Genomic DNA, 115,343 nt, shown 5'->3' on the forward strand with positions numbered 1-115,343 from the left:
TAAGACTTGAAGAAACCGAAGATGGAAGCATGGTCGAGATTTTAGAAGCACAAAAGTCCGAAGCCAATACCCATTTCGGAAAGTTTGTGGCCCAAAACTACATGGGTTGGTTCGAAGGTGATGGCCCTGTAATGTCGCACACCCTTTTTAGGGAATGGGTACAACCTGAAATAAAAGATGCCCCTACCCTAATGGTCGTTATAGATAATTTACGATATGACCAATGGTATGCCTTTGAAGATAGTGTAGCTGCTTTTTATAAAAAGAATAGGGAGGACTCCTATTTCAGTATTTTACCGACGGCTACACAATATGCACGGAATGCCATTTTTTCTGGACTCACCCCCCTGGATATGGAAAAAAGACATCCTGATTGGTGGAAAAACGATACCGAGGAAGGAGGTAAAAACCTTTTCGAAGAGCAATTCCTAAATGCTCAAATAAAGCGGTTGGGGCTGGATATAAATTGGGCTTATCATAAAATCAGTAGCCTCAAACAAGGAAAGCATCTCTCGCAGAATTTCAGATCACAAAAAAACAATGACCTCACGGTAATCGTTTACAATTTTGTAGATATGTTGTCACATTCCAAAACCGAAATGGAAGTGATAAAAGAACTTGCAAGCAATGACAAGGCTTATCGGTCATTGACCCAAAGTTGGTTCAAGAATTCCCCGTTATTGGAAATCATACAACAGGCACAGCAAATGGGGATGAAACTCATTATCACTACAGACCATGGTACCATCAACGTGAAACAACCCTCGAAGGTAATCGGGGATAAAGATACCAGTCTAAACTTACGCTATAAGACAGGAAGAAGCCTGACCTATGAAGATAAAGACGTGCTTGCCGCCAAAGATCCTTCCGCATTCCATTTACCTCGAATCAATATGAGTAGTTCTTATATTTTTGCGAAAAACGATTTATTTTTTGCCTACCCTAACAATTTTAACCACTACGTTAGCTATTATAGGAATACGTACCAACACGGTGGCATTTCCCTAGAAGAAATGATTATTCCGTTTATAGTTCTGGATCCCAAATAATTTTCAGATTTGTCTATGACTCTACGTTACATCGAAAATGAACTACCCCATATTGCCAAGCATATTTTAGCAAATGTATCTAACAAGACCATTTGTTTCTACGCCCCAATGGGAGCGGGCAAGACTACACTGATAAAATCGATGGTGAAGGAATTGGGTGCAATTGATACTGGAAGTAGTCCGACATTTGGCATCGTCAATGAATACCAAGGTTTAAATGGTGACATTTTGGCTTATCATTTCGATTTCTACCGTTTAAATGATGAACTGGAAGCCCTTGACCTTGGCTTTGAAGAGTATCTCGATCAAGATGTCTGGATATTTATTGAATGGCCTGAAAAAATCTCCTCCTTTATTCCCGTAGATGCCTCTGAAATAAGAATCGAAATTGTCGATGCGAACACTAGAGAACTTACTTTATTTTAGGGAATTGAAATAAAATCAAAAAAAGACCGGGCAACCATCGTTGTAGATATCTATTTATTGTTTAGGCTACGTCTTTTTCGACAAAATGCATCATTTATCGGATGAAATGCACATTATTCTCGATAAATAACACTGTGTTAGTCATTTTTTTCCTACTTTTGAAGCACAGAACAATCAATTTTTAACTAAAAAACCCCCTTAAAATGAAAAAATTTGCATTTGCCCTTGTAGCCTGTGTTGCCCTTACAACTGTATCTTGTGAAACTAGTGATATTTCCCAAGATGATGCAGTTTACGAACAAGGAGTTGACCGTACAAAAATTAGAACCACTAATAGAAAGTCTGTGGATTTTTCTAAGGTAGATTTAGCAAATACGCAGTCGGTAGACCGATCAAAAATTAGAACCAGCAATAGAAAAGAGGATCAATAAATTGATTTTTAATTTCTTGCGAAGTTCAGAAAGCTGGTCTTAAAAGCATTATTTTATTTTTTTTTACAAGGGTAATCAATAAATTACCCTTTTTTTCGTTACAATCGTAATCCTAGACTTGTTTTATCGATGAAAAGACCTTCTAAGGACAAAAGAAAAATCAGAACGCGCTTTATAGTTGAATCTATTGCCTTATTTCTGATTATAATTTCTCCTTTTATTTTCAAGTTACACGAATATTTCCCTAGGGATCCTGAAGCTACCATTCAATTTTTAGGTATCGAAATTGATAGTAATGGATTTTTCGACCTGAATACCTATGCATGGTTTCTTTTGGGTAAAATGGTTCCCCTATTACTTCTTTTTATTTGGTTTTTAACCTGTAAACATTGGTGGTATCATGTCATTCTGATTCCCCTATTGATGTATGCCTTTCAAATTTTTGAAGTGTTCTATAACAATGATAAATTCGTTGACACAAAAAACCTCTTATGGCTGTTGCCTGTCTGTATGGTCGTAATCCCTTTTGTATACTTTATCAGAATTAAGTTATATGATAAGTATGTTCATGGAATAGATTTAGAGGCGATGGAAGCGGAACTTAATGCTTTAAAAGAAAAACAAGCCGCTGCCAATTTGAAAAGTAGTACCGGGAAGCTGAACGATGCGGAAGTTGAAACGGATTCCTATTTACAAATTGAAAAGGTAGACAGAAAACTATCCAATGAAAACCTAGAGTCTATTTTTCGTCAATTTCAACATCAAGTAAGTAGCTGGCTCAATATCAGATCGTAATGCCATTCATGGCAGCTACAAAATTAACAAATGGTGACAATTGAAATTTATATTTACTAATTTATCGTATTTTTACTTTTAATCGGGCTGTACGCGATTTGAAGTACATACTATGAACCAACCATCTTCACCTTTTAGTAAACAACAGTTGCTGCCCCAAGAAGAAACTTTGGAAGTTCTTCGTCAAAAAGGCGAGTTGTTTATCGGTATTCCCAAAGAAAATCAGTATCAAGAACAGCGCATTTGTTTAACTCCCGATGCTGTGAATGCCATTACATCCAATGGCCACCGGGTATTAATCGAGGCTGGCGCTGGAGAGGGAGCACATTATAGCGATGTCGATTATACCAATGCCGGTGCCGAGATTACCCGAGATACCAAAAAGGTCTTTTCTTGCCCCCTCCTATTGAAAGTTGAACCCCCGACACTTTCAGAAATTGAGCTAATAAATCCGCAGACTACCATTATCTCGGCCCTTCAAATAAAAACACAACGTAAGGTTTATTTTGAAAAATTGGCCAAAAAACGCATTACGGCGATTGCCTTTGAGTATATAAGAGATGATAATGGTAAATACCCAGCGGTAAGATCGTTAAGTGAGATTGCAGGTATCTCTTCTGTACTTATTGCTTCTGAGATTATGGCCGCAACCAACGACGGTAATGGCTTAATGTTCGGAAATATTAGTGGTGTACCCCCGGTAGAAGTTGTGATAATTGGTGCTGGTACTGTTGGCGAATTTGCCGCGCGGTCTGCCCTTGGTCTAGGAGCCAACGTTAAAATATTCGATAATTCGATAACCAAACTACGTAATATTCAAGCCAATCTGAGACAGACAGTTTACACCTCTACCATTCAACCCAAGAATCTTCTAAAATCTTTAAAGCGTTGCGATGTTGCTATTGGTGCAGTCCGTGGAAAAGATCGCTCCCCGGTAGTGGTTACGCGCACCATGGTCGAGAGCATGAAAAAGGGAGCGGTCATCATTGATGTAAGTATCGATATGGGTGGTTGTTTCGAAACCAGTGAAATTACCAACCATTTAAAACCCACCCTCGAAAAATACGGTGTTATTCATTATGGAGTGCCAAATATACCTTCTCGCTACCCGAAAACGGCAACCCTATCGATTAGTAATATTTTTACGCCCTACTTGCTAGAGCTGGGCGAAAATGGAGGGCTCGAGAATTCACTTCGCTTTGATAAGGGCTTGCGCAATGGCCTTTATATGTACCATGGCATACTTACCAACAAATCGGTAGGAGAATGGTTCGACCTACAATACAGTGATATCAACTTCCTGATTTTTTAATTTTCCTCGGCAATTAAAATCATAAACCCTAAACCGATTATAGAAGTCTAACTACTGCAATACGGATGTTATTGTTATTTTTGCATTTTGGAAACCGAGAACCTAAGAAATTGGGCACATGCCTTACAAAGGAAAAAAGAACCATTTATTCTTCAGCATTCACACATGGCATTTCTTAAACGCTTAGGATTTTATTTAGTCGGTCTTTCCATAGGAATTGTATTCTTAACCTTGTTTCTCAAGAAAAAATCTGATGAAACAGGCACCGAATTCTGCTATTTCCCTAATTGTAGAACGCTTAAGAGCATCCGTTCGAAACCCATGTCTTTTTCTGAAGAAGTTAATAAGCTGATAGTAAATCAAAAACTGGACTCGGTAGATATTATGGCCGTTTTACATCATGGTGACGTAAACTTCAGTAAGAGCGATACCCAATCGGTGCCGTGTAAAACATATTACATAAATGGCGTAATCAGGAGCAAGCAAGTATCACTGACCGTCAAGAACTGTATAAATAAGGCCGTATTGGAGGAAATCATTACCCAATAGACCATCTTAGGAAATATCGGTAGATTTCGAACCCCGTTTCACCTCGACCCTCATTTTATAAAAAGTTTATATCTTCCTGCGCTTTCTTTCTGTATTAAGTAAGGAAAGTTCACGGGTCGTCTGTCCTGCAACCGAGGTGTTTTCTTCTGCCCTACGAATGAGATAGGGCATTACATCCCTGACGGGTCCAAAAGGAAGATATTTTGCCACATTGTATCCTTTTTCAGCCAAATTGAACGAAATGTGATCGCTCATGCCATATAACTGTCCAAACCATATTCGAGAATCTCCTGGGTCTATGTTCCTTTCTCGCATCAGCTCCATTAATCGGTAACAACTATTCTCATTATGGGTGCCGGCAAAAAGGGAAATGGTGTCCAAATGATCGATCATATAGGACACGGCCGTATCAAAATTGATGTCGGTCTCTTCTTTCGACCTACATATAGGTGTAGCATAGTTCTTTTCTTCGGCCCTTTCGTTTTCCTTTTCCATATATGCCCCACGAACCACTTTTATCCCTACTTTGAAGTCCTCTGCCTTTGCTTTACCGTATAAGGCTTTCAGATAGTCCATACGGTCCCAACGGTACATTTGAAGGGTATTGAAAACGATAGGCTTTTTCTTATTGTATTTACGCATCATATCTTCGACCAAGGTATCGGCAGCCTTTTGCATCCAGCTTTCTTCAGCATCAATGAGCAAGGAAACGTCAAGGTCGTAGGCCTTTTTACAAGTTTTGTCAAAGCGGTCAACGACTCTTTTCCATTCTTCCCCCTCTTTTTCGGTCAACACCTTACCTTCGCTCATTTTATTGAAGAGGGCAAACCTTCCGAAACCGGTAGGTTTAAAAACGGCAAAAGGTATTGCGTCTTTTTCCTTTACAAAATCCAATACTTTTAGAACCATTTCAAGAGCTGAATCCAAAGGATCTTCGGTATCCTTTCCCTCGACCGAATAATCGAGTACGGCATGCACATTCTTACTGAACATTTTATCGACCGTCGGCATACAGTCCATTTCATTGACACCTCCGCAGAAATGGTCAAAAACGGTAGCTCGTATAAGGCCCTCGACCGGAAGGTGTGCTTTAATGGCAAAATTTGTCATTGCAGTTCCTATACGAACCAATGGCTCATTTGCGATCATCTTGAACAAAAAATAAGCCCGTTCCAATTCCGAATCAGACTTCAAGGCAAAAGCAGTTTTAGTATCCTCAAAAATATGCTCCATCTATACTAATTTCTATGGCCTTCAAAGATAAAGACAGAAATTGTATTCATCAGCCAAAAAATATCCTTTATTTTGTGGTCGGCCTCGACAACATCGCTGGCCAAATTTTTAGATTACACATACACATAGCTGCCTCTTTTTTGGCACTTATCATTTAAAGTAATACACTTATTAATGGATTCAATCACTTCAGCGTCATACGCGGTTCACTTCAATCAAAGGGCGTATGATGCCCTGAACAAACACTTAGAGAACACACCGTATTCTAAAATTTTTTTACTGGTAGATGAAAATACGCGTATCTGCTGTATGCCCGATTTTATAGCCCGCCTTCAAAAGGAATGGCGCCTTGAGCCCATTGAAATTCCATCAGGCGAAATGTTTAAAAACATTAACACCTGCACCACAGTATGGGAAAAATTATCTGAACTTAATGCCGACCGCAAAAGTCTTCTCATCAATCTGGGTGGTGGAGTACTTACCGACCTTGGAGGCTTCGTAGCATCAACCTTTAAAAGAGGTATAAAATTCATCAATGTACCTACAACCCTACTTGCCATGGTCGATGCCTCTGTGGGAGGAAAAACCGGGGTTGATCTTGGCCCCTTAAAAAACCAGATAGGGGTTATCAGGCAGCCTGAGATGGTGTTGATTATCTCCGAGTTTCTCAAGACTTTAGAGGAGCGCCAGTTGCAAAGTGGTTTTGCCGAAATGCTAAAGCACGGCTTAATACGGAACGATACATATTGGGCCACCCTAAAAGATAACCCTTCGTTCGATCAAATGGATGACCTGATTTATGAATCTGTACTAATAAAGAACAAAGTGGTTTTCGAAGACCCGACGGAGCAACATCTAAGAAAAATTCTAAATTTCGGACACACACTCGGGCATGCGATAGAATCCTATTTTTTAGAAAGTAAAGTACATGAGCCATTACTTCATGGAGAGGCCATCGCCATCGGTATGATTTTAGAGGCCTATCTCTCCTATGAACTTACGGGACTTTCAAAAAACGAGTTAAAGGACATTAAAATGACTTTCCTAAAAAACTATGAGCGTATCGAATTTACAGAAAAGGATATCAAGACTATACTTTCCCTATTGAAGTTCGACAAAAAAAATTCTCATGGAAATATCAACTTTGTACTTTTAAAAGAAATAGGAAATCCCGCTATCGACATGAAAGTTCCAGAAGACTTATTTGCAAAGGCATTTACATACTACGCCGAACCCTGACTTGATATACTAAATTTCAACGTTGACAACTCTTTGTACATGTCAACAAAAAAATTACATAGCTTAGGTTTAAGTTTAATTGTTCAAAAGAATATTTGAAAACATTCCTAAAAACCGACCTATGCTACGTAAACTAGTTGATTACAAAAAGTTGGATCATGCTTTGGCCGCTTTGTTGATTGAAACCTATCCCGATGGATACGGCGACGACGACACCATTATTTTCAAGAATGCACAGGGTGAAACCATCGAAGCCGTCGAACTGAAAACGGCAGATACCATTTACCTGGTCAAAATAAGCAAAAGCCTATCAAATTTTATCGCCAATTTTGAGGACAACATTGAAAAAGAGCTGGAATCCGAATCCAATATCGAACCGGCCTTGCAAAAAGTTGGAACTTCTGAACTTGATAGTGGTTTTGAATCTGACTTTGAAAACGAGGAGGACCTTGATTAAGTATATCCTACTTTAAGAAAAACCGTTCATTTAACTTTCCTTTCTCTTTTTATAGAGACCACGCTCATTGGGTTCCACTTTTTCATGGATAAAATGGGCATATTGATAGGTGAATTCAGCTCCAAAAAACATAATAATACAGGTATAGTATACCCAGAGAAGGATCAGTACAACAGATGAAGCCCCGCCATAAACCGAAGTCGGGTCACTTTTCGAAAAATAAAGGCCCAGTAAAGATTCTCCTATTAGAAAAAGCACAGTCGTAAGTGCGGCTCCCCAAAAAGTGGTTTTCCATCGAATCTGAATGTCGGGAAGAAGCCGAAAAAGGGAAGCGAAGAGCCCTGTAATCACCACAAAGGGCAATAAAAAGCTAAAGATGTCGGCCACAACCGCTGCTATGGTCGGGGCGAAATTACCAATATACTCGCTTAGGGCCTTTAGGATAATCGACAGAATCAGGGAAATCAAAAAGAGAAATCCCAATACAAGCACCATCCCAAAAGAGATAAGCCTATCAAAAAACATTTGAACCCAAACTGTTTTTTTTGATTCCACCTCCCATATATCGTTCATTGCCATCTTAAGACGTACAAATACACCTGTTGCCCCAAAAAGTAGCATCCCTATTCCGACGACTACGGCAAAAGTAGAGCTTTTGTTAAGGGCCGCGTTGGCAATCATACCTTCGATAGCTTCCGAAACTCCTTCTCCGATCAAACCGCCGATTTTATCTACAATTTTTCCACGGACGGCATCTACCCCAAAAAGAGAACCTGCAATCCAAGCTACCATCATGAGTAGGGAAGGTAAAGAAAAAAGTGCGTAATACGATATTATGGCACTCTTACCAAAAGGATCATTATCGACCCATGAAAGAGCCGTATTTTTTAGAAGGGACCAAAAAGTGGAAAGTCTTTTAAAAATCATAAATATCTATCGCGTAGCATATTCCGGTGGTATTTTTGATGTCCACAGATCACGAATCCCAAAGCACCAACGCTCCACTCCATCTCACTAGCTATGCCTGTTACTTCAAGGTCACTTTTGTCTAATGGACCAAAAATAGAGAGAGAGGATTTACGAACTATTTCGTATTCCTCAATGACGCTTGCCTTAGAACGATTCTCGGCCCCTGAATTGGGCGCATAGCTATCTTGATCAAAACCTGGCAGTGCAGTTTGATCCCTCCTTGAAAATCGGAAGGCGCGATGCTGAAATATACGTTCGGAATCTACGACATGGAGTAATACCTGGGCCACCGTCCATTTATCGGGAGCGTACCGATATGTCCACTTTGAATCCGGAATACTCGTTATAAACTCCGGAAAGTTCGAAAGCTGTCGTGTCATCATATCGAGCAGCGATACATCGCCTAAAACATCGATATACCTTTTATAGAAAGGATAAGGGTCTTTAAAATTAAGCGCTGTAGTTCTCATATCACGGCGAAGCTAAAAAAAAATCCCGAACGCAATGTTCGGGATTTATATTTTAATTAGTCCATTTGCTTATAGCTCGTTAAAGATGGTATGCATCAATCGCTTTTTATCATTGAAGCTTTCCTCTAGTGAAATCATGGTCTCCGTACGGCTAATACCATCTATGTCGTCGATTCTAAAAATAATATTTTTTGCATGGTTCGTGTCTTTTGCTCGAATTTTGCAAAAAATATTGAACTTACCGGTCGTTATATGGGCTATGGTCACGTTAGGTATCTGTTCCAACCGTTCTATAACAAATTTGGTCTGATGCGTTTTTTCCAAGAATATACCGACATATGCAATAAATGCATATCCCAGTTTTACATAATCCAGAGTTAAGGACGAGCCCCTAATAATACCTGATTCTTCCATTTTCTTTACCCTTACATGCACTGTTCCGGCAGAAATTAAAAGTTTTTTGGCTATATCCGTAAAAGGAGTTCTGGTATTGTCAATCAACATATCCAGAATCTGATGGTCTATTTCGTCTAATTTTACTTTACCCATGTTTGGTTAATTTTTAAGCAAAAGTAAAAAATTAAGAAATAATATGCATTAAAAGTTCTTTTTTTTTAACAAAAGCGTAATAAGTAGGCTGTTTTAAATAATTTTTTTTAAAGTGCCACTAAATCAGACCAATACTGCTTCTGTCTGAGCTCTTCAAGATCATCACCCCTAAGGCAGTCATACTCTGAATGACCAAAATACTGTTTTAAGTTTCCCTTTTTATCGACAATGGGCGTAAATTCAATAGCATTGTTCACTAGTGCTTCCTTAAAGAGCAATCCTACAGCGTCACCTGGATTTAGATTAGGGTTTATAACATGGACATTTTGCACTAAAACATCCAGAAAAAGCTTGTCGTTCTCCGGAATTTCAAAATAGTCCTTTCGCTGAAAACGCCCTAGCATATTTTCGGCAATGGTTTTCAAAGCAGTAACTATTGCGTAAAAAATATACTCTCGTGTTCGTTCGCGCTGATAGTCACCCGGAAAATGCCCCGATTCAAAAAGTAGGGTAGGAATACCAAGCATTTGAAAAGTATCGCCTACACAATTTGAGTTAAAGGCGTCATCATATCTTCCGATCTGACCCGGAATCATTTTTTGCAGCATCAGGTTCATGGCCACGATCAATTTCATACTTATCTCGCGCGAAGTAGAAATACTCCTAGCCTCATCGCAAGCTGGTGCCAAAAATGAAACTGTGGCTGGCTTGTTGGATTTTCCGACGTTGAAAATTGTTCGTTGGTCATGCAGATTGAAGCAATAATCCGGTTTAAATTCATCGAAGACCTTTCTTAAGATCACACTTTCCGGTTGACTCCTACTTTGGGCATCACGATTCAAATCGATTCCATTGGCATTTACGCGGGTGTAGGCTTGGGCACCGTCAGGGTTGAGCAATGGTATAATGAGAAGAGTACATTCATTATATATGCTTAGAGATACCTCCGATTGTTTTACCAAGAAATTGAGCAAATCCAAAACGGCTTTGGTAGTCGTTGACTCATTACCGTGCATCTGCGACCACATAAGAATCTTGGTCGGTCCTGAACCTAACTCGAGAGAATGAATGGGTCTTTCCTGAACCGATGTTCCGATTTCCTTTACCTCAATTTTTCTAGGGAACTCCTTTATAATTTTAGAGACTTTCATTGGGGTCACATACCGACCGAGCACTTGATTTTCTTTTATGGAAAGATAGTCAGAACGAGAAACAACCATTAAAATTAGATTTGATGTTGCGACAAAAGTAATAGGTATATTATTTACATTTGTAAACGTAATTTGTTTACAAATATCAACATTATGCATGATTGATGGCCCTGTTTTGTTTACCAAAGTAACATGCGGAACAGCTAAAATATAAATCACCACTAAATAGCATTAAATATTTGATTTCCAATTTATAAAGTAATGATATATAATGTTTCAGTATAATATTTTAATCAATTTAATAGGGTCTTAAACAAACAATACTGTTGAATTTTACATAGTTTTGTATTTAATAATTGACAATGGTAAACACCTCTGATTTTATTGCCCGCCTCGAATATCTGTTGAAATACTACGATATATCAGCCTCATCTTTTGCAGATAAAGTAGGGGTTCAACGCTCAAGTATTTCGCACTTATTATCAGGAAGAAATAAACCAAGCCTTGAGTTTGTTTTAAAAGTGATACAAAAATTTCCAGAAGTCAATTTATATTGGCTGTTGAACGGAAAAGGATCTTTTCCACAAGAAACCAAAAAGAAATTCACACCGACGCCCAAAGAATCTCCTGAGCAAAGCGAGTTGAAAGAAAGGGCAGAAAAGCCAAAAAAAATTCAACGAATCGTCATCTTCTATTCTGATGGAAGTTTTGAGGCATATGATGAGGATTAGCAACTTATTTCCGTAATTTTCCGGAATGAAAAAAGCGGTACCTTTTAGTTTATTTATAATTTTTACGCTCCACTCCTGTTATCAACCCCAGCGCGATTGCACGGCATTCAAAAATGGTGAATTTTCGTTCACAACGACTATTAATGGGGAGAAGCGCACCACAACGTTCATCCGAAAAGATGCCGTTGAGATTGATTTTTATGAAGGAGTAGCGGACACCTCGTCTGTACGATGGATCAATGATTGTGAGTATATCGTAAAAAAAATAAATCCACGGAACAAAGCTGAAGAGAAGTCCATTCACATGAAGATATTATCTACCGCCGAGGATTCCTATACATTTGAATATGGTATCGTTGGGGAGAACAAAAAATCTACTGGAACTGCCCTCAAAATCAACTAAAATAACCTTTACGGAAAGAGGCTTTAAGTGTTTTAGATCATTCTAACTTCACTACCTAAATCAAGAGTAAATAAACCCAGTTGAAGGCTAATTTGGACGGCTGTAGACTACTTTTGGATTTTTAAGTTTATGCTCCTGAAACAATCGTTGTTGTTGTTTAACGGTCAAGCTGCTACCGTCAGGACTCCACCCTGGGGGGCCGAAAATATACATAAGTTTATGGGAAAACTTCTTTGCTTTTTTTACGTCTGCCCAAATGTCTTTGAACTCGTGGGTAAGGATCACAATGGGGTTATAAGAGTTAGGAGCATGAATCACCCCATATTTTACTTCGATATCATCGTCTAATTCTTTCCAAGTTCCGAATATCTTATCAAAAATATTCAAGAATCCCCCATGATTCTTGTCAAGGTACTCTACATTTTGAGCATGGTGCACTTGATGCATGGTGTGGGTATTGAATATTTTTTCAATCCATCCCATTTTCGGCACGTATTGGGAGTGCAGCTGAAACTGCCAAAACGATTCGATGGCCAAGCAGACCACGACCATCTCTACAGGAAATCCTATCGCTGGCATCCACATGTAGAAGAAAGGCTTGTACAATAGCGTAAACCATCCGTTTCTTACTGCAGTACCTAGATTGAAATTGTCGGAGGAGTGATGCACAATATGAGCAGCCCAAAGAATTCGAACCTCATGATTCGCCCTATGGAACCAATAATAGGTAAAATCATCGGCCAATTGACACAATAACCAAACATACCAGGCATAACCGAAAGACTCGTAACCCATAATGTTCATGCGAACCCCATCGACCATAGGGTTGAATAGCTCGTAGGTAAATTCAAATACGACCACGAGAAGTATGACCTTGATGAGCGGGCCGATTATGGCGGACCCCACCCCCATTGCACCACTGGCCATCAAATCTTTCCAATGATACAGCTCATTGTCACCGTGGGTTTTACTGTAAGTAAGTTCGAGCAGAATAAAAGCAATGAAGCACGGTACACCGTACACCAAAGGATTGGTAAATTCCATATAGAGCAATTTTTGCTAATATAATATATTTAATAAAGGATAAGGCCCATTGACCAAATTAAAGTCGTCTGACCACCCTATTAAAGCCGATGGATTCTCCGATTATTCGTCACTTTTTGAATTACGGAGTATTTCATTTTGTTCTTTTAATAGTTTTTCCATGTTCGACAATAGTTCAATATTCTTAGGTGTTTCGACCTCCTGATTTTGAGGATCTTCAGCCTTTCGTTTAAACCTACTAATACCCTTGATCACCACGAAAACCGTAAAGGCAATGATTAGAAAATCTATCAAGGCCTCGAACATTTCTCCATATCCGATTGCAATTTCTTCTAAGCTACCGTCACTGGCCCGCAATACATATTTTCTATTCGCAAGGTTAACGCCATCCGTCAGAAGAGAGAGCGGAGGCATGATTACTTTTTTAACCAGCGTATTGACAACGTTATTAAAGGCCGTACCGATAATAATACCAATGGCCATATCGATTAAATTACCTTTAATCGCAAAACTTTTAAACTCCTCGATAAAGTTTTTCATTTTAACAAACCCTTTGAATCAAAAGTTTATGTGTATTTAATAGTAAAACTTTAAATAAAATTATGTAAATTACTATTAATCAAATAATTTAGTTTGACCTTCCCCGTCATCTTTTTTAGACTTTCCGGAATCTCCTTCCTCCTTTTTCCCTTCCGATTCCGAGATTTTAGAATCTTTGACGGTATCTTCATCAACGACTTCGATTTCTTCTAATTTTGGAGGTTCCGGGACTTCATAAGGCAAAGGATCCATGGCGTTGATTTCAAGCACCTTGTCTTTTGTCAACTGATTTCCCATGGCAGTAATGCCTTTTATAGCGATAAATTCTTCTAGGTTTACTTCCCAATTTTCCTTGCGATCTTGGCCGCGTTTCTTTGCAAATACCACCTCCACCATAGGCCTATAATCCGTACTTAAAATTTCTAAGTATGATTTCGGATGATCCGTAAGGATGTTCTCTTCCTTGTCTCTGTTTTCGATTAAGAATCGTTTTACATAGAAGAGTTCCTTTTCCCCTTCCCAATAAATAGCCGATAGTGGTTTTTTGGGGTCCCATTTTTCAAGGATTACGAAATCCTCGTCAAAATGAAGGGTTAATTCAGGAATTACGGTTTTTACCAAACCGTTCTGGTTGACCACCAAAAGCCGGTCATTACTAGTAAACTCCCCTAGAAATTCACCTCGCTCATCGATATTCAAACGTTGAACGGTTTCGTCAAACCATAATTTTCTTGGTTTTAAGGTAGAAAGTCCCTTTTCTTTAAGTTCGATACGCTTAACAGAATATTTGGTCACTATATTTCCTTTCGCGCTCCTACCCTTTATCGATACATCGGCGAAATCGATATCCCATTTCAACTTCTTGATACTCCCGACCTTTCTCAGGTTTACCGTCACCACTTCAGCCTCTCCATTGGGATTCCCTGAAAAATAATAAACGACAGTACCGGCTTTTCCTTTGCCGAGATCATATAGCTTATCCCGCGTAATACTGGTTACATTGAATCGTTTGATATAGGTGGCGCCCCCCTTGCCATCCCTATAGATCATATTGTAAATCGTGCGCTTGTCTTTTTTCTTGAATACCGCCACATATATAATTCCCTTGCCCACAAACGTCTTGGAGTCGACCTTGAATACCATCATTTTGCCTTCTGCGGTAAAAGCAATTATATCGTCAATATCACTACAATCGGTGACGTATTCATCCTTTCGCAAAGAAGTACCTACGAAGCCTTCTTCGCGATTGACATACAGTTTGGTATTCCTTATGACCACTTTGGTAGCCTCAATATCATCGAAGATCTTGATTTCGGATTTACGTTCACGGCCTTTTCCATATTTTTCCTTCAGGCTCTTGAAGTACTCGATGGCATAGTGTATCAAATTGGCCAGATGATGTTTAACCTCGGCAATCTTCTTTTCAAGGTTATCCAAATTTTCTTGGGCCTTATCGATGTCGAATTTTGAAATACGTTTTATCCGGATTTCGGTCAACCGAACGATGTCTTGTTCAGTGACGGCGCGTTTCAAGTCTTTTGTGAAGGGCTGCAGCCCCTTTTGTATGGCCTCGATAACGCCCTGCCATGTCTCTTCTTCCTCGATATCTCGATAGATACGGTTTTCGATGAAAATACGTTCCAAAGAAGCAAAATGCCATTGTTCCTCTAATTCTGAAAGCTGGATTTCGAGCTCTTGCTTAAGCAAATCCACCGTGGCATCGGTAGAGCGCCTTAACATGTCGCTTACCCCGATAAACAGGGGTTTATTATCTTCGATGATACAACTAAGAGGTGAAATCGAAGATTCACAAGCCGTAAATGCATAGAGCGCATCAATGGTCTTATCTGGCGAAATACCGGAAGGAAGATGCACCAAAATCTCGACTTCAGCCGCGGTATTATCCTCAATTTTTTTAATTTTTATCTTGCCCTTGTCATTGGCCTTCAATATAGAATCTATTAAAGAAGAGGTGTTAGTTCCGTAGGGTATCTCACTAATAATCAAGGTTGATTTAGTAAGTTGCGCTATTTTTGCCCTTATTCGAATCTTACCCCCGCGCATACCATCGTTGTAATTGCTCACATCGATAATACCAGCAGTCGGAAAATCAGGGAATAGCTTAAACCTCTTCCCTTCCAAGTGCTTCACCGAAGCATCGATCAACTCGATAAAATTATGGGGCATTATTTTGGTAGAAAGACCAACGGCTATACCCTCGGCCCCTTGGGTCAACAATAAAGGAAATTTTACCGGTAATTGAACAGGCTCCTTTTTTCTACCATCATAAGAAAGTTGCCATTCCGTTATTTTCGGACTGAAAACCACCTCGAGTGCAAATTTGGAAAGCCTCGCCTCAATGTATCTTGAGGCCGCTGCACTATCGCCCGTCAAGATATTGCCCCAGTTTCCTTGTGTATCGATCAATAGGTCTTTCTGCCCGATTTGAACCATAGCGTCGGCAATACTGGCATCACCGTGAGGATGGTACTGCATAGTATGGCCAACTACATTCGCCACTTTATTGTAACGCCCGTCATCAAGCTCTTTAAGCGCATGCATTATTCGACGTTGTACTGGCTTGAAGCCGTCTTCGATTGCGGGCACTGCACGTTCTAGAATTACATAAGAAGCGTAATCCAAGAACCAATCCTTATACATGCCGGAAACACGGGTAAGCGCGTCATCTTGCGAGTCTGTGCTATGTATTTCGCTTTCCTGCGGCTCTATATCCCCAGAAGGGTCGGTCGTCCCATTATCCGAAGAGTTTTCGTTTGAATCGCCGGCATCACCGGCGGGTAAATTCTGATCTTCATTTTCTTCCATTCAGAAAGATCTGTATTGTATTTGCAAGCTTGTAGCTAGCTGGTTTATAATTAGTTTTCTTCAACTAAGTCTACCTCTACTTTAAGGTTTTCAATGATAAATTCCTGTCGGTCCGGCGTGTTCTTCCCCATGTAGAAATTGAGCAATTGCTCTATAGACATCGCCTTATCAAGCATAACCGGCTCCAACCGGATATCGTCTCCGATAAAATGTTGAAACTCATCTGGCGAGATTTCCCCTAATCCTTTAAAGCGGGTAATCTCGGGTTTTCCTGACAGTTTTGCCATAGCCCTTCTTCGCTCTTCTTCACTATAACAATATATTGTTTCCTTTTTATTACGCACCCTAAAGAGGGGCGTCTGCAAAATATAGAGGTGTCCTTCCTTGATAAGCTCGGGGAAAAACTGCAAGAAAAAGGTAATCAGCAACAGCCTAATATGCATCCCGTCTACATCGGCATCGGTAGCAATCACAATGTTGTTGTATCTTAAATCTTCCATCGATTCCTCAATGTTCAGGGCCGCCTGCAGTAAATTGAACTCTTCGTTTTCATACACGATCTTTTTTGACATGCCATACGAGTTCAACGGTTTGCCACGAAGGCTGAATACCGCTTGGGTATTCACATCACGTGATTTCGTAATGGAACCGGATGCGGAATCACCCTCCGTAATAAAAAGCGTAGTTTCCAACCGTCTATCATTCTTCATGTCTTCTAGATGCACTCTGCAATCTCTTAACTTTTTGTTGTGCAGGCTCGCTTTTTTGGCTCGGTCTCTTGCAAGCTTCCGTATTCCAGAGAGTTCTTTGCGCTCCTTCTCTGCCATAACGATCTTGCGCTGCAGCTTATCGGCCGTCTCTTGATTCTTATGTAAGTAGTTATCGAGATAACGTCCAACAAAATCATTGATATAGGTGCGTACGGTAGGAAAAGACCCACCCATATCGGTCGACCCCAGTTTCGTCTTGGTTTGGCTTTCAAAAACAGGCTCCATCACCTTAATGGATATAGCGGCAATGATTGATTTGCGAATATCGGAGGCATCGTAGTTTTTACCATAAAAATCACGTACGGTCTTCACGATAGCTTCTCGAAAGGCCGATTGGTGGGTTCCTCCTTGGGTGGTATGCTGCCCATTTACAAAAGAGTGATATTCCTCACTATATTGGGTCTTGCTATGGGTAAGGGCGACCTCGATGTCCTCCCCCTTAAGGTGAATAACCGGATAGAGCATATCTTCCGTATTGTTGTTATCCTCCAAAAGGTCTTTCAAACCATTCTCAGAGTAGAACTTCTCCCCATTAAAAACCATGGTCAATCCCGGATTGAGATATACATAGTTTTTCAACATGCGCTCTACATACTCATTTCTGAACTTATATTTTTTGAAAATGGACTCATCGGGAATAAATGTCACCTTTGTTCCCCTTCGGCGTGTGGTTTCCTCTAAGAATTCTTCATTCTTAAGCTCCCCAGTTTCGAACTCTGCCGATTTCGATTGTCCATCACGGGTACTTTCAACCCTAAAATAACTTGAAAGGGCATTTACCGCTTTGGTACCAACTCCGTTGAGACCTACTGATTTCTTAAAGGCCCTGGTGTCATATTTACCCCCAGTGTTCATTTTTGAAACCACATCGACCACTTTACCCAATGGTATTCCACGACCGAAGTCACGCACGATAACTCGTTCACCCTGTATGGAAATCTCTATGGTTTTGCCTGCACCCATGACAAATTCATCGATACAGTTGTCAATTGTTTCTTTTAGAAGAATATAGATGCCGTCGTCAGCAGAAGAACCATCGCCTAGTTTACCGATATACATGCCCGGACGGAGACGTATGTGTTCCTTCCAATCGAGTGAACGTATGTTTTCTTCAGTATATTGGGAGTTATTCGACATGCATCAGGGGTTTACAAAAAGTATCGCTAAAGATAATACGACAATTAGAAAGATAAAACCCTAATTTCTTAAAGTAATTAACAATAAAACCGCCTGTTTTGTTGATTTTTTTCAATTTTAGGGACCGTAGCCCTCACAAAAGCAAAATCATCCTCCGAAAATTATACACTGGGCAAAGAACTCAATCTTGATTACAGCAAACGAACTAGGAATCTCTTTAGACGTTAAATCGAAAATGCATGACATCGCCGTCTTTTACCACATAATCTTTGCCTTCTACACGCATTTTACCCGCTTCCTTTACTTTGGCTTCGCTGCCAAATGCCACATAATCGTTATAAGAAATTACTTCGGCACGAATAAAACCTTTTTCAAAATCGGTGTGAATAACCCCGGCAGCCTGAGGAGCTGTGGCACCTACCGGAATAGTCCAGGCCCTGACCTCTTTTACACCAGCCGTAAAATAGGTCTCCAGTTTTAATAGTTTATATGCTCCACGTATCAATTTCGCGGAACCTGGTTCTGTCAACCCTAAGTCCTCTAAGAACATCTGACGTTCTTCATAGGTCTCCAATTCGGTAATATCGGCCTCTGTTCCTACGGCCAACACAACCACCTCGGCCCCTTCACCACTGACCGCTTTCTTTATTCTTTCCACATATTCATTACCCGATACCGCTGAAGCCTCATCTACATTACATACATACATCACGGGCTTATCGGTAATCAGTTGTAGGGTTGTCACAAATTCGTTGCGCATATCAGTTTCGACTTCAATAGCCCTAACGGAATGGCCAGACTCAAGCCCCCCTTTCAGTTTGAGAAGCACAGCCTCTTCTTTCTGAGCTTCCTTATTTCCGGTCTTTGCCGCCCGCTTGACTTTGTCAAGCTTCTTTTCAACAGTCTCCAAATCCTTCAATTGAAGCTCCATGTCAATGGTTTCTTTGTCTCTCAGAGGATCGACGGATCCATCGACATGCACCACATTATCATTATCAAAGCATCGCAAAACATGCAAAATCGCATCTGTTTCCCGAATATTACCCAAAAATTGGTTGCCCAGACCTTCCCCTTTGCTCGCACCCTTTACAAGACCTGCAATATCAACGATTTCAACCGTAGCGGGAACTACGCGCTCTGGTTGCACCAGTGCCTCCAATTTTTCCAATCTGGGGTCGGGAACATTGACCACGCCTATATTGGGTTCGATGGTACAAAAAGGAAAATTGGCACTTTGTGCTTTTGCATTGGATAGACAATTGAAAAGAGTAGATTTGCCAACGTTGGGCAATCCGACGATACCTGCTTTCATAGTATACTTTAATGGGTTAGTTCCCGCTTCTTGAATTCGGCTGCAAAGATAGGTTTTAAAGACACAAATAAAAGCTAAAAGCCACAAACAAAAAACCCAAGCTAAGCCTGGGTCTTTTATTACTTTAATCTTAAGAAAGCCGATACTATCCTTCAGGGTGCATAAAGGCCTGTTTGGCCAATAAGGTCTCTTCCGATTCTACATGGTCTTCATCAGGCACGCAACAATCGACCGGACAAACAGCCGCGCACTGGGGCTCTTCATGAAAGCCCATACATTCGGTGCATTTATCCGGGGCGATATAATACACTTCGTCACTAATTGGTTCTTGGGCCTCGTCAGCATTTACAGCCTTCCCATCGGTCAATACCACATCCCCCGTTAGAGACGTACCATCAGCATATCGCCATTCATCGGCACCCTCATAAATTGCGGTATTCGGACATTCGGGCTCACAAGCCCCACAATTAATACATTCATCTGTAATTATTATAGCCATACTATTTATTTAATATAAAAACCCTTACAAAGGGTGGTTCCTAATTTTCCGATTCTACTCATCAGAACCGCTATCTTAGCAATTTTTAGTTACAGGATACTTACTTTTGCAACCAAATTAGTGCAAAGGTACAGTCTAAACTGTTTTATCACAAATTATATGAACGACCATCGTAAAATATTTATTGCCTTCATAAAATTGGGTGACTTTATTAGTGGATTTCTCAATGGTTCTGACCAAAACGCATGGCATCAAAAATTGGAGGAAGCCATCGCCTTGGCGAAGCAAGAAAATGGTTGGTTTACCCGAGAACATGTTATTCACGCCCTTTCCAGTTGGGCAGAATTGTTGACCCATAAAGAACTTTCAAAATGGCTAAGCTACTATGACCCTACTAAAAATCGCCCTAAAACCGTGGCCATCATTATGGCCGGAAACATTCCACTTGTAGGTTTTCACGATTTCATATCGGTCTTGATCACCGGAAACAAAGCCTTGGTCAAACTTTCATCGAATGACACCATACTTATTTCTTTTATAAGGGATTATCTAATACATCTAGAACCACTACTTAAAGATAGGATTATATTCTCCGACGACAAATTGAAAGATTTCGATGTCGTAATTGCTACTGGTAGTGACAACACCGCTCGGTATTTTGAATACTATTTTAGAAAAAGCCCTCATATCATAAGGAAAAATCGAAATTCAATCGCGGTACTAACCGGACAAGAATCCCCTGACGATCTGGAAGCTTTGGGCCGAGACATTTTTCTTTACTACGGGCTGGGCTGTCGTAATGTATCTAAAATCTTTGTGCCCAAAAACTATGATTTCGCCCCCTTTTTTAAAGCAATTTACATCTATAGCGATATCATACACCAACATAAGTACGCCAACAACTATGATTACAACAAGGCCGTTTACCTCATGTCAAACTTTAAGCTTCTCGATAATGGTTTTTTGATCTTAAAGGAAGATACAGGTTATTCTTCCCCGATAGCCACTCTCTTTTATGAAAGGTATGACGATCTTTCAGCGCTAAGTGAGCGCTTAACGAAAGACAGGGACCTTTTACAGTGTATCGTGGGCAAAGATACAGTGGCCGGTCAAATACCCTTTGGGAGCACACAGAGACCTAGTTTGTACGATTACGCCGATGGTGTCGATACTGTTGATTTCCTGTTAAAAACCTAACATAATTTTTGAATTTACATGACTTGAATTCACTTGAAATTCATGACCTTTAACGTCTTAAACTTAGAACGCAATCTGACTTAACTCAGCACTCATGAAAAAACATAATTTTAGCGCAGGCCCCTGTGTATTGCCCCAAGAAGTATTATTAAAAGCCTCTGGAGCTGTTATGGACCTTAACAACTCCGGTCTTTCCCTTATCGAAATATCCCATCGCAGCAAAGATTTTGTTGAAATTATGGATACGGCCAGAAACTTGGTCCTCGAACTTTTGGGCTTGAAAGATAAAGGATACCAGGCACTGTTTTTACAGGGAGGCGCAAGCCTAGAATTTCTTATGGTCGCTTACAATTTACTGGAAACCAAGGCAGGTTATCTTAACACAGGTACCTGGAGCGCCAAAGCTATTAAAGAAGCAAATATGTTCGGTGAAATTGTCGAAGTTGGCTCTTCTAAAGATGAGAATTATAACTATATCCCTAAAGGGTACACGATACCCGAAGGCCTAGATTATTTACACCTAACCTCTAACAACACCATTTTCGGCACCCAAATAAAAAAGTTCCCGAAAACCGATGCACCCTTGGTGTGTGATATGAGTTCAGACATTTTCTCAAGGCAGCTTGATTTTAGCCAGTTTGACATCATCTATGCCGGTGCACAGAAAAATATGGGGCCTGCCGGAACCACTCTCGTGGTCGTAAAGGAAGATGTCTTGGGCAAAGTATCGCGCCAGATTCCTTCCATGCTTGATTATAAAGTTCATATTGCCAAGGAAAGTATGTTCAACACCCCACCAGTGTTCGCAGTGTACACTTCGATGTTGACCCTTGAGTGGCTTAAAAACTTAGGAGGTATTGCGGCCATAGAAGAAATCAATGAAAAAAAGGCACAATTGCTCTACTCCGAGGTCGACCTTAATCCACTTTTTGAAGGTTTTGCCAAAAATGAAGATCGCTCAACCATGAACGCAACATTCAACCTCACGGATGAAAAACTCAAAGAGAGCTTTGATTCCATGTGGAAAGAAGCCGGCATCAATGGACTCAATGGTCACCGTTCCGTTGGCGGCTATCGTGCGTCAATGTACAACGCCTTATCTCTGGAAAGTGTAGGCGTTCTTGTTGAGGTTATGAGCGAACTGGAAAGAAAGGCATAGATGATAACCGGGCGTTTCTGCAATTGTTATCAGGAACTCCCCTTCACAAATTAATGACTCATGAAGATACTTGCGAATGATGGCATAGCCCGAACAGGAATAGATGCACTCGAAAAAGAAGGTTTCGAGGTACTAACTGTAAAAGTTGCACAGGAGCAATTACAAAATTACATCAATGAAAACGAGGTGGCCGCCTTACTTGTTCGAAGCGCGACCGAAGTGCGCAAAAATCTTATCGACAATTGCCCTTCCCTACGCCTTATTGGTCGTGGGGGTGTTGGAATGGATAATATAGATGTCGCCTATGCGAAAGAGAAAGGCTTACATGTCATCAATACCCCCGCCGCTTCATCGGAATCTGTAGCAGAACTCGTTTTTGCTCATTTGTTCGGAGGAGTTCGCTATTTATACGATGCGAACCGTAATATGCCCCTTGAAGGGGACAGTAGGTTCAAGCAACTCAAAAAATCCTACGGTAGCGGTACGGAACTTCGCGGCAAGACCTTGGGAATCATCGGTTTCGGTCGAATTGGTCAAGCGACGGCAAAAGTTGCCCTAGGTGTTGGAATGAAAGTCATCTATTTTGATCCTTTTATGGAAAAAACGTCCGTAACCCTATCCTTTTTTGACGGGCAACAGATCGCTTTCGATTTGGAATCCCGCTCAAAAGAACAAGTGTTGAAAGATTCGGATTTCATCACATTACATGTACCCGCACAAAAGGAGTACGTGATCGGTAAAAAAGAATTCGGGCTGATGAAAGAAGGTATAGGTATCGTTAATGCAGCCCGAGGAGGGGTACTCGACGAGGTCGCCCTGATCGATGCCCTAGAGAAGGGCAAGGTATCTTTCGCTGGTCTCGATGTTTTCGAATCTGAACCCAACCCGGAGATTAGAATACTTATGCATCCGAATATTTCTTTGACACCCCATATAGGGGCAGCGACAGGTGAGGCCCAAGACAGAATCGGTATCGAGCTGGCAACACAGATTACCGAACTCCTTAAAAAAAATTGAAAACTACTTAAGTAAGCCTTTTTACTCCGATCAAAAAGAAGGAGTTTTGTTCGATTACCACGTGTAATAGAATGATTTCATTGTATTTACAGGAATTTTGGATAATCTTTTTTGTACATTGTAGTCCTAACTATAAACACAGAACAATGTCAGGATTATTAGACTTATTAAGTAGCCCAATGGGTAAACAATTGATTAGTGGGGTTGCCAACCAAACAGGCCATTCTACCGATCAGACGGGAAGCGTACTCAGTATGGCACTCCCTGTTCTTATGGGCGCCATGAAAAAAAACGCCGCCTCGCCAGAAGGGGCGCAAGGGCTGATGAATGCACTTTCGAACAAGCACGATGGAAGTATATTGGACAATCTTGGAGGCCTTTTTGGAGGAGGGGTAGACCAGTCTGTCATGAATGATGGTGCGGGAATACTCGGGCATGTATTGGGCGGTAAACAAACCCAGGTAGAAAACGCGCTAAGTGCGAAATCCGGGATGGATACTGATGCCATAGCTACAATCTTAAAGGTGGCAGCCCCGATTCTTTTGGGGTATCTTGGCAAACAGACCCGTCAGCAAAATGTAACCGATTCCAATGGTATAGATAACCTTTTAGGGAATTTGATGGGAGGCGGAAAAACGGCTCAAAAACAACAGTCCTTAATTGAATCGTTTTTGGATTCGGACGGAGATGGAAGTGTTTTGGATGATGTCGCATCCATTGCACTTGGAGGCAAAAAAGGCGGTATCGGAGGCCTCTTAGGTGGTCTATTCGGAAGATAACCCCTGTCAACCACAATGCTAATAGAAGTCATTTGTTCATTCAAATGGCTTTTTTTGTATCTTAAAGTGGTACGGATTTTGCAAAGTTTATATCTAAAGAACAGTTATGAAAAGAATAGGAATATTATCTGTTGGCTTGATCCTTTTTGGATTCCTCGTATTGGGCAGTTGCTCCGGCTCCAAAGACACGCTTAACATATCACAGGATGAAAAGATGGCTTTTAGCCAAAAGGAAGGGGACACGGTGAAAATCGCCAATGACAGTACCGAGTATGAAATTATTATTATAGAGCCTGGTTTCAATTTTTGGCTCCAAAGTATCGCACGACCAGAAGGGTATTACTCCCAATCCTTCCTTGAGACCAGAAATCAAATTTTCGTAGTTAATTACAATCAACGGGTGATGCAACCAATGCGGTATAGGAATGACCTTTACCCCTTGCAAATCGATTATGATTCAAACATAGATTACGGTTATGAAGTAAACTATAAACTATACAATTATTTTATTTACTTTCAACGCAAGTACAATCAAAGACTTGGACCCTTTATTCCCCGAATTTGATTTATTATCTTTGTTTCGGATGTCATAGCCTATGAAAAAATTAAAAAAGCGTTGGGGAATAGATTCCAACGTTCAGTTAGTTGTCATATTTATTGTATTTGCCATCACGGGTTCAACGGCTACCAAATTGGCTGCGCCTGTCACCGAGTATATGGGGCTTGGTCAAGAATCAACAGCGGTTTGGCTTTATTGGGTGGCTCGAATTCTGCTTATTTTCCCACTTTATCAATTCTTGTTAGTGGCTTTTGGTTGGCTTTTTGGTCAATTCCGCTTCTTTTGGGATTTTGAAAAGAAAATGCTCAACCGCCTCGGGCTGGGCTTCTTGTTCAAATAGAATTTTTCAATTTTAATATTTGCTTAACAAAAGCCTACGCATGCAATTGATTAGCTTTGACCTATGCGAATATTTGAACGTATTTTCGTATCCTCGGTTTGTCTGCTACTGGTTATGGCCATACTTGCCCCCTCAGTGGCAAAACTCTCACACGCGCTCAATGGGCACCAGCACCTAGAATGTAAAAACCTAGGTTCACTGCACATTCATAAAGGCGAGTTTGACTGTGATTTTCACAAGTTCCAGCATTTTCCTCAATTTCATATGCTCTTCACTGATTCACCCTCTTATTATTCCACGGCCGTTTCAACGGACAACTTCAACCTTTATTCTTTTTTAAGTAAGTACCAAAAAAATCATCTTGAATTAAGGGGTCCTCCCTATGTTTCTTAATATTAAAGATTTATTAGTTTTTTTTTAAGTATTAATTTAAATCAATAGTATTATGATACATAAGTTTATAACAGTGCTAATAGTAGTACTTAGCGGTACTATTTATGCACAAAATAGCCTGGAGGGCACCCTATCCGAAACCGGAACAAATGCTCCTTTATTTGGTGTGGATGTCTATTTTCCTCAGCTTGAAAAGGGTGCCATGAGCGATGAAAAGGGAATGTTCAGGATTACCAACCTTCCTACAGGAAGTTATAAAATTATCGCCTCATACATCGGTTTTAAGACCTATTCCACAACGGTCAACATAGCCAAGGGAAGCAATACGCTTACCATCTCCTTAGCACCTAGTGCCATAGAAATGGAAGAGGTCATTGTTTCCACCCCTTTCCATAAATTACAACGAGAGAATGTCATGAAGGTAGAACGTGCGGACATTGCAGACCTTCGTTCAAAGGGAGCCGTAACCCTAGCTGACGGTATTACGAATGTTCCCGGGGTCGAAACTGTTTCGACTGGAATCGGCATTGGCAAACCTGTAATCAGGGGACTAAGTGCCAACCGGGTGTTGGTATATACCCAAGGCGTACGGCTTGAGAACCAGCAATTTGGAGACGAGCATGGGCTAGGCGTGAGTGATGCCGGTATCGAAAGCGTAGAAGTCATCAAAGGCCCCTCTTCCCTGCTCTATGGTTCCGATGCCTTAGGAGGTGTACTCTATCTCAATCCCGAAAAATTTGCCCTTGAAGGTCAAACTGAAAGTGACGTCAACCTGAATTATTTTTCCAACACCGATGGTCTAGGTGCCAATGCCGGCATCAAAGCCTCAGGAGACAGGATGCGGTACCTGATACGTGGAAGCATAGCAAGCCATGCCGATTATCAAACTGGTAAAAATAACGAACAAACCTCTCAAAAGGTTACAAACTCCCGATTTAGGGAATATGACCTAAAAACAGGTATCGGATATCAAGGCACGAATATAAAGACCGAACTCCGGTACAACTATAACAATTTACTATTAGGGCTCCCGGAAGAAATTGGAGAACAGACCACAGAACGAACGCCTGTATCTCCATATCAACAAATAAACAATCATATATTGAGTTCCAAAACGAGCCTCTTTTTTGAAAAATCAAGCGTGGACGCGACACTTGGATATACTTTCAATACTCGCAAAGAGTTTGAAGAAAACGAAGGGGGAGCTGCACTTGATATGAATTTGTCAACCTTAAGCTACAATATACTTTACCATTTGCCCAAATGGGCCAATTGGGAGACCATTCTGGGAATTCAAGGTATGCACCAGAACAATCGTAATTTTGGTGAGGAAACATTGATTCCCGATGCGACGACCAATGATTTCGGAATTTTGGGTACGTCTCACCTCCACTTCTCAAATAATAGTGATTTACAGCTAGGGGTACGCTTCGATCATCGTGCTATCGATAGCCAGATGATGGGCACCCTCAACGAAGAGGGCTATATGGCCGCCTTAAACCAAAATTTTAATAGTTTCAATGCAGCTATTGGTTATAAATGGGAGTTTCTTCAAAAACTCACTGGGCGTTTAAACCTTGCCTCCGGTTTTAGGGCCCCGAACCTAGCCGAACTTAGATCGAATGGGGTTCATGAAGGTACCAATCGCTATGAAATAGGCAATGCGAATTTAACCAACGAAAAAAATATTCAGGCAGATCTCGCATTAGAATATAAAAATCGACATTTGGAATGGTACGTGAACGGATTTTACAATGGCGTTAGTGACTATATCTTTCTTGACCCCAATGGGGAAACCATTGATAATAGCCCTGTTTTTTTATACCAACAGCAAAATGCCAAACTTTACGGCGGTGAAATTGGAGTACACATACATCCACATCCTTTGGATTGGTTACACTTGGAAAGTAGTTTTGAAACAGTCACCGGAAAATTAGAAGATGGTGATTTCCTACCCCTTATTCCGGCCAACAGCCTAACGAATACCTTGCGTACCGAATTCTTGCATGGTAGCGATAAAATTCGAAGTAGCTATGCATTTTTAACCCTAAAATCCATTTTCGATCAGAATAAAACAAGTGCCTTCGAAACATCTACAGAAGGCTATAATTTGTTAAGTATAGGCTTAGGGGCACAACTCTCACTTTTTGACCAAGAAGTCAATTTGAGGTTGAGTGGAAATAACCTTTTGAACGAATACTATATTGCACATCTTTCCCGATTGAAAAGCGATGGTATCGCCAATATTGGTAGAAATATAAATATTGGTTTAAGTGTTCCACTATAAGGTAAAATATGGAGACCCGTTTAAAAATCTGATTGTTGAAACCTTCGTTTGAAAAAGATGACTAGAAGAACTGATCTATTTTGCTTTGGTCGCTCTTTTTACAAACTATCATTTGAGCGTATACCATTCCACGTCGGAAAGTGATTGCCTTCTTCCTTTTTTTTGGGGAGGGTAGTTGGTGACCAGATAATTTACAATAATATCTTCTTGATCTCCCAAATCCCATAGGTTTTGGGTCTCTTGCATCCAACGTATGGTAGCTTGCCATCGCGCCTTACTCATTCTGTTCTGTATCACCAATTTTGCTGAATGGCATGTCGTGCAGTTGTTTACCGTTTCCGTCAAGCCCGGGGCATCGATAAGTCCGGTACGTACATGAATTCCATTCTCTATTCGATTAGGGTCTTTTTCCACGACATCCTCATAGTTATCATCGACCTTATCTCCTTTTATATAAAATACTAGGATGGCCGCAATGAAGGCCACGCCACATAGTACGATCAAAAAGCGATAGGCCTTTCTTGAATTCTTCCAGAACGATTTATGGTCGGGCATCACACAATTTTTACGGCAATACGATGACATGCGTTGTTCAAGTACCCTTTAGGGTTCCATCCAGGAAGTACCATGGGTTGCGCAATTCCTCGGGAATCCGTGGCTCGTGCCCAAACTTCATAATACCCTTTTTTAGGGAAATCAATGGACGCTGAAAACTGTTGCCATGCCAATCTATTGTTTGGTTTTTGCAGGGAGCAGGGTCTCCACGTCGCCCCAAAGTCGATGGAGTAGTCGAGTTTATCCACTTCAAGTTCCCCGGCCCAAGCGTGTCCCCGAATATTCATTTTTTCACCTTCGGAAATCATGGCTCCCGATTTCGGATACGTAATTAACGATTTTACAGGCATAGATTCGATGATGCACATATCTTCATCGGCAACTTTTTCACCAGGAGCTACGGAATGACAGGGAACGCGATAAGAAGAACCTTCCATTTTTGCACCATCGTGCACTTGGTTACGAATACTGATGCGGTTTATCCATTTTCCCGAAACGGATGCCGGCCAGCCACCTGCCACCAATCGCAATGGGAACCCATGGGCCAAAGGAATATCTTCCCCGTTCATATTATAGGCCAACAAAGTTTCATCTTGCAATGCCTTGGCCATAGGCATACCCCGTGAAATCGGTTCTTTATCTGGGTTTCGGCTCAAATGCACATCGGCACCGTGGTAGCCAATATATACCGCATCATCATTAAAACCGACATCTTCGAGCAAATCTCGCAGCCGCAGGCCGGTCCATCTTGCACATGATACCGCTCCTATCGTCCACTGGTTTCCTTTCGCAGGCGGGTCGAACTCGCTTCTACCGTTTCCCCCGCACTCCAAGGTAAGTTGATATGTGTAGGGCTTGAATTCAGTTCTTAATTGTTGAATAGTATACGACTTTCTTTCCTTCACCGATTCCCCATCAAGGGTCAACGTCCAATTATCAACATCGATATCCTCGGGAATAATCCCGTTATTTCGAATGAACATATACTGATTCGGGGTAACGGCATCATCCAGCAGGTGTGCCTGTGCCTCCATATTCCACGGGCGATCGTTTAAAACCACCATTTCCTTCGATTTATCGAAAAGTGTAAAGGGATCCGGTTCCTGTAAGCCCAAGGGCACGTATCCCATCGGCATCTTAGCACCATATACAATATCGGCACCCAGTATTCCCGCTAGGTATGCCAAAGCCGATTTTTTAACAAAATTTCTCCGTTGCATGTGTGTAGTGGTCTATTTAAAGGCTAAAGTTAGAAATAATTGAATTTGCCTTGAAATCGAAGACCAACTATTTTATCAATATATACTGCGGAGGTGGGCGCAAACGCAATAAAAAAACACCGCACAATACGCACGGTGCTTTCAGCTAACCCTAAAAAAACTAAGATTTAATAAACAGGCTTGCTATGGCAATACCGCCGCATCCGCATTTATAGGTTCATCCTAAGCTTCTGTAGAGGCCTCCGTAGCGAAAGAGCTACCGGAACCCAATGTGGTAACATCCACCCCACCTTGAACGATGTTCTCTTCACCGTTATACACCGCCTGGGTAGCTTCTGGCATTCCTGCTCCCCTTTCCATGCCTGTAATCCAACCCTTAAGGCCGCGCAATCTTCTAATTTCAGAAGCATGTCTTGTCTCTACAAAATGAATCTGCAACGCCGGGGTCAAAAACGGGGTCTCTTTTAAATTGGCCGCCTGACCTTTATAAGCCCGAACTCCGGTATCTTCAAAAGCTTGTGCAATTGCTAGTAATTCGGCATAAGGAAGGTTTGATGTGATTATCTTAAAAAATTAAAGAGATCTTGAAAGCGTCACAAACTATAGCAAGTAGCTTGGCAGTAGGAAAAATGTCGTTTACGGATACCTTAAACATAGGGTGGAATAATTTGTTAGAGGATCGATACCGATTCTTCTCCCCTAACTTTATTAAATAACCCCTTAAGACATGGGCCACTCGCTATACTTCAAAGGCATATATAAGTTGGCCGTTCTAACAGATAAGAAATAGATAGAAGGACAAGGGTAGTCCGTTTACGAGGTCTTTGTTATCGACAATTTATACTTTACTTTATTTCAGGAACACTCTTTTCGACTTCGGTGATTTTCTAAAATAATAGGTATAAAGCCACATGATCGTAAAGGTGGGAATAATATCAAGACCTGGAATAATCTCTTCAATAAAGGTTATAACAGCTGCTCCTTGGCCTATTTTGCCTTTGTACATTCGCGTCATCAACCAGCCCGCGACCGGTGCCCAAATGATATCTGAGAAATCACCTATAAAGGGAATGGCGAACGAAAGCATACCTATGGCGTCAAAAAGTATTCCGAGCCATAATTTTTTATATTTTTTATTCTGTTTTGTTGACATAATATTCGACTTTACGCCCTTACATAAAGCAATAAAGATGCCAAAATAAAGCGCCCGTTTATGTCGCGTGGATACAGGCGGTCATCCATTTCAATTAGGAATCCAGTCTGAATGGTGGGTGGGAGCCTGCATTTTTCCTCTAAGACAAGTGGGAACCGATTAACTTTAAGAACTCGTTGCGCGTCTCAATCTTTTCAAATTGGCCACGAAAACCTGAAGTAGTGGTTACCGAATTCTGTTTTTGCACCCCACGCATCATCATACACATATGCGCCGCCTCTATTACGACCGCTACTCCTTTGGGCTTTAGTGTAGTATTGATACATTCTAGGATATCGTGGGTCAATCGTTCTTGTACCTGAAGCCGACGGGCAAAAACATCGACCACACGGGGTATTTTGCTAAGCCCCACAATCTGACCATCGGGTATATAAGCGACATGGGCTTTTCCGAAAAAAGGAAGCATATGATGCTCACAAAGCGAATACAGTTCGATATCCTTTATAATCACCATATCGTCGTAAGCTTCACTGAACATAGCACTCTCAATAATCTCCACAGCATCTTGCTTATATCCTTGGGTCAAGAAAAGCATGGCTTTCGCGGCCCTTTCCGGTGTTTTTAAGAGTCCTTCTCGGGATACATCTTCCCCAAGTTCTGTGATTATTTTTGAATAGGACTCCTTTACCTCGGTCGTTACTTCTAGATTGTATTCTTCAAAAGTTTTATAGGGCGACATATAATTCAGGTTTTGTTTATTTTTAATGGCTAATGATTAAACAAAAATAGGCATTTAAAATCGAATTATCGAAGATATATTTTTTAGTGTTAGCTTCCCGAATGGGGCTTAGTACGGTAAACTTCTATTTTCCTTACTTTTGCCCTTTCAAAGGTGGCCTTGCTGCCTATTCAAAACAACTCTAATGATCAAGGCATCTAACATTCAAAAATTTTATGGGGAACTACAGGTACTAAAAGGTGTAGACCTACATATCAAAAAAGGTGAAATAGTCTCTATTGTAGGAGCTTCAGGAGCCGGTAAGACGACACTCCTACAGATATTAGGCACCTTAGACACCCAATCGAACCCCAATGATAGTGAATTGCTGATCAATGATGTCGCGGTGACCCGACTTTCTGACAAGCATCTCGCTCAATTTCGCAATGAACACATCGGGTTTATTTTTCAGTTTCATCAGCTACTTCCGGAATTTAGCGCCCTGGAAAATGTTTGCATACCTGCCTTTATAAAAAAGACTCCTAAACCTAAAGCCGAAAAGCGCGCTAAGGAACTGCTTGATTTTTTAGGACTTTCAAAACGCTACCACCATAAGCCAAGCGAACTTTCTGGCGGGGAGCAGCAACGTGTTGCCGTAGCCCGGTCGCTTGTGAACGAGCCTTCTGTGATATTTGCCGATGAGCCTAGCGGAAATCTCGATTCCGAAAGCGCGGATAGGTTGCATCGACTATTTTTCGACCTACGAGACGAATTCGGTCAGACGTTCGTTATCGTTACCCATAACGGCCAATTGGCCGATATGGCCGATCGAAAACTTACTATGGTCGACGGTCTTATCGTCAACAAAGAATTGGTGGTTTGACCCCAATCGCTCAAAGAAAACGCGGTATGAATATGGAATGGAACACCATTCTTAACTTTGCTAAAAATCCAGTTTATCAAGAGGATACGAACACCGATCTTAAGTATCGATTAATCATACTGTCCCGCTTGTTGATGTCCGCCCTGACCATTAGCATTTTTCTGGGGATGCTCATTGGAGGTTTGAAAACGGCCTTTCATCTTGATTTAGGCAAGCATGCCCTTGACGATTTTATGGCGGAATATTCTGCCCTAACGTTACTGTTGGCTGCAGTGATATTAGCGCCATTTTTTGAAGAGCTTTTGTTTCGCGGACCGCTTTATTTTTTCCGAAACTCCCAATATTTTAACTATGCATTTTATAGTTTGACCTTAATTTTCGGGTTTTACCATATTACCAATTTTGAACTTACAGCCACTACCTTAGCTCTCGCCCCGCTTTTAGTACTGCCGCAAATGAGTATCGGTGTTTTTTTAGGGTTCGTTAGGGTACGCTTCGGGTTGCCTTGGGCCATGGCTTTCCATGCCGTTTACAATTTTGTGCTGGTGACACCCATGCTAATTTTACATCTTTTAGAAATTCCTGTTCCATGAACCAAAAAGAACTTTCCGAATTTTTAGATGCCAAAGTCAGACAGTATGAACATCCGCGGTTTTTGGAAAGTGACCCCTTACAAATTCCGCATCGTTTTGCAAAAAAGGAAGATATTGAAATCAGCGCCTTTCTTACGGCGACCATTGCCTGGGGCAATCGCAAAAGCATCATCAATAACGCCACGCGTATGATGGAATTGTTGGACGGTGCTCCCCATGACTTTGTACGCAACCACCAAGAAAAGGACCGCAAAAGACTTTTACCCTTCGTGCACCGTACTTTTAACGGCGAAGATTTAATGTTTTTTCTAAAGAGCCTACAGCATATTTACAAAAACCTTGAAGGTTTAGAAACTCTTTTCACCACTGACGAAAAAAATGGCTCGATGCAGCCCAGGATCGCCCATTTTAAAGAGGTGTTCTTCTCTTTACCCCATCCCCTACGAACCACAAAGCATGTAAGCGACCCTTTACGGGGATCAGCGGCCAAGCGCATCAATATGTTCTTACGCTGGATGGTACGGGATAATGCCAAACAGGTCGATTTCGGCCTTTGGAAAGGTATTTCGCCGAGTCAGCTCTCATGCCCCCTAGATGTACATTCAGGAAACGTCGCCCGAAAACTTCGACTGCTACGCCGCAAGCAAAACGATGCCAAAGCGCTCATCGAGCTGGATCGCAACCTCAGAAAGCTCGACCCCCTCGATCCGGTCAAATATGACTTTGCCCTTTTTGGTCTAGGGGTGTTCGAAAAATTTTAGCTTTTCGTTTTCCCAATGTTGCCAAAGCGTTCTAAGCCTATATTATTTGCAAACTCTTTGAAATTGTTATCTTAGACCATGGGCATGATATCCGAAATGATAACACTCCATTGTTTATGACAATACTAAAAACATAAAAATGAAAATCACAATAAGTAACATTCCGGTGCCAGCCCTATGGCCCACTTTAAAATTTTATACGAAAAATTAGAATTCATAAAAAAGAACGCCCTCCCATTAGGCGGTGGTAATCGATGGCTGACTTTAGTTTCGAAAGAATCTCAAGATGGTCGGAAACTTGCACTTGAACCGTCATCTAGCCATTATGACCTATGAAAACAATAACAATGAAAAGGATATTCTACCTAGTATGGCCCCTACTTTTGATTTCATTCAATACAAAAACAAAAGCCGGAATTGCTGATGAATCAAGTTATCTAAACAATATAAAAACTGAACTTAAAAAAGAATGGCCTAACAATCGAACTATAAACATTGTATTTCATGGACACTCAGTTCCCGCCGGTTATTTTAAAACACCCGTTGTAAATACATTAGATTCGTATCCCTATCAATTGCTGAAAGAATTGAAAGAAATATACCCTTATGCAGTTCTCAATGTGATAAATACAGCGATTGGAGGGGAAAACTCCGTAGAAGGAGAAAAAAGGTTTGTGTCGGATGTTTTAGTACACCAACCAGACCTACTTTTTATTGATTATTCTTTGAATGATAGAAGTGTTGGATTAGAAAATTCATATAAGGCGTGGAATAAAATGATACATAAAGCATTGAAAAACGATATTAAGGTCATATTGATGACCCCTTCGCCCGACCAAAGAATTAATATTCTTGAAGCGAATAACATCTTGGAACAGCATAGGAATCAGGTTAGAAAATTAGCGGAAGAAAATGCAATTGGGTTAATAGATAGTTATAATTTATTTAAAGAGAGAATTAGCGCAGGTGATCGTATCGTGGATTATATGTCTCAAGTAAACCATCCGAATAAAAGAGGACATAAGCTGATTGCAGATGAAATATTAAAATATTTCAAATAGAAATAACGAGTTTCAAGCACCCTTATATAGTCCATAGTGTTGATGCCACAATACCCCATAAAAAATCAATGCCAGATTTTACGCTATATTTGAGAACAAATCAATTAGTACAACACGTAAAATTAATGGATGGCGAACGGTGGCCAAGCTAGTTTAAGAAACAACATATGAAAAACAATAATGCCGATATGATGTGTTTGGATATTTACCTATCCGATCAGAGAAAGGAAGCAAATAAAGATAAAATGGGTAAAACCCCACCTTCAAATCAGAGTCCGATGCCCTTGTTGTGTTGGGACATATTTATTGAAAATTATCATCATCGATTGATTGAAGCCAAAAAATTAACAGAAATGAAGCAGGTAATCGCATTTGCCGAAAAATTCGGTTGGCAGAACGATGTAAGAGCAGCTTTTTCTGAAAATGAGTATGAGGCTCTGATAATTACGGACGTTGATCGGAAAATCATATGGGTAAATGAAGGTTTTTCCGAAATGACTGGCTACTCAAAAAGATTTGCAATGGCCAAAACACCCCATTTCTTACAAGGAAAAGAAACATCTCCTAGTACTAAGGCTAGGATCAAGGAAAAAATTCTTAAAAACAAGCCTTTTAAGGAAGTTATCGTCAATTATAAAAAAGACAAGACCACCTACAGATGTGAGGTTAAAATCATTCCTCTATACAGTGAAAAGACAACACACTATATAGCTTTTGAGAAACAGATCGTGGGATGATTAGTTGCAATTAAACAACTGTATCTGGGGACGACATTAAAAAGCCCGACCTACCCTTTGCCCAATTGTAAACCTTTAAAGAGGGTATCCTTGGGCTATTTATGGTGATGTCATCCCGAATTCTAGTGCACGGCAACAAATCCAAAGAGTTGGACTTTAGGCTATCCTGATTTTGACATTAATTCAGTATCTTGTTTTTGAAAAGCAAGTGTATTTTAGTCGATCGTCGTATTCGCGCATACCCCGAACTAAAAAATCAAGAAATCATGCGAATAGTTCTAATACTTGTTATCGCGATACATGGTATTATCCATTTGTTCGGGTTTCTGAAAGCATTTGGTCTATCCGATTTTAGCGGCATTTCCCGACCAATTTCTAAACCGTTCGGTTTATTGTGGCTTTCCGTCTTTTTGTTATTGGCTTTTACCGCCATTCTTTTATCGAAACAGTCCTCATATTGGCGAATCGTAGGAATTTCCGGAGTCATAGTTTCCCAAATTTTGGTAACCATCTATTGGAGCGATGCGAAGTTTGGAACACTATTAAATATAATTATTCTCGTTTCGATACTACTGGCTTATTCGACCTTCAGATTCCAGAGCACAGTGAGAGCTGAAACAATAGGGGTCTTCATGAATTCAAGGTCGTCGGGGAAAAAGATACTCACAAGCCCTATGATTTCAAACCTGCCACCCATAGTTCAGAAATGGTTGAACTATACCAATGTCATAGGCAAAGAAATGGTTCACCATGTGTATTTGGAACAGGACCTACAAATGTTGATGCGCCCAGGTCAAAAAGAGTGGAGCAAAGCTAAGGCCAAACAGTATTTCACTGTAGAGCCGCCAGCATTCATTTGGTCTGTAGATTTAAAGATGAATCCATGGCTAAAAGTGGTCGGTAGGGACAAATTTGAAAACGGTCAAGGGGAAATGACGATCAAGATGTTATCCTTTCTTTCTATGGCATGTGTAAAGGATAACGTAAACGTAAATCAAGCCACATTACAGCGCTATTTGGCCGAAACCGTTTGGTTTCCTTCTGCCGTCTTAAGTCCTTATATCAAATGGAAGCCAATTAACGACACCACCGCTGAAGCCACTATGTCCTACAACGGAACACAAGGTAGTGGTGAGTTCCATTTTGATAAAACCGGATATTTTAAGAAGTTCGTAGCCATGCGGTACAAAGAAGCGAACGATACAATTCCTAAAGAATGGACCGTTACCGCCATCAAAACCGAAGAAAGGAGTGGTATAAAAATTCCCGTGGGGTTACAAGCAGATTGGAAATTAGCAGATAGTACTTGGACCTGGCTTAAACTAAAAATATCTAATATTGAATATAATCCTAAAGCAACTCCCATGACCGACAACGAAAAAAAAACAACTCCCAGCCCGATATGAAAGTAGCAGTAGCCCAATTTCAACCTAAGGACGGGGATAAAACCTATAATCTTACTATGATCCGACAGCTCGCGGAAAAAGCAAAATCAAAAGGAGCCGATGTAGTCAGTTTTCACGAGATGTCGATCACCGCATATACCTTTACACGGCATTTAAGCCAACAAGAGCTAACGGAATTGGCGGAGGAAGTGCCAAACGGTAAAAGCACACAACAATTGATAGCGATGTCGAAGGAATTGAACATGCCGATTCTGGCAGGTTTAATCGAGAAATCGCAAGGTAAAATATACAATACCTACATTTGTGTCACCGGGGATGGAATGGTCGCAAAATACAGAAAACTACACCCTTTTATAAGCAGGTATCTATCTGCTGGTGACGAATATTGTATCTTCGAGCTATTCGGTTGGAAATGTGGAATTTTAATTTGTTACGACAATAATATCGTAGAAAATGTTCGGGCAACAAGCTTATTGGGAGCAGAGTTGATTTTTGCCCCTCATGTCACCGGTTGTACCCCATCTGCGATGCCGTGTAGAGGTTATGTAGACGACAAATTTTGGCGAAACAGGGAAAATGACCCAGTCTCGCTACGGATGGAATTCGATGGGCCAAAAGGCAGACGGTGGCTCATGCGCTGGTTGCCTGCAAGAGCTTATGATAATGGGGTGTACTATGCTTTTACAAATCCCATAGGCTATGACGGGGAACATTTAAAAAATGGAAATTCAATGATTATCGACCCATATGGTGAAGTTTTGGCCGAGGTGCGGTCATTCGAAAATGAAATTGCGTTCTCGAAGATTACAAAAGAAAAGATTGAAAAATCTGGTGGTTGGAGATACAAAAATGCAAGAAGGCCTGAGCTGTACAAAGACATTATTGGCAGAAACCACAACTCGGAAACTACTCCCGTATGGATGAAAGAGCAAAAACTCCGGGACTGAAAAAATATCCCTTCCCAGAACCTAAGGAAACAACCTAAAGCCTGCGTTCCTATAAAATTTCGTCAGTACACCTATGTCATGTCGTATGGATATTTGCTGTTATTTCACTTATATACGACGGCATTCTAAACTGGTTTACCTGAGTCATGGTCTTAGACATAGTCGTTTTAAATAGATTAACGATGCCAATTGCCGTAACGCCCGAAGCACTGATCTTTCGATATGGAAGAGTGGCGAAAGAACACTCATTAATTTGCCATTCGAAATTTCGTTGGCATCTTCTTCTACCCAATCTGATGCAGGAGAGGTATCCCTTAAATTTTACCTTTTTCATGAAAGAGCAGTGTTATGAGCTAATGCTATCTTGATCAGGCGAAATGGTAGCGCCTATATTTTTTCATGGGCGATGATATCAAGTTGGTCTTTTTTAAGCGCTATATCTACCGTATTACCATATTCCAAGTCCTCTATTTTTGAAAAGATGAGTTCGAGGATGGTCGGTTTTTGAATATGATCTTCTTTAGTTGCGGGATCAGGCATATAAACCAGTCCCTTGTAGGTTTTTTGTTTGTAATAAAGAGATGCGTCAAAAAAATAAAAATTCTCTGGAGGAATATAATCCGACCAATGTATGTTCTTAAAAAAATATTTTGGCTTCTTTATTTCATACGAGCAAGGTGAAATATCTACATTGATCGTACCCAGGAAATAGGTGCTTAAATCAAGACCTCGTTCTAGAAAATGGTTAAACTGCTGTTTTAAAGTTCCTTGTGGATATCTCTCATCTTTGCCTTTTCCAGACGCCACACCATGACCCGGTTTTATTTCACCTCGAACTACCACATATTCGGTAGACGCAGTCTTACTTTTCTTCTTACCCATACTTTAAATATAGGGCTTAAACCAACGATTTCAAAAGTTATAATCTACCCCGCCCTTTCGTAACCTTGACATTAACTTTCCTTCCGATATGCCTTACGCCTATGAGGCGTTTGAGTTCGACATTTCGTAAAATGTACTATATTTCATTAAAATTCGAAGAAGTATATCCGAAGTACATTTTTTGCAAACCTTAAGAAGATGATGCAACTCAGGCCGGCAACTATAAAGGACCTTGATCTTCTCAAGTATTGGGACACCCAAAAACATGTTATCGACTGCGATCCGGATGAGGATTGGAATTGGGAAACAGAACTGAATTATAATCCGGTATGGAGAGAACAATTTATCGGAGAATATAAGGGAGAACCTATAGGTTTTTTACAGATAATCGACCCGTACCTTGAAGAGACCCATTATTGGGGGGAAGTTGAAAAGCACAAAAGAGCCATTGATATATGGATAGGGGAAACAAAGAATTTGAATCGGGGGTACGGAACGGCGATGATGTATCTTGCTATTCGAAGGTGCTTCGATAATCCAGTTGTAAGTGGTATTCTGATCGACCCCTTAAAAACGAATACCAAGGCACATCGATTTTATCGCAGGTTTGGTTTTGAATTTATAGAAGAAAGAAAATTTGGCGGAATGACTTGCTTTGTGTACGAATTACAAAGAAATAAGGCCTACAGCACTGGTCCTTAATAGAACGCTTCGGGTTGCAAGAATACATAGTAAATTTAGATTAAAATATTTTAGTAAATTTTCCACATTAAATCCATCGGTTCTACCAAAGTTTTGGAAATGATTTCTTATGAAGAACAACATAAGTAAAATTAGAGACATCACATGCTAAAAGCCATCATATTTGCCTGTATAATCTTGATGACAAGCGCCTGCTCCCGGCCTGCGCACTACGATCTCGTCATACGGAATGTGGATCTTTTTGACGGACATAGAGGAAGAGGCTTGGTAAATTTGGCTATAAACAGCGATACGATAGCCGCCATTACTTCTGAAGAAATACGAGGAGATTCCCTTATCAACGGCACAGGAAAATATATTATACCTGGTATGGTAAATGCCCATGTGCATGTTTCGAATATCGATCAACTTAAGGAAGGTTTTCCATTTGGCATACTGACGCTTTTCAATATGCATACCGGTCTCGAAGAAAGAGAAAAGGAGTGGAAAAAAATATCCATGGATTCAACGCGGTACGCTACACTTTATGGCGCTGGTCACGCCGCTACCGTTCCCGGAGGACATCCAACTCAGTTCAGTCCGAATATGGAAACCATCAACGACTCGGTTTCCGTCGAAGATTGGGTGGATCATCGAATTGCGAAAGGGGCAGATTACATCAAAATTATACATACCCTCCACGGTTGGATGGGCAGCCCCCCTACCCCAACGTTGCGCTATGAACAAATCGCGAAAATCATTGAATACGCTCATTCGAAGGGCTATAAAGTGGTCGTTCATGCCACGAGTCTGGAAGATGTGATCTCCATAGCAAAATTCAGGCCTGACGGTTTTGTACATATGCTTGATTTTAAAGAAGATTATCCTGTTCCCAACAACTATTATAAAGAGCTCAAAAAAAGTGGGGCTTTTATTGTGACGACTGGAGGAATTGCACTAAAACCTATGGATGGAGCACCACCCTTCGTTGCGGAGTGGGTGAACGAAAATGTATTGAACGCCGAACAAAGAGCGGAGATTATCAAGGAATATCACGAAAACGGCATTCTGCTGGTTGCAGGTACTGATGCGCAGGAAGGTCAAATGAACTTTGCCGAAGATTATTTTTTAGAGCTTGAACTATACCAAATGGCCGGACTTTCAAATGTCGAAATTCTAAAGGCCGCTACGGGGAACGCAGCAAAGGCGTTTGGAATACCCGTGGGCGAGTTGAAAGTCGGAGCAAAGGCCACCTTTATAGTGCTCGATGAAAATCCTTTAAGGGACCTATCAAATCTCCATAAAGCAACACAGATATGGAAAAATGGTAACACGTACTAATTCATGATAAAAACTATTTCAAGCCTTTTTTTAGTTACAACCTTAATCCTGTCTTTGACCAGTTTCAATGTGAAGAAACCTCGAATATTGATTATCGGTGATTCTATTTCCATTGGGTACACGCCTTTTGTCATAGAAGATTTAAAAAACATAGCCGAAGTGGTCCATAATCCTGGAAATGCCCAACATACTGGCACTGGCCTTGAAAAAATAAAGGAATGGGTCGGAAACGGAGACTGGGATATCATTCAGTTCAATTGGGGATTGTGGGATTTATGTTACCGTCACCCCGATTCTAAACTGTATGGAAACCGCGATAAAATCAAAGGCAAAATCACCTATACTCCAAAAGAATATGGCGCAAACCTTGATTCCCTGGTAAAAAGGTTAAAGAAGGCTACAAAGGCTAGGCTAATATTTGTCACCACGACTTATATCCCCGAACATGAAGCCGGCAGATATCAAAAGGATGCGGTAAAATATAACCGTGTGGCGAAAGAAGTGATGAGAGCCAACAAGATTTTAATAAATGATATCTATGCAACGTCCAAAGCCATTCACAAAACCTTTGGAAAAGGCGATGATGATGTACACTTCACAGATAAAGGTTATGAAAAATTAGCCATACCCATATCCGCTTTTCTCGAAAAAGAACTCCACAAAATAGCCAAATAACAGAACGGTTAAAAAAAATTTACCTACCAGGATAATTTGGGCATAATTTTTCTTGGGTCCTTCGTAGAAATGTCATCCTTCTTGATAGCCCAAAAGCGATAGTTTCCTTAGCTTTGTAAAGAATGCTATTAAAAACCACCTATTATCTAGATAGGCACCTAATTTAAATATCCTCCTTGAAAAACACTACTTTACCATACTTTTTGCTTGTTTTGCTTTTAACATTAGCCTGTAAAGAGCAACCCAAGAAACAAACTACAGCAGAACCCTTAGCTTCGAATAACCCACAACAGCCTGTAATCATGGCGTATTATGTGGCGGAACGTGAGTATAAACCGGAAAAAATACCTGTTGAAAAGCTCACACATATCATTTATTCTTTCACCAATGTGATCGATGGGGAAATGAAGTTTAGAAATCCGGAAGATGCAGGACCAAAACTAGATGCGCTAGTGCAACAAAAACAGCGAAACCCCGATCTAAAAGTGATGATCGCATGTGGAGGTTGGGGAGCCGATGGTTTTTCCGATATGGCCTTGACCGAAGAGAGCCGTTCAAAATTTATCAAAAGTGCCCACGATTTTATCAAAAAACACGAACTCGACGGAATGGACATGGATTGGGAATATCCTGGGATATCGGGTGCAGGCACTAAAGCGCGAGCGGAAGACACCCAAAATTTCACCGCCCTTATGAAAGGATTGCGCGAGATGCTCGACAGCTTCGAACAACCTAAGGTATTGACCTTTGCCTCGGCAGGTTGGAAGCGCTACTATGATCATATTGAGCTAAACGAAGTTATGAAGTATGCCGATTACACCAATGTCATGACCTATGACCAAGTGTCCGGGGTGTCAATGTATACAGGGCACCACACGCCATTAGGTAATGTAAGCAGTAAAGATATAGAAGGTACACCTTTTCAAGCCCGCTTGGATAGTTTGTACCGATCAGGCGCCAATTTGGATGCCGATCCAAGATCTGCCGAGAAAATCGTCGATTTTCTCATCGAGGAAGGCGTCGACCCACATCAAATTGTTATAGGATCTGCCTTTTACGGTAGGGTCTGGAAAGGAGTCCCCCCTGAAAATAATGGTTTGTACCAGCGCAGCGGAGGCATTCACATCGGTTGGCTGGCCTATCATCAAATCCGTGAAAAATACGAACAAGACCCCAATTTTAAACGCTATTGGGACGATGACGCCAAAGCTCCATATATGTACAATGCCACGGATAGCCGTATGGTCTCTTACGATGACACGGTTTCGGTCGCCCAAAAAACAAAATATGCCATAAACAAAGGTCTAGGCGGTATTATGTTTTGGGAATTGGGCAATGATACCAAAGAAGAAAAAAGTCTTCTTAATGCCATTTATAAGGCTGCACAAAAGTAGCTGTTCCATTTTTTCAATCCTTGCCATCGCACTTTACGAATACTTGAATACGCTGAATCTTTCTTTAAATAGGATACTTTAAAAGCGTTCTTCGGGTCTTCATTATAAAAGCACCACCATATATGGTGTTTTATTCTTGCTAATATGTCATCTCAATCGTAAAGTTTCCTATAAAACCTGCCATGGTCCTAAAAGAATACCTTAGTACATAATTTATAATCAGATAATTGCCTAATTTTAAGCCAGAACGCTGAGTCTACCCTGAGCAAGCAGTTCAAAATCGATTACCCTATAAAACCGAGGATTTGAAAATCATTTTTTTTTCTGCGAAACCTTACGATAAGGAATTTTTTAACCGCTTTAATCAGACCTACGATTTTGAGATAGAGTACCATGAGACCCATCTGGGGCCGCACATCGTCAATATAGTGCAAGACGCAGAGGCCATCTGTGTTTTTGTAAACGACAAACTAACCGAAAAGGTCATTCAAGTGCTCGCAGACAAAGGGGTCAAAGTTATCGCTTTACGATGTGCAGGTTTCAACAATGTGGATCTGGAGGCGGCAAAACGTTTTGGCATTACCGTATGTAGGGTACCGGCTTATTCGCCCGAAGCAGTTGCCGAACATGCGTTAGCTATGCTCCAGACCATCAATCGCAAGACCCATAAGGCCTATAATCGTGTTCGGGAACAAAATTTTGCCCTAAACGGACTCTTAGGTTTCAATCTTCATGGAAAAACAGTCGGTATAATCGGTACAGGTAAAATAGGAAAGGCTTTTGCACAAATTATGCTTGGTTTTGGTTGTAAGGTTTTGGCCTATGACCTTTATCCCGATGATAAATTGAAAGAAAAAGGGATAACCTATGTGTCTCTCGAAGAATTGCTCGAGACTTCCGATATTGTCTCGTTACATTGCCCCTTGACTAAGGAGAACCACTACTTTATCAACAAAGAAACCTTGGCATTGACCAAGCGTGGCATCGTAATTATCAATACCAGTCGAGGTGGGCTGATCAACACCAACGATATTATACAAGCCTTGACTTCGCAACAAGTAGGGGCCCTTTGTATCGATGTATATGAACAAGAGGAAAAATTATTTTTCAGGGACCTTTCCACGAACATCATCGATGACGACAATATTCATCGTCTGATGAGCTATCCCAATGTATTGATAACGGCGCATCAGGCATTTTTTACCGAAGAAGCTTTGTCGGAAATAGCCCAAGTTACCCTACATAGTATTGACCAGATACTGAAAGGAAATAAGCCCGAAGACAAAACCACATTGCTCACCTAATCGCTTGGTACGCGTAAAACAATGACTAGTTAAGCTATAAAACGAAACGTATGAAAAAACTTATATTAATGGCTGTCTTAGTGACATGTATGGGCTGTCATACTTCAGAAGAAGGTGATATAACCGCTAAAGTGAGCGAAGAAACTATCGGTCGACATATGGAACGTTTAGCATCCGACGATTTTTTGGGAAGGAAACCCTTTACCGAAGGAGAAGTTAAAACGGTAAATTATCTCAGAGATGAATTCTCTAAATTGGGCCTCGCGCCGGGAAATGGCGAAAGTTATTTCCAGGATGTCCCAATGGTCGAGATCACCGGCACCCCCTCGAAAGCAATGAAAATTTCCGGTAGTACCGAAAATTTCACGTTGAACTATTTTGATGATTTTGTTGCTGTTTCCAAAAAAACCGATAGTATCATCCGGCTTGAAAATTCAGAATTGGTATTTGCCGGATATGGCATCGTGGCACCCGAGTACGGGTGGAACGACTATGAAGGAGTCGATTGGAAAGGAAAAACGGCCGTAGTGTTGGTGAACGACCCCGGTTTTCAGTCCGGTGATTCTACCTTGTTCAAAGGCAATGAGATGACCTACTATGGGCGGTGGACGTATAAGTATGAGGAAGCGGCCCGACAAGGTGCCGACGGTGTTTTGATCATTCACGAGACAGAGCCAGCCTCTTATGGATGGAACGTGGTTCAATCCGGTTGGAGCGGTGGTCAACTTATTCTCGAAAGTAATCTGCCTATGGTCGATATACAAGGGTGGATCACTGGCCAAAGTGCCGAAAAGTTGATGGAAGCCACTCCATTGGAAGGAAAGAACCTCAGGGAGGTCGCAAGAACTAAAACTTTCAAACCTGTTCCTTTAAACCTAAGCGCGTCGATTACCGTCTCAAACAGTATACAACGTAATGTCTCTAAAAACGTGCTGGCCCTGTTGCCCGGTACCGACAGAAAAGACGAATATATTCTTTATTCTGCCCATTGGGATCATTTTGGGGTCGGTCGACCGATCGATAATGATTCCATATACAATGGTGCCGTAGACAATGCCTCAGGAACAGCTTGTCTTCTGGCCATTGCCGAGGCCTTTAAAAAAGTGGAGCATCAAAGGTCCATCGTTTTTATCGCGGTTACCGGCGAGGAACAAGGTTTATTAGGCTCAGCCTATTACGCTGAGCATCCGATTTACGAACCACAAAAAACAGTGGCCAATATCAATATGGATGCCTTTAACAGTCCTGGTCCCATGAGAGATCTCACCATAACGGGCTTTGGGCATTCCGAGCTCGATGAATATGCCGAAGAGGCGGCCAAAAAGCAAGGCCGGTACGTAATTCCCGATCCAGAACCGGAAAAAGGCTATTTCTTCCGTTCCGATCATTTCAACTTCGCAAAAATAGGAATCCCAGCCTTATACGCCGACGGTTCCTATGAAGGTTTTGATATTGGTATTGACAGTATCCAAAAAATCAAAGACCATTACCGAATAGCGATTTATCACCAGCCTACCGATGAATACGATCCGGAAAAGACAAATTTGAGCGGTATTCAATTTGACGCCCAACTATTGTTCAATGTGGGCCTACGGCTGTCAAACGAAAGCTATTTCCCAAAATGGTATACTACTAGTGAATTTAAGGCGGCACGTGATTAGATCTCGCCATGCTTCAATCACTTTTGAATTTTTTGAAAAAAAAAGATCGATATGATACGAGTTCTAAAGAGGTTCATATACTTATTCTTAAGTGTTGTGACTTTGATAATAGGTTGTAAAGAATCACGGAACAAAAAGCCAGTAAAGCAAAATGTGCATGAGAAGCTCCTAAAAAAAACGCCACTTATTGGGGGCAACTATGTTTCGGAAGGCTACCGCCAAAGAGCCGAGGGTTACGATTGGGTGGCTGTCTCGGTCAAAAAGCTCGACTCCGAAAAAATCAGTATCAAAGTGAGATCGAGAGCGGACAAAAAAAAACCTACCTGCACTTTTGATGCCACGGCCTATAAACAAGATGACACTATATATACGACGGTAGTCAACGGTAAAACGGTCATCTTTGACATTCATCAAGATTCCCTTTCCATTCGCACCGAAGAGGCCGGGGAAGACGGTATTTTGTATTTCTATTGTTCAGGGGGAGCCACCTTGGCCGGTAACTATAGGAAAATAAAAGGGGTTATCGATGCGACCCAAGTAGATAAAACCGATTTTTCCAAGGTGCTCTCCCTTCAGGGTATTGGATTCAATGTTTCAACGATAAAAAAAGAAGGCCAGCACGTTTTGACGGTATCCCCATTCGGACTGGAAATCGATAATAGTCCGCAAACCTATATAAGTAAGGGGCAAGTTGTTAAAGCGATGGTGGAAGACATGAATTCGGATGGTTCGCCTGAACTTCTTGTTATTTCAAAATCAGAAGATACCTCAAAAAAAGGGCGAGTTTATGGTTTTTCGGTCAATAATCGAAAATCAATGAGTCCTGTACACTTTCTACCTACGGACGAAAACCAAAGAATAAATCAAGGATATCAAGGGCATGATGAATTTGCCTTGGTAGAAACCAAGTTATTGCAGCGGTTCCCTATTTTTGACGCCGCCGGTCAGCCTTCTGGAAAAACAAGACAAGTCTCCTATGAATTAAAGGATGGCGAAGCTTTGAGAAAGTTTGAGATTGTTACTATCAATGAGTATTAAGACGATATGGGCTTCCATTTTATCTGAAAATTCAACCTACACTCGCACAATACCCAAATCGCCTAAATTTAAAGGAATACGCTTCCCTCCCTCTTCAATCGATTGATAGATGGCCTCGACGATGATCATGTCGCGCTTACCCATCTCCCCGGGTGCATAATTTGGGGTGCCCCTAAGAATATGTTTGACAAAATCATCCATTTGTAGCATTTGTTGGCTTTGATGTGGAAATGAAATTTCATTTCCATCCGAAGTACGCCCACTCAGCGGCCCGTAACTATGGCAGGGGTTAAGTTCGGCCCACCCACTTTCAAAGGAAACAAAAAGCCGGTTGGCATTGGCATTGTGGGAAGTAAACATATGGCCCACTACCCCATCAGGAAACTCCATTTGGGCGGTAATACTCTCGTCGGTATTTTTAAAATACTCGGGTCGCGTACTGAATTCCTGGGCAGAAACCGAAATAGGGTTGTTTCCGTTACCATAAATATTACTTTGAATCGAATACACGCCCATATTCATTAATGCACCTCCCCCTGAAAGCTCTCGGTCTAAACGCCATTGATCGGGGTTTCCCCTTGAAATATAACCGGCATCCGAAGATACATAATGCACGTCTCCGTACGGTTTTTCCTTGACCATACGTTTTATCTCATTGGTATACGGATCGGACTGCATACGATACCCCACACTTAATTTCACACCAGCTTCTTCACAGGCTTGTATAATGGCATCACATTCGGCCACACTGACTGCCATAGGCTTTTCACAGATAACATGCTTCCCTGCCTTTGCGGCTCGAATACTAAAATCGGCATGCATACTATTGGGCAGCACTACATACACAATATCGATATCGGCATTTTCGGCGATCGAATCAAAATTTTCGTAGGAATAGACGTTTTTTTGGGGGATGTCGTATTTTTCCATCCAAATTTGCTCCTTTTCAGGTGTTCCGGTTACAATCCCTGCCAGATAACAATGTTGAGCGTCTTGAAGACCTGGTGCCAGTTGATAGGTACTGTAGCTTCCTAGTCCTACCAAGGCAATACCTAATTTCTTATTCTGCTGCTTTCCCATTCCGCAAGCTAATGGTGCACCAAGCAAGGCCGCTGCCGCCATACCCTGGGTCAATTTTGTATTGAAAGTTCTTCTAGAAATCGATTTCATGTCTTGTGCTTTTAAAATCCCTGTCCTAAAAATACACATAATGTCCGGATTCAAATTGGTTGCGCCTTAAGTTATACCGAGGTAGCTCAAGCCCCTAAATAGACGCTGTACATCACTACGCCCGTTACATTTTTGCCTGCTCCTTTGACTAAATATTTAGTACCTTAGAAAATCATTTTTTGCAAATAATCTAAAAATCCTATGGGGTTACAACCTAAGAACTTTTTAAAAACGCTTGCTTTACTGCACTTGGCCCTTTGTCTTGGGCTAGTAACTTTTGCATTAGGTACCTTTTGGAAAAATGGGAGTTTCCAGGCGGATTTGAACGATGGAAATATGTTGATTTACTTGGTACCCGTTCTAGGAGCTACAGCCTATTTTCTTAGCCAATATATTTATGGTAACCTGATTCGTCAAATAGGACCTGATGATCCGCTCTCAGCCAAGTTGAAAAAATTTATGACAGCTGCCATCATTAAATACGCGGTGCTGGAAGGTGCTTCCTTTTTGGCATTTTTGTCCTATTTTTTTAGCGGCAACGCTATGTTTTTCGTTATCGGTCTGTTTTTGCTCATCTATCTCTACTTTCAGAAACCATCCAAAACCAAGGTGGTAAACCAATTACCCTTAACCTTTGCAGAACAAAAACTATTTGATACTTTACCGGACTAAAATATATGTAGCTATATGAAAATTCAACTAACCCTTCTCGCATTTATAATGGCATTCTTTTCGTTCAAAAACAGTAAGGCCCAAGATTGGCCAAATCTTAAACAGTTTCAAAAAGCCAATATGGCATTGGAGAAGCCCCAACCCGATGAAAACCGTGTGGTCTTCATGGGCAATTCGATCACCATCGGCTGGTTGAACTCCAGACCTGAATTTTTCGAGAACAAGCCCTATATCAATCGCGGTATTAGTGGGCAAACTACCCCACAGATGCTTCTTAGATTTCGGCAAGATGTCATTGCCCTTCAGCCTAAAGTGGTAGTATTGTTGGCCGGAACGAACGATATTGCCGGAAATACGGGGCCCTCGAGCCTTGAAATGATTATGGACAACATCAAATCAATGGCAGAACTTGCCCGGGCAAATCAAATCAAGGTGGTGCTCTGTTCAACGCTTCCCGCCTTTGATTATCCTTGGAAACCGGGAGTGGAACCTGCGGAAAAAATTGTGAACTTGAATACAATGATAAAAGCATATGCCCAAAAGGAAGGATTTGTGTATCTCGATTATTTTTCAGCACTGGCAGATAGTCGCAACGGTCTTCCAAAGAAATATGCAAAAGATGGAGTGCATCCTACCGTCGAAGGGTACAAAGTAATGGAACCCATGGTCGAAAAAGCAATTGACAAGGCCTTAACCCAATAGCACCTAAAAACTTTCAAAATGAAGAATTTAACAGGCATTGTTCTCATAGTGCTACAGATGGCTCTAGGTTGGTCACAGGAATCCGCCAGACCTTCCACGGTTGAGCCGCTACGTGTTGGTGTAGTCGGCCTGGTTCACGATCATGTAGGTTGGATCTTAGATCGTGGGAAAATGGGAGACATCGAGATTGTGGGCATCGTCGAGCCAAATAAAGAGTTGGCCAAGAGACGATTAAAACGTTATGGATATTCCATGGATCTGGTTTATGATACTCTTGAAGAAATGGTGGAAGCCACCAAGCCCGAGGCCGTCAATGCCTTCAACAGTACATACGATCATTTGAAAACAGTGCAGTATTGCGCCCCGAGGGGCATTCATATAATGGTGGAGAAGCCACTGGCCGTTAGTTGGGAACATGTCAAAGAAATGGCTGCCTTGGCCAAAAAACACAATATTCACCTGCTTACCAATTATGAGACCACTTGGTATGGAAGCAATCATAAGGCCTACTCGTTCATCAAATCGAAAAATGCCATCGGTGATACGCGTAGAATAATCTTTCATACAGGACATAAGGGACCGATTGAAATTGGTTGCACCCCGGAATTTTTAGCGTGGTTGACCGATCCTATTCTTAATGGAGCAGGAGCGTTGATGGACTTCGGCTGTTACGGGGCAAACCTTACGACTTGGCTTATGGATGGCACCCCTCCGGAATCGGTTACTTGCCTTACCAAACAGATAAAGCCGGCGCTGTATCCAAAAGTTGATGATGATGCCACGATTATTTTGAACTACCCTGAGGCCGAGGTTATCATCCAGGCCTCATGGAACTGGCCCCATAACGTTAAGGATATGGAAGTATACGGCACGACCGGTTTCATCAAATGTAAGAATGGCACCAATATGGAAATAATGACCGATGAAAAGAAAGGAATGTCAGAAATAAAGGCCGACCCCTTGGCCAAAGGGTATGATGATCCTTTTGCCTTATTTCAAAAGGTCGTAAAAGAAGATTATAAGATTCACCCTAACGACCCTACAGCCCTTGAAAATAATATTCTAGTAGTTCAAATTCTCGAAGCGGCCAAAGAATCGGCCAAAACAGGGCAAACCATACTATGGAAAGAGATGTACCCTTCGCAATAATTCAGTACTTGACAAAAATAGAAACAACCGAAAAACTGAGGGTTTCAGATAGCACCTTAAAAGAAGAATAGAAAAGAACCGACCTCCATTGTTGCTAACGAACGCCTCATAAAACCCTTTTTTTCGGAAAGGTGCATAGTTCAAACCTCAATTTTCTTTCTATATTCAACTTTTGTAACTAATAGATAGCAAATGTCATTAACAGATACGGCTACAATATCAGAGAAGCGACCTGATTCCGAGCAGGAAAAATGGGACACGATAATTATAGGTTCAGGAGTAGGTGGGTTGGCCACTGCTATCTGCCTAGCCCGATCCGGCCAGAAAGTTTTGGTGCTTGAACAACATGATGTACCTGGTGGTTGGTGCCATAGCTTTTACCTGAACGGACATCGCTTTACGCCCGGCGTTCATTATTTAGGTCTTTTGGGCGAAGGTGAACCCACCAACGATCTGTATCGCGGATTAGGTATAGCCAACGACTTGGTTTTCTTCAGGATGAATCCAGAGGCCTACGAACATGTGTATATCGGCGAAAACCATTTTGATTTTCCCGCTAGTTATGAAAAATTGATTGAAAGGCTTTCGCAGAGGTTCCCAAGGGAAAAGAAGCGCATCGAGACCTATCTGAACTTGATACGCAAAGTGAGCGAAGAACTCTATTCCCTACCTTATATCAAGGGTTTCTGGCAAAAATTGACCCTGCCCTATCGCACCAGGCACTTTGGTAAATATGGAATGTTCAGCCTCCAAAGGGTTATCAAATGGCATATAAAAGATCGACTACTTCGCAATATCTTGAATGTACAATGTGGTGACCACGGGGTGTCTCCGAAAAAAGTACCCTTCGTTTTACATAGTGCGACTATGTACCACTATTTACAAGGAGGTTATTACCCTATGGGGGGTGGAGGAGCCTTGGTCAAGGCCATGACGAATGTCATTAAACGATTTAATGGGGTTATTCGCACAAAGGAAGCCGTGCAGCTAATAATATTGGATGGTGATCATAAAAAACGAGCTGTTGGTGTGGTTCTTCAAAACGGCACGCATATATATGCTGATCGAATCGTCTCGAATGTAGATGTCGGTATTACGTATAATACATTGGTAGGCACTCAAAACCTGAGTGCCAAACTCCAGAAAAAATTAGAGAACACTACCTATTCATGTACTTCCTTAATGTTATTTCTGACGGTGGATATGGATTTACGGAAGGCGGGTATGGATTCTGGTAATATATGGATGATGCCCAATCGTGATACGGCCGATATTTACGAAGGGATATCGAAAAACGACATTTCCAAGGGTGAGGCCTTCGAAGCGATGTTCATCAGTTGTACTACCCTTAAAGACCCTACCAGTTTTGATGGAAAACATCACACGCTAGAGGTGATAACCTACATTGATTACAAGGCATTCGAAAAGTTCGCCGATAAACACGAGGCCCGTTCGCCCGAATACCTCGAATTCAAGGAAGTCTTGACCCAAAAAATGCTCAAAGGACTCGAAAAAGTAATACCTGGTATTACCTCACATATTGTACATTGCGAATTAGGAACTCCGTTAACCAATGAATTCTATATCAATACTACTAGAGGAAATGTATATGGTACCGAAAAAAGCCTCCGCCATATCGGCCCTTTCGCCTATCGTGCAAAAAGTGAAATCGAAAACCTATACCTATGCGGCGCCAGTATCCTTTCCCATGGCGTAGCAGGTGCCTCCCATTCTGGAGTAGAAACAGCCGCCCAAATTCTGGGTTGTACTTCGGACGAGCTTAAATCTCCAGCAGAAGATCAAAAGCTTAGAATTTATGAGGCCGAAGATAGCAGCGATTATCCCGAATGGATATTGAATAAAATAAAAGTACGTCACAAAAAAAGCTCCCCTAGAGCTTTAAGTAAAACTTCTTAATTCAGAAATCAGTAAAGGATATAATGAAAAATCGCATTGCCATCTTCGCCATTCTTTGGGCCGTGACAGCCTGTAAAGAGATAAAAAAGGAAGAAAAACTCTCCGAGCACATCAAGCCTAACATTGTGTACATATTGGCCGACGACTTAGGCTATGGAGATTTAAGCTTTACCGGTCAAACTAAATTCGAAACCCCCAATATCGACAGGCTGGCCCGACAAGGCTTGTTTTTTACCCAGCACTACTCCGGGGCAACGGTTTGTGCCCCTTCCCGTTCGGCCCTGATGACAGGGCTACACACGGGGCATACTCCCGTTCGCGGCAATAAAGAGGTTCAGCCTGAAGGCCAATGGCCCCTTCCTGCAGAGACCATAACCTTGGCGGAGAGACTACAGCAAAAAGGGTACACCACAGGGGCTTTTGGAAAGTGGGGACTTGGATATCCTGGTTCTGAAGGCGATCCTTTAAATCAAGGCTTTGATCGATTTTATGGCTATAATTGTCAACGTCTTGGACACAATTATTACCCTTATTATTTATGGGATAATGACAAGAAACAGGATTTGAAAGAAAACGAAGGTCTGAAAAAGGGCCAATATGCCCCCTTACTGATTCACGAACAGGCACTATCTTTTATCGAGACCTACAAAGAAAGGCCTTTTTTTCTCTACTATCCCAGTATAATTCCACATGCTGAATTGGTCGCCCCGAAGAAATATATGGACCAATACCAAGGGGAATTCGAACCTGAAAAACCCTTTGAAGGTAAAGACGGTGGTGAAGGATATCGACAAGGGCCTTACGAATCTCAGGAAAACCCCCATGCCGCCTTTGCGGCAATGGTCACCTTGTTGGATGACCAGGTGGGAGAAATTATGTCAAAACTTGATGAGCTGGGGCTTGCAGAAAACACTTTGGTAATTTTCACTTCTGATAACGGTCCTCATTTGGAAGGGGGCGCAGACCCTGATTATTTTGATAGCAACGGACCTTTTAGAGGATACAAAAGGGATTTGTACGAAGGAGGTATCCACGTTCCGATGATAGCCCGATGGAAAGGAAAAATTAAAGAAAATAGTAAAACCAACCATGTATCCGCTTTTTGGGACATAATGCCTACCCTTCTAGACGCCGTTGACGGTGAGTCGGGAGTAAATGGGGACGGCATCTCTTTTTTACCTACTCTTTTAGGTAGGGGAAATCAAGCCGAGCATAAAAGCTTGTACTGGGAGTTTCACGAAAAAGGAGGGCGACAAGCCCTTAGAAAAGGTGATTGGAAGTTGGTTCGCTATAATGTCGACAAAAACGGTCCTTATGAGCTTTATGATTTAAGCAATGATCCGGGCGAAACAAAAGATCTTGCTCGGCAAATGCCCGATAAGGTCTCAGAATTATCGAAGATTCTTGAATCTAGTAGGACACCTTCCGAGATTTTCCAATTCGGGCAAAATGCCTACCAAGCTGAACCCTGAACAAATAGGTATCTATTCGGTAAAAGAAAGTAGACCATCAACGGTACTTAACGTCCCATCCACCCCCCGTCGACCAGCATGACTTGGCCGTTCATATACCTTGAGGCTGCCGAGCATAAAAAAACAATAGGGCCCTTAAAATCATCGGGCTGCCCCCATCTCCCAGCGGGTATTCGAGCAAGAATTGATTCGGAACGCTCCGGATTATTGCGCAAAGCCTCTGTATTATCCGTACTGATATAACCAGGTGCAATCGCATTGACATTAACACCTTTTCCTGCCCATTCATTGGAAAAAGCCATGGTCATCTGACCCACCGCCCCTTTGCTTGCGGCATAGCCTGGCACGGTGATACCTCCCTGAAAGGTCAAGAGGGAAGCCGTGAAAACAATTTTGCCATCGCCCCTTGCTACCATCTCCTTTCCGATTTCACGAGTAATTATGAACTGGGCGGTCTGATTAATCTCGATCACCTTGTCCCAATACTCGTCGGAGTGCTCAACAGCAGGGGCCCGTAATATTGTTCCGGCATTATTCACTAAAATGTCGATTTGTGGAAAATCGTCCTTCACTTGGTTGATAAATGCATATAAAGAATCCCTTTTTCCAAAATCGCAAGTATAGGCCTTAAATTTTCTTCCTAGGCCTTCTACCTCCTGCTCCACCATACTTCCATGCTTTTCCAAAGTAGCACTTACCCCAATGATATCGGCTCCTGCTTCGGCTAGGCCTAAGGCCATAGCTTTTCCAATACCTCTTTTACAACCTGTTACCAGTGCGGTTTTTCCCTTTAGACTAAATTGATTCAGTATATTCATCTTTTGTGTTAAATATGGTTTGATTTTTTAAAATTTGCGGTATCGTGAAATCATCGTGCCCCCTAAAATCGGTCGCGGTTATGTTATAACTGACAATCCATAAGTATTTTCATGCCGTCGGGGTTTTGATCGATATTCTCAAAAACTTTTTGAATATTACTCAGAGGCTGCACATCGGTAATCATGTTTTCGAAAGGTAGCTCGTTGGCAGTTATTAGAGTAATGGCCCTCTCATAATCCTCCCTTTCATATACACGGGCACCAATCAGCTTTAATTCTTTCCAGAAAAATTTAAAGAGGTCTACCTCTCTTTTCTGGCCGTGAATAGCCACCATAAGAATTCTTCCTCGAATTCCGGCGACTTCCGTCATCATGTCCAGTGCGGGTTGAACCCCCGCGACTTCGAACACGACATCAGCCCGACGACCTTCCGTTTTTTCTTTGACATATTCGACGAAATCTACCTTTGTCGGGTTTATAGCGTTCAGACCAAGCTCCTTCGCTTTGAGTATTCTTTTTTCATTTACTTCAGAAACAATCACACGTGCACCGGCATGCTTGGCCACCATCGCTACTAGAAGCCCAATGGGCCCTCCTCCTATTACAACCGCCGTTTCGCCAGATTTAAGGCCACTTAGACGTACATCATGAACCGCTACAGATAGGGGTTCTATTAAAGCCGCCAACTTCAAATCGGTCTCCCCTTTGAGTTTATGAAGCGTAAAAGCCGGCACGTTCCAATATTGTTGCATGGAACCTGGACTATCAATTCCGATGAACTTTAGATTTTCGCAGATATGGTTAAAACCTTTGTCGGATGGTTGTGCCCCCCTATCATCTAATGGGCGAACAACTACCTTATCACCGACGGCGTATCCGCTTACCTCTTCCCCTACAGCATCTACAGTACCGGACATTTCGTGGCCAATGGTCATTGGTATGGGTACTCTTTTATCCATCATGCCATGATATATATGAACATCGGTACCACAAACCCCTGTGTAAGCGACCTTTATTCTCACCTCGTCTGCTCGTGGCTTTTCCATCTGCCTTTCGACAATTGAAAATGTTTTATTACCGGTATATAGGGTAGCTCTCAAAGCATTTCAATTTTAAGGATTACAAGAATAGTATTTATAACCGTGTTACACAAAATCAAGGCTTCGGTTTTTTAAAATTTGAAGAAAGTCTATAAGCCCTCAAAAAGCAACGGAAAAAATTTCCCGCCCATTTTTTCCCCTTTGGAAATGGGAGGTACACCCGCCAAAAGTTGTTCATCGGTATTACTCACGGTTCCGTCAGCAAATACGTTAAGTACAAAAGCACGTCTACTCATTTCCGATTTATTTTCGTAAGAACCGTGTACCATCAACGGATGATGAAACGTAGCATAGCCCTTTTTGAGCTCAATGGCAACCGGATGACGGAACTGTTCCTTTTGTGCATCGCTCAGAGCACTGAACAACCCGTTCATATCACCTGCCAAGTTTGGGGCGTCGAGCAAGCCCCATCTATGACTTTTGGGAATATAATGAAGACAGCCATTTTCCGTAGTGGCGTCGTCCAGACCGCACCAACAAGTTAAGTGCTGCATGGCGATCGTACGGGTCCAATACGAGTAATCTTGATGCCAAGCCACTACCCCACCGTGTTTGGAAGGCTTGCAGAACAACTGATCATGCCAGAAACGTACCGGCCTATCTTCAAGAAGTTGATAGGCGGCCATTACGAATGCAGGGTTCCAAAGTACATCATGAAAACCTTTTGTAATTCTCCAATGGCCCAATGAATGGAATAGAACAGCATCCGGATCTTCCGATTCATTACTGTGAAATTCATAGAACAGGTCATGTGCCGGGTGTGAAGGGTCTAAAATTTCATCAAGCTCATTTCGCAATACCTCAATTTGATGATCCTCCAGCAGTTTAATGCCCGATACATATCCCTGCTCATGAAAATGAGCCACTTGATCATCGGTTAATCGATACTGATTCCACTGATCTTCAGATTTGGGCCATACAAACAAATCGGAAATTAGGCCGTGCCGGTTTGCTAAATCAAGAGCATTTGCCATTCTTATTAATTTTATATCATTTCCTCAAATTTAGCAATTCAAAATTGTATTTTTAGCACCTATGAAATATATAGTTTGTGAAAAACCGGGTCAATTTATCCTGAAGGAAAAGAAAAAACCTAAAAGAAAGCCAGGAGAAGCACTATTAAAGATAAAAAAGGTCGGTATATGTGGTACCGACTTTCATGCCTACGCCGGAAATCAAGCATTCTTCTCCTATCCCCGTATTTTAGGTCATGAACTGGCTTCGCAGGTGGTTGAGATAGACGAGAATCCGCAGGGTATCAAAGCGGGAGACAACGTGGTCGTCATGCCCTATATTAGCTGTCAAAAATGTGTGGCCTGCCGCAACGGTAAAACCAATTGTTGTTCAAACATTCAAGTGTTGGGCGTACACACAGATGGCGGTATGCAAGACTACATCACCGTTCCAACAGCGTTATTATTACGCGCAGAGGGTTTGAGCGACAATCAAATGGCGGTGGTAGAACCCTTGGCAATCGGTGCACATGCGGTTCGCCGTTCAGGAGTAAAAGCAGGGGAAGCTATAGTAGTAGTAGGTTGTGGGCCTATTGGAATCGGAATAATGAAATTGGCACAAATAGCTGGTGCGAAGGTGATAGGCATAGATATGAACCAAAATCGTCTTGATTACGTATTGCGCGATATCGGTATTGACCATGCGATCCTTGGAGGGAAAAATGCCGTAGAAAAGGTAGCTGAAATAACCGGAGGTGATTTGGCCACCGCTGTTTTTGACGCCACTGGGCATAAAGGAGCTTTAGAATCCGGACCGGATTATATGTCACATGGCGGAAGATATATTTTAGTGGGGCTATCAAAAGGCGAGCTTGCTTTCAAGCATCCAGATATCCATGCCAAGGAAACGACTATTCTTTGTAGTCGTAATGCCACGTTCGAAGATTTTGAAAATGTAATCTCCATTTTGAGAAAGGGAAAATTTCCGATAGAGTCTTTTGTGACCCACAACGCTTCTTTTTCTGAAATGATTGCAAATTTTGATCAATGGCTAGACCCTAAGAGTGGGGTCATCAAAGCCACTGTTGACTTTTAAAACGTTCAGGAAAACAATTAACCTCTCAATGGCACAAACGTGATGAAAATAGATAGTCATCAACATTTTTGGTACTACGAGCCGGTAAAACATGCATGGATCGATGACGACATGGCCGAAATTCGTAAGAATTTCTTGCCCCAAGATTTGAAAACGGTTTATCAGAATAACAATATAGATGGCTGCGTGGCCGTTCAAGCAGACCAGACTTTGGCCGAAACGGATTTCTTACTTGGGCTAGCCGGAGAAAACGACTTTATAAAAGGTGTCGTGGGATGGGTCGATTTAAGATCAGACCGTGTGGATTCCGATTTAGAAAGATATTATTCTTACGAAAAATTAAAAGGTTGGCGCCATATCGTTCAAGGTGAAACCGACCATAACTTTTTATTGCGTCCTGCATTTCTCCGAGGAATCTCTTACTTGGAAAAATATGGTTATGCGTATGATATTTTGGTTTTCCCTCATCAATTGGGGGCCGTTTTGGAATTTGTCAAACATTTTCCACATCAAAAATTTGTAATCGACCATATGGCAAAACCTTATATAAAAGACGGGTACTATGACGGCTGGGCGGTACTTATGCAAGAAATTGCCAAGCACGAAAATGTACATTGCAAGGTGTCGGGCATGATTACGGAAGCAAATTATCATTCTTGGACAGCGGAACAGCTACATCCGTATTTAGCACTCGTACTAGAGGCCTTTGGCCCTAAAAGGTTGATGTTCGGTTCTGACTGGCCGGTATGTCTTGTCGCCGGTAATTATACGCAAGTACAACAAATAATCATTGATTTTATCGCAACCCTTAGCGTTGACGAACAAGAAAAAATAATGGGACTGAATGCCGTACAGTTCTACAACCTATAAACACATGAATAAAATATAACAAAAGTATAACCATGGATTTAAACTTAAGAGGAAAAGTTGTAGTCATAAGTGGAGCAGCCGGTAAAGAAGGTAGCATCGGGGAGACAATTTTGCAGCGTTTAGTAGGTGAAGGGGCCATTCCGGCTCTTATTGATAGAAACGATAGAGGCCATGGGTATATAAAAGCTATTCAGCAAAAAGGCATCGATGCCATTTTCTGCCAGACCGATGTGACAAACCCGAAAGAAATTGAACATGCCTTGACCTCCATATCAGAAAAATATGGTCGAATCGATGTAGTATTGAACAATGTAGGAGTAAACGATGGGGTCGGTCTTGATGCTTCATACGAAGAATTCATGGATTCGCTCAAACTCAATATGGTCAGTTACTTTCTCATTGTTAAACACGCCCTACCTTTATTGAAAAAATCCAAGGGAAATATTTTAAATATCGGATCAAAAGTAGCACTGACAGGCCAAGGGCGCACTTCAGGGTATGCCGCTTCGAAGGGCGGAGTCCTTGCGCTGACCCGTGAATGGGCCGTTGACCTGATTCCGTATGGTATTCGATCCAATGCTATAATTATCGCCGAAAGTTGGACCCCTTCCTACGATACATGGATCAAGACCATACCCGATGGAGCTAAAAAACTTCAATCCATAGTTAAAAAAATCCCTCTTGAAAACCGCATGACGACCCCTGATGAAATTGCGAACGTATGCCTCTTTACCATTTCCGACCGCTCATCACATACCACGGGACAATATATTTTTGTCGATGGAGGATATGTACATTTAGACCGGGCCCTTTTGACCGAAGATTAAAACAACCAATAGTATCGATTATGACCAAAAACCAAAAAACACCGGTAGTCGCAAAATCTGTGATAGTTCCTTTTATCTTGATTACGTCTTTGTTTGCCCTTTGGGGGTTGGCAAATGATATGACAAACCCCATGGTTCGAGGCTTTCAAAAAGTACTTGAGTTAACCAATACCCAAGCATCTTTGGTGCAACTGGCATTTTACGGAGGCTATTTTACTATGGCCATTCCAGCAGCCTTATTCGTGAATAGATTTTCTTATAAAAAAGGGGTTTTACTAGGCTTAGCCTTATATGCCGCTGGCGCCTTATTGTTTTATCCGGCAGCAGCGAAAGAGAGTTATGGTTTTTTCTTGGCCGCCCTCTATATTCTTACCTTTGGGCTTGCCTTTCTCGAAACGACCTCAAACCCATATATCTTGTCGATGGGTGCTGAAGAAACGGCGACCCAACGCTTGAATTTTGCACAGATGTTCAACCCGATGGGGTCGATATTGGGATTGTTAATTGCACAAAACTTTGTGCTGGGAGCACTGCAATCTGATGATACCACGGCAGACGGTACGCCCATATATGACACACTGCCCGAAGCAGCCAAGAGCGTCATACGAACAGCGGATCTTGAGATTATAAGAAATCCTTATGTCATATTAGGTCTGGTTGTGCTCTTTTTCTTTGCAATGATCAGTATCATCAAAATGCCTCAAAACAAGCATCAAGAGGCTAAGGTTAAATTTTCGGATTCGGTCAAACGATTATGGAAACAACCTAAATTTACCTTTGGTGTAGTTGCCCAAGCATTCTACGTGGGATGCCAAATTATGTGCTGGACGTACGTGTATCAATATGCCGAAACTTTGGGAATCGATGCTAAATCTGCGGTGTGGTATGGCCTCGCCGGATACATTGTCTTTTTAATCGGACGTACTGTAGGGACCGCCTTGCTCACAAAAATAGATTCTGGAAAATTATTGATGTATTTTGGAATCGGGGGCATGCTCACCTTGATAGGCGCCATTTATTTGCCCGGAATGCTGGGTATTTATTCGCTAATAGCCACTTCGTTGTTCATGTCCATTATGTTCCCAACGATTTACGGTATCGCCCTGGAAGGTCAGGGAGAGGATGCAAAGTTCGGGGCCGCATTTTTGGTCATGGCCATTGTCGGTGGTGCACTCCTACCCTACCTACAGGGCTATATACTTGACTGGGGAGGTGTGGGTTACGAAGACATCACCGTCTTGGGAGCCTCCGAAATGCGTTTCTCGTTCGTTCTTTCCTTACTTTGTCTTTTGGTGGTCGTGCTTTATGGAAGAGCCGTGTATCGAAAATACCATCGACATCTTTAATTTATAGTTTATATGAACGATACCAAAAGATTTTGTTTTTCTTGCGACCTCAAGGACAATCCCGAACTTATCGAAAAATATAAGGCGTATCATGCCCCTGGAAAAGTGTGGCCCGAAATCGTTAAGAGCATTAAGGATGCGGGAATCATCGATATGCAAATATACCTCACCGGTAACCGAATGTTTATGGTTATGGACGTTGACGAAACGTTCGACCCGGTACACAAAGCCAAAATGGATGCGGATAATCCCAAAGTTCAAGAGTGGGAAGCGCTCATGTGGAAATTTCAAGAAGCGTTACCATGGGCCAAAGAGGGAGAAAAATGGACACCCCTTGAGAAAATATTTCAATTAATCTAAATTAAGATTTAATTGAGTTCCTTGGGTGTTATTCGACCCTAGGCCAAGATATCTTTAACCACATGACCGTGAACATCAGTCAAACGGTAACGTCTGCCTTGATGTTTGAACGTCAAACGTTCATGGTCTATTCCAAATAGATGAAGAAGGGTCGCCTGAAAATCGTGAACATGCACTGGGTCTTTCACCACATTATAGCTAAAATCATCAGTTTCGCCATAGGTAAAACCAGGCTTTACCCCAGCCCCGGCCATCCACATCGTAAAAGCCTTTGGGTGGTGATCTCGACCGTAGGTGGTACTGGTCAATTGACCCTGTGAATAGACCGTACGGCCAAATTCACCTCCCCATACAACCAAGGTATCTTCGAGCATTCCCCGCTGCTTCAGGTCTTTAATCAACGCCGCGTTCGCCTGATCGGTCAGTTTGTTCTGGTTACGAACTCCACTAGGGCAACCAATGTGCTGATCCCATCCTTGGTGATAAAGTTGTACAAACTTCACGTCCTTTTCTAAGAGTTTTCGGGCCATCAAACAGTTGGCCGCATAGGTGCCGGGATCTCGACTATCTTCACCATACATCTCAAAAATATAATCCGGTTCATCGGAGATATCCGTAACCTCTGGAACGGAAGTCTGCATACGAAAAGCCATTTCATACTGGGCCATACGTGCATTTATCTCGGGGTCTCCATACACATCATGCTGTACTTGATTGAGTTTTGACAGATAGTCTAACATATTACGCCGGTCTGTACCGTCGTAATTCTCAGGATCACTCAAATAAAGTACAGGATCTTTCCCTGATCGAAATTGCACCCCTTGATGCTCGGTAGGTAAAAAACCATTTCCCCATAAACGCGAATACAGAGGCTGCCCACCCATATTCTTGGTAATCAACGTAATAAAGGTAGGTAGATTATCATTGTCAGACCCTAATCCATAACTTAACCATGAGCCTATCGAAGGGCGCCCTGGGAGTTGGCTTCCGGTCTGCAAAAAGGTAATGGCCGGATCGTGATTAATAGCGTCGGTCTGCATTGATTTTATAAAGCACAAATCATCTACGACCTCCGAGGTATGGGGCATTAACTCACTTACCCATGCCCGACATTTCCCATATTGCTTAAAATCCATGATTGATGGAGCTATGGGAAAAACCGTCTGGTCAGCACTCATACCGGTCAACCGTTGACCCTGTCGTACCGATGGTGGAAGATCTTTTCCGAACATGTCCTTAAGTTTCGGTTTATAATCCCACATATCGAGCTGCGAGGGGCCCCCACTTTGAAAAAGATAGATAATACGTTTGGCCTTAGGTTCGAAATGGGGCAAGCCTAGCGCATTTTGGGTATAAGATGCCTGTACAGCACCCTGCCCGAGTCGCGCTGGACCTTTCCCAGAAATGGCACCCCACGCCTTATCTGCATTCAAAAGGCTCCCCAGGGCCATGGCACCGATACCCAATGAAGACTTGGTCAAGAAATTTCTTCGGTCCAGCTTCCTTTCGATATCTTGAAGGTCTTTGTTCGTCGATTTTAATACTTTTTGATTATGGCACATGTGTTATCTTTTCATTATGGTTGCATCCGAATTCATAATGGTGCTTGCGACTACAGCATTAGCCGCTATCAAAGGATAATTTTCACTTTTTACCTGAAACTCACCAGTATTTAACCATCCTTTGGCTTTATCCGGATTTTTCAAAAATTTTGTGTACTCTTCATACCGAAGCGCCTCAAGAACTTCAAGTTCTTCTGAAGAGGCACTTCTGCCTGTCAATCTTCTAAAAACAGATTGAATTCCCTGTTTGATATCGGAATAAGCCGTCATACTATGGCCTAGCACCCTTGAAGCTTCGACATATGTCGGGTCGTTCATCACGACCAAAGCCTGTAGCGGCGTATTGGTTTCTTGTCTACGTACTGAACAAAATGAACGTTCAGGAGCGTCGAAGGTGGCTATGGTGGGGTTGGGCACCGAACGTTTCCAAATGGTATACATTCCCCTACGGTACAATTTTTTCCCCGTGTCTTCCTTATAACTTGCCCCGTTGATTTTCCAGAGCCCCTCGGGCTGGTAAGGCCGAACGCTAGGTCCCCCAATCTCACTGTTCATCAGACCCGATGCTACCAAAACATTATTTCTGAGCATCTCCCCCGTGAGCCTCTTAGAGGGCCCTCGAGCTAATAGGCGATTTTCTGGGTCCATCGCCAAAAGTGAGGGGCTTGACTTAGAAGCCTGCCTATATGCATTCGACATGACCATCATTTTCATTAATGATTTTACGTTCCATCCAGATTCCATAAATTCAATGGCCAACCAATCAAGCATAGCTGGGTGGGAAGGCAGTTCGCCCTGATTTCCAAAGTCTTCAACGGTTCGTACAATACCTGTTCCGAATATATTTTTCCAATAGCGGTTAACCGCCACCCTAGCCGTTAAAGGATTCTTTTTATCGGTAATCCATTGCGCCAGCCCCATTCTATTTTTAGGCAGACTATCAGGATACGGAAAAATTCGTTCCGGGGTTCTCGTATCGACCCGATCACCCGGCATGTCGTATTGACCCCGTTCTAAAACATAGGTCTCCCGCTTTTCTTCCATTTCCTTCATCACCATAATATCCTGAATAGCATCGACCGTATCGACGGCTTTTCTTTTGATGAGCTCCAATTCTTTCATTTCCTTTTGATAGCTCTTATCAAAGCTTTCTAAGTAATAGGTTTGAAGCGCTGTTCGCTCTTGTTCGGAGAGCAGGTAAGATTCTTTGTTCAAGAGTTTTTGGAATCTTTCAAAGTCCGCTAGTTGTAGTACTTCCAACCCCGTCAATGCCCTTTCATAAACCTGTATGTCATCTACCACGGCACCACCGATACCCTTTCCTCTCCACCGGGCACCGACTTGTAAACCAGGGTCTTCAGGTACTCCTTTCATTCCATAGGCATGTTTGTTGAACACGATATCCTTATATAGATTATCGACTTCGGTCTCCATATCCAAAAGAGTATCGTCTTGATAGACTTTTATGCCCTGTGCCTTGCTCGAACCATCATAAGTAAGGGTCAACTGAAGCCATTTTTCTTTGGGAAGCTTCTTCGTTGAATATTTTACTATCGCATTGGCAGGGTGAAGGTGTGCGAATAGCACCTCTAGTTTATTGTCCTTTAAAGCTAGATGATACCCCCGGAAGTTATAGAGTTTGGCACCTATGCCTTTATGTATGATAACGCCGGTCTCCAAGTCTTCTGGTATGTAGATACGGATACTCACGCTGAATGATTCGTTGCGATGAAATATGCCAACACCATTGAGATCTAACCAAGCATCGCCGTCTAATTGAAGTCCGTAACCCTCAAACCCTTTTGAGAATTTTGCCTGCTGGTCTTTCGAATGTTGCCTTTTCATGATACCCTTTTTACCAGGTCGCTCCTTATTCGCCAACGAGGGCCCTTCGAAGTCAAAGAAAGCCGTTCGACCCTGTGGCACCTTAGACGTTGCCATGCTTTTTTGATTTCCTGATTGTAACCAGGCTTTTGCTTTTTCCAAACCCTGGGATTTTCGGTCCTGTAAGGCCGTGCGTTTATCGTCTATCAAAGCATCTATAGATGCCAATAATTCATTCTGTTCTTTGGTGGGCAACAATAGTGTCGGGGCAGGCATCGACCAATCGAAAGAAATTTGCCCCGATTCACGTACGTTATTAAAAAAACTGTACATCTCATAATAGTTCTTTTGAGAAATGGGGTCGTATTTATGGTCATGGCATTTTGCACAGGCCATGGTTAAACCCAGTAATCCTTCACTCACGGTATTGGTACGATCTGCCACATATTCGGCGCGAAACTCCTCGTCGATAATTCCTCCTTCGGCGTTCTGCGGGTGTAGTCTATTAAAGGTCGTTGCCAACACCTGTTCTGTAGATGCATTTGGCATCAGATCTCCGGCTAATTGCCAAGTTATGAACTGGTCATATGGCATATTTTCATTGAATGCTTTAATCACCCAATCGCGCCATTTAGAAACATCTCTATACCGATCAACGGTATAACCATGCGTGTCTGCGTATCGAGAAAGATCCATCCAGTCAAGGGTCATCTGTTCTCCATAATGGGGCGATGTCAAAAGCCGGTCGACCTGTTTTTCATAGGCGTCGGAGGAAGTGTCTTTCAAAAAGTTTTCTATTTCTTCGAGGGTTGGAGGAAGGCCCGTTAAATCTAAACTCAACCGGCGTAATAAAATTTCCCTGTCCGCCCTAGCACTATAACCCTTATTTTTTTCTTCCAATCTGGCGAGAAAGAAGTTATCAATGGGGTTTGAAACAAGTTCTTTAGCGCTTACATCGGGCAGAGCGACCTTCTTTGGTGCAAGAAAAGCCCAGTGATCTTTATATTCGGCACCTTCTTCTACCCATTTTACCAACAGGGCCTTTTCGCGTGCCGAGAGATTAAGGTGAGAAGATGGCTCCGGCATAATGATTTCCGCATCTTTCGTCAGAATACGCCTGATTATTTCGCTATTGGCGGGCTCTTTAGGACGTATGGCATAAATTCCAGGGGTATTTTTCGATTCGGCATAGGCCAATTCACGAAGGTGTAATTGTAAACCTCCTTTTACCTTTGACTGGTCCGGACCATGGCAAATAAAACATTTATCCGAAAGAATGGGCTTTACATGTAAATTGAAATCGACCTTTTCAGGTAGGTCTCCATAAGCAACGGCCACATCTTCGGGAAGTTCGATCCCGTTGCAGGAAGCTAATATATACAATCCCAAAAGGACAAGACCTTTCTTCAAATTCCGCATAGCATCATCAAGTGATTCAATATTATCATGGTCAAAGCCGTTCTCCGTATATCTGTGACTCACAAAAGTAACTTAGGCGTACTTTCTGTTTTCCCTGCTTCGCATCTTATTGGCTTCTTTATCCCTTTTAAATCTTTCCTTCACAGGATCCCATTCCAATGTTCGTCCCAGCTGGTATGCAATATTACAAATATTACCGACAGACGCAGAGCGGTGGCCAATTTCAACGTCACAAAGGGGCTGAGTTCTTGTCTTTATGGCATCAAGCCAGTTTTGATAATGATTTCCCCTTGACTTCAATTGCGTAGCATCACCTACATTAGCGGTAAGAATGTTCGGTGGATCGGTTTCGAGATAACTTCTGCTAATATCAAGGTTTCCTTTAGACCCTATAAAACGAACTCCCCATTTTCGACCGAAATCTTCATGTACCATTTCGATACCATTGTCATAGATCATTCGCATGCCCCTAACTGCACTTCGGTCTTTTGGTGGAATGAACCTTACGGGTCCGGAACGATCTTTTCCCAATCCCCACTGGGCAATATCGAACATATGCGCGCCCCAATCCGTAAGTATGCCACCGCCCGTTTCGCGAAACAGACGCCAATCGGGAAAAAATGTGGTACTTACAGAAGGTGCGAGCCGTTCGTTATAGGGCAGCATCGGTGCGGGACCGCACCATTCGTTCCAGTCAATTTCTTCCGGGGTAGGTTGAGTCTGCAAATTAAAAGGTACGGCCGGGTCTCCGACGTTTACGAGTACCTTTTTTATTTCGCCAAGATACCCCTCTCGAACCAGTTGAGTGGCTTTCTGAAAAGTCTCCCATGAGCGTTGCATACTACCGGTTTGAAGTATTTTTCCCGTCTTTTTCACCGTTTTAACCAAGTCGATACCCTCCCGTATTTTATGGGTCAATGGTTTTTCGCAATAGATATCCTTTCCTGCTTTCAAAGCTTCAATGGCCTGAATTGCATGCCAATGGTCGGGAGTAGCTATTATTACCGCATCTACATCTCCTCTCTCCAAAATTTCGGTATAGTTCCCTGTGGTAGTTATGCCCTTATACGCGCTCAGGTTACATTTTTCAGCGTACAGTCTTGATACGTGGCTTTTGAACCATTCATTTTTGGTGGTCCACACATCAGAACCTATAACAATTTGGGCATCTTTGGTATGTTCAAGGAAAGACCTTGCCAACCCCCCGGCCTGCTTGCCCAATCCTATAAAGCCTAGATTTATTCTATCGTTTGGGGACACAAACCCTCGGCCCATTACATGGCGGGGTATAATCGAAATTGCACCCACGGCCATAGCAGATCTTGTAATAAAGGCTCGGCGGGATTTTTGAAAATTATGAACTTCCTTTTTGGAATAGTTTTTATCCTTTTTCATTGCTAAGGGGGTTTGAAATCACTTTTCTAAAATAGTCAATTTGGCACAGTAATTCTTCCAAGCTATTGAACATTACGTAAATATATTGAATATCGGAGAGTATACCCATGACCATTCGGTGTAATTCTCGGTCTAGAAGTTTACTGTAGGTATCTTAATTCCCATAAAGGTGCAAGGTACCTTACGCATCCATGCCCGTAATACGCATGTATAAAAAGATTCAAAGACAAGTTTGCGCCTACTAATCGGCCAAAGCTGCCTGCCCTCTTATTTTCGGTGGTTTCTTATGCCAGTATGAGGCGAGCATGGAGCCCGTGACGTTCATTAAGGGACCAAAAACGGCGGGAGCTAGACCCATTGTTGCAATTTTTCCGAGCGAATTGGCTATTCCGGATGCCAGACCTCCATTTTGCATTCCGACTTCGATGGCAATCGTACGGGCATCCTGTTCCGTCATTTTGAACAATCTGGCAAACCAATATCCAAGTAAGTAGCCAAAGATATTGTGGATCAATACCAGCAACATCAAAATACCTCCAATTTCCAAAAGGCTATCCCTTCCCGCCGCCGTAATAATAGTGATGATTATTCCAATGGCTAACATGGAAACCATAGGCATTGCCTTATCTAGCCATTTCGTCTTAAAAAACTTATTGAATAGCAAACCAGCTCCAATGGGTATGATGATCATCTTGGTAATGCTCCACATCATATCAATCACATTTATTTCTATGAATTCACCAGCCAATAACTTCATGAGCAATGGGGTTAGAAAGGGAGCTAACAAAGTAGCAATAGAGGTAATAGTTATGGAAAGCGCCAAATTAGCATTGGCCAAATAGGCCATTACATTGGAAGCTACCCCACTTGGGGAACACCCGATCAATACAATTCCCGCGGCAATCTCGGGAGGGAAACTACTTGCCTTTGCCAACGCAAAACCTACCAACGGCATAATTAGCAATTGTGCACAAACACCAATAAAGACGCCCCTTGGAGTCTTGAAAACCGAGGCAAAGTCCTTAATGCTCATCGAAGTACCCATGCCAAACATTATTATCTGAATAAGGGGTATGATCAAGACAGTCAATTTAATTCCCGCAATCACTGTAAAGAGTTCGGGATAATATAAAGCCGCTGATACGCCGGCGAAAATCATAATGGTGAAAACCAGACCACTAAGGCTTTTGTAACCACTAAAACCAAAGGCTAAAAGTGCGAAAAAAAGAAGGAAAAGGACACCGGCCTCATTTATTTTACCCATAAATATCATACCGAGCAAAACCAGAAACAACAAAGCGGCAAGAGCTAGGGCAACTGAATAAATAGTAATTTTTTTCAAGATGTTTGAGATTTCAAAAAGTTATAACTTATATGCTTGTCGAGCGATAAGCTTCCAATTATCGTGCTGTTTTAAAAAAATAAGCATAGCGCCAATACGTACGTCGACCGGTTCGCCCGCATTAATACCCTCGGCTTCAAAAATATGTCGGACAACTGCCGTTTTATCCGAGATACTGATTGTTTGATCTTTTGGGGTAATCGAAATAAAATCAAAAGGCCCGTTCATTACCGCGTCGATATATGTAATCTTATCTTCAATGGTGCCACTGGAATGACCGTAACTTAACTTTTCGGAAGTCAACTTTTCAAGAATATCGTTCTTTTTGTTCACCATAGCATCATATAGGACGTCAACGGTATTCTGAATAGTAGTTTCATCCGATTTTGACTGGCCGAAAGAAACCAGCGTGAAGGATGTAAAAAGGAGCAGTGCGAGAACTTGTTTACTCATAGAATCAATTAATGGTTTAGTCGTTGGTGGTAATTTTCAGATATTACCATTTTTGTGTATTAAGATAGTCGTTCAATTCTTTTCGTGTTGTAGGCAGTTTATCATCAGGGTATTTGTTAAGCCAATCCCTGAAATCAGCTCTGATCTCATCCGTCCACCTCGTATCGATTTGCCCTGGAGTATACTTCTTTTCCCGAAGTCTTTGAAAACCGAACAAATCACGAAGGCCGACCACCTCAGAAGACAGTACTAACCTTTCGACCAGATGGGCCGGAATAAAAATAACACCGTGGGGATTTGCCAAAACCACATCCCCGGGCAAAACAATAGCTCTTCCTATTCGAATGGGCATATTGATACTTGTAAGCATTTGTTCTTGAAGGTAAGACGGGTCTGCCCCTCGGTACCAGGCATGAAAACCTTTGATATCGAGCAGTCCGGCCACATCGCGAACACCTCCGTCGAATATAACGCCATTTTTTGAATTGGCATAAATTGCATTCCCCAGATTAGAGCCAATTAAAGTTCCGTCGATGATGCGACCATAACCATCGGCCACATACACATCGCCCGATTTCAGAATTTCTATGGGCCAAGAATTACTGCCCCCAATGGTGTCACGGTTCTCCTCACCGCCCTTCTGTTTGATCAACTCTTTAAAATCAGGTCGGAGCGGCATGTATTGTGCGGTTAGCACTCTTCCCGTCATTATTCCACCGGAATGAAGCATTTCCCAATCGCCATCGTATTGATTGTGATATCCCCTACCCCGTAAATACCCCCAAGCTTCTTCAATTTGAATATTCTTTAGACGCTCGAGCAAGGCATCCGAAACTTTGGGTCTCCCGTCCTCAAAACGTTCTCCTTTCCATTCGGAAGTCAATTGTTTTATGTACTCTGGTGTCGCAGCAACCCCCTGCGCCGTTAGTGATACTACTGCGAAAAAGCAAAGAAGGCCGGTTAATATTCTTTTTTTCGATAGTACGGTTTTGGTATTCATAGGGTCATGATATTTAAGATTGAACAATGTAACGAATTTCTGTTGTGTTGCCAAAATAGTTGAACTCCCTAAAGTTTTGCCTAGGGAGTTCAACCGAAACTAACTAACTCAACCAACTCTTTTTTTTTGATTTTTATAAAAATCGATTTCTTGAATACTAACTATAGGTCCTATCGTGTGAACGAAGTTCGTTCCATTGATCCGTCGGTGCGAAATAACTCTTATCACGTGGGTCAATATGCTTTTTGAGAACCTCTTCATTAAGTTCGATTCCAAGTCCTGGTGCGGTCAAAGGCACCGTTGCGAACCCTTTGTCGATCATCTTGAAGCCTCCGACCGTTTTGACCAAATCTTCCCACCAAGGTAAATCTACCGAGTGGTGCTCTAGTGCCAAAAAGTTTTGTGAAGCCGCCGCACAATGCACGTTAGCCATGAAGGAGACCGGCGTACCTGCTTGGTGCATGGCCATGGCAACGCCATATTCTTCAGCATAATCGGCAATCCTTTTGGTTTCCAGCAAACCGCCTGAGGAGGCTAAGTCTGGATGAACGATATCGACGGCCCTTGCTTGAATCAAAGGTTTGAAATCACGCAATAGGTAAATATCCTCGCCTGTAGTAGTAGGCGTTTCAATGGCCTCGGTAATGGTTCGCCATTGCTCGGTATATTGCCAGGGTACCATATCTTCGAACCAAGCCAATCTATACTTTTCCAAAGCTTTCGCCATGCGAATATTATTATTGAGATCAAAATGGCCATAGTGGTCGGTAGATATTGGTATTTCGTAGCCGACCATATTGCGAACGTCCTCGACTACCTGTTGTAATACTTCCAACCCTTTCTCGGTAATTTGAATTTGGGTAAAGGGGTGCATGGTATTTCCATAGGACATGAAATTTCGACGATCTCCCCATTGATTCAGGTTTCCCTTGGAATCTTCCCAGAACTTGCCGTTTACGACCGTATCTTTTTTTCCTTTTAGCTCTCCGATGGATACATCCATTTTCAGCCAGGTATATCCCTGTTCGTTGACCCTGAAATTAATTAAACGTTGTTGCTCCTCTGGCGAACTAGCTTCTGGAGTATCGGCATATAGCCTGACCTTGTCTCGGTATCTTCCACCTAACAATTGCCAAGCGGGTACGTTATAGGCCTTACCGCAAAGATCCCAAAGTGCCATTTCGACAGCGCAGACACCTCCCGCTTGTCGTGCAGGACCCCCAAATTGCTTGATGCTCTTAAAAATCTTCTCCACATTGCAGGGGTTTTCCCCTAAAATTCGACTTTTCAACATTAGTGCATATCGAACATCGGCGGCGTCACGTACCTCTCCCAGTCCATGAATGCCCTGATTGGTTTCTATCTTAATGATAGGAGTGCCTCCCATGACATTGGTGAGCACATACCGCATATCCGTAATTTTCAATTCGGAAGGAGCCGATGCCCGCTTCACTTTCGAAGTCGTTTCGGCTACCGTATCTTCGAAGGAATATCCCATGAAACTGGATAGTGCAATACCGCCTAAGGCCGTCTTTTTTAAGAAATTTCTACGATCGTCCCCGGTTTTGGGGTTATCGATTTCGGCCTGTCGCGAAGCCTTGTAAGCCCTTTCTTCTTTTTTGTTTTGTTCGATAAGCTGCTTTAAGATGTTCTTCATATTTACTTATTAATGCAGTTTTTAATTGGGTTCATGTACCTGAAAATACCAATTTTATTGCAGGTCTCTACTTTTATCCCGTTTACTGGTCCCACCAAATTCTTGTTTCCAAATTATCAGGCCCTTGTCTTGCAACGGCTTCCTGTAAATTGGACGAATTGACGGTCTTTTCGGAATCAGGATAGGTCAAACGGCGTATGAACGGTTCGTTTTGCAGTTCACTACCGGGGTAAGTGTTTGGAGCCACTACCGGAAAACCCGTTCTTCTAAAATTAGCCCAACTCTCCGAGCCATTCAAAAAAGTGGATATCCAGTATTGGTTGTTGATTTGTTCAATTTCCATTCCCGAAGTCAATTCATGTGTGGATAAATAGTCCTGAATATCGGCTTCAGCAATCGTTGTATTACCCGGCCAGTCTGCAAATTGCTCCATATTGGCACGTATGGCTTCTTGGTACAGTGCATTGGCATCTCCGCTAGCCCATCCACGTACAACGGCCTCGGCATAAAGTAAGAGGGTTTGGGAGTACGTTACGAAAAAACTTGGTGCTTCTGGACTACCTAATCTTGATCTATCGAGTTGACTATAGGCAAAAAGGCTCGCCACGCCATCATTCTCAACTGCAGGGGATATAGTCGTATTGTCATACCCTTGAGGCATACCGATCTGGATGTCAGGATCGCGATTAGCGTTATCTTCGATTTGATCTCCACCTGATTCGGCACCCACGTACCTGACCGCTATGGCAGGTAACCTTGGATCATCATTGGCCTGAAGAAAATCGACAAATTCTTCATCCAAGTAATAAAAAGGTGCTTGTCCGCCATTGAGGTTCGTTCCCAACTCGTTTCTGAAACTGGCATCATGACGTAATAAGGCGTTATCTTCATTGGAGGTCATTACTCCTCCACCGATAGCCTTGGCCGCATATTCCTGGGCCTTTGCCGGGTCTACCTTTACCAGTCTCATGGCTGCTCGCAACATCAAGGAGTAACCCAATCTTTTCCAAGCCGAAATATTATCCCCAATACCAGCTCCTGCATACATAATCTCTTGGTCTACGGCATCATTGGCAGGGTTCAGGGCGGCGGATGCTTCTTCCAATTCGTTTAACAAATCGTTATATATATCGGCCTGAGGAGTATATTCGGGAAACGGTATATCTTCTAAAAAACCTTTTCCCGCCTCGAAATAAGGGACGTCACCATAGGTATCCGTCACCTTTAAAAATTCGTGCACACGCCATATCCGCAGAATGGAGCGCAAATTGGTCTTCTCGGGATCATCTGCTATAGCTGCTATACCGTCTACTAAATTCTTGATAGTGGTCTGATATGAACTATTCCAAAGAAACAATGTGGCGGCACGATTATCTTGATTAATATTCGCACCACTACCCACCCCTGTAAAGGGAGTAATCATTTGCCTGACTATTGTTACTTCATAGGTCAGGTTGTCGCCATACCCAGGTGCACTGCCTATGATGGCCGTATTGAGTTGAAAGGTTGGATCTATAGATGTTAACCTTACTGGGTCGGTATTAAGTTCGTCAAATCCATTATCACAGGAGACATTGAATACCAAAAAACTTATCGCTATGTATCGTATTATATTTTTCATATCGCTTGTCTTAGAATTTCATATTTACATTAAAGCCGATTTCTCTCGTAATAGGTAAGCCTGTCGCCTCGAGTCCTACAAAATTATCGCCTATGATCCCGTTCTGATCGGGATGTATGTGAGGCACCCATTTCTTTAGAACAGCGACGTTATTGGCTATAATATCGAACTTCAAGCCTTTGATAAACCCGATATTCTCCATGTACTTTGTAAAATCGTATCCGAGGGAAATTTGGCGGAGTTGCCAGGAGCCCGCGTTAAAAACGGATTGTTCAGAAGCCCTAAAAGTTCGGATCTGCTGATAAAATGGTTGAATTTCAGCTTGTGCCGTATTCACGCTTCCATCGGGGTTTACTCCTTCCCCTATAACATATCCTACGTCCCTTCCGACCAAAGTAGCTTTATCGAGACCGTGGCGGTATGCGTTGATATGTGTTCCTGAAATCATCTTATGGCCTAACTTATAGTCGATCAGAAAAGAAAATGAAAGGTTTTTATATTTAAACGAGTTCGTAAACCCACCGACCCATATTGGGAGTGCCGTACCAAAATTTAATTGTTCTTCAGACCGCAGTGGAAGGCCACTATTTGGATCGAAAACCTGGTTTCCTTGATCGTCTCGCAACCAACCCCATCCGTATAATTGGGCCATAGGTTTTCCGACCACCTGTCTAAGTTCACCATGAAACTCCGCGTTTCCTACAGTGATAAAGGTATCGTCGACACTTTCACCCAAACTCAATACCTTCGAGGTATTGTAAGAGACATTGGCCGATGTATTCCAAACAAAGCTATCTGTTCGGATGGGTGCTAACGAAACGAATATTTCAACCCCTTGATTCTCGCTTTCCCCCACATTGATCAATCGCGTTGTATACCCTGACGCATCGGAAACCTGTGCGCTTAGTATTTGATCTGCAGATAATTTATGATAATAAGACCCTTCGAACCTTAGATTATTGAACAGCGTCAATTCAAGACCCACCTCACGTTCGGTAACCCGCATAGGCTTGAGATTTGAATTAGGAATGGTATTGGTGTTGATGCTACCGACGGGCCTATTCAAAAGTTGAAGTGGATTCACATTATAAAAAAGGTTATCAGAGTACGGTGCCACGTCGGTATCACTGCCGACCTCTGCAAAAGCGAATCTGATTTTCCCAAAAGACAGCCACTGCGGCATATTATCGAACGCTTGGCTAAAAACAAAACTTCCGGTCACAGAGGGGTAAAGAATGCTTCTATTTTCCGGAGAAAGTGTGGAAAACCAGTCGTTTCTGGCCGTGGCATTCAAATAGAGATATCCTCCATACGATAGTTCGGCGGCGGCATACAAAGAATTTACCTGACGTTCAGATAGACTATAATTAGGTGATACCGTACTTGCATTTCCAATGGTATAAAGGTCTCGAGTATAAAAATTTTCTCCCAAAATGGTGTTTATATCGGAACGTCTGTACATCAAGTTACCCCCGCCGTTTACTAACACTCCGAATTCACCGAACTGTTTATTGATCGTAACAAGAAAATCGGTATTGATTTCCCTGAACCGCCTTTGATCTTGAATGTATTGACCATTGACAAAGCCTGGAGGTGGGGAAGATTGCCGCCGGGAGCCCGTTGGTAAATTATAGTCGACATCTCTCATATAGTAGTCCTGACCCACCCGCGCTTGAAGCGAAAGCCAATCGGTAAAATCATATTTTGCCGTGATATTACCAAAAATCCGATCCCGTCGGTTGTTCTCAAAACGCTTTAGTGCAAAATAAGGGTTAGTTCTATTGGTAAATCTCGAGTACAAAATTTCATCACCGTTCTCATCACAACAATTTTCCTCCAGTAAATCCATGGGCATCGTCGAAGCCAGTGTATATATCACCACCGGACTATAATCTTGCTCCGCAATATTGGGTGGATTGGTCCTTATCTCATTGGAGTAGTTGACATTGCCCGAAATCGTAAATCGTTTGAGTTTTTGGGTGAATCCCATATTTACGGTTCGTCGCGTATACTTTGATCCTGGAAGTATCGAGTTGGCATCCATATTAGAGGCGGAAAAACTAATTCCCCCATTATCACCTCCAGAAGCCACCGAAATAGTATTCATTAAAGTGGAGCTATTGCGATAATAATCCCTGATTTTGTTCGGCGTAGGTAGGTAAGGGGCTACAATTCCGTCAAAAAGAATTTGTGTGCCGCCCACGGGTTCTCCGAAACTCCAAACCCCTGAGGTGGGAAATGGCGAATCTGGCCTCTCGCCCCCCTCACCTTGTCCATATTCATATTGATAGTCCGTATAATCAAGCGGAGTTCCGTTCGTATAATTCGCATTATAGGTGATTTCGACACCGCCGTCAGCTGACCTATTCTTTGTAGTAATCATTATGACCCCATCTTTCGCCCTAGATCCATAAAGAGCCGAGGCGGCCGCCCCTTTCAAAATGGTCATTGTTTCTACGTCGTCGGGATTGATACTACTTAATCCGTCACCACTATCGGAACGCCTGTTGCTACCCACTTCACCAATATCGCCTTGTACCCCGAAAGATGTATTGTTAATGGGTACTCCGTTTACCACTATTAAAGGCGCATTATTATTTCCAAAGGAAGAAATACCACGAATTCTAATTTTACTACTTCCCTGTGGACCCGAACCAAGACCCGAAATATTTACACCGGCCACTTTTCCTTGAAGTGCATCCATAAAATTAGGTGTTCTATTCACGGTAAATTCATCGGAGTCTACCTTTGCCGTAGCATACCCGAGGGTCTTTCTATCCCTTTCAATTCCCAAAGCCGTCACCACGACTTCTCCCAAAGCCTGTGTACTCTCTTGCAACACCACATTAAGCGTCGATTGACCATTTACGGCAATTTCCTTGGAGGTAAAGCCTATATATCCGAAAACGAGAACCGAGGATTCACTGGGCACGGAAAGCGAGTAGTTACCATCAAAATCGGAAGTGGTTCCCAAGGTGGTTCCTTTTATTAAAATGGTGGCACCCGGCAATGGCGTGCCATTGGCATCGGTAACCTTTCCACTGACCTCCGTATCTTGCCTTGCTACGCTATTATTTTGGAAGTTTTCCGCCTTATCGATCTGCTCCTTGAAAGGTGTCAGTATAATTTGACTGTCTAAGACCTTGAAGGTAATTCGGCCTCTATTGAATATTTTGTTTAAAATTTCATCAATTGTCGCTTGTTGAACATTGATATCTACTTTCCGATTCAGATCCACTTCATCACTACTGTAGAAAAATTTGTATTCTGTAGTGGACTCGATAATTGAAATTACTTCTTGAACCGTTATACCGCTTTTGTTGAGGTCAATCTTTATCTTCAGGTTATTTTCAGATTCCGCTTGAACCTGGAAAAATACCGAAATCATAAACATGAGCATCATTTTCACTTTGAAATCGATTTTTGGGAGGATAGATGATACACCACACCCTAAATGTTTTGGATTTTCCATAATTTTGTAAAGGTTTTAGTTATTTTCTCGACTGAAATCTTTTTAGATCGGAAAGTGTTGCCGCACTTTCCGATTTTTTTTGTGCTTCAATTCATACTTATTCTTTTTAGTGAATATTCTGTTTTGTTCTTCATAATGAAACCATATTAGGCTAATCTTCCATATAAATAGTAATTACTTTTTCCTTTCTGGAGAACTTGAAAGAAGTATGCTCTTGAAATACATTCAGAATCTCCTCTATGGATTCTTCAGTAAAGGTTCCCGTAAATTTTTTAAGGTTCATCTCTTCAATTTCATTGTGTATTACCACATTGAAATGTCGTTCCAGTTCCTTTAATATTTTTTCAAATTCGTCATCGTTAAAAAAAAGCTTTCCCTCCGTCCAGGCAGTATATTTATTGACATTTACATTATCTACTACGATATGGTCATCGGTAAACAAAGCTCTCTCCCCTGGTACGATTTTGCGTATTTTATCTTGTTTACGCCCTTCTAAAGGGTACACCCCGACACTGCCCTCTACCAAAACAGTCTCAATATTTGTTTCATTGCTATAACTTGATACATTGAATTTTGTACCATACACTTGCGTATTCATGCTTTTCGTCACCACAATAAAGGGACGATCTGAATCTTTTTCCACTGAGAAATACGCTTCCCCATCTAGATATACCTCACGGGTAGTCCCCGATGCGAAGACTACAGGGTATTTCAAGGTTGTTCCTGAATTCAGAAAGACGTGCGACCCATCAGAAAGCACAATCCCAAACTTTTTACCGTAGGGCACCTTCAACTCATTATATTTTAGTTTAAACTCCTTCTTTTCGTTTCCGCCATAAATCAACTGATTGTGATTTTGTGTAACAACACTGCCCTCGGTCTCGAGAATAATCTCCGAACCATTTTCATTCAAAATTTGGTGCGTACCGTCTTGCAGTTTAAGAATAATGGCATTTTCTTCAATTTCGGGGGGTAGGGTATCATTGGGATTATGGTCCGAATCCATTTTAAAAATCGACAGTATGATTCCTAAAATACTAGCGGCAACTCCAAACAGCACTATTTTATTCTTATACAAAGGAATTCTCGGTCTTGATTTTATTTGCCCTTTATCTTCTCGCATTTCGAGAATGTTGTTCCAGAGCTCATCGACCTCCTTATCTGACAATCTTTCCCCGTCATGCATCGATTTAACAAGGGCGATGGCACTATTTAAAATCTGCCTTTTCTCCGGATGTTTTCTCGACCAGTCGGTCCAAAATTCATCAACCTCACTATTGGAATCTAAAACCCACCTTTGAAAGTGTGCGTCAGCAATAAAATCTTCTTCTGAGTATTCGCTATATCTCATTACCTATGAATGATTTGACGTATTATCGTCGTCTACTAATAAAGAGAGTGCCCGCCCTATTTTTACCCCATGAAAAATGCATTTATTTACGATTGTTTTAAATAAAATCCCATAAAAATGAAATAGAACTATTTTTTGGTTAAAATTTTATCTGTTTTATAAAAAATACGGTGAGGTTCTAATAAAGGTTCCATCCTCAATGATAACCCATTTCTATCGCGTGCATCAGTGCTTTAATGTATCCGAAAGCATAGGCATGACCCTGCAGATAACTCGCCGGGTCTTCATGATGGGGTATATGATCGGGCATCACCATGGCATCATATCCAACATCCCTTAAGGCCATTAATATTTCACCAAAATCCATATCGCCATTATCCGGATATACCTCTTGAAAATTATTATAACCCCCTTTAATATTCCGTAGGTGAATATTAAAAATCTGATTGCGGTCACCGACCCATTTAATTATGGGCAAAATTTCGGTTCTCGGATCTTGAAGACCTTCTGCAGTTGATCCCAGACACAGGTTAAAGCCATGAGACGGACTGTCGTACAATTGAGCAAAGCGTTTTATGCCTTCAAAAACATCAGGGCTGTTCCATCGCGTAATGCCCCGATACCCAACCGGTGCAGGGGGGTCGGCAATATGATTGGCCAATTGCACATTATACTCTTCCGCTACTGGTAAAACCCGGTCTAGAAAATAAGTGATTCTCTCGTACATCTCATCTATATCAACCTTACCCGCTACGGTAAGCCCCTCATTTTTCGCCAATGCCTTTTCAAGATTCCAGGTTCTATAATACGTATTCCCACGAGTAGTATCAAGCGTGTCTTCAGTTCTAAGGATTACATGAATTATCGTATTGTACATCAATGTTTTGACTCCGGTTTTGCTAGCTACGGTAATCATTTGCTGAATCTGCTCTATCTCCCGATCCCTTTGGGGACTCTTACCCAGCATAATGTTGGGTGTGCTTACTTTTTCTATGCCCGCAGATGATAATGGTAAGTGATAGGCATCCAATGAAATACCATATTTCTCGCAGGCTTCCTTTTTTTTAAGCGAATCTTCCAAATCCCATCCCACACCTTCAATAACTTTTGGTGCTCCTCCGTCCATATTGAAGACACCGTATCGCGCCAAAAATTCTAAGTTTTGCTTACCAGTTCCGCCATGTTGACATCCTACTTTATATAAAATTTTATTTTTATTTGAGAAGTTGCCAACGTTCTTATTTTCGTTAGGGGTCATTTTCGGTGAAGCTCCCGAAAGTTGACCTGAAGCCCCTAATGCCGTTACACCCAAACCGCCTTTGACAAGCGTTGACAAAGCCTTTCTACGGTTTACATTAACTTTTTCTTCCATATCCATTATTTAATTTTAGTGTACACTCTATCTCAAACAACCCGTACTTGGAGCTACCATCGTTGCAACTTGAACTCCCATTCCGGATTTATTTTCTTCATTTCTATTTCATCGTCTCTTTCCTTGAGGCCGCATCTTAAAAAGTTTTGATGTAATTTCTCTAACTGGTCTCGATCTAATTCGACCCCTAGACCAGGACTATCAGGGGGGGTCACGTACCCTTCTTGTATCGGAATTTTACCCCCTTGAATCACTTCGTCTTCTTGCCATGGATAATGTGTATCCAGCGCATAATCAAGATGTGGTACGGCAGCGCCCAAATGGGTCATGGCGGCCATAGAAATGCCCAAATGACTGTTCGAATGCATAGAAAACCCACGGCCAAAAGTTTCGCAAATTTTATTCAATTGCATCGAAGCCTGAAGTCCGCCCCAAAAGTGATGATCGGACAGAATGATATGTTCAGAGGCAAGGGCAATGCTAGAGGGCAGGTCATCGAAAGAAGTGGTGCACATATTTGTGGCCAAAGGAATATTTACCTCTTTGGCCAAGAGCGCCATGTTTTTTTGTCCCCTCACCGGGTCCTCATAGTATTCTAAAATACCTTCGAGTCGTTTGCCACATTCGATTGCCGTTGGCAAAGACCAAATAGCGTTAGGGTCTAACCTCAAAGGCGTATCCTCGCCAAATGCTTCACGAAGGGCCAACATACTATTACATTCCTCATTTGGCGGTAAGGCGCCTCCCTTGAGTTTAATGGACTTAAAACCGAATTCTTCGCACATGGCCGTGGCTTGATCGACAATTTGGTCAGGAGTCAGGGCTTTTTGCTGCCGGGCAAGCCACCAACCCTTTTTGCTTGAATCGATATCAAAACCCAAATCTCCTCCGGCCCCTTCATACTTATAGAATAGATAAGCCGCAAAGGGTACCTTCTCTCGTGATTTGCCTCCTAATAAATCCACAATGGGCCTCTTCAACTTTTTGCCGATACAATCGAGGCATGCGACTTCTATAGCACTGAATAGATGTACCAATAGTCGTTGATCCCAAGGGGCAACCCCTCTTTCATTATCACGAGTTCCAAATTTCTCAAGGATTAACCGCTTAATACCGTGAAGTCCAAAAACGTCTTTACCTACCAAGAGCGAACTTAAATCCTCAAGAGCCAAATAAATTTTCTGACTTCCAGGTATTTCACTTAGCCCAATAATTCCAGCATCTGTCTTTAGCTCAACGATAATGCGCAGGGCATATGGTGCATGTAGGCCTGCCGCATTGAGAAGTGGTGGGTCGCCCACAGCAATCTGTGTATTTTTTAGATGTACAATCTTCATTCGTATTTGTTTAATCTTTCTAATGCTAGACCAAAGGCCATAGTTTCGCCGCAATCAATATCACGATCAACCCGGTCACACCCATGATTGTCAACATCGGCGAAAATGTCTTCAATACTTCCTTTTCGGTAAGGTTGCTCATTTTACATACAATCCAAAATCCGCTGTCGTTCATCCATGGAAAAATCTTTGAACCACAAGCAATAGCGAGTCCTACATACAATTGATGGTATCCTAAATCCATGGTTGCGGACATACCCGCAAGTATACCCGAAGCTGTAATCATGGCTACGGTAGCGGAGCCTTGAGCCGTGCGAACGATTACTGCGATAAAAAAAGCCAGGGGAATAATTGCCATTTGATAGCCTTGGGTCAATTCGCCTATTCTAGCGCTAATTCCTGTTTGCTGTAGCATAGCGCCAAAGGCACCTCCGGCAGAGGTGATCAAAATGATAACTCCCCCACTCATTAAGGCCGCCTGAACACTTTTTATAAGGTTCTTTCCCTCTTTATTGTGAAAGACCACCAGAAGTAGCGCGGAAAGCGCTCCACATATCAAGGCCGTATTTTTCTCTCCAAAAAAGTCGATTATTTGAATTACGAAGGAATCCGAAGTAATATTTAAAAAGGTATCTATTGTAGCCTTAACCGTAATGAAGAGTAACGGTATTACAATCGGAAGTATCGAAAACCACAATGATGGAAGGTGCTCATCGGACTTCAAGGAAAGGTTCTTAATATCTTTAAGTGGAGCTTCCGCAGAGTCACGAAGGGGAACTGGCCATTTTCGATTTGCCCAAACGGCATACATATATCCGGCCACTACAGTAAAAAGTCCCACCAAAATACCTCCCACCATCATCATACCGATAGGAATGTTCATTTCTCCTATTAAGAAAAGGGGGCCCGGCGTTGGAGGAACTAAGGAATTAGCCATAGCCGCACCTGCAGTTATAGCTAATACCAATAGCAGGTAATTCTTTCCGATTCTATTTGCCAAGGCTTTTGCCAAAGGAATCATTAGATAGAAAACGGTGTCAAAAAAAACGGGGATACCAAGAAAAAAACTACCTCCTAGAAAAGATAGGGGTGCTTTATCCATACCCGTCCATTTGATGAGGGATCGCACGATTTTTTCCGCCGCACCGCTTTCAAGCATACATTTACCAATAATCGCCGCCATGGCGATAAGAATACCGATCTTTCCACAAGTTTCACCAAAAGCGGTGGCAATACGTTTGCCTACATGCCATTGAGACATTTGTATCGCTGTTTGGGCATTGACCCCCTTACTTAAGGCAAAGGCTTCGACGGCACTGGCCGGTGTCAATAAAGCCACCGCGAAAGCGGCTAACAATAATGCCAGAAAGGCATGTAACCTAAGCCCTATAATTCCGCCAACAACAATAATAATTCCTATTAGCAGAATGAATAAAGGGTCTTGAAGAAGCATAAGCATACCTGATAAATATCAAATGGTTGGATGCGATTCTTTCTTCTCACATAATTAAAAGAACCGACTTTGTTAACAAGAGAAGATATTATCAAATTTACCCCATTAATTAAATGATAATTTTAAAAATTTATATTATTAATTGAATATACTTTAACTTTTGTGCTATATTTATGACAAATAACCAATTCCTTGAACCTAAATATTACGTTTTGGAGCTGCAATTCGTTTTTTCGCAAAACCATTTCAGAAAGGAGCCTACCAAAGAAATTAGGCATTCCGAAAGTTTGGTTGGAAATTTGACAGATGACCAGCTGTGGAAAGAATTCAAGGCAGGTAGCGAAGAGGCATTTTCCTTAATTTACCGCAAAAACGTTTCGCTTCTTTATAGCTATGGGCTAAAAATTGTTACTGACAAAGAATTGATAAAAGACTGTATTCAAGACCTCTTTGTTGAAATATGGAACACTAAACACAGACTAGGCGCGGTCAAATCTATAAAATCCTATCTTTTCAAATCAATCCGTAGAAAATTAATTTCTGAGTCCGTTAAAAGGCGTAAAAAACTAAGAAAGCAAGAATCCCTGGTCCTTTCGCAGCATACAATAACCAAGGTCGAAGAGCCTGATTTCATCATAAGTTCCAAAGAAAGCCCCAATGAGCAAAAGTTAAGAGTAGCTTTGGAACATCTCACAAGCCGTCAAAAAGAAATCGTTTATCTCAAGTATTTTTCGAAACTCACTTATGTTGAGATTGCCGATACCATGGAACTTAGCATTAAAGGAACGTACAAGCTCATGGGACGATCTATAGGCTTTTTACGTAAATACATGGTCAACGATCACAAAGTAAATAGGTTATAGACTTTTTGATCAATCCAAGTTCTGCGCAAATCTTCAATTAAGGTTTTCATTGCTCAATATTTGTTTCATAACCTGTTCATTGGCATCGGTATCGCCATATTTTAAGCGTTCTTTTTTCAACTCTTTCTTCATTTCGGCAATAATAGTTGCATAAGCCTTGTCGTTTATGGCATTGTGCAATTCTTTAGGATCTTTTTGTAGGTCGTAGAATTCCCAGGCGGGCTTAGTGGTTTCCTTTGAAACTCCCTTTTTATCGAGGCCTTGACCATAGAAAAAAGCCAATTTGTAGCGTTGGTTCCGGATACCGAAGTGTGCCGGTCTATTCGGATGATGCAACCAATATCTATAATACATTTGATCTCGCCATTCCTGAGGTGTTTGCCCATTTAAATTTTTACGAAAGCTTTTTCCCTGAATGAATTCGGGTTTCGGTATGCCCGCATAGTCGGCCATCAAAGCCGAAAAATCAATATTCAAAATGATGTCATCAATACGCTGTCCCCCTCTAATTTCCTTGGGATATCGGATGACGAACGGCATACGTAATGACTCTTCGTAAATCAATCTTTTATCAAAAAAGCCGTGTTCCCCTAAGAAATAACCTTGGTCGGCCGTATAGATCACTACCGTATTGTCGGCTATACCCTCGGCCTCGAGATAGTCGAGCAATTTTCCAATGTTATCGTCGATAGCGGCCCCACAGCGCATGAAATCCTTAACCAATTTTTGATAGATTTTTTTTCGCATTTGAACACTGTCCAAACCTTCGAGCGGGTAAGGTAATCCAGGATAGGTAGTCCACCAATTATCCGGATCTTTTGTGGCATTGTCCCATCGCTGTCCTAAATTCTCCAGTTTTTGTCCAACAAAGGTTCGCCCGGTAGTTTCAGGGCCAAAATCGTATAAAGACGCAGGTTCCGGAATCTCTTCCCCCTCGTACAACGATGCGAAACGTTCTGGGTAATCGAAAGGCTCATGGGTAGCCTTAAAATTGCAAAACATTAAAAAAGGCTTGGATTTATCCCGGTTTTCTAAGTGTTCTATGGTCAAGTCGGTAATTACGTCGGTGGAGAAACCTTGGTATTCGCTACCTCCCGAACTATCATATCCATCTTTCCAATCTTCTTCTGTTTTTAGAATGGGATCCCAATATCGACCCTGTCCGGGCAATACGTTGAAATAATCAAAACCTTCCGGCTTACCGACCAAGTGCCATTTACCGATAATAGCGGTTTGATACCCATTTTTAGAAAAGGTCTTTGCAATATTAGGATGTCCTTCGGGCAAGGGCTCACTAAGCGTATATACCTGATTGATGTGGCTATACTGCCCCGTAAGAATGCTACCCCGGCTGGGCGTGCAAATACTATTGGTACAGAAGGCATTCTCAAGAACGGCACCTTCGGCCGCCAATCTCTTGATATTGTCATTCTTCACATAATCGGAAAGTAGACCTCCATAAATTCCCCACGCCTGTGACGTATGGTCGTCAGAAAGTATAAAAAGGATATTGGGTCTTTCTTTTTCGGTTTTGATTTGCCCATAGGCACAATTTCCTATAAATATCACTTGGATGCTAAAGAGTAAAAAGGGAAGAAATATTTTGGTCATATCTTTAAATTAAAAGGACCGACAATATAAAGAAGAATAATCAAAAACCACTTGGCGTTTTTATAAAGTATTACCAGCATTTATCCTACACAAGATATACCTCATCTTTTTTAGGAGAATTAGTTTATCTTTCAGATTAAAATGTAACCGATGAAAATAACCTTTTCCCTTTTACTGCTTATATTGGCCTTACCTCCACTTCATGCTCAAGAAGAGGAGGTTAAAACAATTCGAAAAATTCTACAAGAACAACAGGAAGCATGGTCAGACCATGATTTGGAAGGTTTTATGCAAGGATATTGGAAATCTGACTCCTTAACCTATTTTAGTGGTGGGCAAACTACCAAAGGTTGGCAAACCACCTTAGACAACTACAAAAAAGGATACCCTACCCCTGCCCATACGGGAACACTGAACTTTCGAATTGCTGAAATCACAAAAATCAATGATGACGCATACTATGTGATGGGGGAGTATTTTTTGACCCGTGAGGTGGGTGACTCCAAGGGTACGTTCATGATTATATTCAAACGGATCAAAGGAGAATGGAAAATCGTAGCCGATTCCTCTTGTTGACCCCTAATCTTCTATGTTTTCGGGAGTCTCATAATACACAATTCTGCGGGTCGTGTAGGTATTATCAGGTGTGACTATTTCCTTTACCCAATTATTGTATCGGCTACCATCGAACTGATAGATGTAGTGTTCGGCAGTAGTTATTAGGCCACGCTTCGTAGTCACCTCTGAAAGCACACCGTCTTTATCATACACATAGTGCACTTCGGATTGGGGCAGCCATTTCTGGGTTACACTATCCATGGCAAATTCGGCCTCGAAAATCAAATTATCTTTTCTGAGAATTTCCTTTTTCCTAGTGCTCAAGTCTCCGTTGATATAGTCATCGGTAACAATTTTGATCTCTACTGAATCTATTTTCTCACGTCGAACAGACTGGAGCAAGACATTATTTCGCTTTTTAATCATAACCGATGCGTCTTCCGAGTCGGTATACTCTATTGTTATTTCGTCCGTACCATTGGTATCGGTATGTACAATTTTTATCAATGCGCCTGTATCATCATAGTGATAAATATTTTTTTCCAAGGCCTCTTGTTCATAGGAAACAATATTTTCAACAACTTGCCTCTTTAATCCTGTGGTATCGAATTCGTATAAATTGGCAATAGAGGTTGCCGGGTCAAAAGTGTTGTCGTGGTAATTTTCTACTCTTTTTTCTATAAGCTCACCATTGCGGTATCTATAAAAGGTATTTTCATAGTCATCGTCGCTATATCGTGTAACGGCTTTTGACAGGCGCCCTTTTTGATCAAAGTGATACTCTTCTTTTCCATAATCGGTGATAACAAGCGCCGATTTCACTTCGCCAATCAAATCAAAATCCTCCACTTTAAAGGTTTTGATTTCTTGGGATGATAGTATCGAACTTAGGCTACTTGTCAGAATTATAATACTAAATACGTACCACTTTACCATGTTGCAAAATTAGTTGTTATTCGGTCAATGGGAAACAAAAGCCATGACAAATCGATGAAAAGAAAAACCCGTCAGGTTTCATTTTGATACCTGACGGGTTGTATTTAAAAGATTTATAGATGTATTATTTCACTTCTTCAAAATCTACATCTTCGACATTATCCCCTTCTTTAGCACCTGAATCCGCGGTATCTTCTCCGCCTGGAGCTTGACCTTCACCTTGTTGTGCTTCGGCTTGGGCCTTGTACATTTCTTCGGAAGCGACCTTCCATGCCTCATTGATTTTTTCCAAGGCTGGGGTTATTACCGCCAAGTCTTTACCTTCATGAGCCTTTTTCAGTTCTTCCAAAGCCTCTTCGATAGGCTTTTTCTTATCTTCGGAAAGCTTATCGCCAAATTCTTTCAACTGCTTTTCAGTCTGGAAAATCATGCTATCAGCTTCATTAAGCTTATCGGCCGTTTCTTTTGCCTTTTTATCACTTTCCGCATTAGCCTCGGCTTCGGCTTTCATCTTTTTGATTTCTTCTTCTGTCAAACCAGATGATGCCTCGATTCTAATATCTTGTGACTTCCCTGTTGCTTTATCGGTTGCGGAAACTTTAATGATTCCGTTCGCATCGATATCAAAGGTCACTTCTATTTGAGGCGTTCCTCTTGGTGCGGGCGGAATTCCATCTAAATGGAAACGACCAATTGTTTTATTGTCAGTCGCCATGGGTCGCTCACCCTGCAATACATGAATCTCAACGGAAGGCTGATTATCGGCTGCAGTGGAAAATACCTGTGATTTTTTTGAAGGTATTGTTGTATTTGCTTCAATCAACTTAGTCATAACACCGCCCATGGTTTCTATACCCAAGGACAAGGGCGTAACGTCTAACAATAACACATCTTTTACGTCTCCGGTCAGTACACCACCTTGAATTGCCGCACCGATCGCTACAACTTCATCAGGATTTACACCTTTAGAAGGTTTTTTTCCAAAAAACTTCTCCACAGCCTCTTGTACAGCAGGTATTCTTGTCGATCCACCTACTAAGATGATTTCGTCAATATCGCTCTTTGATAGTCCCGCAGATTTTAATGCGGTCTCACATGGTGCAATAGTTCTTTTCACCAAATCATCGATCAACTGCTCAAACTTAGATCGAGTAAGGGTTCGCACCAAGTGCTTAGGTCCAGATGCAGTTGCCGTCACATAGGGCAAATTGATTTCTGTTTGTGCTGAAGAAGATAATTCGATTTTCGCCTTCTCGGCGGCCTCGCGTAAACGTTGCAGTGCCATAGCGTCTTTGCGCAAATCGATTCCCTCGTCTTTATTGAACTCTTCTGCCAACCAATCGATTATTTTTTGGTCTACATCATCGCCACCTAAGTGGGTATCACCGTCAGTGGACAGTACTTCGAATACACCATCGCCAAGCTCGAGGATGGAAACATCATGCGTACCACCTCCAAAGTCAAAAACTACGACTTTTTGATCGGTATCCTTTTTATCAAGGCCGTAGGCCAAAGAAGCCGCAGTAGGTTCGTTGATGATGCGCTCAACGGTCAATCCTGCAATTTCACCAGCTTCCTTAGTTGCCTGACGCTGAGAGTCATTAAAATACGCCGGTACCGTGATAACGGCACGGGTTACATCCTGTCCTAAATAATCTTCTGCGGTTTTCTTCATTTTTTGAAGAATCATAGCCGATAATTCTTGGGGGGTGTATTTACGACCATCCACATCTACACGCGGTGTATCATTGTCACCTTTGACCACTTTATAGGGTACCCTTTCTGCTTCCTTTGAAGACTCGGAATACTTATTCCCCATAAAACGTTTTATCGAATAAATCGTTTTTTCTGGATTAGTTACCGCTTGTCGCTTCGCAGGGTCCCCCACTTTTATTTCGCCTCCCTCAACAAATGCAATTACCGAGGGGGTAGTTCGTTTTCCTTCTGCATTTGGGATTACCACGGGTTCGTTGCCCTCCATAACGGAGACACAGGAATTGGTCGTACCCAAATCGATGCCTATGATCTTGCTCATTCTATATGTTTTAAATTATTAGTGCTTTATTTTTTCGGTCGGTATGAGAATGACAAACAATATGCCAAGAGGCGGAGACCTGACATGATGTCATTTTTAGATTATTTGTTTAGGTAAATTAGAAAAACGAGCCCCCTTCATTAAAGTTTAGTCCAAGAAGTGCGGTTATTTTTATAATTTGCGCCTTACCTGAAAATACTTCAATACAAAATTTATGAAATCTAATCGCCGTAATTTTCTGAGAAAAGGCCTGTCATCTGCCGCTGGGTTTGCAGCCGCCTCCATGATTCCTTTTGACAGCTTTGGAATGGACCCCCAAGCGCACAAAGAAATTATTGTACCTGCCAAAGCGCATTCCAAACCGAAAGATGCTATAAGATTCTCAGTAATCGGAATAAATCACGGTCACATCTACGGCATGGTCGATTCATTGATCAAAGGTGGGGGTACCTTGGTTGAGGTATATGCTAAAGAACCTGACCTCTTAAAAAATTTCACTAAGAGATTTCCTGAGGTTACCATTGCCCGAAACGAAGACGAAATCATTCAAGACAATTCCATACAACTTGTAGCTAGTGCCGCGATTCCTGTCGAAAGGGCTCCAATAGGTATAAAGGTCATGAAATCGGGAAAAGATTACATGGTTGACAAACCAGGCATAGTTACCTTTGAGCAGTTTGATGAGGTCAAGAAAGTTCAAAAAGAAACCGGTCGAATCTACTCAATTACTTATAGTGAAAGACTTGGAAACCCAGCTTCGGTGATGGCCGGAGAACTAATACAGGAAGGGGCTATTGGAAAAGTAGTTCAACTCATAGGTCTTGGGCCCCATCGTATGCGTCCGGAAAGTCGCCCAGATTGGTTCTTTTATCCAGAAAAGGCAGGTGGAATTTTATGTGATATAGGCTCTCACCAATGTGATCAGTTTCTGTACTATACCAATTCAAAACAGGCAGAGGTAAGTATGGCACAAACGGGGAATTTTGATATCCCACAATATCCTGATTATCAAGATTTTGGAGATATGAGTGTACGCAGTGACCATGCCACAGGTTATATTCGCATTGACTGGTTTACCCCAGAAGGTCTGGGTACTTGGGGAGACGGCCGTACGTTCATTCTAGGGACCGATGGATATATCGAAATGCGAAAATATATTGACATTGCTGGGCGAGAAGGGGGCAACCATTTGTTCCTAGTCAATCAAAAGGAAACCAAGTATTATAACTGCAGCAATGTACACATGCCCTATGGTGAACAATTGGTCAGTGATGTGGTACATCGTACCGAAACGGCCATGGGACAAGCACATTGCTTTCTAGCTACCGAACTGGCCCTGACAGCTCAGAAAATGGCTTATAAATTGTCTACTTAAGTATTCGAAAAACTCAATTTTCAACAGTAATATCGGTGGATGCCTTTAAGCAAATGAATAGACGGCTGAACATGTCTTTGAAATAGCAAATCCACTTAACGGGAATAGACCTACATCTATAACTTCTCTAATTCACCATATCTATGGAAGCCATCAGTATTTTTGACATGCTTAAAATTGGTGTAGGGCCCTCAAGTTCCCACACCCTTGGTCCTTGGCGGGCAGCAGAACGATGGATTTCAGAACTTAAAGCCGCTGACCTCTTTGCTAAGGTAGTACAAATTAAAGTCCACATATATGGTTCTCTTTCCCTGACGGGAAAGGGGCATGCCACTGACTATGCCATTATGCTAGGCCTATCGGGTGCCGATCCGATTACCATACCCATTGATTCCATCCATTCTACCGTTGATACTATTAAAGAAACCCAAGCATTACAGTTTGATGGCAAGGTCGAACTTCCTTTTCGGCCTGAAACCGATATCGTTTTTCATAGTAAATTCTTGCCATTTCATGCTAATGGACTGCAATTCGAGGCCCTTTTCAAATCAGGGGATAAAAAAGTTAACACATATTACTCCATTGGTGGCGGTTTTGTAGTCACAAAAGAACGTAAGAATGCTAAAAGAAAACTTGATGCCTTTCATAATTTTCCATTTCCGGTACAGCATGGAGCAGAACTTTTGACTTATTGTAGGGGCCAAAATAAATCGATTTCCCAGCTGGTACTCGAAAATGAGCGATCGCTACGTTCCGATGAAGAAATTAACTTGCGCCTCAATCATATTTGGTCTACCATGCTTGAATGTATGTACATTGGCTGCCATACCGATGGGAAATTACCAGGTGGACTCCAGGTACGCAGAAGGGCGTTCGACCTCAATCAAAGTCTACTCAATGGCAGAAAGTCATATGAGAACCCCATAGAATGGCTAGAGACCATTCGCGGTACCGAAGTGAGATTCCGTGAAATATTGAAATGGGTCAGCTGTTTTGCCCTTGCCGTAAATGAGGTCAATGCTAGCTTGGGACGTGTCGTCACGGCTCCTACGAACGGTAGTGCAGGTGTTATTCCCGCGGTGTTAATGTATTACATGGTCATCGAAAACCATAATGCAGGCTTTGAGCAGATTAAAAGTTTTCTTCTTGTGGCCGGTGAAATTGGAAGTATTTTCAAAAAAGGAGCCACTATCTCCGCAGCAATGGGCGGTTGTCAGGCGGAAATCGGTGTTTCTTCCGCAATGGCAGCAGGGGCCTTAACGGAACTTCTTGGTGGAAGTCCGGAGCAGGTTTTAATGGCTGCAGAAATTGCCATGGAACATCATCTAGGTCTAACTTGCGATCCAGTGGCGGGCCTTGTTCAAGTACCTTGTATCGAGCGAAACTCCATGGGGGCTATAAAAGCAATTAACGCAGCCGAACTAGCCCTAGGATCTAATCCCAAAGATGCAAAAGTATCCTTGGACAAGGTTGTGGAAACCATGTGGCAAACTGCGAAGGATATGAGCTCGAAATACAAGGAAACTTCGGAAGGGGGTCTTGCCGTGGGAATCAATATCAGTGATTGCTAGATGTGAAATTTTCGATGAAAGCCCATAAAAGGCCAATTATCACTAGGTTCATCGACCTGCCGGTCTTACTTCAACCATTCTTTAACAGCTTTTCAAGTTGAACAACTATGTGTTTTTCAAAGCGAGCAGATTCCCTTTAGACCCAATCTTAATTTTGTTTTAAAATCATTCTTTCAATATCTTAGTATTCCTCCCCCGATAATGCACCCAAAGCATCAAAATGGAAAAAGAAAAACCTAAGGCGTTCATCAGCTATTCTTCATCAAACGGCGACTTTGCTGAATTGCTGAAAGTGAAGTTAGAGCAATCAGGAATAGAGGTCTGGCGGGATACTCATGAAATTGCAGCTGGTGAAGAATGGAGAAACGAAATTGATTACGGGCTTTTAAATTCAGATTGTATTATTATTATTTTGAACAAAAACGCTTCTAAGTCCCCTTACGTTACCTATGAATGGGCCTTCGGTTTGGGAAATGGAAAAAAGATAATCCCGGTCTTACTAGAAGATTGTGACATACACCCTAGAATTCGAGTATTGCAATACCTTGATTTTACTGAAAATAAAAGACCTTGGGGAGTGCTCGCCGAAAGAGTTCATCAAGTATTTAAAAAAAATATTTCGCAAAAAAATAATAAGGAACGGCTTTCTTTGGAACAAATATTCGAGGGCATACAATCTTTGGTGAACGCGACCGAAAAAAGAAGTGCCGGTTCAGGTAACTTGACCGCAGCAGCCAACAAAATGATGAATGCCGGTAATTATCTAAAGTCGGTTGAACTTGAATCACAGCGCATTCTCTGGGTAGACGATAATCCGGATAATAATATCTATGAAAGGGAGGCCCTAAAAACTTTAGGATTCGAATTCGATTTGGCTAAAACCACAAAAGAGGCCCTCAACTTGTTAATAAATACTTCGTATTGTGTAGTTATATCAGATATGGGTCGAGCTGAAGGTGCCCATGAAGGGTATGTACTACTTAAAGCCCTAAGACAACAAGGAAACCAAATACCTTTTCTTATTTATGCCAATTCAAACCGTTTAGAACATAAAATAATGGCTCAGGAAAAAGGTGCACAGGGAAGTACAAATAGGGCCGACGAACTCATCGACTTTGTAACGACCCATGCACGAACTAAGTCTTCATGACCTAAACAAACCTTGTGTGCTAGAGAACGTGAATCAACCTTACTTATTCGACCCGAGGCGTCACCGTGAATTTACGGAAGGAAATGGGGCCATGGTCACCTTGGATCAAGAACGGACCAGGTTCCGACTCCTTGCTATCCAGGGCTCCACCTGTGATTCCCGGAATATTCTGTTCACAAATTATGGTTTTCCCATTTGCCACCACGGTAACGCGACGCCCCACTAAGGTCACGTCATAGGTTTGCCATTCGCTGGCAGGATTAGCTGCCATTTCGTTCGGGGTCAAAAATCCGTAAATACCTCCGAACAAAACACTACTTGGTTCGCTGCCATGGTCGTCGGTTATCTGTATTTCGTATCGGCCTCGTAGATAAACGCCACTATTGCTTCCTGGAGGAACCTTAAACTCAATATGGGCCTTAAAATCATTGAATTTTTCTTTGGATACCAAATTGGCCCCGGACTCCGGACTAGTCAAAATACCGTCTTCAACAATCCACTGGTTTTCGCCCATGGCCTTCCATCCGCTTAGGTCTTTGCCATTAAAAAGTTCGATGGTTTCACCCCATTTTGGATTTTTGGTGTAGGGTATTTTCGGAGCCCGAACTGCAGTCCAGCTATAGGACTTTCCATCGGTAAATATCATCTCACCTTTTAGCCCATCTCCATCAACGCTACCTTCAAACTCCATATCTTGACCTTCAGGTTCCCATTGTTTGGGTATCGAAAAGTAAAATGTACCATCATCGATTTTCACTTCAGAAATGGGTCTGGCACTACCGGAAGCATAAACGAAACGGCCTACATAAGTACTCGTTCCGGAATGTGAAATCTCGAGCCATGAGGGTAGCTTTTTCCCATCTTTTTCGATGACCATATCCCATTTACCTTCAAAGGGGTTCGTATTGTTGGCATGTTGACCATATGAAAGTATTGAGGTCAACAGGGTAATCAGTGTAATACGGAGGGTGATTTTAATTTTCATTAGAGTGTTTTTTTATGCAAGCCCTAAATATATGAAAACTGAGAATATCTAAATAAAATTACGGGCAATTAGCATATATTCAAGAATGATCTTTTTTTTAAACGATGTCTTAAATTTATTAACTTTATACTCTTGATTTTTTAATAATATTCCAAAAAGAACCAAAAAATGAAACAGAAAAAGTCGAAATCGACGGCCAATTCACGTCGGTCATTCATTAAAAAAGGAGCATTGGCATCCTCAATATTTATTGTACCTAGGCATGTACTAGGGGGTGCTGGCTATCTTGCACCTAGCGATCGATTGAATTTAGCCGCCATCGGTTCGGGAGGAAAGGGTGCAAGCGATATTTTTAACGCCTCGGTCAATGGTCGAGAAAAAGTAGTCGCTCTTTGCGACGTCGATTTCGAAGGTTCTGCAAAAAAATCGGTCGAACGTTTTCCTAAAGCTAAATTATATGCAGATTACAGGGAAATGTTGGATAAGGAAAAGGGCATCGATGCGGTTACAATATCCACCCCCGACCACGTTCATGGTCCGGCCGCAGCCTATGCAATGGACAGGGGTGTTCATGTGTACGTTCAAAAACCAATGACCCATAATATTCAGGAAGCACGGAAGCTCACACAAATGGCCCGTGACAAAAAAATAGTGTCGCAAATGGGGAACCAAGGAGGGTCAAACCCGCTTTTGGGAATGGTTCAAAAATGGATCGACAATGGTTCCATCGGTGCCGTATCTAAGGTGCAAATATGGACAAATAGACCCGTTTGGCCCCAGGGTCATGCCATGCCAGAACCCAATGCAAGTCTAAAACCTGAAAGTCTCGACTGGAACCTATGGTTAGGTCCAGCGGAAAAAAAGCCGTATATACCCAACATACATCCCTTCAATTGGAGAGGATGGTGGGACTATGGAACTGGGGCCCTAGGAGATGTTGGCTGCCATTTGGTGGATATTCCTTTCCGTACGTTAGGGCTTAAATATCCGACAGACGCCGAATGTAGTGTTGGGTCTGTCTATTCTCAAATGTGGAATGCCGACTATCATCCGGAAGGCTGCCCTGCTTCGTCTTTTATTACCCTTCATTTTGATGCCACGGAAAAGTCGAAATCTCCCATTGAGATGACATGGAGTGATGGAGGTATTCGGCCCTCACATCCGGATATTATTCCTGCAAGCAATGACATTGGAGGTCCTGACAGTCAAAATGGCGTTCTTATTATCGGAGAAAAAGGCATCATTTCTACCAATATCAACGACAGTAGCCCATTAACCCCGAAACTATATTTGAATGATGGCACTACCGATTTCGGTCCAGAAACCGAATCTAACGAAGAGCCGGAATACGGTCACCAAAGAAAGTGGGTCGATGCTTGCAAAGCCGGCTTCAACAGCCCCGAACACCGAGCCCTGACTTCTTCTTTTGATTATGCCGGTCCCATGACAGAAACGGTTCTTATGGGCAACTTGGCTATTCGTAGTTATTTGTTACGCAAAGAGGATGATGAAGGTAAAATGGAGTTCTACGGCCGTAAAAAATTATTATGGGATGGTGAAAATATGAGAATCACCAACTTTGAGGATGCCAACCAATTTGTAGGACGCAATCATCGTACTGGTTGGGAAGTATAGGCTTTTCACATAAACCGTAGCACATGTTTGACATTTTAGGGGGAAGGCGATAGTACATCGTTTTTCCCCTAATTTTTTGATCCATACAAGTCTGATTCCAAACCTCCAATTTAAATATACCAATCGACGAGGCTTTTTCTTAAGTACTCTTATTCGCAAGGTTTTCTGCGCCGTGTATCAACAATATAAATAATCTGCCATCCTTTGTCGGTATCTTTTACCAACTGAAAAGAATTAACCCCACAGTGATGAAAATTATGGTTTAATCGAAACTCATAAGGCGTCCAAGCATGTGCCATTGGACCATCGATTTGAATAGTGAAATCTTTTATAATCTCTCTGAATTGAGTGGTTTTAGGAATACTCACGATAGATCTTAAAAAATGAACAAGTTCCTCGTCCTTAACCGTGACATTCCCTTCTTCTGTCATACTAATTGTTTGAATAACGACATCCTCGGAAATTGTTTCCTTGATTTTCATGGAATCTTGTGCATGAAAGCCTTCAAAAAAAGTTTCAATCGTCTTTTGAACCTGGGCTTTTTCCTCACCTTGACCAAAAAGTTGACTCACAAAAAGAAATAGAAGAAGTGATAGCACGTTTCTCATGAAAATAAATTTTACCAAACTTACTAAAAATTGCATCTCATCTCCATTCGAAACAATTGATCTGAGAACCGAGAATTGACAATGAGAATTCACAAACCCAACATTTTCATTACATTTATCCTTCAAAAAGTAATTTTTAAATGTCAACGGCAAAAAAAAAGTATAAAAGGGTTACGGTAAAGTCTCTCGTGGATATGAAACAAAATGGAGAGAAAATCTCTATGCTTACCGCTTACGACTATTCCATGGCAAAGATTATCGACTCGGCCAATGTGGATGTTATTTTGGTGGGCGATTCGGCCAGTAACGTTATGGCCGGTCATGAAACTACCCTACCTATAACTTTAGATCAAATGATATACCACGCATCTTCGGTAATTCGAGCCGTAGAGAGGGCACTTGTCGTTGTCGATATTCCCTTCGGCAGTTATCAAAGTGACCCAAAACAAGCGTTGCGATCTGCCATTCGAATTATGAAAGAAAGTGGAGCCCATGCGGTCAAACTTGAAGGCGGAATAGAAATCAAAGAATCGGTCAAAAGAATCTTAAATGCTGGTATACCGGTCATGGGCCACCTAGGTCTTACACCCCAATCTATATATAAATTTGGCACCTACACAGTGCGGGCAAAAGAAGAACAGGAAGCCGAAAAACTAATGAAAGATGCCGAGCTTTTAGAAAGGCTCGGGTGCTTTTCCATCGTACTTGAAAAAATTCCCGCAACATTGACAAAAAAGGTATCTGAAAGCATCTCAATACCAACAATCGGTATTGGGGGCGGTAAATTTGCAGATGGACAAGTATTGGTCATCCACGACCTTTTAGGCATGACCCATGAGTTTAATCCCCGATTTTTAAGAAGATACATGAATCTTTATGAAGAGATGGGAAGCGCCATCTCGCAATACGTATCGGACGTCAAAAGCATGGATTTCCCCAGTGATGAAGAACAGTATTGAGTAAAGTAAATGTCTTAACCAGGTTTCAGAATTATCGACAAACCCTAAAATGCTAAGAAAAACGGTTATTGTTGTTTTGGTATTGTTGAATATTGGTTGTGACCAACTTTCTAAAACCGTCGTTCGTAAGAGTGTCGAATCAAAAGATTATATCGAGGTAATCGAAAATCACTTTATCTTGACCAATGTAGAAAATACAGGAGCCATGTTGGGTTTTGGGCAAAACCTCCCTCCTATTTTGAAAATCATTTTTCTGCAAGTTTTACCTGTACTCGTTCTGGTCATTCTATTAATGCGGATTCTTTGGAAATCACATCTTAATGGTTGGCTCATTGTAGCTTTTGGCTTTGTCATTGGCGGTGGTATCGGAAACCTCATCGATCGTATTGCCTATGGGTCGGTAACTGATTTCTTTCAAATAAGATTGGGCATTTTCAAGACCGGTATTTTCAATATGGCAGATGTTTCGGTGACCATTGGCATACTATTGCTTTTGTTCTTTTCTATGAGTAAACAAAAATGGTCAATCTAGTGGACTCCAAAATCATTTCAAACCCCAATAACCTTAAGGTTCTATATGAAGACAATCACCTCATTGCCATTAATAAAAGACCTGGCGATATCGTGCAGGGTGATAAGACCGGGGACATGCCCTTGAACGAAGTAGTGAAATTATTTTTAAAGAAAAAATACAAGAAGCCCGGTAATGTGTATTTGGGGGTGGCACATCGCCTTGACCGACCGACTTCGGGCATTATTGTTTTCGCTAAAACTTCAAAAGTGCTACCCCGCCTTAACAAGCTTTTTGCAGAGAAAAAAGCAAAGAAAACCTATTGGGCAATTGTAAAAAATCTCCCTGAAAAAGATAGTGATACCCTAGTCCATTGGTTAAGCCGTAATACCAAGCAAAACAAATCGTATGCCCATACCCATGAAATAGCATCGGGAAAAAAAGCTGTGCTTGAATATCGGATTTTTCAAAAATTGAACAATTATTATGCCTTGGAAATCGATCTGCTGACTGGTCGACACCACCAAATTAGAGCCCAATTAGCCGCTATAGGGTGTCCCATTAAGGGAGATTTAAAATATGGTTTCGATAGAAGTAATAAAGATGCCAGTATTCATCTACATGCCCAAAGTCTTTCCTTTGTACACCCTGTTCAAAAGTCTGCGATTACCCTTACGGCATCCCCTCCCGATGACCCGCTCTGGAATATTTGTGCGAAGAAATAGTATATTAGTACAACTATAAAACACTATACCATGAAAAGAATATTTTCGCTACTTGTACTACCGCTACTTATGTCTTGCAGTACCTATAATTCCATTGATAGCTTTTACAATGCGCATAAAGCAGACAATCAGGTTACGGCGATAAGGATTCCTCATTTTATGCTCTCCTTACTTAGTAATATATCACCGGAAATGAAATCGTTGGTCGGCAATACCAAAGATTTAAGGTACATGCAATTTCCAAGCACTACCCCAGCGCGCACAAAATTTCTAAATGAACAAATGAATGGAATAACTGGCAGTTCGTTTATAGAGGTGTACCGCAAAAACGATAATCTTAAACGGAATGTAGTGTCTATAAGAGAAAAAAGGGATGTCGTAAAGGAAATATTAATTTACAACAACAATAATGATAGGGGATCCTTTTTATATTTCAATGGTAATTTTGACCCCGTAAAGGTTCGTAAAATGGCTAGTAATGAAGAGTTTATGAAGTTCGGGAATGATCTTATCGACCAATATAATTTGGGTACAAATACAGGTATCAATCAAGAGGGTGATTGACCAATCAAAAATGAAATTCCCTTCTTCTTCCTGAACCAATTATCGATATGACCGAACACTTTCTACAATAACGGAGGTCAGAATTAAGGCACCGCCAAAAATAGTGGTCAAAGTAGGTACTTCAGATAATGCGAGGGCCCCTATTAAAATACCGTATACGGGCTGAATACTACTTAGAATACTTATCGTAGTGATCGAGAAATGCTTGAAGCAATTAATAAACATGGTATGACCGAATACCGTGGTAATCAGCGCTAGCCCCAAAAGGGCTTCCCAATACTCTCCAATACCTCCAAGATCGTATGTAAAAAATGCCGGAATCAACAAAACACCTGAAATTGCCATTTGATATGCCATCAATAGAGAACCCTCATAACGATCAACTTTTGTTTTTAATATCAAATTACGAATGGCATAACATAAGGCGGAAAACAACCCAAAGCCAATGGCCACGGTATGTTCGTTCTTAAAACTAAAAGCCGGTACCAAGAGATAAACACCAAAGAGAACGAGGCCGCCAAGAAGCAGGTGCATCTTTTGAAACCTTACTTTCAAAAATAAGGGTTCCAAAAATGCGGTCATTACGGGGTATGTAAATAAAGAAAGCATGCCAATGGCGACATTCGAAAGTTGTAATGCCTGAAAATAACTTACTAGGTGTACCCCCATCAAAACACCGCACAGCAGAATAGGACCTCTGTCCTTACTACTGAGCCTAAAAGAGATGTTTTTCGCCTTACAATAAATAAATAGAAACAAAAATGCCAAGACCACTCTTAGGCCAATAGTTAAGGGCGGGGGTAGTACTATAAATTTACCGAAAGGCCCCGAGGTACTCATAAGTACCATGGCTAGATTAATTTCGAAAAAATTACGTGTATTAAAAGAGGATTGTTGACTCAATATCTATCTTATAACAGCCATGGCCTTTTCGCGTATAATTTGATCCACCGGCTTGTTTTCCAAGTGGCTTTCAAGCCAAGAAATAATATCTAAATATAGAAATGCCCGTTTTTCATAAGGATGGTCTTCATATTTTTTCAATTCGTTATAAAGTTTCAGAAACTCATTTTTCAACTCATGGGGATATATGTTTCCAAGATTACGTAAAAATTTAATCATCTCCTTTTGCACGGCGTGTAAATCGTTCATCTTCAACAAGAACTTGTAGGTGCTCTTCAACTGAATTTCTAAATGATAATCCATACCTGCTTCATAATGAGCTACCAAACTTAATACTCTGGCAAAACACATTAAATCCTCACGCATCTTTAGATTCTTATTATTAATAATTTTTTTCAAAAACTGAATGCATGTCTTGTTATCTCCGACACCAAAGTACAAGCAAGCAATTTTATAGTACAAAATCATGATATGATGAGCATCGATTCGGTCTTTATGCTTGTTGATTCCGTATTCAATGATTTTCACCAAATACAGTCCCTTTTTAAAAGTACCTTCTAGAAAATGTAGGTTTAATTTATTGGCATTGATATATAAAAAAGTCAATGAGGCAATGTTGTCGTTTTTTGGAAAACTCTTACTTTGAACCACTTTTTCCAAACGGTCAAGCGTATGTTTGAATTGAGAACTGTATTTGACATAAAATAAAGATTCCAAGAGATAGTGGTTGCCCTTAAGAAAGAAAACGGGGTTTAGCTGAATCTGTTCTTTTTGATCATAAAATAGGTCGACCCATTTGCTCGCATATTTATAAGAGGACAAAAAATCCTGTATTAGAAAACTATACCATAGATGTGCTTTGTACAGCCATAACTTTTCACGAAAACCGAGGGTTTCAATTTGGTACTTTGGAAGATGACTTTCAAAATATTCCTTTACCCTAATAAAATCTTCATCGCTTCTAACATAGCCTACCTTAAGCATGATGCCGTAAAGTTGAAGCGATAAATTCGACAACTTGCTAGTCATGACGTTCTGCGCCGAGAGCTGCTTTGCTTGCACCGCCAACTCGTCTGCACGATCGGGAATACTACGGGTGATGTATTGGGTCTCGATAATTTTTTCGAGTTCCACAATCTCATATGCTATATTCTTTTCTTCATTCTCAATGGCAGTCGACTTGGCCTTGTCCAAAATTTTCAAACTCTGCTTGTAAAGACCCTTTTGATATAATATAGTAGCAAAATCAAGTTGCTCCCTAATCTGCACCCTTATACTTTGGTTTACGGGATTCAAGCGTAAGCTGACCAATATCTGTTTATAAAGATGGGCTTTAAGATTAGAAAGTTGTGATTTTTTGACAATACCGCTATCGAGTATGGTTTTTTCATCATATTTTTTCATCTTGTCCATCAAGTTGAACAAGGCTAAAAATTTGGCATCGGTATTCACCCCCAGCCTACCTACATATAATTTGAATTGGCGTTTTTCAGATTTTGAAAGTGATTTTATCAACACGAACAAAGCATCTCTATGCGCATTTGTCATCGTAAAAATTATTCTTTAATACACTGTTTATCAATTAATTAAGCAATCACAAAACCTACTTAACGTTGTACATTGCCCTGTAAACTTTAGGTGGTTTGCCCTATTGGTTATATATTCGTACAATCTCGCTAAACTACACAAAAATAATGAGTAAAGATAAGGTACAAATTTTTGATACGACACTTCGAGATGGAGAGCAAGTACCCGGTTGTAAGTTGGATGCCGGACAAAAATTGGTAATTGCGGAACGATTAGACCAATTGGGTGTGGATATCATAGAAGCAGGCTTTCCTATATCAAGTCCGGGGGATTTCAAATCAGTCTCACAGATTTCCGAATTGGTTAAAAATGCTACCGTTTGTGGACTAACTCGTGCTGTAAAAAAAGACATAGAAGTTGCGGCGCAAGCACTGAAACTTGCCAAAAAACCACGTATACATACCGGAATAGGGACATCGGACTCACATATTAAGTATAAGTTCAACTCTAATCGCGATGCCATTATCGAACGTGCGGTGAGTGCCGTAAGCTATGCGAAGACTTTCGTAGAAGATGTTGAATTTTATGCGGAAGATGCGGGTCGTACCGATAATGAATTTTTAGCGAAAATTTGTGAAGCTGTGGTCAAAGCTGGAGCAACGGTCTTGAACATTCCTGATACCACGGGATATTGTCTACCTGAAGAATATGGCGCGAAGATGAAATACTTAAAAGAAAATGTGACAGGTATTCACAAAGCCACCCTGTCTTGCCATTGCCATAACGATTTAGGACTTGCCACTGCCAATTCGATTGCCGGCGTAATAAATGGAGCCCGACAAATAGAATGTACCATCAACGGAATTGGGGAACGAGCCGGTAATACCGCCCTCGAAGAGGTTGTAATGATTCTCCGGCAGCACCCCGATCTCAACCTCGATACGAATATCAATAGCAAATTACTTTATGATACGAGCCGTATGGTCTCAGAAAAAATGGGTATGATCGTGCAGCCAAATAAAGCTATTGTTGGTGCAAACGCTTTTGCGCACAGTTCGGGCATACACCAAGATGGTGTTATCAAGAATAGGGAAACTTATGAGATTATTGACCCCGTAGACGTCGGTGTTAATGAATCCTCCATTGTACTTACCGCTAGAAGCGGACGGGCCGCCTTGGCCTATCGCGCAAAGATTGTGGGGTATGAGTTGACAAAAAAGCAGCTCGACGTAGTGTATCAAGAGTTTTTGAAATTTGCCGATGAGCACAAAGAGATATCGGATAACGATATTCCAAAAATTATTGAGACCAGCAAGCTTAAAATCGAAAGTGTTTCGCAATAAACATTTAAAAGCCTGCTCCTTCTTGTTTTACGCTTAAATTTTTTGTTAATTTAATTAGTAAGGGTCTTATTATCCTTCTCCTAAACTAGAAAATCTTAATTAGGTATTCTAGAAAAAAGGATTAACAGTCGTATTACCTTCCTATATGCAACTAAAGATTGCCCTTCTTGGGGGAGATGGCATCGGACCAGAAGTTTTGGCCCAGTCCATAAAGTGTTTAAAGGCGGTCGAGGAGACTTTCAATCATCGTTTTGAATACGTAGAGGCGCCCGTTGGTGCCGTTGCCATATCGAATATGGGAAAACCCCTACCCAATGAAACATTAAAGCTTTGTCGAGAAGCCGATGCCATTCTATTCGGAGCCATTGGCGCTCTAGAATATGACAACAACCCGGAAGCGAAGGTTCGTCCCGAGCAGGGCCTACTCCGACTTAGAAAAGAATTAGGTCTTTATGCAAATATTAGACCTATTAAAATGTTTCCGGCACTTTTGAAAAATTCGTCCTTAAAAGAAAAAGTGGTTGCCGAAACCAATATGGTCATTTTTAGGGAACTCACCGGTGGTATCTATTTCGGTGAAAAAAAGATAAGCCCTGATGGTACGCAAGCTTCCGACCTCTGTAGCTATTCCGAAGGTGAAATTAGTCGTATCGCCCACTTGGCCTTTAAAGCAGCGAAAAAAAGAAGAAAAAAATTGACTTTGGTCGACAAAGCCAATGTTTTGGAGTCATCACGGCTATGGCGAAAAACGGCAACCGAAATAAGTAAAAGTTATCCCGAAATTGATTTTGAATGCCTTTTTATTGATAATGCAGCCGTTCAATTAATGATGAAGCCCAGCAAATTCGATGTAATTCTTACCGACAATATGTTTGGCGACATCCTGTCTGGACTCGGAAGTGTGATCATCGGTTCTGCAGGGTTGCTTCCTTCCGCATCAATCGGTGAAGAAAACGCTATGTTCGAACCGTTACATGGCTCATACCCCCAGGCAAAAGGTAAAAACATCGCCAATCCTTTGGCATCCATATTGAGTGCCGCCATGTTATTGCAGCATTTCGGTTTGGATGAAGAGTCGAACGCCATTGTCGCCGCTGTGCACAAATCTTTATTTAAAAAAGTAGTCACTTCGGATATTCTGGGAAGTAGTAAATATGGTACTGAGTATGTAGGTGATTTTGTGGCAGAGAACATTGTGGACTCGGAAGAGAACCGTAAAATCAATGAAGAGAACATTGGCTTAGGCAAGTCAACCATCATATAGTGAAACTACTTTCCCTATTTATTTAGCAACTGCTATACAATGCCTATGATGGTCAAACCGCTCAGAAAAATGGAGCCTATCGAACTTTATGACCCCTTTTCAAAAAAACTTTAAATCAAGGTATTCTATATTGAATGTCTTGGGGCATTGTTTTATCTTTGCCCGCATCAAAACTGACCAATGCAGATTTCGTACAACTGGCTAAAGCAATTTTTGAAGCTTGAATGGGATTCCCGACAAACCGCAGAGCTCTTAACAGATTTGGGACTAGAAGTGGAGGGCATAACCCCTTTTGAATCTGTTAAAGGCAAGCTGAAAGGTGTGGTAGTAGGCCATGTTCTTTCCTGTGAGAAACACCCAAATGCAGATAAGCTAAAACTGACCTCCGTCGATATCGGTGGAAATGTGCCTTTACAAATTGTATGTGGAGCACCAAATGTGGAACAGGGGCAAAAAGTACCCGTGGCCACCATAGGAACTACCTTATATACCCCAGAAGGAGAAGCTTGGAAAATTAAAAAGGGTAAAATCAGGGGCGAGGAAAGCCACGGTATGATATGTGCTGAAGACGAACTGGGCCTAGGCGGCAGTCATGCGGGCATTATGGTGCTTGAAGACTATTTGGAACCAGGTACACCTTGCTCAGAGGTATTTTCCATAGAAAGTGACGAGGTTTTTGAAATAGGCCTTACTCCGAACCGTGCTGATGCCATGAGCCATTTTGGTGTCGCTAGGGACCTGAAGGCGGGTCTCAAACAAAAAGAAATCAATATAGAATTGATTACACCATCGATTAGCAACTTTAATATCGATAATCGATCTCTAAAATTACAGGTAACCGTTGAAAACAGTAAGCTTGCTCCAAGGTATTGTGGCATCACCTTGAACAACCTTATAGTTCAACAATCTCCAAATTGGTTGAAGAATAGGCTCCTCGCCATTGGGCTAAAGCCTATTAATAACGTCGTAGATGCTACAAATTATGTACTTCATGAATTAGGCCAGCCCCTACATGCTTTTGATTTTGATCGTATATACGGGAAAAGCGTGGTGGTAAAAACACTAGCCGCCGGAACTAAATTCGTCACTTTAGATGGAGAAGAACATACATTGCACGAAGATGACTTAATGATTTGCGATGCCGAAAAACCTATGTGCATTGCTGGTGTATTTGGTGGCATCAATACCGGTGTAACAAATAATACGACCTCTATTTTCTTAGAAAGTGCTTATTTTGATCCTGTTTCAATTCGAAAGACCGCGAAGAGACATGGTTTAAACACCGATGCTTCCTTTCGTTTTGAGCGTGGTATCGATATAGAAAATGTGGAGTATGCCCTGAAGAGGGCTGCCCTTTTGATCAAGGAAATTGCGGGAGGAGATATAACTTCCGACATCATTGATCTTTATCCGAAACGGTTCGATGAACATGAGGTATTTCTAACCTTTCGAAAAACCCATTCGCTTATCGGTCAAGAAATTCCTCAAGACACCATCAAATCGATATTGGCCTCGCTTGATATCAAGGTCAAAAGCGTAACGGAAGCAGGTCTCGGTCTCTCCATACCCTCCTATCGGGTCGACGTGCATCGAGAAGTAGATGTTATCGAAGAGATTCTAAGGGTCTATGGCTACAATAATGTCAATTTTAAGAACAAACTGAGCGCTTCGATTGCACCAGTTTCAATTTTTGAAGATTATAAATTACAGCGAACGATTGGCGATTTATTGGCCGCTCAGGGTTTCTTCGAAATAATGACAAACAGCCTGACCGCTCCAAATAATATTTTAGAAACAGCAGATAGCGAAGAAAGCGGGGCTATTACAATGCTAAACCCCTTAAGTACAGACCTGTCGGTAATGCGCACTTCAATGCTATTTACAGGACTCGAAACCGTTGCATATAATATCAATAGAAAGAATCAAAATCTTAAGTTCTTCGAATTTGGTAAAACGTATCATCAGAATGGTACGGAACGAACCGAAAACAAACATCTCTGCCTTTTTATTACAGGAAGCCGGCATAAAGAGAGTTGGGCTGTTTCTGAAAAGAAGACAGATTTTTATTTTCTCAAATCTCAAGTAACCAACATACTACAAAGATTGGGAATTCAAGATGTCAGGCCTGTTTTTGACCCAAGCCCCGTATATTCAGAAAGTATCTCGTTATATTCCAATTCTAAAAACCTTGTTTCCTTAGGTTCAGTGAAGAAATCGTTACTTTCTAAAATGGACATCAAGCAAGAACTTTATTTCGCCGATTTCAATTGGGACAATCTTATAGAATTGACCAAAGAGAATAGTATATCATATCGGGAGATTCCAAAATATCCAATGGTAAGACGTGATTTTGCCTTGCTTTTAGATCAACAAACGACTTTTCAAGAAGTTTATGACCTAGGTTTCAGAGTAGAGAAAAAGCTTTTAAAAGACATCAATCTTTTTGATGTATATACGGGGAAAAATCTGCCAGATGGTAAAAAATCGTATGCGGTAAGCTTTACCTTAAGGGATACAAAAAGCACCCTAACCGATAAACAAATCGATCGTATAATGGCTAAACTTCAAAAAAGCTATAAGGAAGAGCTGGGTGCCGAACTTAGATAGACGGCAAAAAGCTAGATTTTAGTGTTGGGTAGAATTACGTTATCAATTTCATGGATAACACCGTTACTTTGATTTGAATCGGCAACTATAATGGTGGCGGTATTTCCATGACTATCACGTAAGATAATATCCAAACCCTTCATAGTTGCTACAATTTCATCGCCTTGAACGGTTGTGAATGCGGCCTGGCCCCCACCTCGCGACATGGCCTTCAAAATCTTTGAGGCAGAAAGTTTTCCAGCAACAATATGATAGGTAAGCAATTTTTTAAGTTCTTCTTTGTTACTAGGGTCTAAAAGATAATCTAGGGGTTTTCCCGAAATATTTTCGAAAGCCACATCAGATGGGGCAAAAACCGTGAATGGTCCTGCTTCATCCAATAAATTTTCCAAATCTGTCGCTTGAATTACCGTCAATAGAGTCTGATGTGTATTCGATGCCGCCGTAGAACCGACAATTGATTTGGTTTTATTCACCTTGAATTGAGCAGATGAATTATAAGATTGTTGGGCACTTGCAAAGAAGGAAAATGTTAAAAACAGAAGTAGACTAGGTCTTAGGTATTTCATAAAACTGTTGGGACTATTGCTTATGTTATCGATAAACTGCTTAATTTCTCGGTTAATTTACAACCAAAGCCTAAATATTAGGTGAAAATAAAAGAGATTCTCTTATTGATTTAACTAAAAATTAACATTTAGGCCTACATATCAAAATTTAAGTCCCTTATGAATTACTTAAATTTGAGGTAATTGCTAATTAAAGAAGAAAAAATGCTTTTGAAGAAAACTAATATCCAGGAAAGGCTCGCCCGCGCGAAAATCAATAATCCAGTGCCAAGTAGTCTGATGGCAGAGGTACAGAAAATATTAGATGCAGATACTCATGCAAGAAGTAAGATAGAAGGGAATATAGTGAAAAGTCAAAACGGGGATGTCAATTTTTTCAATATTGATCTCTTGGAGACTGAAAACATCTACCATATTGGGCAAATCAAGGAAATATGCATTACCTACAGACTTCGTTTTTTGGACACTAAATATTTCAAAGGCCCTATTCCTCAAGAAGCCATTTCAAAAATAAAAGCCCTAGAAAAGGCCCACAACACAGAAATAAAGGGATTCAAAATAATTGCTCCTTCGAAACTTTTTAAATTAGAGGATAAAGATGACCCGCTTCTTTTTGCGCCTATTGGTAACGGCTATTTTTACCTAGTACATAAATGGGGCAAAGACTTGCACCCCTTGAGAAAGTTTTTAGTATGGCCTTTTAAAAATATTGTGAATCTAACTGCGATTACACTGCTAATTAGCTATCTGGTTACTTTAGTGGTTCCTGATGGCCTATTTTCAAAACAAAGTTCAAACGCTGAATTTTGGATTATTTTCTTCTTTATGTTCAAATGTATAGCTTCAGTGGTTATCTTTTATGGATTTGCCTTAGGAAAGAATTTCAACCATGCGATTTGGAACAGCAAATACTTTAATGCCTAAAAAATTGGATTCTGTTTCAACCTACTTTCGCACATAGAGAATAGAGAATGGAAATAGGAAAACCATCTGTTATTTGAAATACAGGGCATAGGGAATGCCATCAACATCTAGGTTGTCAATAAATTTAGGCTCTGGTGCCGGTTTTACACGCATGATGCCACCCTGTTCGCTACCATTTACTTTTTTATAGCCTATAATGAGCAAATTGTTGTTTTCATCATAGCGGACCATAGTGGTTTTTTCAATATCAAATTCAAAATTCCGTTGCGCTTCGGTCAAGAAGTTCTCGAAGGCATACAAGGTTAGCGTGTTAATCTTGAAATCATAAATAGCCGATATTACAGGATAACTGCTAAATGACTCCGTAGGCATTTCATAATACATTTTTCCGGAACTATCAAAATGTGTAGCTTTCGATGCTATAAAATTCGGGAGAGCAGTTTCACCGTAATTCGTATAGGTCTTTGACATGGTAACGCTATTCAATGTAGTGTGCAGTTGATCGTAACCAATAATAATATTTCCCTCGGGATTTCTAAAAATTCGATGGGCATCAAAACCAATGAGTTCCTCATATAATAACGCTTTGGTTTGTACATCAAAAACAGAAATTCCATTTTCGCCGGTCACTTCGTCATCGGAAGTCAATATAAACAATCTATTATTGGCGATAGCGAGTTGTAAAGGCCTAAGACTTATTGAAGCATCTATATGGCTTATTTCAGGTTCGGTAAGATCAATCATTCTGACATAATAATCATTAACTTTCGACGTCACTTCCAATTCATAGGCAATGAAAAGTTTCCCTGGCATCTGAGCAATGGCCTTTGTGGTTACTGCACAGGCATTTAAGTCATCGAATACGGAGTAGGTCTTTAAAGAATCAGCCTCAAAATCTTGTATCGTAACTGTTATAGAACAATCTGTTTTTCTGTGAAGTATACTTAATACCTGCCCATCCTCAAAGGTTAATTCAGGCAAGCTTTGATCTTCAAATGTACCAGATGCCGTAGATATGGCCAGATCTTGACCTTCAGTTTGAAGAAACAAATTTTTCAGCAAATTGTTTTTTGTCACAAGCAAGGTATAGCCTGATTCAAGCGTTCTTTCCTCTGGATTATTTTCAGGGACATCACTGGATTTACTGCAACCAAGCACAAACAATACCGTGGCGGCATAGATGAGATTGTAGGTTTTCATGATGTAAAATTTGGGTCTTACACTATTTTAAACGGGCACGGCGTACATTTTTTCACGTTGCTCTTTCAGTGCCTTGTCAGACATATATTCTTCAAACGATAAATATCTATCAATGTTGCCTTTAGGTGTCAATTCTATAATACGATTTGCAACGGTTTGAGCAAATTCGTGGTCATGTGTCGTTAATAGAACCGTACCCTTGAAATTTTTCAAGGAATTGTTGAATGCCGTTATGCTTTCTAGGTCTAGATGATTGGTCGGCTCGTCAAGCATAAGTACATTGGCCCGCATCATCATCATACGGCTCAACATACAACGAACTTTTTCACCTCCTGATAACACGGTACACTTTTTAAGAGCTTCTTCGCCACTAAATAGCATTTTGCCTAAAAAGCCCCTGATGTAGACTTCTTCACGTTCTTCTTCAGTTTTGGCCCACTGCCTTAACCAATCGACCAGACTAATATTTTCGGTAAAATAATCTGAATTGTCCGCAGGTAAGTAAGACTGGTTCGTAGTTACGCCCCATTGGTATTCCCCTTCGTCCGGCTTTTTATTAGCGTTGATAATTTCGTAAAAGGCCGTGGTAGCCCTCGAATCCTTAGAAATAACGGCGACTTTATCGCCCTTGGCCAAATTGATGTTTACATTTTGAAACAATACATCGCCTTCATCGGTAGAGGCCGCTAGTCCCTCTACATTCAATATTTGATCACCTGCCTCTCTTTCCCTGTCAAAAATAATAGCAGGATACCTTCTGCTGGAAGGTCGAATATCTTCAACCTTTAGCTTGGAAAGCATCTTCTTACGAGAGGTAGCCTGCTTACTCTTGGCTACGTTGGCACTAAATCGGGCAATGAATTCTTGAAGCTCCTTGGCTTTTTCCTCCGCTTTTTTATTTTGCTGTGCCCTTTGACGCGCAGCGAGTTGACTACTTTCATACCAAAAGGTGTAGTTGCCCGAATATAAGTTTATCTTACCAAAATCAATATCGGCAATGTGGGTACAAACAGAATCTAAGAAATGTCGATCATGCGAAACCACGATTACCGTATTTTCATAATCGGCCAAGAAGTTTTCCAACCAATGAATGGTTTCATAATCCAAGTCGTTGGTAGGCTCATCCATAATCAATACATCAGGATTACCAAAAAGCGCTTGTGCCAATAAGACCCTTACTTTGAGCTTAGAGTCGATCTCTGCCATCGTAGTATGGTGCAGTTCCTCAGGTATACCAAGGTTCGATAAAATGGAAGCGGCATCGCTTTCGGCGTTCCAGCCGTTCATTTCTTCAAATTGAACCTGCAACTCACCGATTCGATCCGCATTTTCATCACTATAATCGGCATAAAGTGCATCTATTTCCTTCTTGATCGCATACAAAGGTTTATTTCCCATTACTACACTTTCTAAAACCATAAATTCATCATATGCATTATGGTTCTGTTCTAAAATAGACATTCTTTTTCCCGCTTCAAGGTTGACCTTGCCGGACGTAGGTTCGTTCTGCCCGGAGAGAATTTTAAGAAAAGTTGATTTTCCCGCTCCATTAGCCCCAATAACGCCATAACAATTGCCTTCGGTAAAACTTACATTTACTTCGTCGAACAACACTCTCTTTCCGAATTGAACCGACAGATTTGATACTGATATCATAGCTTTTTCCTCATTTGAAAATTCCGTGCAAAAATAGACAAAAAATAACCGTATGCCCAATAATCCTTTAAACCTTACACTTCAACGAGTACGTTAACTTAAAGTCCTAATTTTTAACTAGCTATTAACAGCGTGGCGCATATCGGTTACTTATTTTTGAAGGTTAGATAGTGGATTTCTTATGGATAGACAATTACTGTACTTGGTCCTTTTATTTATTGTGGGTTGTGGAGAGGGAGAAAAAAAAGAATCAAACATTTTTTTTGCCGGTGAAATAGTTAATCCTACCGACAGTAAAGTTTTTTTGTATAAAGGGGACGCTGTTATTGATTCGGCCGCTCTAGACGAACAGAATCGTTTTGCGTTTTCTATTGACTCTATTGAAGATGGGCTCTACCATTTCAATCATTATCCCGAATTGCAATATGTATATTTAGAACGAGGCGATAGTTTGATGATGCGCCTGAATACTATTGATTTCGATGAATCCTTGATTTTTTCTGGAAAAGGGGAAGAAATTAATAATTTTCTACTTGAACTCTTTTTATCACATGAAGATGAGGCTGATCTGATTCGTGAATTATATAGACTAGAGCCCACTGATTTCACCGATAAAATTGACTCTCTTCAGGAAATCAAACTCGATGAGTTGGCCAAGCTCGTCAATGAAAACAAAATTTCCGAAAAAAAGGAGAAAGTGGCCAAGGCCAGTATTGTGTACAATTACAATACCTTCAAGGAAAAATATCCTTTCAAGCATAAATGGTTGACCGGTGCTCAAAAGATAGTGAGCCTGCCAACAGACTTCTATTCTTACAGAAAGAATCTGACATTTAATGACAAAGACCTTACCTATCTCAGACCGTATTATAATTTTATGAATACCCTCGTAGGTAATATGTCGTTCATGTCATGTTATGGAGACTGTGGTGAGGGCAATGAGGCAGTTCGAAATCGGTTACATTTTAATAAACATAAGCTGAAATTGATTGACAGCCTCATGCAGGAAAAAGAGCTCAAAGACAACCTTTTTAGATTCGTTGCATTCGATTATCTTCTTAAAGCCCATCAAGACAGCGAAAAAAACAATGAAGAATTTATAGAGGAGTTTCACCGGCTATCGAATAATAACAGGCATATGGACGAAATCGATGCGCTTTATGAATCGATAAAGAATATGCAACCGAATAAAAGAATTCCCGATGTACTCGTTTCGGATGTCGATGGCAATCAAGTTTCATTAAAACAAATAGCAAGTAAAAACAACAAAACAGTTTTCTATTTTTGGTCGGGAACCAATAGGAGCCACTTTGACAATCTTCGAAAAAGGGTTGCCTATCTTTCCCATTCAAAACCTAACTATTCTTTTGTGGGCATCAATTTGAAAACCACCGAACCAGTTTGGAAGACCATGTTGGAAACTTCTGGTTTAGATAAATCCCTTCAGTATCGAGCGGTAGATGTCGATAATTTATCGAAATCCCTAATCATTGATAAACTCAATAAATGTATTATTACGGAAGACGAGATTATCGTTGATGCCTTTGCCAACGTTTACGAATCTTTCTAAAAAAAACGAAGCTGTTTTGCTCTAAAAAAGCGTAGTGTACCATCTCCCTGTTGAAATGGTTACCTTCCTTCCATAAAGACATTCATAACGACCGCACTCATAGGCATTTTTATTTTTTTTCTTCTTTACGAATCATGCTCGTTTACAAAGCACCTAAAATGATTCCTAAAAATCACCGCCGAAAAAAAGCCAAGCTGCGAATTTTGCTAAAAAAAGATGCAAAGCTTCGAACTTTGCATCTCTATATTTGATAAAAATAAATCGGTATGCTTTTAGTTTCCCTTTTTATAGTCAGCCAAAAACTTCTCTAGACCGATATCAGTTAATGGATGTTTCAAAAGACCTGTAATTGATGATAACCCTCCGGTCATTACATCCGCTCCGACCTTTGCACAATCTATTACGTGCATCGTGTGTCGGATAGAAGCAGCCAATATCTGGGTTTCAAACGCATAATTGTCATAAATATGACGAATTTCGGCGATCAGGTTTAAACCATCGGTTGAGATATCATCTAACCTTCCAATGAATGGAGATACATAGGTTGCTCCTGCTTTTGCAGCCAGTAGCGCTTGACCTGCAGAAAATACCAAGGTACAATTAGTTCTGATTCCCTTATCGGAGAAATATTTAAGTGCCTTTACCCCATCCTTTATCATGGGTACCTTCACTACAATTTGATCATGAAGTTCCGCCAATTCTTCACCCTCTTTTACAATGGCATTGAATTCCGTCGCAATGACCTCCGCCGACACGTCACCGTCAACAATATTGCATATATCTACATAATGTTTCAAGATATTATTTCTTCCTGTAATTCCCTCTTTAGCCATTAGGGAGGGGTTTGTAGTAACGCCGTCGAGCACACCTAGTTCTTGCGCTTCACGAATTTGGTCTAAATTAGCAGTGTCTATAAAAAACTTCATTATTAGTTGTTTTGTTTAATTTAAAATTATGCTTGTAACAGCAATATTAAAAGTATTGCTTTTGTACGAAATTACAATTTATAATGGTTAAGCAATAGCTTCTCGAATACTTTATCAGGCAATATCTTTTTTAACCGTGTAGAGAATTTTTGCATAGGTGCTCCCACTTTATAGTGTACTTTAGGACTTTTGGTGTTGATTACCTTCAATACCTCTTTGGCTACCAAAATCGGGTCGTCCCCCCCATCGACATCTTCATTGATCATCTTAAGGGTATTCCCATAAGGCTCCTTGTAAGGAGAATCTTCATAGATAGGTACATGGTAGCGACCTGCAGCAATATTGGTGGCAAAATCACCCGGGGCCAAGGTAGTGATCTCAACACCAAAATTTTTAACCTCCATACGTAAAGCTTCTGTTAAGGTAGCGAGTGCAGCTTTTGTTGCAGAATAGACTCCTCTGTATGGAAGCCCCATATAACCGGCTATAGATGTTATATTGATGATATGGCCGAAATTCTGCCTTCGCATTTGAGGCAGTACGGCTTTTGCCATATGTATCGGCCCGTGAACATTGGTATCGAACACTTTTAAAATTTCTTCATGCGGGGTTTCCTCGATGGGCCCGGTAATACCAACTCCTGCATTGTTCACGAGAACGTCTATTCGACCCTCCCTATCGAGAAGGCTTTTGACGGCAAAGGCAATACTGTCTGGATGGGTTACGTCAAGTTCTAAAAGTTCAAACCCTTCAAATTCGGAGTTTTTTAACAAACTACGAGTGGTTCCATATATCTTGAACCCCTCTTCCTTAAGATAAAGCCCTATTGATTTTCCAATACCCGAAGACCCACCAGTGATAAGTACGACTTTTTTTTCCATAGAATTGCAAAATACGTATTATTGAAAAAATTTATATTGAAAAAAGGTATTTCATTTCGCCGAAATTAGCGTAGTAACGAAAAGAACAGAAGTTTTTACTGATACCATCGAAACTTTTATTTTATAAAAATTGTAGCGCAGGTATAGACTTGATGGGAAAGGATGTTAAAGAAAAATAGGGCACAAAAAAACGGCAAGCTACCTACATCGCACCGCTACGACCGTATACCCTTGCTGCGTTCCCACCCTGGGGGATTCTACAGGAGCTGGTCGTGTAGGACTTGCCGACCGCAAATATACAATCTTTTCTAGCTTTTTCAATCGTTTCACGATCAAATTTTATATGCAAATATTCTATAGAGTTCATTATTTTTGTCCACATATCCTTTTAAAATCTTGAGATTAATAGAACCACATGAACATTTTAAAATATTTTTCCCTGAATTTATTTTTAGCACTCTTTATAGCCTGTGGAGGGGACAATTCTCCAACGGCGCTTTTTGAAATACAACTTGAGGGAAACAAAAACGTTTTTCAAGAAAACCAAGTCGTAAACGTTTCTATCGAAAACAAAAAAAATAAAACCATTGATGGAATTATCTATTCAATCGATGGCAACGAACTTCCAATTAAAGATGGCAGTATTTCCCTAAATACCGATCAGTTGGGAGATAAAACCTTAAAAGCTGTAATTGACTATGAAGATACATCTGCTGAAATTTCAAAGAATATAAAAATTTTCGCTGCAAAAGCACCTGAGATTTATACCTATAAAATTATAAATGAATACCCGCACGATAGCAAGGCCTATACCCAAGGGCTAGAATTTCATAATGATACGCTGTATGAAAGCACCGGGAAAAAAGGAAGGTCTTCATTGCGAAAAGTGGATTATAAGACAGGTAAAATTTTGAAGCAAGTAGATTTAGATGCCTCCTATTTTGGCGAGGGCATCACTATTTTAAACGACAAAATTTACATGCTGACCTGGCAAAGTGGTACCGGTTTCATTTATGACTTAAATGACCTAAAGCGTTTGGATAGTTTCAAATACGGTCAGAGCAAAGAAGGTTGGGGACTTACAAATGACAGTAAGAATCTTTATAAAAGTGATGGTACCGAACGAATTTGGATTTTGAATCCCGAAACCCTGGCCGAAGAAGGGTCTATTGAAACGGTAACCAATAAGTCTATAAACGATAGTGCCAACGAATTGGAATATGTGGATGGCAAAATATATGCCAATGTGTACCAGAAGCCCAGTGTCATGATAATCGATGCGCATAGTGGGGCTATTGAAGGGGTAATAAATTTTGGTGGGCTTAGTGAAAAAGTCACCCATCATGAGAGCTGGAGCGACACCGACAATGTTCTAAATGGTATAGCCTACCACTCAGATCGTCAGACTTTTTTTGTTACGGGAAAGGAATGGGACAAAATCTTCGAGGTAACTATTCATAAAAAATAAAATGGATAAATATCACAAGACCATAGTGGTAGAAAAGGACGACCTCGATGAGCTAGACCACGTGAACAATGTGCGC

105 protein-coding genes and 1 other RNA gene (2 of these 106 only partly in view) are annotated in these 115,343 nt (G+C 41.4%); 58 read left to right on the forward strand and 48 right to left on the reverse strand.

The genetic code is table 11. From position 1 onward, the window contains the following. The 6 genes from porX to F2B13_RS03560 all read left to right on the forward strand — a co-directional run. Positions 1 to 1,049, forward strand: the 3' portion of a protein-coding gene (porX, locus tag F2B13_RS03535; RefSeq protein WP_149275900.1) for a T9SS response regulator signal transducer PorX. It extends 493 nt beyond the left edge of the window; 1,049 of the gene's 1,542 nt are visible here — the last part of the coding sequence; the start codon falls outside the window, past its left edge; it ends in the stop codon at positions 1,047 to 1,049. Between the two features lie 15 nt (positions 1,050 to 1,064). Next, entirely contained in the window at positions 1,065 to 1,475 is a 411-nt protein-coding gene (tsaE, locus tag F2B13_RS03540) for a tRNA (adenosine(37)-N6)-threonylcarbamoyltransferase complex ATPase subunit type 1 TsaE (RefSeq protein WP_149276424.1), read from the forward strand. 203 nt (positions 1,476 to 1,678) lie between these two features. Beyond that, the gene (locus F2B13_RS03545; RefSeq protein WP_149275901.1) at positions 1,679 to 1,906 is read left to right on the forward strand and encodes a hypothetical protein; all 228 of its coding nucleotides are present in this window, start codon (positions 1,679 to 1,681) and stop codon (positions 1,904 to 1,906) included. 129 nt (positions 1,907 to 2,035) lie between these two features. Next, positions 2,036 to 2,701, forward strand: coding sequence for a hypothetical protein (locus F2B13_RS03550; protein ID WP_149275902.1), 666 nt, complete (start codon positions 2,036 to 2,038; stop codon positions 2,699 to 2,701). 112 nt (positions 2,702 to 2,813) lie between these two features. Then, positions 2,814 to 4,013 carry an alanine dehydrogenase gene (locus F2B13_RS03555; protein WP_149275903.1) on the forward strand — a complete coding sequence of 400 codons (1,200 nt, stop codon included), beginning with the start codon at positions 2,814 to 2,816 and terminating at the stop codon, positions 4,011 to 4,013. A 165-nt stretch (positions 4,014 to 4,178) separates the two neighbouring features. Then, positions 4,179 to 4,562 carry a DUF4258 domain-containing protein gene (locus F2B13_RS03560; RefSeq protein ID WP_149275904.1) on the forward strand — a complete coding sequence of 128 codons (384 nt, stop codon included), beginning with the start codon at positions 4,179 to 4,181 and terminating at the stop codon, positions 4,560 to 4,562. Positions 4,563 to 4,628: 66 nt separating this feature from the next. On the opposite strand, the gene F2B13_RS03565 is transcribed toward F2B13_RS03560, so the two are convergent. Then, on the reverse strand, positions 4,629 to 5,795 hold the full coding sequence (locus F2B13_RS03565) for a proline dehydrogenase family protein (protein WP_149275905.1): 1,167 nt from the start codon (positions 5,793 to 5,795) through the stop codon (positions 4,629 to 4,631). A 174-nt stretch (positions 5,796 to 5,969) separates the two neighbouring features. On the opposite strand from F2B13_RS03565, the gene aroB reads away from it, so the two are divergent. Together aroB and F2B13_RS03575 are read left to right on the forward strand one after the other, a co-directional pair. Then, a complete protein-coding gene (aroB, locus tag F2B13_RS03570; protein ID WP_149275906.1) occupies positions 5,970 to 7,034 on the forward strand; it encodes a 3-dehydroquinate synthase in 1,065 nt (354 codons plus the stop codon). Between the two features lie 121 nt (positions 7,035 to 7,155). Beyond that, complete coding sequence (locus F2B13_RS03575) at positions 7,156 to 7,491, forward strand: hypothetical protein (protein WP_149275907.1); 336 nt, start codon at positions 7,156 to 7,158, stop codon at positions 7,489 to 7,491. 30 nt (positions 7,492 to 7,521) lie between these two features. Here the strand turns inward: F2B13_RS03575 and F2B13_RS03580 are convergent, their stop codons facing one another. From F2B13_RS03580 to F2B13_RS03595, 4 genes are all read right to left on the reverse strand, one after another. Next, the gene (locus F2B13_RS03580) at positions 7,522 to 8,418 is read right to left on the reverse strand and encodes a YihY/virulence factor BrkB family protein (RefSeq protein WP_149275908.1); all 897 of its coding nucleotides are present in this window, start codon (positions 8,416 to 8,418) and stop codon (positions 7,522 to 7,524) included. Then, the gene (locus F2B13_RS03585) at positions 8,415 to 8,930 is read right to left on the reverse strand and encodes a DinB family protein (RefSeq protein WP_149275909.1); all 516 of its coding nucleotides are present in this window, start codon (positions 8,928 to 8,930) and stop codon (positions 8,415 to 8,417) included. Before F2B13_RS03585 ends, F2B13_RS03580 begins: the two co-directional genes overlap by 4 nt. A 69-nt stretch (positions 8,931 to 8,999) precedes the next feature. Beyond that, complete coding sequence (locus F2B13_RS03590) at positions 9,000 to 9,479, reverse strand: Lrp/AsnC family transcriptional regulator (RefSeq protein WP_149275910.1); 480 nt, start codon at positions 9,477 to 9,479, stop codon at positions 9,000 to 9,002. 107 nt (positions 9,480 to 9,586) lie between these two features. Beyond that, complete coding sequence (locus F2B13_RS03595; protein ID WP_149303252.1) at positions 9,587 to 10,699, reverse strand: M14 family metallopeptidase; 1,113 nt, start codon at positions 10,697 to 10,699, stop codon at positions 9,587 to 9,589. Between the two features lie 293 nt (positions 10,700 to 10,992). On the opposite strand from F2B13_RS03595, the gene F2B13_RS03600 reads away from it, so the two are divergent. Together F2B13_RS03600 and F2B13_RS03605 are read left to right on the forward strand one after the other, a co-directional pair. Next, positions 10,993 to 11,361: a helix-turn-helix transcriptional regulator gene (locus F2B13_RS03600; protein ID WP_149303254.1), complete on the forward strand. Its 369-nt coding sequence runs from the start codon at positions 10,993 to 10,995 to the stop codon at positions 11,359 to 11,361. A 25-nt stretch (positions 11,362 to 11,386) separates the two neighbouring features. Continuing rightward, positions 11,387 to 11,764, forward strand: a complete 378-nt coding sequence (locus F2B13_RS03605; RefSeq protein WP_149303256.1) for a DNA topoisomerase IV — start codon at positions 11,387 to 11,389, stop codon at positions 11,762 to 11,764. An 87-nt stretch (positions 11,765 to 11,851) separates the two neighbouring features. Here F2B13_RS03605 and F2B13_RS03610 read toward each other — a convergent pair whose 3' ends face one another. From F2B13_RS03610 to F2B13_RS03635, 6 genes are all read right to left on the reverse strand, one after another. Beyond that, positions 11,852 to 12,808, reverse strand: coding sequence for a sterol desaturase family protein (locus F2B13_RS03610; RefSeq protein ID WP_149303258.1), 957 nt, complete (start codon positions 12,806 to 12,808; stop codon positions 11,852 to 11,854). 102 nt (positions 12,809 to 12,910) lie between these two features. Beyond that, the gene (gene mscL, locus F2B13_RS03615; protein WP_149275915.1) at positions 12,911 to 13,348 is read right to left on the reverse strand and encodes a large-conductance mechanosensitive channel protein MscL; all 438 of its coding nucleotides are present in this window, start codon (positions 13,346 to 13,348) and stop codon (positions 12,911 to 12,913) included. Positions 13,349 to 13,423: 75 nt separating this feature from the next. Next, on the reverse strand, positions 13,424 to 16,174 hold the full coding sequence (locus F2B13_RS03620) for a DNA gyrase/topoisomerase IV subunit A (RefSeq protein WP_149303260.1): 2,751 nt from the start codon (positions 16,172 to 16,174) through the stop codon (positions 13,424 to 13,426). Between the two features lie 50 nt (positions 16,175 to 16,224). After that, positions 16,225 to 18,081, reverse strand: coding sequence for a DNA topoisomerase IV subunit B (locus tag F2B13_RS03625; RefSeq protein WP_149275917.1), 1,857 nt, complete (start codon positions 18,079 to 18,081; stop codon positions 16,225 to 16,227). A 217-nt stretch (positions 18,082 to 18,298) separates the two neighbouring features. Continuing rightward, a complete protein-coding gene (gene ychF / locus F2B13_RS03630) occupies positions 18,299 to 19,393 on the reverse strand; it encodes a redox-regulated ATPase YchF (RefSeq protein WP_149303262.1) in 1,095 nt (364 codons plus the stop codon). Between the two features lie 145 nt (positions 19,394 to 19,538). Further along, complete coding sequence (locus F2B13_RS03635) at positions 19,539 to 19,892, reverse strand: 4Fe-4S dicluster domain-containing protein (protein WP_149275919.1); 354 nt, start codon at positions 19,890 to 19,892, stop codon at positions 19,539 to 19,541. Positions 19,893 to 20,051: 159 nt separating this feature from the next. On the opposite strand from F2B13_RS03635, the gene F2B13_RS03640 reads away from it, so the two are divergent. The 7 genes from F2B13_RS03640 to F2B13_RS03670 all read left to right on the forward strand — a co-directional run bounded on the left by F2B13_RS03640 (position 20,052) and on the right by F2B13_RS03670 (position 27,623). Continuing rightward, positions 20,052 to 21,089: an acyl-CoA reductase gene (locus F2B13_RS03640; RefSeq protein WP_149303264.1), complete on the forward strand. Its 1,038-nt coding sequence runs from the start codon at positions 20,052 to 20,054 to the stop codon at positions 21,087 to 21,089. 94 nt (positions 21,090 to 21,183) lie between these two features. Next, on the forward strand, positions 21,184 to 22,248 hold the full coding sequence (gene serC / locus F2B13_RS03645) for a 3-phosphoserine/phosphohydroxythreonine transaminase (RefSeq protein WP_149303265.1): 1,065 nt from the start codon (positions 21,184 to 21,186) through the stop codon (positions 22,246 to 22,248). Positions 22,249 to 22,308: 60 nt separating this feature from the next. Next, positions 22,309 to 23,265: a D-2-hydroxyacid dehydrogenase gene (locus F2B13_RS03650; RefSeq protein WP_149303267.1), complete on the forward strand. Its 957-nt coding sequence runs from the start codon at positions 22,309 to 22,311 to the stop codon at positions 23,263 to 23,265. A gap of 146 nt (positions 23,266 to 23,411) precedes the next feature. Continuing rightward, the gene (locus F2B13_RS03655) at positions 23,412 to 24,044 is read left to right on the forward strand and encodes a DUF937 domain-containing protein (RefSeq protein ID WP_149303269.1); all 633 of its coding nucleotides are present in this window, start codon (positions 23,412 to 23,414) and stop codon (positions 24,042 to 24,044) included. Positions 24,045 to 24,150: 106 nt separating this feature from the next. Further along, positions 24,151 to 24,609, forward strand: a complete 459-nt coding sequence (locus F2B13_RS03660) for a DUF6146 family protein (protein ID WP_149303271.1) — start codon at positions 24,151 to 24,153, stop codon at positions 24,607 to 24,609. A gap of 31 nt (positions 24,610 to 24,640) precedes the next feature. After that, positions 24,641 to 24,943: a DUF6787 family protein gene (locus F2B13_RS03665; RefSeq protein WP_149275925.1), complete on the forward strand. Its 303-nt coding sequence runs from the start codon at positions 24,641 to 24,643 to the stop codon at positions 24,941 to 24,943. A 445-nt stretch (positions 24,944 to 25,388) separates the two neighbouring features. Further along, positions 25,389 to 27,623 (forward strand): TonB-dependent receptor, encoded by a 2,235-nt coding sequence (locus F2B13_RS03670; protein ID WP_149303273.1) that lies wholly within the window; start codon positions 25,389 to 25,391, stop codon positions 27,621 to 27,623. A 108-nt stretch (positions 27,624 to 27,731) separates the two neighbouring features. Here F2B13_RS03670 and F2B13_RS03675 read toward each other — a convergent pair whose 3' ends face one another. The 5 genes from F2B13_RS03675 to folE all read right to left on the reverse strand — a co-directional run bounded on the left by F2B13_RS03675 (position 27,732) and on the right by folE (position 31,290). Then, positions 27,732 to 28,178: a monoheme cytochrome C gene (locus tag F2B13_RS03675; RefSeq protein WP_149275927.1), complete on the reverse strand. Its 447-nt coding sequence runs from the start codon at positions 28,176 to 28,178 to the stop codon at positions 27,732 to 27,734. Then, complete coding sequence (locus F2B13_RS03680) at positions 28,178 to 29,398, reverse strand: sulfite oxidase (protein WP_149303275.1); 1,221 nt, start codon at positions 29,396 to 29,398, stop codon at positions 28,178 to 28,180. Before F2B13_RS03680 ends, F2B13_RS03675 begins: the two co-directional genes overlap by 1 nt. Positions 29,399 to 29,620: 222 nt before the next feature. After that, on the reverse strand, positions 29,621 to 29,962 hold the full coding sequence (locus F2B13_RS03685; RefSeq protein ID WP_317131637.1) for a ferritin-like domain-containing protein: 342 nt from the start codon (positions 29,960 to 29,962) through the stop codon (positions 29,621 to 29,623). Between the two features lie 286 nt (positions 29,963 to 30,248). Then, positions 30,249 to 30,551 (reverse strand): hypothetical protein, encoded by a 303-nt coding sequence (locus tag F2B13_RS03690; RefSeq protein ID WP_149275929.1) that lies wholly within the window; start codon positions 30,549 to 30,551, stop codon positions 30,249 to 30,251. Positions 30,552 to 30,690: 139 nt separating this feature from the next. After that, complete coding sequence (gene folE, locus F2B13_RS03695; RefSeq protein ID WP_149275930.1) at positions 30,691 to 31,290, reverse strand: GTP cyclohydrolase I FolE; 600 nt, start codon at positions 31,288 to 31,290, stop codon at positions 30,691 to 30,693. A gap of 184 nt (positions 31,291 to 31,474) precedes the next feature. On the opposite strand from folE, the gene F2B13_RS03700 reads away from it, so the two are divergent. The 7 genes from F2B13_RS03700 to F2B13_RS03730 all read left to right on the forward strand — a co-directional run bounded on the left by F2B13_RS03700 (position 31,475) and on the right by F2B13_RS03730 (position 37,657). Then, entirely contained in the window at positions 31,475 to 32,152 is a 678-nt protein-coding gene (locus tag F2B13_RS03700) for an ABC transporter ATP-binding protein (protein ID WP_149275931.1), read from the forward strand. A 32-nt stretch (positions 32,153 to 32,184) separates the two neighbouring features. After that, positions 32,185 to 32,745, forward strand: a complete 561-nt coding sequence (locus F2B13_RS03705; RefSeq protein ID WP_198439804.1) for a CPBP family intramembrane glutamic endopeptidase — start codon at positions 32,185 to 32,187, stop codon at positions 32,743 to 32,745. Continuing rightward, positions 32,742 to 33,506 carry a TIGR02757 family protein gene (locus F2B13_RS03710; RefSeq protein ID WP_149275933.1) on the forward strand — a complete coding sequence of 255 codons (765 nt, stop codon included), beginning with the start codon at positions 32,742 to 32,744 and terminating at the stop codon, positions 33,504 to 33,506. The genes F2B13_RS03705 and F2B13_RS03710 overlap by 4 nt, the downstream gene beginning before the upstream one ends. Before the next feature lie 347 nt (positions 33,507 to 33,853). Next, positions 33,854 to 34,567: an SGNH/GDSL hydrolase family protein gene (locus tag F2B13_RS03715; RefSeq protein ID WP_149275934.1), complete on the forward strand. Its 714-nt coding sequence runs from the start codon at positions 33,854 to 33,856 to the stop codon at positions 34,565 to 34,567. Between the two features lie 167 nt (positions 34,568 to 34,734). Then, positions 34,735 to 35,304: a PAS domain-containing protein gene (locus F2B13_RS03720; protein WP_149275935.1), complete on the forward strand. Its 570-nt coding sequence runs from the start codon at positions 34,735 to 34,737 to the stop codon at positions 35,302 to 35,304. A 266-nt stretch (positions 35,305 to 35,570) separates the two neighbouring features. Further along, the gene (locus F2B13_RS03725) at positions 35,571 to 36,710 is read left to right on the forward strand and encodes a DUF6920 family protein (RefSeq protein WP_149303277.1); all 1,140 of its coding nucleotides are present in this window, start codon (positions 35,571 to 35,573) and stop codon (positions 36,708 to 36,710) included. Further along, positions 36,707 to 37,657, forward strand: a complete 951-nt coding sequence (locus F2B13_RS03730) for a nitrilase family protein (protein ID WP_149275937.1) — start codon at positions 36,707 to 36,709, stop codon at positions 37,655 to 37,657. The genes F2B13_RS03725 and F2B13_RS03730 overlap by 4 nt, the downstream gene beginning before the upstream one ends. 76 nt (positions 37,658 to 37,733) lie before the next feature. On the opposite strand, the gene F2B13_RS03735 is transcribed toward F2B13_RS03730, so the two are convergent. Then, a complete protein-coding gene (locus tag F2B13_RS03735; protein WP_149275938.1) occupies positions 37,734 to 37,991 on the reverse strand; it encodes a hypothetical protein in 258 nt (85 codons plus the stop codon). Positions 37,992 to 38,044: 53 nt separating this feature from the next. Then, positions 38,045 to 38,539 carry a hypothetical protein gene (locus F2B13_RS03740; RefSeq protein ID WP_149275939.1) on the reverse strand — a complete coding sequence of 165 codons (495 nt, stop codon included), beginning with the start codon at positions 38,537 to 38,539 and terminating at the stop codon, positions 38,045 to 38,047. 198 nt (positions 38,540 to 38,737) lie between these two features. Between F2B13_RS03740 and F2B13_RS03745 the strand changes: the two genes are divergently transcribed. The 7 genes from F2B13_RS03745 (at position 38,738) to F2B13_RS03775 (ending at position 46,633) form a co-directional block, all read left to right on the forward strand. Further along, positions 38,738 to 39,241: a GNAT family N-acetyltransferase gene (locus F2B13_RS03745; protein ID WP_149275940.1), complete on the forward strand. Its 504-nt coding sequence runs from the start codon at positions 38,738 to 38,740 to the stop codon at positions 39,239 to 39,241. Positions 39,242 to 39,385: 144 nt separating this feature from the next. After that, positions 39,386 to 40,561, forward strand: coding sequence for an amidohydrolase family protein (locus F2B13_RS03750; protein WP_149275941.1), 1,176 nt, complete (start codon positions 39,386 to 39,388; stop codon positions 40,559 to 40,561). Between the two features lie 3 nt (positions 40,562 to 40,564). Then, entirely contained in the window at positions 40,565 to 41,236 is a 672-nt protein-coding gene (locus F2B13_RS03755) for an SGNH/GDSL hydrolase family protein (RefSeq protein WP_149275942.1), read from the forward strand. Positions 41,237 to 41,448: 212 nt separating this feature from the next. Further along, a complete protein-coding gene (locus tag F2B13_RS03760) occupies positions 41,449 to 42,630 on the forward strand; it encodes a glycoside hydrolase family 18 protein (protein ID WP_232622998.1) in 1,182 nt (393 codons plus the stop codon). 305 nt (positions 42,631 to 42,935) lie between these two features. Next, the gene (locus tag F2B13_RS03765; RefSeq protein ID WP_149275943.1) at positions 42,936 to 43,934 is read left to right on the forward strand and encodes a 2-hydroxyacid dehydrogenase; all 999 of its coding nucleotides are present in this window, start codon (positions 42,936 to 42,938) and stop codon (positions 43,932 to 43,934) included. A 50-nt stretch (positions 43,935 to 43,984) separates the two neighbouring features. Further along, positions 43,985 to 45,595 (forward strand): M28 family metallopeptidase, encoded by a 1,611-nt coding sequence (locus F2B13_RS03770; RefSeq protein WP_149275944.1) that lies wholly within the window; start codon positions 43,985 to 43,987, stop codon positions 45,593 to 45,595. Positions 45,596 to 45,646: 51 nt separating this feature from the next. Further along, entirely contained in the window at positions 45,647 to 46,633 is a 987-nt protein-coding gene (locus F2B13_RS03775; RefSeq protein ID WP_149275945.1) for a hypothetical protein, read from the forward strand. A 36-nt stretch (positions 46,634 to 46,669) separates the two neighbouring features. On the opposite strand, the gene F2B13_RS03780 is transcribed toward F2B13_RS03775, so the two are convergent. After that, positions 46,670 to 47,803 (reverse strand): Gfo/Idh/MocA family protein, encoded by a 1,134-nt coding sequence (locus F2B13_RS03780; RefSeq protein ID WP_149275946.1) that lies wholly within the window; start codon positions 47,801 to 47,803, stop codon positions 46,670 to 46,672. A gap of 201 nt (positions 47,804 to 48,004) precedes the next feature. Here F2B13_RS03780 and F2B13_RS03785 point away from each other — a divergent pair, with 201 nt between their 5' ends. From F2B13_RS03785 to F2B13_RS03805, 5 genes are all read left to right on the forward strand, one after another. Beyond that, positions 48,005 to 48,475, forward strand: a complete 471-nt coding sequence (locus F2B13_RS03785) for a hypothetical protein (protein WP_149275947.1) — start codon at positions 48,005 to 48,007, stop codon at positions 48,473 to 48,475. A gap of 15 nt (positions 48,476 to 48,490) precedes the next feature. Beyond that, the gene (locus F2B13_RS03790; RefSeq protein ID WP_149275948.1) at positions 48,491 to 49,177 is read left to right on the forward strand and encodes an SGNH/GDSL hydrolase family protein; all 687 of its coding nucleotides are present in this window, start codon (positions 48,491 to 48,493) and stop codon (positions 49,175 to 49,177) included. A gap of 18 nt (positions 49,178 to 49,195) precedes the next feature. After that, positions 49,196 to 50,326 carry a Gfo/Idh/MocA family protein gene (locus tag F2B13_RS03795; RefSeq protein ID WP_149275949.1) on the forward strand — a complete coding sequence of 377 codons (1,131 nt, stop codon included), beginning with the start codon at positions 49,196 to 49,198 and terminating at the stop codon, positions 50,324 to 50,326. A 192-nt stretch (positions 50,327 to 50,518) separates the two neighbouring features. After that, positions 50,519 to 52,243, forward strand: a complete 1,725-nt coding sequence (locus F2B13_RS03800) for a phytoene desaturase family protein (RefSeq protein ID WP_149275950.1) — start codon at positions 50,519 to 50,521, stop codon at positions 52,241 to 52,243. Between the two features lie 23 nt (positions 52,244 to 52,266). After that, positions 52,267 to 53,715 (forward strand): arylsulfatase, encoded by a 1,449-nt coding sequence (locus F2B13_RS03805; RefSeq protein WP_149303279.1) that lies wholly within the window; start codon positions 52,267 to 52,269, stop codon positions 53,713 to 53,715. A 47-nt stretch (positions 53,716 to 53,762) separates the two neighbouring features. Here F2B13_RS03805 and F2B13_RS03810 read toward each other — a convergent pair whose 3' ends face one another. The 3 genes from F2B13_RS03810 to F2B13_RS03820 all read right to left on the reverse strand — a co-directional run bounded on the left by F2B13_RS03810 (position 53,763) and on the right by F2B13_RS03820 (position 56,607). Further along, positions 53,763 to 54,527: an SDR family NAD(P)-dependent oxidoreductase gene (locus F2B13_RS03810; RefSeq protein WP_198439829.1), complete on the reverse strand. Its 765-nt coding sequence runs from the start codon at positions 54,525 to 54,527 to the stop codon at positions 53,763 to 53,765. Positions 54,528 to 54,616: 89 nt separating this feature from the next. Continuing rightward, positions 54,617 to 55,633, reverse strand: a complete 1,017-nt coding sequence (locus F2B13_RS03815) for a zinc-dependent alcohol dehydrogenase (protein ID WP_149303281.1) — start codon at positions 55,631 to 55,633, stop codon at positions 54,617 to 54,619. Between the two features lie 89 nt (positions 55,634 to 55,722). Continuing rightward, positions 55,723 to 56,607, reverse strand: a complete 885-nt coding sequence (locus F2B13_RS03820) for a phytanoyl-CoA dioxygenase family protein (protein WP_149303283.1) — start codon at positions 56,605 to 56,607, stop codon at positions 55,723 to 55,725. Positions 56,608 to 56,668: 61 nt separating this feature from the next. Here F2B13_RS03820 and F2B13_RS03825 point away from each other — a divergent pair, with 61 nt between their 5' ends. Genes F2B13_RS03825 through F2B13_RS03845 form a run of 5 tightly spaced genes read left to right on the forward strand, consistent with a single transcriptional unit; the run spans position 56,669 to position 61,085 of the window. Next, a complete protein-coding gene (locus tag F2B13_RS03825) occupies positions 56,669 to 57,682 on the forward strand; it encodes a zinc-binding alcohol dehydrogenase family protein (protein ID WP_149303285.1) in 1,014 nt (337 codons plus the stop codon). A gap of 42 nt (positions 57,683 to 57,724) precedes the next feature. After that, positions 57,725 to 58,552, forward strand: a complete 828-nt coding sequence (locus tag F2B13_RS03830; protein WP_149303287.1) for an amidohydrolase family protein — start codon at positions 57,725 to 57,727, stop codon at positions 58,550 to 58,552. A 32-nt stretch (positions 58,553 to 58,584) separates the two neighbouring features. Then, positions 58,585 to 59,379: an SDR family oxidoreductase gene (locus F2B13_RS03835; RefSeq protein WP_149303288.1), complete on the forward strand. Its 795-nt coding sequence runs from the start codon at positions 58,585 to 58,587 to the stop codon at positions 59,377 to 59,379. A gap of 20 nt (positions 59,380 to 59,399) precedes the next feature. Beyond that, positions 59,400 to 60,725 (forward strand): L-fucose:H+ symporter permease, encoded by a 1,326-nt coding sequence (gene fucP, locus F2B13_RS03840; protein WP_149275958.1) that lies wholly within the window; start codon positions 59,400 to 59,402, stop codon positions 60,723 to 60,725. A 12-nt stretch (positions 60,726 to 60,737) separates the two neighbouring features. After that, positions 60,738 to 61,085: an L-rhamnose mutarotase gene (locus F2B13_RS03845; RefSeq protein WP_149303290.1), complete on the forward strand. Its 348-nt coding sequence runs from the start codon at positions 60,738 to 60,740 to the stop codon at positions 61,083 to 61,085. A 38-nt stretch (positions 61,086 to 61,123) separates the two neighbouring features. Here F2B13_RS03845 and F2B13_RS03850 read toward each other — a convergent pair whose 3' ends face one another. From F2B13_RS03850 to F2B13_RS03910, 13 genes are all read right to left on the reverse strand, one after another. Continuing rightward, positions 61,124 to 62,647 carry a DUF1501 domain-containing protein gene (locus tag F2B13_RS03850; RefSeq protein WP_149303292.1) on the reverse strand — a complete coding sequence of 508 codons (1,524 nt, stop codon included), beginning with the start codon at positions 62,645 to 62,647 and terminating at the stop codon, positions 61,124 to 61,126. A 3-nt stretch (positions 62,648 to 62,650) separates the two neighbouring features. Further along, positions 62,651 to 65,953 carry a DUF1553 domain-containing protein gene (locus F2B13_RS03855; protein WP_317131988.1) on the reverse strand — a complete coding sequence of 1,101 codons (3,303 nt, stop codon included), beginning with the start codon at positions 65,951 to 65,953 and terminating at the stop codon, positions 62,651 to 62,653. Between the two features lie 9 nt (positions 65,954 to 65,962). Further along, positions 65,963 to 67,285: a Gfo/Idh/MocA family protein gene (locus tag F2B13_RS03860; protein WP_149303294.1), complete on the reverse strand. Its 1,323-nt coding sequence runs from the start codon at positions 67,283 to 67,285 to the stop codon at positions 65,963 to 65,965. 241 nt (positions 67,286 to 67,526) lie between these two features. Next, on the reverse strand, positions 67,527 to 68,627 hold the full coding sequence (locus tag F2B13_RS03865) for a bile acid:sodium symporter family protein (protein ID WP_232625189.1): 1,101 nt from the start codon (positions 68,625 to 68,627) through the stop codon (positions 67,527 to 67,529). 21 nt (positions 68,628 to 68,648) lie between these two features. Then, complete coding sequence (locus F2B13_RS03870) at positions 68,649 to 69,080, reverse strand: nuclear transport factor 2 family protein (protein ID WP_149303296.1); 432 nt, start codon at positions 69,078 to 69,080, stop codon at positions 68,649 to 68,651. A 43-nt stretch (positions 69,081 to 69,123) separates the two neighbouring features. Continuing rightward, the gene (locus F2B13_RS03875) at positions 69,124 to 70,080 is read right to left on the reverse strand and encodes an RraA family protein (protein ID WP_149275963.1); all 957 of its coding nucleotides are present in this window, start codon (positions 70,078 to 70,080) and stop codon (positions 69,124 to 69,126) included. Between the two features lie 157 nt (positions 70,081 to 70,237). Then, on the reverse strand, positions 70,238 to 71,737 hold the full coding sequence (locus tag F2B13_RS03880; protein WP_149275964.1) for a mandelate racemase/muconate lactonizing enzyme family protein: 1,500 nt from the start codon (positions 71,735 to 71,737) through the stop codon (positions 70,238 to 70,240). 82 nt (positions 71,738 to 71,819) lie between these two features. Beyond that, positions 71,820 to 73,358 carry a SusD/RagB family nutrient-binding outer membrane lipoprotein gene (locus F2B13_RS03885; RefSeq protein ID WP_149275965.1) on the reverse strand — a complete coding sequence of 513 codons (1,539 nt, stop codon included), beginning with the start codon at positions 73,356 to 73,358 and terminating at the stop codon, positions 71,820 to 71,822. A gap of 10 nt (positions 73,359 to 73,368) precedes the next feature. Continuing rightward, on the reverse strand, positions 73,369 to 76,830 hold the full coding sequence (locus F2B13_RS03890; protein ID WP_198440075.1) for a SusC/RagA family TonB-linked outer membrane protein: 3,462 nt from the start codon (positions 76,828 to 76,830) through the stop codon (positions 73,369 to 73,371). A 151-nt stretch (positions 76,831 to 76,981) separates the two neighbouring features. Beyond that, positions 76,982 to 78,181, reverse strand: a complete 1,200-nt coding sequence (locus F2B13_RS03895; RefSeq protein WP_149275966.1) for a FecR family protein — start codon at positions 78,179 to 78,181, stop codon at positions 76,982 to 76,984. 196 nt (positions 78,182 to 78,377) lie between these two features. Continuing rightward, positions 78,378 to 79,553: a mannonate dehydratase gene (locus F2B13_RS03900; protein WP_149275967.1), complete on the reverse strand. Its 1,176-nt coding sequence runs from the start codon at positions 79,551 to 79,553 to the stop codon at positions 78,378 to 78,380. A gap of 53 nt (positions 79,554 to 79,606) precedes the next feature. After that, on the reverse strand, positions 79,607 to 80,890 hold the full coding sequence (locus tag F2B13_RS03905) for an enolase C-terminal domain-like protein (RefSeq protein WP_149303299.1): 1,284 nt from the start codon (positions 80,888 to 80,890) through the stop codon (positions 79,607 to 79,609). Positions 80,891 to 80,915: 25 nt separating this feature from the next. After that, entirely contained in the window at positions 80,916 to 82,349 is a 1,434-nt protein-coding gene (locus tag F2B13_RS03910; protein WP_149275969.1) for a GntP family permease, read from the reverse strand. A gap of 206 nt (positions 82,350 to 82,555) precedes the next feature. On the opposite strand from F2B13_RS03910, the gene F2B13_RS03915 reads away from it, so the two are divergent. Beyond that, on the forward strand, positions 82,556 to 83,206 hold the full coding sequence (locus F2B13_RS03915) for an RNA polymerase sigma factor (RefSeq protein WP_198440076.1): 651 nt from the start codon (positions 82,556 to 82,558) through the stop codon (positions 83,204 to 83,206). A 33-nt stretch (positions 83,207 to 83,239) separates the two neighbouring features. Here the strand turns inward: F2B13_RS03915 and F2B13_RS03920 are convergent, their stop codons facing one another. Continuing rightward, positions 83,240 to 84,817 carry a sulfatase family protein gene (locus F2B13_RS03920; protein ID WP_149275971.1) on the reverse strand — a complete coding sequence of 526 codons (1,578 nt, stop codon included), beginning with the start codon at positions 84,815 to 84,817 and terminating at the stop codon, positions 83,240 to 83,242. A gap of 150 nt (positions 84,818 to 84,967) precedes the next feature. Here F2B13_RS03920 and F2B13_RS03925 point away from each other — a divergent pair, with 150 nt between their 5' ends. Continuing rightward, entirely contained in the window at positions 84,968 to 85,393 is a 426-nt protein-coding gene (locus F2B13_RS03925; protein ID WP_149275972.1) for a YybH family protein, read from the forward strand. A gap of 3 nt (positions 85,394 to 85,396) precedes the next feature. Here the strand turns inward: F2B13_RS03925 and F2B13_RS03930 are convergent, their stop codons facing one another. Further along, entirely contained in the window at positions 85,397 to 86,311 is a 915-nt protein-coding gene (locus F2B13_RS03930; RefSeq protein ID WP_149303301.1) for a hypothetical protein, read from the reverse strand. Between the two features lie 124 nt (positions 86,312 to 86,435). Further along, entirely contained in the window at positions 86,436 to 88,346 is a 1,911-nt protein-coding gene (gene dnaK, locus F2B13_RS03935) for a molecular chaperone DnaK (protein WP_149275974.1), read from the reverse strand. 214 nt (positions 88,347 to 88,560) lie between these two features. Between dnaK and F2B13_RS03940 the strand changes: the two genes are divergently transcribed. The 3 genes from F2B13_RS03940 to F2B13_RS03950 all read left to right on the forward strand — a co-directional run bounded on the left by F2B13_RS03940 (position 88,561) and on the right by F2B13_RS03950 (position 92,442). Then, the gene (locus F2B13_RS03940; RefSeq protein WP_149275975.1) at positions 88,561 to 89,721 is read left to right on the forward strand and encodes a Gfo/Idh/MocA family protein; all 1,161 of its coding nucleotides are present in this window, start codon (positions 88,561 to 88,563) and stop codon (positions 89,719 to 89,721) included. A 143-nt stretch (positions 89,722 to 89,864) separates the two neighbouring features. Then, positions 89,865 to 91,292, forward strand: coding sequence for an L-serine ammonia-lyase (locus F2B13_RS03945; protein WP_149275976.1), 1,428 nt, complete (start codon positions 89,865 to 89,867; stop codon positions 91,290 to 91,292). A 220-nt stretch (positions 91,293 to 91,512) separates the two neighbouring features. Beyond that, positions 91,513 to 92,442, forward strand: a complete 930-nt coding sequence (locus F2B13_RS03950) for a TIR domain-containing protein (RefSeq protein ID WP_149275977.1) — start codon at positions 91,513 to 91,515, stop codon at positions 92,440 to 92,442. Positions 92,443 to 92,485: 43 nt separating this feature from the next. On the opposite strand, the gene F2B13_RS03955 is transcribed toward F2B13_RS03950, so the two are convergent. Continuing rightward, positions 92,486 to 93,427, reverse strand: a complete 942-nt coding sequence (locus tag F2B13_RS03955) for a 3-keto-disaccharide hydrolase (protein ID WP_149275978.1) — start codon at positions 93,425 to 93,427, stop codon at positions 92,486 to 92,488. 168 nt (positions 93,428 to 93,595) lie between these two features. On the opposite strand from F2B13_RS03955, the gene F2B13_RS03960 reads away from it, so the two are divergent. Next, positions 93,596 to 95,062 carry a Gfo/Idh/MocA family protein gene (locus F2B13_RS03960; RefSeq protein ID WP_149275979.1) on the forward strand — a complete coding sequence of 489 codons (1,467 nt, stop codon included), beginning with the start codon at positions 93,596 to 93,598 and terminating at the stop codon, positions 95,060 to 95,062. Positions 95,063 to 95,211: 149 nt separating this feature from the next. On the opposite strand, the gene F2B13_RS03965 is transcribed toward F2B13_RS03960, so the two are convergent. Then, positions 95,212 to 95,670 carry a nuclear transport factor 2 family protein gene (locus tag F2B13_RS03965; protein ID WP_198440077.1) on the reverse strand — a complete coding sequence of 153 codons (459 nt, stop codon included), beginning with the start codon at positions 95,668 to 95,670 and terminating at the stop codon, positions 95,212 to 95,214. A gap of 140 nt (positions 95,671 to 95,810) precedes the next feature. On the opposite strand from F2B13_RS03965, the gene panB reads away from it, so the two are divergent. The 4 genes from panB to F2B13_RS03985 are packed head-to-tail and all read left to right on the forward strand — an operon-like array spanning position 95,811 to position 98,429. Next, positions 95,811 to 96,629: a 3-methyl-2-oxobutanoate hydroxymethyltransferase gene (gene panB, locus F2B13_RS03970; RefSeq protein ID WP_149275980.1), complete on the forward strand. Its 819-nt coding sequence runs from the start codon at positions 95,811 to 95,813 to the stop codon at positions 96,627 to 96,629. Between the two features lie 49 nt (positions 96,630 to 96,678). Beyond that, a complete protein-coding gene (lspA, locus tag F2B13_RS03975; RefSeq protein WP_149275981.1) occupies positions 96,679 to 97,161 on the forward strand; it encodes a signal peptidase II in 483 nt (160 codons plus the stop codon). After that, positions 97,149 to 97,865, forward strand: a complete 717-nt coding sequence (locus F2B13_RS03980; RefSeq protein ID WP_149275982.1) for an RluA family pseudouridine synthase — start codon at positions 97,149 to 97,151, stop codon at positions 97,863 to 97,865. The genes lspA and F2B13_RS03980 overlap by 13 nt, the downstream gene beginning before the upstream one ends. A 30-nt stretch (positions 97,866 to 97,895) precedes the next feature. Beyond that, positions 97,896 to 98,429: a DUF4252 domain-containing protein gene (locus F2B13_RS03985; RefSeq protein WP_149275983.1), complete on the forward strand. Its 534-nt coding sequence runs from the start codon at positions 97,896 to 97,898 to the stop codon at positions 98,427 to 98,429. A gap of 39 nt (positions 98,430 to 98,468) precedes the next feature. On the opposite strand, the gene F2B13_RS03990 is transcribed toward F2B13_RS03985, so the two are convergent. Continuing rightward, positions 98,469 to 99,278 (reverse strand): DMT family transporter, encoded by an 810-nt coding sequence (locus F2B13_RS03990; RefSeq protein ID WP_149275984.1) that lies wholly within the window; start codon positions 99,276 to 99,278, stop codon positions 98,469 to 98,471. Positions 99,279 to 99,335: 57 nt separating this feature from the next. Continuing rightward, the gene (locus tag F2B13_RS03995) at positions 99,336 to 100,880 is read right to left on the reverse strand and encodes a hypothetical protein (RefSeq protein WP_149275985.1); all 1,545 of its coding nucleotides are present in this window, start codon (positions 100,878 to 100,880) and stop codon (positions 99,336 to 99,338) included. 146 nt (positions 100,881 to 101,026) lie between these two features. Here F2B13_RS03995 and F2B13_RS04000 point away from each other — a divergent pair, with 146 nt between their 5' ends. From F2B13_RS04000 to pheT, 3 genes are all read left to right on the forward strand, one after another. After that, positions 101,027 to 102,202, forward strand: coding sequence for a 2-isopropylmalate synthase (locus F2B13_RS04000; protein ID WP_149275986.1), 1,176 nt, complete (start codon positions 101,027 to 101,029; stop codon positions 102,200 to 102,202). A 145-nt stretch (positions 102,203 to 102,347) separates the two neighbouring features. After that, positions 102,348 to 103,466: a 3-isopropylmalate dehydrogenase gene (gene leuB, locus F2B13_RS04005; RefSeq protein WP_149275987.1), complete on the forward strand. Its 1,119-nt coding sequence runs from the start codon at positions 102,348 to 102,350 to the stop codon at positions 103,464 to 103,466. Between the two features lie 180 nt (positions 103,467 to 103,646). Next, positions 103,647 to 106,073, forward strand: a complete 2,427-nt coding sequence (pheT, locus tag F2B13_RS04010) for a phenylalanine--tRNA ligase subunit beta (RefSeq protein WP_149303303.1) — start codon at positions 103,647 to 103,649, stop codon at positions 106,071 to 106,073. Positions 106,074 to 106,084: 11 nt separating this feature from the next. Here pheT and F2B13_RS04015 read toward each other — a convergent pair whose 3' ends face one another. Further along, positions 106,085 to 106,642 (reverse strand): fasciclin domain-containing protein, encoded by a 558-nt coding sequence (locus F2B13_RS04015; protein ID WP_149275989.1) that lies wholly within the window; start codon positions 106,640 to 106,642, stop codon positions 106,085 to 106,087. A 204-nt stretch (positions 106,643 to 106,846) separates the two neighbouring features. Here F2B13_RS04015 and F2B13_RS04020 point away from each other — a divergent pair, with 204 nt between their 5' ends. Next, positions 106,847 to 107,566 carry a hypothetical protein gene (locus tag F2B13_RS04020; protein WP_149275990.1) on the forward strand — a complete coding sequence of 240 codons (720 nt, stop codon included), beginning with the start codon at positions 106,847 to 106,849 and terminating at the stop codon, positions 107,564 to 107,566. Between the two features lie 69 nt (positions 107,567 to 107,635). Here F2B13_RS04020 and F2B13_RS04025 read toward each other — a convergent pair whose 3' ends face one another. After that, entirely contained in the window at positions 107,636 to 108,766 is a 1,131-nt protein-coding gene (locus F2B13_RS04025) for a hypothetical protein (RefSeq protein WP_149275991.1), read from the reverse strand. A 27-nt stretch (positions 108,767 to 108,793) separates the two neighbouring features. After that, a complete protein-coding gene (locus F2B13_RS04030; RefSeq protein ID WP_149275992.1) occupies positions 108,794 to 110,422 on the reverse strand; it encodes an ABC-F family ATP-binding cassette domain-containing protein in 1,629 nt (542 codons plus the stop codon). A 181-nt stretch (positions 110,423 to 110,603) separates the two neighbouring features. Here F2B13_RS04030 and F2B13_RS04035 point away from each other — a divergent pair, with 181 nt between their 5' ends. Further along, the gene (locus F2B13_RS04035) at positions 110,604 to 111,992 is read left to right on the forward strand and encodes a transaldolase (RefSeq protein WP_149275993.1); all 1,389 of its coding nucleotides are present in this window, start codon (positions 110,604 to 110,606) and stop codon (positions 111,990 to 111,992) included. A 272-nt stretch (positions 111,993 to 112,264) separates the two neighbouring features. On the opposite strand, the gene fsa is transcribed toward F2B13_RS04035, so the two are convergent. The 3 genes from fsa to ffs form a co-directional block, all read right to left on the reverse strand. Further along, complete coding sequence (gene fsa, locus F2B13_RS04040; RefSeq protein ID WP_149275994.1) at positions 112,265 to 112,918, reverse strand: fructose-6-phosphate aldolase; 654 nt, start codon at positions 112,916 to 112,918, stop codon at positions 112,265 to 112,267. Positions 112,919 to 112,989: 71 nt separating this feature from the next. Continuing rightward, on the reverse strand, positions 112,990 to 113,799 hold the full coding sequence (locus tag F2B13_RS04045; protein ID WP_149275995.1) for an SDR family oxidoreductase: 810 nt from the start codon (positions 113,797 to 113,799) through the stop codon (positions 112,990 to 112,992). Between the two features lie 188 nt (positions 113,800 to 113,987). After that, an RNA gene (gene ffs, locus F2B13_RS04050) (signal recognition particle sRNA small type) lies at positions 113,988 to 114,086 on the reverse strand. Between the two features lie 128 nt (positions 114,087 to 114,214). Here ffs and F2B13_RS04055 point away from each other — a divergent pair. Continuing rightward, complete coding sequence (locus F2B13_RS04055; RefSeq protein ID WP_149275996.1) at positions 114,215 to 115,267, forward strand: glutaminyl-peptide cyclotransferase; 1,053 nt, start codon at positions 114,215 to 114,217, stop codon at positions 115,265 to 115,267. Between the two features lies 1 nt (position 115,268). Next, on the forward strand, positions 115,269 to 115,343 hold the 5' end (the start) of the coding sequence (locus tag F2B13_RS04060; protein WP_149275997.1) for an acyl-CoA thioesterase. It continues 336 nt past the right edge of the window; only the first 75 of its 411 coding nucleotides appear in the window; the start codon lies at positions 115,269 to 115,271; its stop codon lies off the right edge, out of view.

The organism is Pareuzebyella sediminis (assembly GCF_008367235.1).
In the GTDB taxonomy this organism is placed as follows: domain Bacteria; phylum Bacteroidota; class Bacteroidia; order Flavobacteriales; family Flavobacteriaceae; genus Pareuzebyella; species Pareuzebyella sediminis.

What these genes read in the sequence shown, in the direction of transcription:
- tsaE (WP_149276424.1), top strand. Translation starts at nt 1,065, where the DNA reads ATGACTCTACGTTACATCGAAAATGAACTACCCCATATTGCCAAGCAT.
- F2B13_RS03545 (WP_149275901.1), top strand. Translation starts at nt 1,679, where the DNA reads ATGAAAAAATTTGCATTTGCCCTTGTAGCCTGTGTTGCCCTTACAACT.
- F2B13_RS03550 (WP_149275902.1), top strand. Translation starts at nt 2,036, where the DNA reads ATGAAAAGACCTTCTAAGGACAAAAGAAAAATCAGAACGCGCTTTATA.
- F2B13_RS03555 (WP_149275903.1), top strand. Translation starts at nt 2,814, where the DNA reads ATGAACCAACCATCTTCACCTTTTAGTAAACAACAGTTGCTGCCCCAA.
- F2B13_RS03560 (WP_149275904.1), top strand. Translation starts at nt 4,179, where the DNA reads ATGGCATTTCTTAAACGCTTAGGATTTTATTTAGTCGGTCTTTCCATA.
- F2B13_RS03565 (WP_149275905.1), bottom strand. Translation starts at nt 5,795, where the DNA reads ATGGAGCATATTTTTGAGGATACTAAAACTGCTTTTGCCTTGAAGTCT.
- aroB (WP_149275906.1), top strand. Translation starts at nt 5,970, where the DNA reads ATGGATTCAATCACTTCAGCGTCATACGCGGTTCACTTCAATCAAAGG.
- F2B13_RS03575 (WP_149275907.1), top strand. Translation starts at nt 7,156, where the DNA reads ATGCTACGTAAACTAGTTGATTACAAAAAGTTGGATCATGCTTTGGCC.
- F2B13_RS03580 (WP_149275908.1), bottom strand. Translation starts at nt 8,418, where the DNA reads ATGATTTTTAAAAGACTTTCCACTTTTTGGTCCCTTCTAAAAAATACG.
- F2B13_RS03585 (WP_149275909.1), bottom strand. Translation starts at nt 8,930, where the DNA reads ATGAGAACTACAGCGCTTAATTTTAAAGACCCTTATCCTTTCTATAAA.
- F2B13_RS03590 (WP_149275910.1), bottom strand. Translation starts at nt 9,479, where the DNA reads ATGGGTAAAGTAAAATTAGACGAAATAGACCATCAGATTCTGGATATG.
- F2B13_RS03595 (WP_149303252.1), bottom strand. Translation starts at nt 10,699, where the DNA reads ATGGTTGTTTCTCGTTCTGACTATCTTTCCATAAAAGAAAATCAAGTG.
- F2B13_RS03600 (WP_149303254.1), top strand. Translation starts at nt 10,993, where the DNA reads ATGGTAAACACCTCTGATTTTATTGCCCGCCTCGAATATCTGTTGAAA.
- F2B13_RS03605 (WP_149303256.1), top strand. Translation starts at nt 11,387, where the DNA reads ATGAAAAAAGCGGTACCTTTTAGTTTATTTATAATTTTTACGCTCCAC.
- F2B13_RS03610 (WP_149303258.1), bottom strand. Translation starts at nt 12,808, where the DNA reads ATGGAATTTACCAATCCTTTGGTGTACGGTGTACCGTGCTTCATTGCT.
- mscL (WP_149275915.1), bottom strand. Translation starts at nt 13,348, where the DNA reads ATGAAAAACTTTATCGAGGAGTTTAAAAGTTTTGCGATTAAAGGTAAT.
- F2B13_RS03620 (WP_149303260.1), bottom strand. Translation starts at nt 16,174, where the DNA reads ATGGAAGAAAATGAAGATCAGAATTTACCCGCCGGTGATGCCGGCGAT.
- F2B13_RS03625 (WP_149275917.1), bottom strand. Translation starts at nt 18,081, where the DNA reads ATGTCGAATAACTCCCAATATACTGAAGAAAACATACGTTCACTCGAT.
- ychF (WP_149303262.1), bottom strand. Translation starts at nt 19,393, where the DNA reads ATGAAAGCAGGTATCGTCGGATTGCCCAACGTTGGCAAATCTACTCTT.
- F2B13_RS03635 (WP_149275919.1), bottom strand. Translation starts at nt 19,892, where the DNA reads ATGGCTATAATAATTACAGATGAATGTATTAATTGTGGGGCTTGTGAG.
- F2B13_RS03640 (WP_149303264.1), top strand. Translation starts at nt 20,052, where the DNA reads ATGAACGACCATCGTAAAATATTTATTGCCTTCATAAAATTGGGTGAC.
- serC (WP_149303265.1), top strand. Translation starts at nt 21,184, where the DNA reads ATGAAAAAACATAATTTTAGCGCAGGCCCCTGTGTATTGCCCCAAGAA.
- F2B13_RS03650 (WP_149303267.1), top strand. Translation starts at nt 22,309, where the DNA reads ATGAAGATACTTGCGAATGATGGCATAGCCCGAACAGGAATAGATGCA.
- F2B13_RS03655 (WP_149303269.1), top strand. Translation starts at nt 23,412, where the DNA reads ATGTCAGGATTATTAGACTTATTAAGTAGCCCAATGGGTAAACAATTG.
- F2B13_RS03660 (WP_149303271.1), top strand. Translation starts at nt 24,151, where the DNA reads ATGAAAAGAATAGGAATATTATCTGTTGGCTTGATCCTTTTTGGATTC.
- F2B13_RS03665 (WP_149275925.1), top strand. Translation starts at nt 24,641, where the DNA reads ATGAAAAAATTAAAAAAGCGTTGGGGAATAGATTCCAACGTTCAGTTA.
- F2B13_RS03670 (WP_149303273.1), top strand. Translation starts at nt 25,389, where the DNA reads ATGATACATAAGTTTATAACAGTGCTAATAGTAGTACTTAGCGGTACT.
- F2B13_RS03675 (WP_149275927.1), bottom strand. Translation starts at nt 28,178, where the DNA reads ATGCCCGACCATAAATCGTTCTGGAAGAATTCAAGAAAGGCCTATCGC.
- F2B13_RS03680 (WP_149303275.1), bottom strand. Translation starts at nt 29,398, where the DNA reads ATGCAACGGAGAAATTTTGTTAAAAAATCGGCTTTGGCATACCTAGCG.
- F2B13_RS03690 (WP_149275929.1), bottom strand. Translation starts at nt 30,551, where the DNA reads ATGTCAACAAAACAGAATAAAAAATATAAAAAATTATGGCTCGGAATA.
- folE (WP_149275930.1), bottom strand. Translation starts at nt 31,290, where the DNA reads ATGTCGCCCTATAAAACTTTTGAAGAATACAATCTAGAAGTAACGACC.
- F2B13_RS03700 (WP_149275931.1), top strand. Translation starts at nt 31,475, where the DNA reads ATGATCAAGGCATCTAACATTCAAAAATTTTATGGGGAACTACAGGTA.
- F2B13_RS03705 (WP_198439804.1), top strand. Translation starts at nt 32,185, where the DNA reads ATGGAATGGAACACCATTCTTAACTTTGCTAAAAATCCAGTTTATCAA.
- F2B13_RS03710 (WP_149275933.1), top strand. Translation starts at nt 32,742, where the DNA reads ATGAACCAAAAAGAACTTTCCGAATTTTTAGATGCCAAAGTCAGACAG.
- F2B13_RS03715 (WP_149275934.1), top strand. Translation starts at nt 33,854, where the DNA reads ATGAAAAGGATATTCTACCTAGTATGGCCCCTACTTTTGATTTCATTC.
- F2B13_RS03720 (WP_149275935.1), top strand. Translation starts at nt 34,735, where the DNA reads ATGAAAAACAATAATGCCGATATGATGTGTTTGGATATTTACCTATCC.
- F2B13_RS03725 (WP_149303277.1), top strand. Translation starts at nt 35,571, where the DNA reads ATGCGAATAGTTCTAATACTTGTTATCGCGATACATGGTATTATCCAT.
- F2B13_RS03730 (WP_149275937.1), top strand. Translation starts at nt 36,707, where the DNA reads ATGAAAGTAGCAGTAGCCCAATTTCAACCTAAGGACGGGGATAAAACC.
- F2B13_RS03735 (WP_149275938.1), bottom strand. Translation starts at nt 37,991, where the DNA reads ATGAAAAAGGTAAAATTTAAGGGATACCTCTCCTGCATCAGATTGGGT.
- F2B13_RS03740 (WP_149275939.1), bottom strand. Translation starts at nt 38,539, where the DNA reads ATGGGTAAGAAGAAAAGTAAGACTGCGTCTACCGAATATGTGGTAGTT.
- F2B13_RS03745 (WP_149275940.1), top strand. Translation starts at nt 38,738, where the DNA reads ATGATGCAACTCAGGCCGGCAACTATAAAGGACCTTGATCTTCTCAAG.
- F2B13_RS03750 (WP_149275941.1), top strand. Translation starts at nt 39,386, where the DNA reads ATGCTAAAAGCCATCATATTTGCCTGTATAATCTTGATGACAAGCGCC.
- F2B13_RS03755 (WP_149275942.1), top strand. Translation starts at nt 40,565, where the DNA reads ATGATAAAAACTATTTCAAGCCTTTTTTTAGTTACAACCTTAATCCTG.
- F2B13_RS03770 (WP_149275944.1), top strand. Translation starts at nt 43,985, where the DNA reads ATGAAAAAACTTATATTAATGGCTGTCTTAGTGACATGTATGGGCTGT.
- F2B13_RS03775 (WP_149275945.1), top strand. Translation starts at nt 45,647, where the DNA reads ATGATACGAGTTCTAAAGAGGTTCATATACTTATTCTTAAGTGTTGTG.
- F2B13_RS03780 (WP_149275946.1), bottom strand. Translation starts at nt 47,803, where the DNA reads ATGAAATCGATTTCTAGAAGAACTTTCAATACAAAATTGACCCAGGGT.
- F2B13_RS03785 (WP_149275947.1), top strand. Translation starts at nt 48,005, where the DNA reads ATGGGGTTACAACCTAAGAACTTTTTAAAAACGCTTGCTTTACTGCAC.
- F2B13_RS03790 (WP_149275948.1), top strand. Translation starts at nt 48,491, where the DNA reads ATGAAAATTCAACTAACCCTTCTCGCATTTATAATGGCATTCTTTTCG.
- F2B13_RS03795 (WP_149275949.1), top strand. Translation starts at nt 49,196, where the DNA reads ATGAAGAATTTAACAGGCATTGTTCTCATAGTGCTACAGATGGCTCTA.
- F2B13_RS03800 (WP_149275950.1), top strand. Translation starts at nt 50,519, where the DNA reads ATGTCATTAACAGATACGGCTACAATATCAGAGAAGCGACCTGATTCC.
- F2B13_RS03805 (WP_149303279.1), top strand. Translation starts at nt 52,267, where the DNA reads ATGAAAAATCGCATTGCCATCTTCGCCATTCTTTGGGCCGTGACAGCC.
- F2B13_RS03820 (WP_149303283.1), bottom strand. Translation starts at nt 56,607, where the DNA reads ATGGCAAATGCTCTTGATTTAGCAAACCGGCACGGCCTAATTTCCGAT.
- F2B13_RS03825 (WP_149303285.1), top strand. Translation starts at nt 56,669, where the DNA reads ATGAAATATATAGTTTGTGAAAAACCGGGTCAATTTATCCTGAAGGAA.
- F2B13_RS03830 (WP_149303287.1), top strand. Translation starts at nt 57,725, where the DNA reads ATGAAAATAGATAGTCATCAACATTTTTGGTACTACGAGCCGGTAAAA.
- F2B13_RS03835 (WP_149303288.1), top strand. Translation starts at nt 58,585, where the DNA reads ATGGATTTAAACTTAAGAGGAAAAGTTGTAGTCATAAGTGGAGCAGCC.
- fucP (WP_149275958.1), top strand. Translation starts at nt 59,400, where the DNA reads ATGACCAAAAACCAAAAAACACCGGTAGTCGCAAAATCTGTGATAGTT.
- F2B13_RS03845 (WP_149303290.1), top strand. Translation starts at nt 60,738, where the DNA reads ATGAACGATACCAAAAGATTTTGTTTTTCTTGCGACCTCAAGGACAAT.
- F2B13_RS03850 (WP_149303292.1), bottom strand. Translation starts at nt 62,647, where the DNA reads ATGTGCCATAATCAAAAAGTATTAAAATCGACGAACAAAGACCTTCAA.
- F2B13_RS03860 (WP_149303294.1), bottom strand. Translation starts at nt 67,285, where the DNA reads ATGAAAAAGGATAAAAACTATTCCAAAAAGGAAGTTCATAATTTTCAA.
- F2B13_RS03870 (WP_149303296.1), bottom strand. Translation starts at nt 69,080, where the DNA reads ATGAGTAAACAAGTTCTCGCACTGCTCCTTTTTACATCCTTCACGCTG.
- F2B13_RS03875 (WP_149275963.1), bottom strand. Translation starts at nt 70,080, where the DNA reads ATGAATACCAAAACCGTACTATCGAAAAAAAGAATATTAACCGGCCTT.
- F2B13_RS03880 (WP_149275964.1), bottom strand. Translation starts at nt 71,737, where the DNA reads ATGAAGAACATCTTAAAGCAGCTTATCGAACAAAACAAAAAAGAAGAA.
- F2B13_RS03885 (WP_149275965.1), bottom strand. Translation starts at nt 73,358, where the DNA reads ATGAAAAATATAATACGATACATAGCGATAAGTTTTTTGGTATTCAAT.
- F2B13_RS03890 (WP_198440075.1), bottom strand. Translation starts at nt 76,830, where the DNA reads ATGGAAAATCCAAAACATTTAGGGTGTGGTGTATCATCTATCCTCCCA.
- F2B13_RS03895 (WP_149275966.1), bottom strand. Translation starts at nt 78,181, where the DNA reads ATGAGATATAGCGAATACTCAGAAGAAGATTTTATTGCTGACGCACAC.
- F2B13_RS03900 (WP_149275967.1), bottom strand. Translation starts at nt 79,553, where the DNA reads ATGGAAGAAAAAGTTAATGTAAACCGTAGAAAGGCTTTGTCAACGCTT.
- F2B13_RS03905 (WP_149303299.1), bottom strand. Translation starts at nt 80,890, where the DNA reads ATGAAGATTGTACATCTAAAAAATACACAGATTGCTGTGGGCGACCCA.
- F2B13_RS03910 (WP_149275969.1), bottom strand. Translation starts at nt 82,349, where the DNA reads ATGCTTATGCTTCTTCAAGACCCTTTATTCATTCTGCTAATAGGAATT.
- F2B13_RS03920 (WP_149275971.1), bottom strand. Translation starts at nt 84,817, where the DNA reads ATGACCAAAATATTTCTTCCCTTTTTACTCTTTAGCATCCAAGTGATA.
- F2B13_RS03925 (WP_149275972.1), top strand. Translation starts at nt 84,968, where the DNA reads ATGAAAATAACCTTTTCCCTTTTACTGCTTATATTGGCCTTACCTCCA.
- F2B13_RS03930 (WP_149303301.1), bottom strand. Translation starts at nt 86,311, where the DNA reads ATGGTAAAGTGGTACGTATTTAGTATTATAATTCTGACAAGTAGCCTA.
- dnaK (WP_149275974.1), bottom strand. Translation starts at nt 88,346, where the DNA reads ATGAGCAAGATCATAGGCATCGATTTGGGTACGACCAATTCCTGTGTC.
- F2B13_RS03940 (WP_149275975.1), top strand. Translation starts at nt 88,561, where the DNA reads ATGAAATCTAATCGCCGTAATTTTCTGAGAAAAGGCCTGTCATCTGCC.
- F2B13_RS03945 (WP_149275976.1), top strand. Translation starts at nt 89,865, where the DNA reads ATGGAAGCCATCAGTATTTTTGACATGCTTAAAATTGGTGTAGGGCCC.
- F2B13_RS03950 (WP_149275977.1), top strand. Translation starts at nt 91,513, where the DNA reads ATGGAAAAAGAAAAACCTAAGGCGTTCATCAGCTATTCTTCATCAAAC.
- F2B13_RS03955 (WP_149275978.1), bottom strand. Translation starts at nt 93,427, where the DNA reads ATGAAAATTAAAATCACCCTCCGTATTACACTGATTACCCTGTTGACC.
- F2B13_RS03960 (WP_149275979.1), top strand. Translation starts at nt 93,596, where the DNA reads ATGAAACAGAAAAAGTCGAAATCGACGGCCAATTCACGTCGGTCATTC.
- F2B13_RS03965 (WP_198440077.1), bottom strand. Translation starts at nt 95,670, where the DNA reads ATGAGAAACGTGCTATCACTTCTTCTATTTCTTTTTGTGAGTCAACTT.
- panB (WP_149275980.1), top strand. Translation starts at nt 95,811, where the DNA reads ATGTCAACGGCAAAAAAAAAGTATAAAAGGGTTACGGTAAAGTCTCTC.
- lspA (WP_149275981.1), top strand. Translation starts at nt 96,679, where the DNA reads ATGCTAAGAAAAACGGTTATTGTTGTTTTGGTATTGTTGAATATTGGT.
- F2B13_RS03980 (WP_149275982.1), top strand. Translation starts at nt 97,149, where the DNA reads ATGGTCAATCTAGTGGACTCCAAAATCATTTCAAACCCCAATAACCTT.
- F2B13_RS03985 (WP_149275983.1), top strand. Translation starts at nt 97,896, where the DNA reads ATGAAAAGAATATTTTCGCTACTTGTACTACCGCTACTTATGTCTTGC.
- F2B13_RS03990 (WP_149275984.1), bottom strand. Translation starts at nt 99,278, where the DNA reads ATGGTACTTATGAGTACCTCGGGGCCTTTCGGTAAATTTATAGTACTA.
- F2B13_RS03995 (WP_149275985.1), bottom strand. Translation starts at nt 100,880, where the DNA reads ATGACAAATGCGCATAGAGATGCTTTGTTCGTGTTGATAAAATCACTT.
- F2B13_RS04000 (WP_149275986.1), top strand. Translation starts at nt 101,027, where the DNA reads ATGAGTAAAGATAAGGTACAAATTTTTGATACGACACTTCGAGATGGA.
- leuB (WP_149275987.1), top strand. Translation starts at nt 102,348, where the DNA reads ATGCAACTAAAGATTGCCCTTCTTGGGGGAGATGGCATCGGACCAGAA.
- pheT (WP_149303303.1), top strand. Translation starts at nt 103,647, where the DNA reads ATGCAGATTTCGTACAACTGGCTAAAGCAATTTTTGAAGCTTGAATGG.
- F2B13_RS04015 (WP_149275989.1), bottom strand. Translation starts at nt 106,642, where the DNA reads ATGAAATACCTAAGACCTAGTCTACTTCTGTTTTTAACATTTTCCTTC.
- F2B13_RS04020 (WP_149275990.1), top strand. Translation starts at nt 106,847, where the DNA reads ATGCTTTTGAAGAAAACTAATATCCAGGAAAGGCTCGCCCGCGCGAAA.
- F2B13_RS04025 (WP_149275991.1), bottom strand. Translation starts at nt 108,766, where the DNA reads ATGAAAACCTACAATCTCATCTATGCCGCCACGGTATTGTTTGTGCTT.
- F2B13_RS04030 (WP_149275992.1), bottom strand. Translation starts at nt 110,422, where the DNA reads ATGATATCAGTATCAAATCTGTCGGTTCAATTCGGAAAGAGAGTGTTG.
- F2B13_RS04035 (WP_149275993.1), top strand. Translation starts at nt 110,604, where the DNA reads ATGGATAGACAATTACTGTACTTGGTCCTTTTATTTATTGTGGGTTGT.
- fsa (WP_149275994.1), bottom strand. Translation starts at nt 112,918, where the DNA reads ATGAAGTTTTTTATAGACACTGCTAATTTAGACCAAATTCGTGAAGCG.
- F2B13_RS04045 (WP_149275995.1), bottom strand. Translation starts at nt 113,799, where the DNA reads ATGGAAAAAAAAGTCGTACTTATCACTGGTGGGTCTTCGGGTATTGGA.
- F2B13_RS04055 (WP_149275996.1), top strand. Translation starts at nt 114,215, where the DNA reads ATGAACATTTTAAAATATTTTTCCCTGAATTTATTTTTAGCACTCTTT.